At 73.8% G+C, this 111,013-nt stretch carries 105 protein-coding genes, 3 tRNA genes and 1 pseudogene (2 of these 109 cut by a window edge); 58 read left to right on the top strand and 51 right to left on the bottom strand.

Features of this window, described 5'->3' with window-relative positions; translation table 11 throughout:
* Positions 1 to 985: the 5' portion of an MFS transporter gene (locus ACIGW2_RS29765; RefSeq protein ID WP_399847175.1), read on the bottom strand. 620 nt of this gene lie to the left of the window's left edge; only the first 985 of its 1,605 coding nucleotides appear in the window; its start codon is at positions 983 to 985; the stop codon falls past the left edge of the window.
* Positions 986 to 1,118: 133 nt separating this feature from the next.
* Between ACIGW2_RS29765 and ACIGW2_RS29760 the strand changes: the two genes are divergently transcribed.
* From ACIGW2_RS29760 to ACIGW2_RS29730, 7 genes are all read left to right on the top strand, one after another.
* Complete coding sequence (locus ACIGW2_RS29760; protein ID WP_391654324.1) at positions 1,119 to 1,751, top strand: TetR family transcriptional regulator; 633 nt, start codon at positions 1,119 to 1,121, stop codon at positions 1,749 to 1,751.
* A 180-nt stretch (positions 1,752 to 1,931) separates the two neighbouring features.
* The gene (locus ACIGW2_RS29755) at positions 1,932 to 3,143 is read left to right on the top strand and encodes an alpha/beta hydrolase (RefSeq protein ID WP_399847038.1); all 1,212 of its coding nucleotides are present in this window, start codon (positions 1,932 to 1,934) and stop codon (positions 3,141 to 3,143) included.
* Between the two features lie 67 nt (positions 3,144 to 3,210).
* Positions 3,211 to 4,077, top strand: coding sequence for a DUF4429 domain-containing protein (locus ACIGW2_RS29750; RefSeq protein ID WP_391654322.1), 867 nt, complete (start codon positions 3,211 to 3,213; stop codon positions 4,075 to 4,077).
* Positions 4,078 to 4,232: 155 nt separating this feature from the next.
* The gene (locus ACIGW2_RS29745; protein WP_399847037.1) at positions 4,233 to 5,669 is read left to right on the top strand and encodes a sensor histidine kinase; all 1,437 of its coding nucleotides are present in this window, start codon (positions 4,233 to 4,235) and stop codon (positions 5,667 to 5,669) included.
* On the top strand, positions 5,666 to 6,346 hold the full coding sequence (locus ACIGW2_RS29740) for a response regulator transcription factor (RefSeq protein ID WP_361587769.1): 681 nt from the start codon (positions 5,666 to 5,668) through the stop codon (positions 6,344 to 6,346). Before ACIGW2_RS29745 ends, ACIGW2_RS29740 begins: the two co-directional genes overlap by 4 nt.
* Before the next feature lie 182 nt (positions 6,347 to 6,528).
* Positions 6,529 to 7,509: an alpha/beta hydrolase gene (locus ACIGW2_RS29735; protein WP_399847036.1), complete on the top strand. Its 981-nt coding sequence runs from the start codon at positions 6,529 to 6,531 to the stop codon at positions 7,507 to 7,509.
* Complete coding sequence (locus ACIGW2_RS29730) at positions 7,506 to 8,720, top strand: acyltransferase (RefSeq protein ID WP_399847034.1); 1,215 nt, start codon at positions 7,506 to 7,508, stop codon at positions 8,718 to 8,720. The genes ACIGW2_RS29735 and ACIGW2_RS29730 overlap by 4 nt, the downstream gene beginning before the upstream one ends.
* Positions 8,721 to 8,740: 20 nt before the next feature.
* Here ACIGW2_RS29730 and ACIGW2_RS29725 read toward each other — a convergent pair whose 3' ends face one another.
* Both ACIGW2_RS29725 and ACIGW2_RS29720 read right to left on the bottom strand, forming a co-directional pair.
* On the bottom strand, positions 8,741 to 9,769 hold the full coding sequence (locus ACIGW2_RS29725) for an aldo/keto reductase (protein WP_399847033.1): 1,029 nt from the start codon (positions 9,767 to 9,769) through the stop codon (positions 8,741 to 8,743).
* Positions 9,766 to 10,203, bottom strand: coding sequence for a MerR family transcriptional regulator (locus tag ACIGW2_RS29720; protein WP_391654317.1), 438 nt, complete (start codon positions 10,201 to 10,203; stop codon positions 9,766 to 9,768). The genes ACIGW2_RS29725 and ACIGW2_RS29720 overlap by 4 nt, the downstream gene beginning before the upstream one ends.
* A gap of 52 nt (positions 10,204 to 10,255) precedes the next feature.
* Between ACIGW2_RS29720 and ACIGW2_RS29715 the strand changes: the two genes are divergently transcribed.
* Positions 10,256 to 11,089 (top strand): serine hydrolase domain-containing protein, encoded by an 834-nt coding sequence (locus ACIGW2_RS29715; RefSeq protein WP_391654316.1) that lies wholly within the window; start codon positions 10,256 to 10,258, stop codon positions 11,087 to 11,089.
* Between the two features lie 83 nt (positions 11,090 to 11,172).
* Here ACIGW2_RS29715 and ACIGW2_RS29710 read toward each other — a convergent pair whose 3' ends face one another.
* Positions 11,173 to 12,018, bottom strand: coding sequence for a class I SAM-dependent methyltransferase (locus ACIGW2_RS29710; RefSeq protein ID WP_399847174.1), 846 nt, complete (start codon positions 12,016 to 12,018; stop codon positions 11,173 to 11,175).
* Between the two features lie 176 nt (positions 12,019 to 12,194).
* On the opposite strand from ACIGW2_RS29710, the pseudogene ACIGW2_RS29705 reads away from it, so the two are divergent.
* A pseudogene (locus ACIGW2_RS29705) lies at positions 12,195 to 12,773 on the top strand (TetR/AcrR family transcriptional regulator); the annotation flags it as partial.
* A 17-nt stretch (positions 12,774 to 12,790) separates the two neighbouring features.
* Here the strand turns inward: ACIGW2_RS29705 and ACIGW2_RS29700 are convergent.
* From ACIGW2_RS29700 to ACIGW2_RS29675, 6 genes are all read right to left on the bottom strand, one after another.
* Positions 12,791 to 13,372, bottom strand: coding sequence for a hypothetical protein (locus ACIGW2_RS29700; RefSeq protein ID WP_399847032.1), 582 nt, complete (start codon positions 13,370 to 13,372; stop codon positions 12,791 to 12,793).
* Positions 13,369 to 14,976: an ATP-binding protein gene (locus tag ACIGW2_RS29695; protein ID WP_399847030.1), complete on the bottom strand. Its 1,608-nt coding sequence runs from the start codon at positions 14,974 to 14,976 to the stop codon at positions 13,369 to 13,371. Before ACIGW2_RS29695 ends, ACIGW2_RS29700 begins: the two co-directional genes overlap by 4 nt.
* Positions 14,973 to 15,107: a hypothetical protein gene (locus ACIGW2_RS29690; RefSeq protein WP_399847028.1), complete on the bottom strand. Its 135-nt coding sequence runs from the start codon at positions 15,105 to 15,107 to the stop codon at positions 14,973 to 14,975. Before ACIGW2_RS29690 ends, ACIGW2_RS29695 begins: the two co-directional genes overlap by 4 nt.
* Before the next feature lie 383 nt (positions 15,108 to 15,490).
* A complete protein-coding gene (locus ACIGW2_RS29685; protein WP_391654312.1) occupies positions 15,491 to 16,177 on the bottom strand; it encodes a response regulator in 687 nt (228 codons plus the stop codon).
* A 28-nt stretch (positions 16,178 to 16,205) separates the two neighbouring features.
* Entirely contained in the window at positions 16,206 to 17,843 is a 1,638-nt protein-coding gene (gene murJ / locus ACIGW2_RS29680) for a murein biosynthesis integral membrane protein MurJ (protein ID WP_391654310.1), read from the bottom strand.
* Entirely contained in the window at positions 17,840 to 19,027 is a 1,188-nt protein-coding gene (locus ACIGW2_RS29675; RefSeq protein WP_399847026.1) for a lipid II:glycine glycyltransferase FemX, read from the bottom strand. The genes murJ and ACIGW2_RS29675 overlap by 4 nt, the downstream gene beginning before the upstream one ends.
* Positions 19,028 to 19,239: 212 nt before the next feature.
* Here ACIGW2_RS29675 and ACIGW2_RS29670 point away from each other — a divergent pair, with 212 nt between their 5' ends.
* Positions 19,240 to 20,409 carry an Ig-like domain-containing protein gene (locus tag ACIGW2_RS29670; protein WP_399847024.1) on the top strand — a complete coding sequence of 390 codons (1,170 nt, stop codon included), beginning with the start codon at positions 19,240 to 19,242 and terminating at the stop codon, positions 20,407 to 20,409.
* A gap of 332 nt (positions 20,410 to 20,741) precedes the next feature.
* On the opposite strand, the gene ACIGW2_RS29665 is transcribed toward ACIGW2_RS29670, so the two are convergent.
* The gene (locus ACIGW2_RS29665) at positions 20,742 to 21,407 is read right to left on the bottom strand and encodes a pirin family protein (protein ID WP_399847023.1); all 666 of its coding nucleotides are present in this window, start codon (positions 21,405 to 21,407) and stop codon (positions 20,742 to 20,744) included.
* A gap of 229 nt (positions 21,408 to 21,636) precedes the next feature.
* On the opposite strand from ACIGW2_RS29665, the gene ACIGW2_RS29660 reads away from it, so the two are divergent.
* The 6 genes from ACIGW2_RS29660 (at position 21,637) to fabF (ending at position 27,077) form a co-directional block, all read left to right on the top strand.
* Complete coding sequence (locus tag ACIGW2_RS29660) at positions 21,637 to 22,059, top strand: hypothetical protein (RefSeq protein ID WP_391654306.1); 423 nt, start codon at positions 21,637 to 21,639, stop codon at positions 22,057 to 22,059.
* Positions 22,060 to 22,167: 108 nt separating this feature from the next.
* Complete coding sequence (fasR, locus tag ACIGW2_RS29655) at positions 22,168 to 23,349, top strand: fatty acid biosynthesis transcriptional regulator FasR (protein WP_356063093.1); 1,182 nt, start codon at positions 22,168 to 22,170, stop codon at positions 23,347 to 23,349.
* An 89-nt stretch (positions 23,350 to 23,438) separates the two neighbouring features.
* Positions 23,439 to 24,365 (top strand): ACP S-malonyltransferase, encoded by a 927-nt coding sequence (locus ACIGW2_RS29650; RefSeq protein ID WP_356063090.1) that lies wholly within the window; start codon positions 23,439 to 23,441, stop codon positions 24,363 to 24,365.
* A gap of 18 nt (positions 24,366 to 24,383) precedes the next feature.
* Positions 24,384 to 25,415 carry a ketoacyl-ACP synthase III gene (locus tag ACIGW2_RS29645; protein WP_356063087.1) on the top strand — a complete coding sequence of 344 codons (1,032 nt, stop codon included), beginning with the start codon at positions 24,384 to 24,386 and terminating at the stop codon, positions 25,413 to 25,415.
* A gap of 57 nt (positions 25,416 to 25,472) precedes the next feature.
* The gene (locus tag ACIGW2_RS29640) at positions 25,473 to 25,721 is read left to right on the top strand and encodes an acyl carrier protein (RefSeq protein ID WP_356063084.1); all 249 of its coding nucleotides are present in this window, start codon (positions 25,473 to 25,475) and stop codon (positions 25,719 to 25,721) included.
* A gap of 93 nt (positions 25,722 to 25,814) precedes the next feature.
* Positions 25,815 to 27,077, top strand: coding sequence for a beta-ketoacyl-ACP synthase II (fabF, locus tag ACIGW2_RS29635; protein WP_391654304.1), 1,263 nt, complete (start codon positions 25,815 to 25,817; stop codon positions 27,075 to 27,077).
* A gap of 131 nt (positions 27,078 to 27,208) precedes the next feature.
* Here the strand turns inward: fabF and ACIGW2_RS29630 are convergent, their stop codons facing one another.
* Positions 27,209 to 27,703, bottom strand: a complete 495-nt coding sequence (locus tag ACIGW2_RS29630) for a DUF3145 domain-containing protein (RefSeq protein WP_361587799.1) — start codon at positions 27,701 to 27,703, stop codon at positions 27,209 to 27,211.
* A 262-nt stretch (positions 27,704 to 27,965) separates the two neighbouring features.
* On the opposite strand from ACIGW2_RS29630, the gene ACIGW2_RS29625 reads away from it, so the two are divergent.
* Positions 27,966 to 28,847: an SGNH/GDSL hydrolase family protein gene (locus ACIGW2_RS29625; RefSeq protein ID WP_399847020.1), complete on the top strand. Its 882-nt coding sequence runs from the start codon at positions 27,966 to 27,968 to the stop codon at positions 28,845 to 28,847.
* A 72-nt stretch (positions 28,848 to 28,919) separates the two neighbouring features.
* Here the strand turns inward: ACIGW2_RS29625 and ACIGW2_RS29620 are convergent, their stop codons facing one another.
* Positions 28,920 to 31,388 carry a glycoside hydrolase family 3 protein gene (locus ACIGW2_RS29620; RefSeq protein WP_399847018.1) on the bottom strand — a complete coding sequence of 823 codons (2,469 nt, stop codon included), beginning with the start codon at positions 31,386 to 31,388 and terminating at the stop codon, positions 28,920 to 28,922.
* A gap of 113 nt (positions 31,389 to 31,501) precedes the next feature.
* On the opposite strand from ACIGW2_RS29620, the gene ACIGW2_RS29615 reads away from it, so the two are divergent.
* The gene (locus ACIGW2_RS29615) at positions 31,502 to 32,083 is read left to right on the top strand and encodes a TetR/AcrR family transcriptional regulator (protein ID WP_391654301.1); all 582 of its coding nucleotides are present in this window, start codon (positions 31,502 to 31,504) and stop codon (positions 32,081 to 32,083) included.
* 270 nt (positions 32,084 to 32,353) lie between these two features.
* Here ACIGW2_RS29615 and ACIGW2_RS29610 read toward each other — a convergent pair whose 3' ends face one another.
* Positions 32,354 to 33,211 carry an NAD(P)-dependent oxidoreductase gene (locus tag ACIGW2_RS29610; protein WP_391654300.1) on the bottom strand — a complete coding sequence of 286 codons (858 nt, stop codon included), beginning with the start codon at positions 33,209 to 33,211 and terminating at the stop codon, positions 32,354 to 32,356.
* A gap of 58 nt (positions 33,212 to 33,269) precedes the next feature.
* Between ACIGW2_RS29610 and ACIGW2_RS29605 the strand changes: the two genes are divergently transcribed.
* Together ACIGW2_RS29605 and ACIGW2_RS29600 are read left to right on the top strand one after the other, a co-directional pair.
* Positions 33,270 to 34,220: a LysR family transcriptional regulator gene (locus ACIGW2_RS29605; RefSeq protein ID WP_361587808.1), complete on the top strand. Its 951-nt coding sequence runs from the start codon at positions 33,270 to 33,272 to the stop codon at positions 34,218 to 34,220.
* Positions 34,217 to 34,930, top strand: coding sequence for a carbon-nitrogen hydrolase family protein (locus ACIGW2_RS29600; RefSeq protein ID WP_399847015.1), 714 nt, complete (start codon positions 34,217 to 34,219; stop codon positions 34,928 to 34,930). The genes ACIGW2_RS29605 and ACIGW2_RS29600 overlap by 4 nt, the downstream gene beginning before the upstream one ends.
* A gap of 138 nt (positions 34,931 to 35,068) precedes the next feature.
* Here ACIGW2_RS29600 and ACIGW2_RS29595 read toward each other — a convergent pair whose 3' ends face one another.
* Entirely contained in the window at positions 35,069 to 37,267 is a 2,199-nt protein-coding gene (locus tag ACIGW2_RS29595; protein ID WP_399847014.1) for a M4 family metallopeptidase, read from the bottom strand.
* 160 nt (positions 37,268 to 37,427) lie between these two features.
* Here ACIGW2_RS29595 and ACIGW2_RS29590 point away from each other — a divergent pair, with 160 nt between their 5' ends.
* A complete protein-coding gene (locus ACIGW2_RS29590; protein WP_361587813.1) occupies positions 37,428 to 38,387 on the top strand; it encodes a LysR family transcriptional regulator in 960 nt (319 codons plus the stop codon).
* Between the two features lie 24 nt (positions 38,388 to 38,411).
* Here the strand turns inward: ACIGW2_RS29590 and ACIGW2_RS29585 are convergent, their stop codons facing one another.
* From ACIGW2_RS29585 to ACIGW2_RS29575, 3 genes are all read right to left on the bottom strand, one after another.
* On the bottom strand, positions 38,412 to 39,260 hold the full coding sequence (locus ACIGW2_RS29585) for an EI24 domain-containing protein (RefSeq protein WP_399847013.1): 849 nt from the start codon (positions 39,258 to 39,260) through the stop codon (positions 38,412 to 38,414).
* 102 nt (positions 39,261 to 39,362) lie between these two features.
* The gene (locus tag ACIGW2_RS29580) at positions 39,363 to 39,785 is read right to left on the bottom strand and encodes an organic hydroperoxide resistance protein (RefSeq protein WP_356063052.1); all 423 of its coding nucleotides are present in this window, start codon (positions 39,783 to 39,785) and stop codon (positions 39,363 to 39,365) included.
* A 64-nt stretch (positions 39,786 to 39,849) separates the two neighbouring features.
* The gene (locus ACIGW2_RS29575; RefSeq protein ID WP_391654296.1) at positions 39,850 to 40,869 is read right to left on the bottom strand and encodes an NADP-dependent oxidoreductase; all 1,020 of its coding nucleotides are present in this window, start codon (positions 40,867 to 40,869) and stop codon (positions 39,850 to 39,852) included.
* Between the two features lie 118 nt (positions 40,870 to 40,987).
* On the opposite strand from ACIGW2_RS29575, the gene ACIGW2_RS29570 reads away from it, so the two are divergent.
* Entirely contained in the window at positions 40,988 to 41,428 is a 441-nt protein-coding gene (locus tag ACIGW2_RS29570) for a MarR family winged helix-turn-helix transcriptional regulator (RefSeq protein ID WP_391654295.1), read from the top strand.
* A gap of 256 nt (positions 41,429 to 41,684) precedes the next feature.
* On the opposite strand, the gene ACIGW2_RS29565 is transcribed toward ACIGW2_RS29570, so the two are convergent.
* Positions 41,685 to 42,587 (bottom strand): hypothetical protein, encoded by a 903-nt coding sequence (locus tag ACIGW2_RS29565; RefSeq protein WP_399847012.1) that lies wholly within the window; start codon positions 42,585 to 42,587, stop codon positions 41,685 to 41,687.
* A gap of 122 nt (positions 42,588 to 42,709) precedes the next feature.
* On the opposite strand from ACIGW2_RS29565, the gene ACIGW2_RS29560 reads away from it, so the two are divergent.
* The 6 genes from ACIGW2_RS29560 (at position 42,710) to ACIGW2_RS29535 (ending at position 50,404) form a co-directional block, all read left to right on the top strand.
* Positions 42,710 to 43,306, top strand: a complete 597-nt coding sequence (locus ACIGW2_RS29560; protein ID WP_399847011.1) for a hypothetical protein — start codon at positions 42,710 to 42,712, stop codon at positions 43,304 to 43,306.
* A gap of 138 nt (positions 43,307 to 43,444) precedes the next feature.
* Positions 43,445 to 44,518, top strand: a complete 1,074-nt coding sequence (locus tag ACIGW2_RS29555; RefSeq protein ID WP_361587824.1) for a rod shape-determining protein — start codon at positions 43,445 to 43,447, stop codon at positions 44,516 to 44,518.
* 166 nt (positions 44,519 to 44,684) lie between these two features.
* The gene (locus tag ACIGW2_RS29550) at positions 44,685 to 46,136 is read left to right on the top strand and encodes a GAF domain-containing protein (protein WP_399847172.1); all 1,452 of its coding nucleotides are present in this window, start codon (positions 44,685 to 44,687) and stop codon (positions 46,134 to 46,136) included.
* A 175-nt stretch (positions 46,137 to 46,311) separates the two neighbouring features.
* Positions 46,312 to 47,532, top strand: a complete 1,221-nt coding sequence (locus tag ACIGW2_RS29545) for an MFS transporter (protein ID WP_399847171.1) — start codon at positions 46,312 to 46,314, stop codon at positions 47,530 to 47,532.
* Between the two features lie 21 nt (positions 47,533 to 47,553).
* On the top strand, positions 47,554 to 49,065 hold the full coding sequence (locus ACIGW2_RS29540) for an acyl-CoA synthetase (protein WP_399847010.1): 1,512 nt from the start codon (positions 47,554 to 47,556) through the stop codon (positions 49,063 to 49,065).
* Complete coding sequence (locus ACIGW2_RS29535) at positions 49,058 to 50,404, top strand: carboxyl transferase domain-containing protein (protein WP_399847009.1); 1,347 nt, start codon at positions 49,058 to 49,060, stop codon at positions 50,402 to 50,404. The genes ACIGW2_RS29540 and ACIGW2_RS29535 overlap by 8 nt, the downstream gene beginning before the upstream one ends.
* Before the next feature lie 27 nt (positions 50,405 to 50,431).
* Here the strand turns inward: ACIGW2_RS29535 and ACIGW2_RS29530 are convergent, their stop codons facing one another.
* The 3 genes from ACIGW2_RS29530 to ACIGW2_RS29520 form a co-directional block, all read right to left on the bottom strand.
* Positions 50,432 to 50,605: a hypothetical protein gene (locus ACIGW2_RS29530; RefSeq protein ID WP_361587827.1), complete on the bottom strand. Its 174-nt coding sequence runs from the start codon at positions 50,603 to 50,605 to the stop codon at positions 50,432 to 50,434.
* Between the two features lie 255 nt (positions 50,606 to 50,860).
* Positions 50,861 to 52,147, bottom strand: a complete 1,287-nt coding sequence (locus ACIGW2_RS29525; protein WP_391654289.1) for an MFS transporter — start codon at positions 52,145 to 52,147, stop codon at positions 50,861 to 50,863.
* The gene (locus ACIGW2_RS29520) at positions 52,144 to 52,602 is read right to left on the bottom strand and encodes a GNAT family N-acetyltransferase (RefSeq protein WP_361587831.1); all 459 of its coding nucleotides are present in this window, start codon (positions 52,600 to 52,602) and stop codon (positions 52,144 to 52,146) included. The genes ACIGW2_RS29525 and ACIGW2_RS29520 overlap by 4 nt, the downstream gene beginning before the upstream one ends.
* Positions 52,603 to 53,118: 516 nt before the next feature.
* On the opposite strand from ACIGW2_RS29520, the gene ACIGW2_RS29515 reads away from it, so the two are divergent.
* Positions 53,119 to 54,240 carry a nucleotide disphospho-sugar-binding domain-containing protein gene (locus ACIGW2_RS29515; RefSeq protein WP_391654287.1) on the top strand — a complete coding sequence of 374 codons (1,122 nt, stop codon included), beginning with the start codon at positions 53,119 to 53,121 and terminating at the stop codon, positions 54,238 to 54,240.
* Between the two features lie 206 nt (positions 54,241 to 54,446).
* On the opposite strand, the gene ACIGW2_RS29510 is transcribed toward ACIGW2_RS29515, so the two are convergent.
* Positions 54,447 to 54,926 (bottom strand): MarR family winged helix-turn-helix transcriptional regulator, encoded by a 480-nt coding sequence (locus tag ACIGW2_RS29510; protein ID WP_391654286.1) that lies wholly within the window; start codon positions 54,924 to 54,926, stop codon positions 54,447 to 54,449.
* A gap of 122 nt (positions 54,927 to 55,048) precedes the next feature.
* On the opposite strand from ACIGW2_RS29510, the gene ACIGW2_RS29505 reads away from it, so the two are divergent.
* From ACIGW2_RS29505 to ACIGW2_RS29490, 4 genes are all read left to right on the top strand, one after another.
* Positions 55,049 to 55,465 carry an organic hydroperoxide resistance protein gene (locus tag ACIGW2_RS29505; RefSeq protein ID WP_356063013.1) on the top strand — a complete coding sequence of 139 codons (417 nt, stop codon included), beginning with the start codon at positions 55,049 to 55,051 and terminating at the stop codon, positions 55,463 to 55,465.
* Between the two features lie 268 nt (positions 55,466 to 55,733).
* On the top strand, positions 55,734 to 57,788 hold the full coding sequence (locus ACIGW2_RS29500) for a phosphocholine-specific phospholipase C (RefSeq protein WP_399847007.1): 2,055 nt from the start codon (positions 55,734 to 55,736) through the stop codon (positions 57,786 to 57,788).
* Between the two features lie 70 nt (positions 57,789 to 57,858).
* A complete protein-coding gene (locus ACIGW2_RS29495; protein ID WP_391654282.1) occupies positions 57,859 to 58,212 on the top strand; it encodes a hypothetical protein in 354 nt (117 codons plus the stop codon).
* Positions 58,200 to 58,487: a hypothetical protein gene (locus tag ACIGW2_RS29490; protein WP_399847005.1), complete on the top strand. Its 288-nt coding sequence runs from the start codon at positions 58,200 to 58,202 to the stop codon at positions 58,485 to 58,487. Before ACIGW2_RS29495 ends, ACIGW2_RS29490 begins: the two co-directional genes overlap by 13 nt.
* 37 nt (positions 58,488 to 58,524) lie before the next feature.
* On the opposite strand, the gene ACIGW2_RS29485 is transcribed toward ACIGW2_RS29490, so the two are convergent.
* From ACIGW2_RS29485 to ACIGW2_RS29470, 4 genes are all read right to left on the bottom strand, one after another.
* Positions 58,525 to 59,349: a hypothetical protein gene (locus tag ACIGW2_RS29485; RefSeq protein ID WP_391654280.1), complete on the bottom strand. Its 825-nt coding sequence runs from the start codon at positions 59,347 to 59,349 to the stop codon at positions 58,525 to 58,527.
* Positions 59,350 to 59,638: 289 nt separating this feature from the next.
* Positions 59,639 to 59,715: transfer RNA gene (locus ACIGW2_RS29480), tRNA-Ile, on the bottom strand.
* A 162-nt stretch (positions 59,716 to 59,877) separates the two neighbouring features.
* Positions 59,878 to 59,953: transfer RNA gene (locus tag ACIGW2_RS29475), tRNA-Asn, on the bottom strand.
* 5 nt (positions 59,954 to 59,958) lie between these two features.
* Positions 59,959 to 60,031: transfer RNA gene (locus tag ACIGW2_RS29470), tRNA-Asn, on the bottom strand.
* 135 nt (positions 60,032 to 60,166) lie between these two features.
* Between ACIGW2_RS29470 and ACIGW2_RS29465 the strand changes: the two genes are divergently transcribed.
* From ACIGW2_RS29465 to ACIGW2_RS29450, 4 genes are all read left to right on the top strand, one after another.
* Positions 60,167 to 60,463, top strand: a complete 297-nt coding sequence (locus ACIGW2_RS29465) for a YtxH domain-containing protein (protein ID WP_356062999.1) — start codon at positions 60,167 to 60,169, stop codon at positions 60,461 to 60,463.
* A gap of 21 nt (positions 60,464 to 60,484) precedes the next feature.
* Positions 60,485 to 61,924 carry an FGGY family carbohydrate kinase gene (locus ACIGW2_RS29460; RefSeq protein WP_399847004.1) on the top strand — a complete coding sequence of 480 codons (1,440 nt, stop codon included), beginning with the start codon at positions 60,485 to 60,487 and terminating at the stop codon, positions 61,922 to 61,924.
* A 90-nt stretch (positions 61,925 to 62,014) separates the two neighbouring features.
* On the top strand, positions 62,015 to 63,748 hold the full coding sequence (locus ACIGW2_RS29455) for an ABC transporter ATP-binding protein (protein ID WP_361585499.1): 1,734 nt from the start codon (positions 62,015 to 62,017) through the stop codon (positions 63,746 to 63,748).
* Positions 63,748 to 65,673 (top strand): ABC transporter ATP-binding protein, encoded by a 1,926-nt coding sequence (locus tag ACIGW2_RS29450; RefSeq protein WP_391654277.1) that lies wholly within the window; start codon positions 63,748 to 63,750, stop codon positions 65,671 to 65,673. The genes ACIGW2_RS29455 and ACIGW2_RS29450 overlap by 1 nt, the downstream gene beginning before the upstream one ends.
* A 4-nt stretch (positions 65,674 to 65,677) precedes the next feature.
* Here the strand turns inward: ACIGW2_RS29450 and ACIGW2_RS29445 are convergent, their stop codons facing one another.
* The 6 genes from ACIGW2_RS29445 to ACIGW2_RS29420 form a co-directional block, all read right to left on the bottom strand.
* On the bottom strand, positions 65,678 to 66,934 hold the full coding sequence (locus ACIGW2_RS29445) for an RNA polymerase sigma factor (RefSeq protein ID WP_399847169.1): 1,257 nt from the start codon (positions 66,932 to 66,934) through the stop codon (positions 65,678 to 65,680).
* A 7-nt stretch (positions 66,935 to 66,941) separates the two neighbouring features.
* Positions 66,942 to 68,843, bottom strand: a complete 1,902-nt coding sequence (gene dnaG / locus ACIGW2_RS29440) for a DNA primase (RefSeq protein WP_361585490.1) — start codon at positions 68,841 to 68,843, stop codon at positions 66,942 to 66,944.
* Positions 68,844 to 68,913: 70 nt separating this feature from the next.
* Entirely contained in the window at positions 68,914 to 70,176 is a 1,263-nt protein-coding gene (locus tag ACIGW2_RS29435) for an FAD-dependent oxidoreductase (RefSeq protein WP_356062982.1), read from the bottom strand.
* A gap of 161 nt (positions 70,177 to 70,337) precedes the next feature.
* Positions 70,338 to 71,702: a deoxyguanosinetriphosphate triphosphohydrolase gene (locus tag ACIGW2_RS29430; RefSeq protein WP_391654276.1), complete on the bottom strand. Its 1,365-nt coding sequence runs from the start codon at positions 71,700 to 71,702 to the stop codon at positions 70,338 to 70,340.
* A gap of 304 nt (positions 71,703 to 72,006) precedes the next feature.
* On the bottom strand, positions 72,007 to 72,822 hold the full coding sequence (locus ACIGW2_RS29425) for a sirohydrochlorin chelatase (protein WP_391654542.1): 816 nt from the start codon (positions 72,820 to 72,822) through the stop codon (positions 72,007 to 72,009).
* Between the two features lie 194 nt (positions 72,823 to 73,016).
* On the bottom strand, positions 73,017 to 73,667 hold the full coding sequence (locus tag ACIGW2_RS29420) for a hypothetical protein (protein WP_391654541.1): 651 nt from the start codon (positions 73,665 to 73,667) through the stop codon (positions 73,017 to 73,019).
* 141 nt (positions 73,668 to 73,808) lie between these two features.
* On the opposite strand from ACIGW2_RS29420, the gene ACIGW2_RS29415 reads away from it, so the two are divergent.
* From ACIGW2_RS29415 to ACIGW2_RS29405, 3 genes are all read left to right on the top strand, one after another.
* Positions 73,809 to 74,543, top strand: coding sequence for an aquaporin (locus ACIGW2_RS29415; RefSeq protein ID WP_391654274.1), 735 nt, complete (start codon positions 73,809 to 73,811; stop codon positions 74,541 to 74,543).
* Between the two features lie 44 nt (positions 74,544 to 74,587).
* Positions 74,588 to 75,289, top strand: a complete 702-nt coding sequence (locus tag ACIGW2_RS29410; RefSeq protein ID WP_399847003.1) for a vancomycin high temperature exclusion protein — start codon at positions 74,588 to 74,590, stop codon at positions 75,287 to 75,289.
* 239 nt (positions 75,290 to 75,528) lie between these two features.
* Complete coding sequence (locus ACIGW2_RS29405) at positions 75,529 to 77,634, top strand: molybdopterin oxidoreductase family protein (RefSeq protein WP_399847002.1); 2,106 nt, start codon at positions 75,529 to 75,531, stop codon at positions 77,632 to 77,634.
* On the opposite strand, the gene cutA is transcribed toward ACIGW2_RS29405, so the two are convergent.
* Positions 77,621 to 78,343 carry a divalent cation tolerance protein CutA gene (cutA, locus tag ACIGW2_RS29400; RefSeq protein WP_391654271.1) on the bottom strand — a complete coding sequence of 241 codons (723 nt, stop codon included), beginning with the start codon at positions 78,341 to 78,343 and terminating at the stop codon, positions 77,621 to 77,623. The two genes, ACIGW2_RS29405 and cutA, sit on opposite strands and share 14 nt — an antisense overlap.
* Before the next feature lie 326 nt (positions 78,344 to 78,669).
* Here cutA and ACIGW2_RS29395 point away from each other — a divergent pair, with 326 nt between their 5' ends.
* Positions 78,670 to 79,203, top strand: coding sequence for a hypothetical protein (locus ACIGW2_RS29395; RefSeq protein ID WP_361585469.1), 534 nt, complete (start codon positions 78,670 to 78,672; stop codon positions 79,201 to 79,203).
* Between the two features lie 114 nt (positions 79,204 to 79,317).
* A complete protein-coding gene (locus tag ACIGW2_RS29390) occupies positions 79,318 to 79,938 on the top strand; it encodes a class F sortase (RefSeq protein ID WP_361585466.1) in 621 nt (206 codons plus the stop codon).
* 56 nt (positions 79,939 to 79,994) lie between these two features.
* Here the strand turns inward: ACIGW2_RS29390 and ACIGW2_RS29385 are convergent, their stop codons facing one another.
* Positions 79,995 to 80,780: a TSUP family transporter gene (locus ACIGW2_RS29385; protein ID WP_361585463.1), complete on the bottom strand. Its 786-nt coding sequence runs from the start codon at positions 80,778 to 80,780 to the stop codon at positions 79,995 to 79,997.
* 203 nt (positions 80,781 to 80,983) lie between these two features.
* Between ACIGW2_RS29385 and ACIGW2_RS29380 the strand changes: the two genes are divergently transcribed.
* The 3 genes from ACIGW2_RS29380 to nirD are packed head-to-tail and all read left to right on the top strand — an operon-like array spanning position 80,984 to position 85,418.
* Entirely contained in the window at positions 80,984 to 82,540 is a 1,557-nt protein-coding gene (locus ACIGW2_RS29380; RefSeq protein ID WP_399847000.1) for an FAD-dependent oxidoreductase, read from the top strand.
* Positions 82,537 to 85,083: a nitrite reductase large subunit NirB gene (gene nirB, locus ACIGW2_RS29375; protein ID WP_399846999.1), complete on the top strand. Its 2,547-nt coding sequence runs from the start codon at positions 82,537 to 82,539 to the stop codon at positions 85,081 to 85,083. The genes ACIGW2_RS29380 and nirB overlap by 4 nt, the downstream gene beginning before the upstream one ends.
* Entirely contained in the window at positions 85,083 to 85,418 is a 336-nt protein-coding gene (gene nirD / locus ACIGW2_RS29370; protein WP_391653697.1) for a nitrite reductase small subunit NirD, read from the top strand. The genes nirB and nirD overlap by 1 nt, the downstream gene beginning before the upstream one ends.
* Before the next feature lie 30 nt (positions 85,419 to 85,448).
* Here nirD and ACIGW2_RS29365 read toward each other — a convergent pair whose 3' ends face one another.
* The 3 genes from ACIGW2_RS29365 to ACIGW2_RS29355 form a co-directional block, all read right to left on the bottom strand.
* Positions 85,449 to 85,877, bottom strand: a complete 429-nt coding sequence (locus ACIGW2_RS29365) for a VOC family protein (RefSeq protein WP_391653698.1) — start codon at positions 85,875 to 85,877, stop codon at positions 85,449 to 85,451.
* A gap of 42 nt (positions 85,878 to 85,919) precedes the next feature.
* Positions 85,920 to 86,459: a group III truncated hemoglobin gene (locus ACIGW2_RS29360; RefSeq protein ID WP_399846998.1), complete on the bottom strand. Its 540-nt coding sequence runs from the start codon at positions 86,457 to 86,459 to the stop codon at positions 85,920 to 85,922.
* A 61-nt stretch (positions 86,460 to 86,520) separates the two neighbouring features.
* Positions 86,521 to 87,573, bottom strand: coding sequence for a hypothetical protein (locus ACIGW2_RS29355; RefSeq protein ID WP_399846996.1), 1,053 nt, complete (start codon positions 87,571 to 87,573; stop codon positions 86,521 to 86,523).
* A 195-nt stretch (positions 87,574 to 87,768) separates the two neighbouring features.
* Here ACIGW2_RS29355 and ACIGW2_RS29350 point away from each other — a divergent pair, with 195 nt between their 5' ends.
* A complete protein-coding gene (locus ACIGW2_RS29350; protein ID WP_391653701.1) occupies positions 87,769 to 88,929 on the top strand; it encodes an alkaline phosphatase PhoX in 1,161 nt (386 codons plus the stop codon).
* Here the strand turns inward: ACIGW2_RS29350 and ACIGW2_RS29345 are convergent.
* The 4 genes from ACIGW2_RS29345 to ACIGW2_RS29330 all read right to left on the bottom strand — a co-directional run bounded on the left by ACIGW2_RS29345 (position 88,899) and on the right by ACIGW2_RS29330 (position 95,799).
* Positions 88,899 to 89,972, bottom strand: a complete 1,074-nt coding sequence (locus tag ACIGW2_RS29345) for a helix-turn-helix domain-containing protein (protein WP_356062943.1) — start codon at positions 89,970 to 89,972, stop codon at positions 88,899 to 88,901. The two genes, ACIGW2_RS29350 and ACIGW2_RS29345, sit on opposite strands and share 31 nt — an antisense overlap.
* 567 nt (positions 89,973 to 90,539) lie before the next feature.
* On the bottom strand, positions 90,540 to 93,251 hold the full coding sequence (gene ppdK / locus ACIGW2_RS29340) for a pyruvate, phosphate dikinase (RefSeq protein WP_391653702.1): 2,712 nt from the start codon (positions 93,249 to 93,251) through the stop codon (positions 90,540 to 90,542).
* 377 nt (positions 93,252 to 93,628) lie between these two features.
* Complete coding sequence (dusB, locus tag ACIGW2_RS29335) at positions 93,629 to 94,765, bottom strand: tRNA dihydrouridine synthase DusB (RefSeq protein WP_399846993.1); 1,137 nt, start codon at positions 94,763 to 94,765, stop codon at positions 93,629 to 93,631.
* A gap of 29 nt (positions 94,766 to 94,794) precedes the next feature.
* On the bottom strand, positions 94,795 to 95,799 hold the full coding sequence (locus tag ACIGW2_RS29330; RefSeq protein ID WP_399846992.1) for a helix-turn-helix domain-containing protein: 1,005 nt from the start codon (positions 95,797 to 95,799) through the stop codon (positions 94,795 to 94,797).
* A 101-nt stretch (positions 95,800 to 95,900) separates the two neighbouring features.
* Here ACIGW2_RS29330 and ACIGW2_RS29325 point away from each other — a divergent pair, with 101 nt between their 5' ends.
* From ACIGW2_RS29325 to ACIGW2_RS29315, 3 genes are read left to right on the top strand one after another with little or no spacing between them, the layout of a single operon-like run.
* Positions 95,901 to 97,376: an MFS transporter gene (locus ACIGW2_RS29325; protein WP_391653705.1), complete on the top strand. Its 1,476-nt coding sequence runs from the start codon at positions 95,901 to 95,903 to the stop codon at positions 97,374 to 97,376.
* 41 nt (positions 97,377 to 97,417) lie between these two features.
* Positions 97,418 to 98,455: an aldo/keto reductase gene (locus tag ACIGW2_RS29320; RefSeq protein WP_391653706.1), complete on the top strand. Its 1,038-nt coding sequence runs from the start codon at positions 97,418 to 97,420 to the stop codon at positions 98,453 to 98,455.
* A 29-nt stretch (positions 98,456 to 98,484) separates the two neighbouring features.
* The gene (locus ACIGW2_RS29315; protein WP_399846991.1) at positions 98,485 to 99,075 is read left to right on the top strand and encodes a TetR family transcriptional regulator; all 591 of its coding nucleotides are present in this window, start codon (positions 98,485 to 98,487) and stop codon (positions 99,073 to 99,075) included.
* A gap of 85 nt (positions 99,076 to 99,160) precedes the next feature.
* Here the strand turns inward: ACIGW2_RS29315 and ACIGW2_RS29310 are convergent, their stop codons facing one another.
* A complete protein-coding gene (locus ACIGW2_RS29310; RefSeq protein WP_361585429.1) occupies positions 99,161 to 100,543 on the bottom strand; it encodes a glycine--tRNA ligase in 1,383 nt (460 codons plus the stop codon).
* Positions 100,544 to 100,720: 177 nt separating this feature from the next.
* Here ACIGW2_RS29310 and ACIGW2_RS29305 point away from each other — a divergent pair, with 177 nt between their 5' ends.
* The 4 genes from ACIGW2_RS29305 to ACIGW2_RS29290 all read left to right on the top strand — a co-directional run bounded on the left by ACIGW2_RS29305 (position 100,721) and on the right by ACIGW2_RS29290 (position 103,927).
* Positions 100,721 to 101,713 carry a metal ABC transporter substrate-binding protein gene (locus tag ACIGW2_RS29305; RefSeq protein WP_399846990.1) on the top strand — a complete coding sequence of 331 codons (993 nt, stop codon included), beginning with the start codon at positions 100,721 to 100,723 and terminating at the stop codon, positions 101,711 to 101,713.
* 50 nt (positions 101,714 to 101,763) lie between these two features.
* The gene (locus ACIGW2_RS29300; protein WP_399846988.1) at positions 101,764 to 102,531 is read left to right on the top strand and encodes a metal ABC transporter ATP-binding protein; all 768 of its coding nucleotides are present in this window, start codon (positions 101,764 to 101,766) and stop codon (positions 102,529 to 102,531) included.
* Between the two features lie 16 nt (positions 102,532 to 102,547).
* Positions 102,548 to 103,444 (top strand): metal ABC transporter permease, encoded by an 897-nt coding sequence (locus ACIGW2_RS29295; RefSeq protein WP_391653710.1) that lies wholly within the window; start codon positions 102,548 to 102,550, stop codon positions 103,442 to 103,444.
* A 72-nt stretch (positions 103,445 to 103,516) separates the two neighbouring features.
* The gene (locus ACIGW2_RS29290; protein WP_361585417.1) at positions 103,517 to 103,927 is read left to right on the top strand and encodes a transcriptional repressor; all 411 of its coding nucleotides are present in this window, start codon (positions 103,517 to 103,519) and stop codon (positions 103,925 to 103,927) included.
* 100 nt (positions 103,928 to 104,027) lie between these two features.
* Here ACIGW2_RS29290 and ACIGW2_RS29285 read toward each other — a convergent pair whose 3' ends face one another.
* From ACIGW2_RS29285 to recO, 4 genes are read right to left on the bottom strand one after another with little or no spacing between them, the layout of a single operon-like run.
* A complete protein-coding gene (locus ACIGW2_RS29285) occupies positions 104,028 to 104,255 on the bottom strand; it encodes a hypothetical protein (protein ID WP_399846985.1) in 228 nt (75 codons plus the stop codon).
* Positions 104,252 to 104,563: a hypothetical protein gene (locus ACIGW2_RS29280; RefSeq protein WP_399846983.1), complete on the bottom strand. Its 312-nt coding sequence runs from the start codon at positions 104,561 to 104,563 to the stop codon at positions 104,252 to 104,254. The genes ACIGW2_RS29285 and ACIGW2_RS29280 overlap by 4 nt, the downstream gene beginning before the upstream one ends.
* 9 nt (positions 104,564 to 104,572) lie before the next feature.
* Positions 104,573 to 105,397, bottom strand: a complete 825-nt coding sequence (locus tag ACIGW2_RS29275; RefSeq protein WP_391653712.1) for an isoprenyl transferase — start codon at positions 105,395 to 105,397, stop codon at positions 104,573 to 104,575.
* A 13-nt stretch (positions 105,398 to 105,410) separates the two neighbouring features.
* Positions 105,411 to 106,160, bottom strand: a complete 750-nt coding sequence (gene recO, locus ACIGW2_RS29270; protein WP_356076649.1) for a DNA repair protein RecO — start codon at positions 106,158 to 106,160, stop codon at positions 105,411 to 105,413.
* A 160-nt stretch (positions 106,161 to 106,320) separates the two neighbouring features.
* Here recO and ACIGW2_RS29265 point away from each other — a divergent pair, with 160 nt between their 5' ends.
* Positions 106,321 to 107,526 carry a DUF3103 family protein gene (locus ACIGW2_RS29265; RefSeq protein ID WP_399846981.1) on the top strand — a complete coding sequence of 402 codons (1,206 nt, stop codon included), beginning with the start codon at positions 106,321 to 106,323 and terminating at the stop codon, positions 107,524 to 107,526.
* A 51-nt stretch (positions 107,527 to 107,577) separates the two neighbouring features.
* On the opposite strand, the gene ACIGW2_RS29260 is transcribed toward ACIGW2_RS29265, so the two are convergent.
* Positions 107,578 to 107,793, bottom strand: coding sequence for a hypothetical protein (locus ACIGW2_RS29260; protein ID WP_356076643.1), 216 nt, complete (start codon positions 107,791 to 107,793; stop codon positions 107,578 to 107,580).
* Positions 107,790 to 108,002 (bottom strand): hypothetical protein, encoded by a 213-nt coding sequence (locus ACIGW2_RS29255; protein WP_391656478.1) that lies wholly within the window; start codon positions 108,000 to 108,002, stop codon positions 107,790 to 107,792. The genes ACIGW2_RS29260 and ACIGW2_RS29255 overlap by 4 nt, the downstream gene beginning before the upstream one ends.
* Positions 108,003 to 108,134: 132 nt before the next feature.
* Here ACIGW2_RS29255 and ACIGW2_RS29250 point away from each other — a divergent pair, with 132 nt between their 5' ends.
* Genes ACIGW2_RS29250 through ACIGW2_RS29240 form a run of 3 tightly spaced genes read left to right on the top strand, consistent with a single transcriptional unit; the run spans position 108,135 to position 109,794 of the window.
* On the top strand, positions 108,135 to 108,968 hold the full coding sequence (locus ACIGW2_RS29250; protein ID WP_391656417.1) for a Scr1 family TA system antitoxin-like transcriptional regulator: 834 nt from the start codon (positions 108,135 to 108,137) through the stop codon (positions 108,966 to 108,968).
* Positions 108,950 to 109,222, top strand: coding sequence for a DUF397 domain-containing protein (locus ACIGW2_RS29245; protein ID WP_391656418.1), 273 nt, complete (start codon positions 108,950 to 108,952; stop codon positions 109,220 to 109,222). Before ACIGW2_RS29250 ends, ACIGW2_RS29245 begins: the two co-directional genes overlap by 19 nt.
* A complete protein-coding gene (locus ACIGW2_RS29240) occupies positions 109,219 to 109,794 on the top strand; it encodes a GNAT family N-acetyltransferase (protein WP_399846979.1) in 576 nt (191 codons plus the stop codon). Before ACIGW2_RS29245 ends, ACIGW2_RS29240 begins: the two co-directional genes overlap by 4 nt.
* Here the strand turns inward: ACIGW2_RS29240 and ACIGW2_RS29235 are convergent.
* Together ACIGW2_RS29235 and ACIGW2_RS29230 are read right to left on the bottom strand one after the other, a co-directional pair.
* Positions 109,778 to 110,434, bottom strand: coding sequence for a methyltransferase domain-containing protein (locus ACIGW2_RS29235; RefSeq protein WP_391656420.1), 657 nt, complete (start codon positions 110,432 to 110,434; stop codon positions 109,778 to 109,780). The two genes, ACIGW2_RS29240 and ACIGW2_RS29235, sit on opposite strands and share 17 nt — an antisense overlap.
* Before the next feature lie 35 nt (positions 110,435 to 110,469).
* Complete coding sequence (locus ACIGW2_RS29230; protein ID WP_391656421.1) at positions 110,470 to 110,922, bottom strand: DUF3592 domain-containing protein; 453 nt, start codon at positions 110,920 to 110,922, stop codon at positions 110,470 to 110,472.
* An 86-nt stretch (positions 110,923 to 111,008) separates the two neighbouring features.
* Here ACIGW2_RS29230 and ACIGW2_RS29225 point away from each other — a divergent pair, with 86 nt between their 5' ends.
* Positions 111,009 to 111,013, top strand: partial view of a hypothetical protein gene (locus tag ACIGW2_RS29225; RefSeq protein ID WP_391656422.1) — the 5' end (the start) only. Its footprint extends 847 nt past the window's final position; the window shows 5 of its 852 coding nt (coding positions 1-5); the start codon lies at positions 111,009 to 111,011; its stop codon lies beyond the right edge, outside the window.

Genomic DNA, 111,013 nt, shown 5'->3' with positions numbered 1-111,013 from the left:
CGGTCAGCGGCAGCAGGGCCAGACCGCTGTCGACCGGGCTGAGGCCCTTCACGCCCTGGAGGTAGAAGGTCACGAAGAACAGGCCGCCCATGAAGGCGAAGGCCATCAGGACCATGAGGACCACACCGGCCGACAGCGGCACGGAGCGGAACATCTTCAGCGGGATCAGCGGCTCGCGGACCTTGGTCTCCCACAGCGCGAAGACCGCGAAGAGCACCACGGCGCCGAGCAGACAGCCCCAGGTCCTGGCGTCGCCCCAGCCCCAGGACTCGCCGGCCTTGATGATGCCCCAGATCAGGGCGCCCATCGCGGCCGAGAGCAGCACGATGCCGGGGATGTCGAAGGAGCGCGGGGCGTTCTCGGCGCGGTGGTCCCGGAGGATCAGCAGGCCGAGGACGAGCGCGAGGACGCCGACGGGGACGTTGATGAAGAAGACGGACTGCCAGCTGACGTGCTCGACGAGCAGACCGCCGACGATCGGGCCGCCGGCCGTCGAGGCGCCGATGACCATGCCCCAGATGCCGATGGCCATGTTGAGCTTCTCGGCCGGGAACGTGGCGCGCAGCAGGCCGAGCGCGGCCGGCATGAGCAGGGCGCCGAAGAGGCCCTGCAGCACGCGGAAGGCGATGACGAGCCCGATCGACTCCGACAGGCCGATCGCGCCGGAGGCGGCGGCGAAGCCCGCGATGCCGATGAGGAAGGTCTGCCGGTGGCCGAAGCGGTCGCCCAGCTTGCCGGCGGTGATGAGCGCGACGGCCAGCGCGAGCAGATAGCCGTTGGTGATCCACTGGACCTGCGCGAGCGTGGCGTTCAGGTCCTCCTTGATGGCGGGGTTGGCGATGGCCACGATCGTGCCGTCGAGCGCGACCATCATCACGCCCACCGCGACCGAGAACAGGGTCAACCACGGGTGGCCGCGCAGTCCCTTCGCCGGCGCCCCCTCGGGGGCCGGGTCACCCTCCTGACCCTGCGGGGTCTTTTCCATGGTGATCTGACGAGTCATACCGGCAGGCTAGTGACAGTCACTGACAATTGACAAAGCGATTCACACGCCGGTAACTGTCACGTACCTCACAGGTAGCCTGAGCCGGAAGAAGTGGCGGAAAGAGGATCGACACGTGACCACCGCGCCCGGTCTGCGCGAGCGCAAGAAGCAGCGCACGCGCGACGCGCTGATCCGGGTCGCCCTGGAGCTGTTCACGACCCAGGGGTTCGAGCAGACCACGGTCGACGAGATCGCCGACGCCGTCGACGTCTCCCAGCGCACCTTCTTCCGCTACTTCGCCGCCAAGGAGGACGTGGCCTTCGCCGTGCAGCAGATGGTGGAGGAGCGGTTCGTCCGCGCGCTGACCGAACGGCCGCCCGAGGAGGGCCCGTTCGACGCGATGCGCAACGCGGTGCTCAGCGCCTGGGACACCATCGGCGAGTCGATCGCGGAGGTCGTGCCCGTCGAGCTGTACCTGCGCACCTTCCAGAGCATCGAGTCGACGCCCGCCCTCCTCGCCGTGCACCTGCGCCGCACCACGGAGATGGAGGAGACCATCGCCGCCGTCATCGCCGAGCGCGAGGGACTCGACGTGGACGCCGACCCGCGCCCCCGGATCGCGGTCGCCGCGTTCAGCGGGGTCATGCGGGTGACCGGCCAGCTCTGGGGCCGCAGCGAGAACCCGACCCTGGACTCGATCCGCGCGCTGACCGAGCGCTACCTCGACCAGCTCGGCGCCGCCCTCGCCCCGCGCTGGCGCGCCTGACCCCTGCGGGCGCCCGGCCGCCCGTACGGTCCCGGGCGTCCCGCTCGCGCTGCGCGGCGCGGACGACCCGTGCACCCCGTGCGCCCCCGCGTACGCACCGTCACCACCCGCCCCTCCACGGGCGTGATCCGCGTCACTCGTGACACGGGCGGCTCCCGGCGCCCCCTAGGGTGGCGGCCAATGCCTTCCTTCGACTCCTCCCCCACCCTCACCCTCTGGCGGATGCTGCTCGCGCTCGCCGTGGTGTTCGTCCTCCTCGCGACGACCGGGTGGACCACGATCCGGCATCAGCGCACGCCAGGACCGACCCGGGAGGAGGCGCTCGCCGCGTGGACGCACGGCCGGATCGGCGGCCGCGCGCTGCCGGACCCGGCCGCCCCGCCCCGTACGATCGCCGCGTTCTTCGCCGCGCTCGGGCCCGCCCGGGGCGCCCGGCTCGCCGACACCCACCCGCTCGTGGTGGGCAACCTCAACGGCGCGCCGGTCACCCTGCGCTACCGCGCCAACCGGGTCTCGCTGGCCCGGGCGCTCGACGCCGAGCGCGGCCGGGTCGACGACCCGCGGCTGACCGCCGACGGACGGCACGAGGCGCTGCGCCGGGTGCACCGCTTCACCAGTCTGATGCGGACCGGCCGGCAGATCCTCGCCTTCGACCCGACCGGCACGGGACGCACCGCCGAGGTGCTCGGCGATCTGGACCGGGCCCGCCGGGTGTCGGTGATCGTGCCCGGCGTCGACACCAATCTGCTGACCTTCCAGAAGACCGCCCGCCGCTACTCGGCGCCCGCCGGCATGGCCGAGGCGCTGTACGCCGCCGAGCGCCGGGCCGATCCACGCGCGCGTACGGCCGTGATCGCCTGGGCCGACTACACGGCGCCGGTCGGCGTCGGCGTCGAGGCCGCCATCGGCCGGCTCGCCGCGAACGGTGCGGTCCGGCTCGTCGGCCTGACCGCCGCCCTGCCCGGCGACTCCCGCGTCACCCTCTTCTGCCACAGCTACGGCTCGGTGCTGTGCGGGGTCGCCGCGCCCCGGCTGCCCGCCCGGGTCACCGACGTGGTGGTGGCCGGCAGCCCCGGCATGCGGGCCGAGAGCGCGGCCGACCTGGGCACCCGTGCACGCGTGTGGGCCATGCGGGACGCCGACGACTGGATCGCGGACGTGCCCCATCTGGAGCTCGGCGGCGTCGGGCACGGCACCGATCCGGTGGACCCGGCGTTCGGCGCGCGGGTGCTCTCGGCGGCCGGGGCGGCCGGGCACACCGGGTATTTCGAGCCGGGCACCGGGAGCCTCGCGAACTTCGCCGCGCTGGGGGTCGGCGCGTACGCCTCGCTGACCTGCGCGAGCGCCGACAGCGCTTGCCGCGACGGAATCTCCGGCGCGTCACTCGCCTGACGCGCGTAGATCACGGCGGATTTACGGTGGTTGCGAAGGGGCGACGTCGGGGCATACGCCGCATACGATGAGGCACATGGGTGATGTGCTGGCCGGAATTCATGCCACCTGGGAGTTCGAGAACGACGCAGTCGTCATCCGCTTCGAACGGGGGATCCGCACACCGAAGCTCTGGAACGCGCTGCGCGAGCGGCGCGTTCCGCACGAGGCGCTGGCCGCGGTGTCGCTCGCCCCGGGCAAGCGGGGCACCGTCGTGCTGCGCGCCGAGCCGCGGCCCGGCGCCGATCCGCTGATGGAGGCGGCGGCCGGGCAGCTCAAGGAGGGCTGCGATCCCTACCGCCTGGTGCTGCCCGCCGAGCGGGAGACCCTCGCCGAGTACTACCGCGACGAGCTGCGCGCCGCGATCGCGCCGTACCGGGCGCTCGGTCCGGCGGACGGCTTCCTGGTGGCGGCGCCCGAGGGGCCGCAGTCCTTCAAGGCGTACGACGGGAAGGCGAGCTTCGACGGGAAGGACGAGATCGCCTTCCGCTGGTTCTGGACCGGTGCCTCCTCCGAGAAGTGGAAGGCCGGCGACCAGTCCTTCCGGGTACGGGAGCTGAGCGGCGTCGAGTGGCGTTCGCCGGAGGTGCTCGACGGCTATCTGCGGCTCGTGCGCCGCGACGGCCACGACATGCGCCCCGTGCAGCCGGACCACGACCCGGCCTCCGTCGTCTTCGGCCTCGGCTACGGGCCGGTGCACGAGTCCCTGCCGTTCGCGGCGGCCGTCCTCGCGGCGATCCGCGGCGCGTCCGACCGGGTGCCGGTGACCACGCTGCCGCGGGACCCGGCCGGGGTCGCAGAAAGGATCCGCCACCTCGGTGAGCTGCACCGGGCCGGTCTCGTGACGGACGAGGAGTTCACCGCGAAGAAGGCGGAGTTGCTCGCGGAGCTGTGAGCGGGGCCGGCGGGGTGGACCCCCGCCCCGCCGGCGCGCCCCCGGGCCCCGCCCGTCGGCCCGCCCGGCTCCGCCCTCGTACCCCGGTAGCACCCGGCGCCCCACACCCCGGTATGACGTCCCGGCCCGGTGGTGCTGCCTACCCTGGGCGGGCCATGACGGAAGACATCACGCGCCACGAAGACCGGCGGCGACGGCCGCGCCTCCCGCGACGGGCCGGGCCGCGCGCCCGCCGGCTGTTCACCGGGCTCGGGGCGGCCCTGACGACGCCCACCGCCCCCGGCGAGGCGCTGTTCGCGCGCGCCGCCTCGCCCTGGGTGCGGTGGCTGCCGTACGCGGTCGCGCTCGCCCTGGTGGCGACGCTGCTGCCGGTCACCGTCGTCGTCCTCGTGCAGGACTACCACGTCGACGGGCCGGTCGCCGGGGCACTCGCCACCGCGCAGGCCGCCCCGCTGCTGGTCGCCGTCTCCCGGCCGCTGCAGGCCTGGTGGGTGGTGTTCGCGGCGGACGTGGCCGGCGGCTTCGCGGTGCTGATCGCCGACCACTTCGCGGGCCTGCCCTGGCCGTGGACGCCGACCGTGGTGGTCGGCTACCTCTTCCTGATGGTCGCGCTCGGGCTCCGGGAGTCCCGGCGCGCGCTGCTCGGCGTGTGGCTGGCGACCGGTTTCGCGGGCGCCGTCTTCGAGGCGGTCTCCCCGGGCCGGCCGGGCGACGGCGTCATCGTGCTGCTGTTCGTGCTCAGCGGGATCGTGCTGCTGCTCACCTCCGCGCTGCGCGGGCGCGGGGAGGCGGAGCGGCGGCTCGTCGAGCAGGAGACGATCAGCGAGGCCGAGCGGGCCCGGCGGACCCTCCTGGAGGAGCGCGCCCGGATCGCCCGCGAGCTGCACGACGTGGTCGCCCACCACATGTCGGTGATCACCGTGCAGGCCGACTCGGCGCCGTACCGCATCCCGGGCCTGCCGGACGCGGCCGTCGAGGAGTTCGCGTCGATCGCGGGCGGGGCGCGCGAGTCGCTGGCGGAGATGCGGCGGCTGCTCGCGGTGCTGCGCAGCGAGGGCGCGGAGGGCGAGCGGGCGCCGCAGCCGGGGCTCGACCGCCTCCAGCAGCTGGTGGAGGCGACGGTACGGGCCGGGGTGCCGGCGGAGCTGGCGCTCGCGGCGGACCTGGGCGAGGTGCCGCAGGCGGTCGACCTCTCCGCGTACCGGATCGTGCAGGAGGCGCTGGCCAATGTGGTGCGGCACGCGCCGGGGGCGGCGACCCGGGTGTCGGTGCGGGCCGACGAGTCCGGTGCGTGGCTGAACGTGCTGGTGGTCAACGGGCCCGCCGCCGGGGCGGGTTCGCCGGTCGAGCGCGGTTCGGGCACGGGGCACGGGCTCGTCGGGATGCGCGAGCGCGTACGGTTGACCGGCGGCTCGCTCGACACCGGGCCGCTGCCGGACGGGGGCTTCCGGGTCGCCGCCCGGCTGCCGCTGGCCGAGCCGCCGCTCGCCGGCAGGACCGGCACGGCCGAACCGACCGGCAGGACCGGCACGGCCGAACCGACCGGCAGGGCCGGCCGGGCCGACACGACCGACTCGAAGGGCGCCCCGTGACCATCCGCGTGATCATCGTCGACGACCAGGCCATGGTGCGGGCGGGCTTCGCCGCCCTGCTCTCGGCGCAGAGCGACATCGACGTGGTCGGCGAGGCTCCGGACGGACGGCAGGGCGTGGAGGTGGCCCGCGCCGCGCACCCGGACGTGGTGCTGATGGACGTGCGGATGCCGGAGCTGGACGGGCTGGCGGCGGCGCGCGAGATCCTGAACCCGCCGCCGGGGGTGGTGCACCGGCCGAAGGTGCTGATGCTGACCACCTTCGACGTGGACGACTACGTGTACGAGGCGCTGCGCGCCGGCGCCTCCGGTTTCCTCCTGAAGGACGCGCCGCCGGCCGATCTGATCGCGGCAGTGCGGGTGGTGGCGGCCGGTGAGGCGCTGCTCGCGCCCTCGGTGACCAAGCGGCTGATCGCCGACTTCGCCGCCGCCCGGCCCGCACCGCGCGCCGACCGGGCGGCGCTGCGCCTGAACGGGCTGACCCCGCGCGAGACGGAGGTCCTGGAGCTGATCGCGCGGGGCCTGTCGAACCAGGAGATCGCCGGGCGCCTGGTCCTGGCGGAGCAGACGGTGAAGACCCACATCGGGCGGGTGCTCGCCAAGCTGGACCTGCGCGACCGGGCACAGGCGGTGATCTTCGCGTACGAGTCGGGCCTGGTCACGCCGGGCGCGCCGTGACCTCCGGCAGCCCGACGGGGGCCCGCCCCCGGGGGTTTGCCCCACCCCCGGTCTCGGGCTGACCGCTCCTCCCTCCCCTACCCCGGTATCAGTGCGGGGTTGGCGCTCCGGTGTGACGTGCGGTCACCCGCCCCGTTCCTACCTTCCTCTCGCCAACGACACGAGAGAGGGAGGGCCACCGCATGCGCCGCTTCACGAGGACCCTGGTCGCCGCCGCGCTCGCCGCCACGGTGGCGGCCGGGACGGCCGGCTGGGCGTCGGGGACGAGCCGGCCGCCGGTGACCGGGGCGCCGGCCGGCACCGGGGCCTGGCTCGCCGCCGGGCTGCCGGACCCGGCCGACATGACGCCTCGTCAGGTCGCCGCGTTCTTCGCCGGGTTGACCCCGGAGCGGCAGCGGGAGCTGGTGCGTGCCCATCCGGGCGTGGTGGGGAACCTGGACGGCGCCCCGCTCGCCCTGCGCTACGCGGCGAACGCCCGGACGGCGGGCGCCCGTTACGCCGGGCAGCAGGTCCTGGCGTACGACCCGCGGGGACGCGGCCGGGCGGTGCTGGTGTACGGGGACCTGGCGCGGGCCGCGCACGTGGCGGTGGTCGTGCCGGGTTCGGACACCGACGCCGGGCACCTGGACGGGCTGGTGCGCAAGGCGACGGCGCTGCGGGAGGCGGCGGGCGGGCGGACCGCCGTGGTCGCCTGGGCGGACTACACCACGCCGGAGGGGGTCGGCCTGGACGCCGCGACCGGGGAGCTCGCGGAGGCGGGCGCGGCGCGGCTGACCGGTTTCCTGGCCGGGCTGGCCGCGGTCAACCCGGCGGAGCCGGCGCTGTTCTGCCACAGCTACGGCTCGGTGGTGTGCGGGCTCGCCGCGCCCGCGGTCAGGGCCACGGACCTGGTCGCCGTCGCCTCGCCGGGGATGCGGGCGGAGAACGTGGCGGCGCTGCGCACCGGCGCCCGGGTGTGGGCGGCGAAGGATCCGACGGACTGGATCGACCGGGTGCCGAACGTCTCCTTCGCCGGTCTCGGGCACGGCACCGATCCCACGGACCCGGTCTTCGGCGCGCGGATCGTGCCCGCCGGGGACGCGGAGGGCCACGACGGCTACTTCGCGCCCGGCACCTCCTCGCTGCGCGCCTTCGCCGCGATCGCCCGGGGGGACGTCCGATGAAGGTCCCGAGCCCGCTGCGCCGGACGGCCGCGGCGATCGAGGCGCGCACGCCCGCCCACCGCGACCGCGCGATCGACGGGCTGCGCGCCCTGGCCCTGCTGGCCGTGCCCACCGGGCACTGGCTGCTCGGCGGCTTCACGCGCTCCGCCGACGGCGCGCTGCACAACGCGAGCCCGCTGTCCGCGTTCGGCGGTCTGGCGCCGGTCAGCTGGGTGCTCCAGATGCTCGGCATCTTCTTCCTGGTGGGCGGTTACGCCTCCGTCCTGTCCTTCCGGCGGCACCAGGGCTCCACGCGCGCGTGGCTGGGCGGCCGGGTGGCCCGGCTCGGCCGGCCGGTGCTCGGGGTGACCGCCGTGTGGGCGGCGCTGCTTCCGCTGCTGCACCACGGCTTCGGGGTGCCGTCCGACACGCTGCGGACGGCGTCGACGCTGGTGGTCCAGCCGTTGTGGTTCGTGGGCGTGTACGTGGTCGTCACCGCGCTGACCCCGTACTGCGTGCGCGCCGCCCGGCGGCTTGGCGCGTGGGCGGCGGCCCCGCTGCTCGGCTCGGTGGCCGTGGTCGACTTCCTGCGCTACGGCCCGTACGCGGAGGCGATGCCGTCCTGGCTGGGCGTGCTCACGATCCTGCCGGGCTGGCTGTTCGCCTATCAGCTCGGCGTCTCGTGGGGCGAGGGCCGGGTGGGCCGGCGGCACGCGTGGGGGCTGCTGCTCGGCGGGGCCGCGCTGTTCGCCGCGCTGCTGGTGTGGTTCGGCTACCCGGCCTCGATGGTCGGCGTCCCCGGCGAGGCCCGCACCAACTCCCATCCGCCCTCGCTCCTGGTGCTCGCGCTCGCCGCGGCGCAGAGCGGCGCCGCGATCCTGCTGCGCGAGCGGCTGGGCCGGCTGCTGAAGCGGCCGGCGCTGTGGGCGCCGGTGGTCGTGGTCAACCTGTCGGCGATGACGATCCTGTGCTGGCACCAGACGGCGATGCTCGCCGCCGCGATCCCCGCCTCGTACGCGGGCGAGGTCGCCGGTCTGGTCGGCGCCCCCGACTCGGCGGCCTGGATCCTGGCGCGCCTCGCCTGGCTGCCGGTCTTCGCGCTCCTGCTGCTCCTGATCGGGCGGTACGCGCGGGCCTTCGAGTCCCCGTGGACCCGCGCCGGCACGGCGCTGCGGGCGACGGCGGGCGTCCTGGCGGCGGGGTTCGCGGTCTTCGCGCTGGGGCTCGCGTGAGGAGCCGGGCCCGGGGGCGGTCAGCCCTCCCGGGCGGCCGAGGTGAAGCGCATGTCCGGGTAGCGGTCGCCGGTGACCTGGGCGGCGATGGGCTCCAGGGCGGACAGTTCGGCGTCGGTCAGGGTGATCCGCGTGGCGGCGGCGTTCTCCAGGAGGCGGCCGCGCTTGCGGGTGCCGGGGATGGGGATCACGGTCAGGCCGTGGACGGCGGAGCGGTGGTGCAGCCAGGCCAGGGCGATCTGCGCGGGCGTCGCGCCGTGGGCGGCGGCGATGGCACGGACGGGCTCCAGGAGCGTGGCGTTGCGCTCGGCGTTCTCGCCGGTGAAGCGGGGCTGGCTGCGGCGGAAGTCGCCTTCGGCGAGCTCCTTTCCGGCGTCCGCGAAGGAGCCGGTGAGGAAGCCGCGGCCGAGCGGCGAGTACGCCACGAAGGTCACGCCGAGCTCGGCGGCCGCGCCGACGGCGCTGTGCTCCACGTCGCGGGAGAAGAGCGACCACTCGGACTGCAGGGCGGCGATCGGGTGGACGGCGTGCGCCTCGCGCAGCTCGGCCCCGGTCACCTCGCTGAGCCCGAGCTGCCGGACCTTGCCCTCCTTGACCAGCTCGGCCATGGTGCCGACGGACTCGGCGAAGGGCACGGCCGGGTCGCGGCGGTGCATGTAGTAGAGGTCGATGGTCTCGACGCCGAGGCGGCGCAGGCTGCCCTCGACGCTCTTGCGGATGTACGCGGGGTCGTTGTTGACGCCCCGGTGGCTCGGGTCGTCGACGCGCCGCTCCAGGGCGAACTTGGTGGCGAGGACGATCTCGTCGCGGTGCGCGGCGACGAAGGGGGCGAGGAACTCCTCGTTGGCGCCGTGGCCGTAGGCGTCGGCGGTGTCGATCAGGGTGACGCCGGCCTCCAGGGCCGCTTCGAGGGTGTCGCGGGCGGCGGCCTCGTCGGTGGCTCCGTAGAACTCGCTGATGCCCATGGCGCCGAAGCCCTGCACACCGGTCTCGGGGCCCTCGGGGCCGCCGAGGCGCACGGTGTCGATCCGGCCGTTCAGTGGGGTCATGACGGGGTTCCTCCGCAGACGGTGCCGTAGTGATCGATCTTGCGGTCGAGGACGGCGAGGGCGTCCTGGAGCTCGGCGATCCGGGCGACGACGTCGGTCCGGGTGGCCTCCAGGAGCGCGCGGCGCTCGTCGTGGGTGTGGTCGCCGGCGCGCACCAGCTCCGCGTAGCGCACCATGTCGGCGACGGCCATGCCGGTGAGCCGCAGCTTGCCGACGAAGGCGAGCCAGTCCAGGTCGCGCCGGCCGAAGCGGCGCTGGCCGGTGTGCGAGCGGTCCACGTGCGGCATCAGACCGATGCGCTCGTACCAGCGCAGGGTGTGCGCGGTGAGTCCGGTGAGGGCCGCGACCTCGCTGATGGTGAACCGCTCCCGGTCGGCGGGCGCGGACGCGGTGCGCGCGGGGGTTGCCGTGCTCGTGCTCTCGATCACGCTCATGACCCCCACGCTAAAAGGTTGGAGTGCACTCCAAGCAAGTAGGCTCGGCAGCATGCAGAGCAGCGTGCCCAGCCTGGCGTCGATCGAGAACTGGCCCGTCCCCGCCGCGGCGGCCGCCGTGGTCCGTGCGGACGGGACCCTGGCCGGATCCCACGGCCCCACCGACCGGCGGTTCCCGCTCGCCTCCGTCACGAAGCCGCTCGCGGCGTACGCGGTGCTCGTGGCGTACGAGGAGGGGGCGGTGGACCTCGACGAGCCGGCCGGGCCCGAGGGCGCGACGGTGCGGCACCTGCTGGCCCACACCTCCGGTCTCGCCTTCGACGAGAACCGGGTGATGGCCGCCCCCGGCACCCGCCGGATCTACTCCAACACCGGCTTCGAGGTGCTCGGCGACCACGTCGCCAAGGCCACCGACATCCCCTTCGCCGAGTATCTGCACCAGGCCGTCCTGGAGCCGCTGGGCATGACGGCCACGGCCCTGGAGGGCTCGCCCGCGAAGGACGCGGTGTCGACCGTGGACGACCTGGTGCGCTTCGCTGCCGAGGTGCAGGCGCCGCGGCTGCTCGACCCGCGCACGGTCCTGGACGCGATGACCGTCACCCACCCGGGGCTGACCGGCATCCTGCCGGGCTACGGGCACCAACGGCCCAACGACTGGGGCCTCGGCTTCGAGATCCGGGACGGCAAGACGCCGCACTGGACCGGCGCCACGTCCTCGCCGCGGACCTTCGGACACTTCGGGCAGTCGGGCACCTTCCTGTGGATCGACCCGGACGCCGGCGCGGCGTGCGTGGCGCTGACCGACCGCGCCTTCGGGCCGTGGGCGATCGAGGCGTGGCCGCCGTTCACGGACGCGGTCCTCGCGGACCTGCGGGCGCGCGGCTAGGCACTGCCCGCCCCTGATCCGCGGGACCGCCCCGGGTCCCGTGCCGCCCGGACCCGCCGGGCGGACCCAGGAAGCGTGACGCGTCACGCGCGGGTGGCCGTGACCAGCCAGGACGCGCTGCGGAGGCGTACCGTGCCGTCCGCGGTCTCGTGGGGGCGCAGGTGCTCGGTGAGGGCCTGGCGCGCGCGGTCGCGGTCGGCGGGGGCGGCCTGGTCCATGAGGTGCCGGCCCGGGCCGGTGAGCAGCAGGAAGGCCGCGGCGTCGGCGGCGTCGGCGCCCCAGGTCCCGTACGCGTCGGCGCGGTCGACGCGGATGCCGGTGAGGCCGGCGGCGGTGAGCACGGCGCGGACGCGGTCGGGCTCGGACAGCGAGAACATCCCGGGCCGGCCCGGGATGCCGAGCTCGCCGACGGGGAGCGGTCCGCGCAGCGCGGTCATGGCCACCAGCCAGTCGTTGCGGTCGGGTTCGGCGGGGCAGACGAAGGCGAGGCGGCCGCCGGGGCGCAGGGCCCGGGCGATGTTGCCGAAGGCGGCCTCGGGGTCGGCGAAGAACATCACGCCGTAGCGGCTGATCGCCGCGTCGAAGGCGCCGCTCTCCAGGGGGTGGTTCTGGGCGTCGCCGCGGACGAAGCGGGCGTTGCCGAGTCCTTCGCGGGCGGCGCGGGCGCGGGCCTCGGCGAGCATGGGGGCGGAGAGGTCGAGGCCGAGGGCCCGGCCGGCGGGGGCGCGGCGGGCGGCGAGGACGGTGGTCTGGCCGGCGCCGCAGCCGATGTCGAGGGTGCGGGTGTCGGCGGTGATGCCGGCGGCGGCCAGCAGGGGCTCGTCGAAGCCCTCGTTGATCGCGTTCCAGCGGTCCTGGTGGCGGGCCCAGTGGGCACCCTCGGGCCCGTTCCAGGCCTGTGCCTGGGTGGTGTTGACGATCTCCGGCACGGCCGTCTCCTCCGGCATGGCTGTCTCCTCGGTCATGGCTGTCTCCTCGGTCATGGGCGGCGCGCATCCGAGAATGGGCACGCGCCCAAACAGTATGGGCGCATGCCCATACTCGGCAACGGCGATTATCATCCGGGGGAACACCGGAGCCGGCCGGGCGAGGGAGAGGGGCCGTCATGTCACCGCGCGGAGTGGCGACGCCGGACGTGCGCGAGCGCCTGTTCGCCGCCGCCGAACGGGTCGTGGAACGGGACGGGCCCGGCGCGCTCACCAGCCGGTCCGTGACCACCGAAGCGGGCTGCGCCAAGGGCCTGCTGCACGCGCACTTCGCGGGCTTCGACGCCTTCGTGGCCGAGCTGTGCCTCGACCGCTTCGCCCGCACCGCCGCCCGGGCCCGGGCCCTCGAAGGGCTCGCCGGGCGGGGCAGCGTGACCGGCAACCTCGACGCCGTCGTCCTGGCCCTCTTCGCCTCCGACGGGCCCGGCGTCTCGGGCCTGGTCCTGTCCCGGCCCGACGCCGCCCTCCGGGTGCGCACCGCGCTGGAGTCCGGGGCCCCCGGCTTCGCCGCGATCGAGGCCTCGGTGGCCTCCTACCTGGCGGCCGAGCGGGACCTGGGCCGGGTCCCCGCGGGGCTGGACCCGGCCACCGCCGCCCTCGCCCTGGTCGGCACCGCGCACCATCTGCTCATGACCTCGTGGCCGGGCGCGCCCGATCCCCGGCCGGCGCTGCGGCGGGTGGTGGCGGCCCTGGTGGGCGCGCCCGCCGACCCGGCTCAGCCCAGCGGGCAGACGGCGGCCGGCAGCGCCCCGTCCGTGCCCGAGACGACGACCGGCACCGCGCTGCCGTACTCCTCCGCGTAGGCGGTGGTGCACACCAGCTGCTGGACGGCGACGGGGTCCAGGTCGCGCACCCGGACCGAGAGCCGCAGGCGCAGCTCCCGGGGGCCGTCGCCGGCGGACGCCTCGACGTGCGGGGCGGCGCGCCCGTGCAGGGCGAGCCGGGTGGTGAGCCCGGCGGCCCGCTCCTTGTCGTCCGGGCCCTCCAGGAGCGCGCTCAGCACCTTGTCGGTGGCGACCCGGTCGGAGCCGTCGGCGGGGAAGGTGGGCACGACGATCCGGCCGGTGTCCCGGTCGGCCTCCCGGTCCGCGACGAAGCCGACCTGCCGGACGGTCATCATCAGGCGCCCGTCCGGGCCGGCGAAGAACAGCATGACGCGCGGGCTGGCCGTCGGGTGCACGGTGACCGGCGCCGGGCCCCCGGCCTCCACGACGTCGCTGCCCTGGATGCCGCAGGCCGCGAGGACCGGCAGGAAGAGCAGGGCGGCGGCCCGCGACCACCGGCGGCGCCGGCTCACAGCGGGATCCTGACGGTGAAGACGGCGCCGCCGTCGGGGCGGTTGGCGGCGACGACCGTGCCGCCGTGCAGCCGTACGTTCTCCAGGGTGATGGCCAGGCCGAGCCCGCTGCCCGCCGAGCGGGTGCGGGCCGCGTCGGCCTTGTAGAAGCGGTCGAAGACGTGCGGCAGGACGTCCTCGGGGATGCCCGGGCCCCGGTCGGCGACCTCCGTGACGAGGATCCCCGTGCGGGTGCCCTCCCCCGGACGCGGGTCCGTGCCCGGACGCGGGTCCGTGCCCTGCCGGGCGTCCTTTCCCTGCCGGGCGTCCTTTCCCTGCCGGGCGTCCTTTCCCTGCCGGGCGTCCGGTCCCGGCGGGGCGTCCGCCCCCTCCGCGTACACCCGGACCGTGACCGGCTGCGCACCGTGCCGCAGCGCGTTGCCGACCAGGTTGGCCACGACCACGTCGAAGCGGCGCGGGTCGAGCCGGGCGCGGATGCCGTCGGTGCACTCGGTGACCACCTGGTGCCAGTGGCGGTTCTGCAGGGTCTTGCGGACCATCTCCGCCGCGTCCACCTCGTCGGTGTGCAGCTCGGCGGCGCGGGCGTCGAAGCGCGAGATCTCCATCAGGTCCTCGACGAGCACGGCCAGTTTGCCGGTCTCGGCGCTGATCAGACGCACCGCGCGGGCGGTGTCCGGGTCGAGCGTGCCGGCGTCCTCGTCGAGCACCTCGGTCACCGCGAGCATGCCGGCCAGCGGGGTGCGCAGCTCGTGCGAGACGTCGGAGGCGAAGCGCCGGGCGCGGGCCTCGGCCCGCCGCAGCTCGGTCACCGACCGTTCGAGCTCCGCCGCCGACTCGTTGAAGGTGCGGGCCAGATCGGCGAGTTCGTCGCTGCCCTTGGCGTGGATCCGGGTGTCGAGGCGGCCCCGGCCCATGCTGTGCGCGGCGAGCCGCAGCTCCCGCACCGGCCGCAGCACGCCCCGCGCGGCGAGCAACGCCGGGACCAGGGCCACCAGGAGCGCGGGCAGCGCGCCGTCGCGGGCGGCGAGCAGCATGGCCTCGATGTTGGCCTCCTCGACGCCGAGGTCCATCACCGCGTAGACGACGAGCCCGGTGGGGCGGCTCTCCGGGTAGCCGCGGAAGTTGCCGAAGACGGCGGGCACGGCGACCGTGAGGTAGGGGGTGCCGTCCTTGACCACCCGCTGGAAGCTGCCGTGGGTGGTGCCGGCGGCGGTGGCGCGGCGGCGCAGTTCGGGGCTCAGCACGCTGGACTCGGGGCGCTCGGTGGAGGAGACCCGCAGGGTGCCGTACTCGGCGTAGACCCGCCAGGGGCGCGGCTTGCCCTGGCGGGCGATCCGCTGGAGTTCGTTGCGCAGTCCGTCGTGGTCGACCGGGAGCTGGATGTTCAGGGTCTCGACCTGCTGCCGGAAGGCGGAGACGGCGGTGTCCTGGGTCTGTTCCAGGATCGCGGTGCGGGCGGCCCGGTAGGTGAGCGCGGCGGTGGTGCCGCAGCCGACGGCGGCGACCAGGAGGAAGGCGAGGACGAGCCGGGTGCGCAGCCCGAAGGGCCGCGGCCGCCGCCGTCTCGGCGGCCGGCCGACGCCGCCGGGGACATGGGCCTTCACGCGGCGGCCCCCGCGGGGACGGTGGCCACGGGCACGGCGGGCACGGCGGTCACGGGGGTCACGGGGGTCACGGGCACGGTGTTCATGGGCGCGGCGCTCATGGTCGCCGGGGGCACGGGTGCGGTGCTCACGGGCACAGGCGGCACGGGCGCGGCGCTCATGGACGCCGGAGGCACGAGCACGGTACTCACCGGCACGGGCGGCACGGGCCCGGCGGTCACGGGCACGGTGTTCATGGTCGCGGTGCTCATGGACGCCGGAGGCACGGGTGCGGTGGTCACGGACACGCGGGTCACAGGTGCGGTGCTCACGGGCACAGGCGGCACGGGCCCGGCGCTCATGGACGCCGGAGGCACGAGCACGGTGCTCACCGGCACGGGCGGCACGAGCACGGTACTCACCGGCACGGGCGGCACGGGCCCGGCGGTCACGGCGGTCACGGCGGTCACGGCGGTCACGGGCACGGTGTTCATGGTCGCGGTGCTCATGGACGCCGGAGGCACGGGCGTGGCGCTCACTGGAGCGGCCCGAAGCGGTAGCCGAAGCCGCGCAGGGTCTGGATGTAGCGGGGCTCCCCGGGGACGTCCTCGATCTTGTTGCGGAGCCGCCGGACGCAGGCGTCGACGAGCCGGGCGTCGCCGTGGAAGCTGTGCTCCCAGACGTGTTCGAGGAGCTGCTGGCGGCTGAAGACCTGCTCGGGGGCGGCGGTGAGGTGGAGCAGCAGCTTGAGCTCGGAGGGGGCGAGGGCGACCCGCTCGCCGTTCTTGGCGACGGTGAGGCCGGCCCGGTCGACGGCCAGTTCGCCGTGGAACTCCACGGCGGGCCGCCCGCCGCCCGGCTCCTCGATGCGGCGGAGCACGGCGCGGATGCGGGCCTCGATGACCTCGGTACGGGCGGGCTTGACGATGTAGTCGTCGGCGCCGGCCTCCAGGCCGACCACGACGTCGAAGTCGTCGCCGCGGGCGGTGAGCATGATGATCGGCAGCTGGCTGCTCTCGCGGACCCGGCGGCACACCTGGACGCCGTTCATGCCGGGCAGCATCAGGTCGAGCAGCAGCAGGTCGGGGCGGAAGTCGCGGAGCGCGGCGAGGCCGGCCTCGCCGGTGGCGGCGGTCCGCACCTCGTGTCCGCGGCGGCGCAGCCCGAGCTCGACGCCCTCGCGGACGGAGGGGTCGTCTTCGATCAGGAGCACGCGTGGCATCTGTGGTTCATCCCAGGGTCGGGGGCGGTCATCGGGGCCGCCCGGTAAGACGGCGGAGGCGGCCGGTCGCGTTCCCGATCAGGGCCCGCACCTCGGTGAGCCGCAGCGGCCGGGCCAGCAGGGCGAAGACGGCGCCGATCACGACGGCGCCGGCCAGGCCCGCCGGCACGGAGCCGGCCGGGGCGGCGAGGTCGGCGGTGAGCAGGCCGAGCCCGGCGGCGGGCACGGCGGCGGCGAGCAGCCGGACCAGCGCGGCCCCCGCCCCGGTGCCCTCGGGGCCCGTGACGCCCCTGAGCCGCCGGGACAGCACGTACGCGGTGAGTCCCCAGCCCGCCCACAGGGCGAGCGAGTAGCCGGCCGCCATGCCGGCGACCGCCCAGCGGGCCGGCAGGACGGCGTACGAGACGCCCGCGAGCAGCGCGTTCAGGCCGGCGATGACGAGGTTGAGCAGGAACGGGGTGCGGGTGTCGCGCAGCGCGTAGAAGGCGCGGGTGCACACGTACTGGCCGGACAGGGCGATCAGTCCGGGCGCGAGGGCCATCAGGATCCAGGCCATCGAGCGGACCGCGCCCGCGTCCGTCGCCCCGTACTGGAAGACGGTCGCCATCAGCGGCACGGCGAGCGCGAACAGCGCGCAGGCGGCGGGGACGACGGCGGCGGCCGTGGTGCGCTGCGCGTAGGCGACGTCCCGGCGCACGCCCGCCAGGTCGCCGTCGGCGGCGGCGCCGCTCATCCGCGGCATCAGCGCGGTGACGAGGGCGACGGTGACGATGCCGTGCGGGACGGCCCACAGCAGGTAGGCGTTGTTGTACGCGCTGAGCCCGGCGCCCTCGGCGCGCTGGCCGGCCGCCGTGGCGACCTTCGTCGTCACCCAGTACGCGGCCTGGTTGGTGAGCACGAGCAGCACCAGCCAGCCGGCCGCGCGCAGCGGCGCGGTGAGCCCGCTGCCGCGCCAGTCGAAGCGGGGGCGCCAGCGGAAGCCGGCGGCGCGCAGCGAGGGCAGCAGTCCGAGGGCCTGCACGGCGATGCCGGCGGTGGTGCCCCAGCCGAGCAGCGCGGTCTCGCCGGGGGTCAGGCCGCCGCCGTCGGACACGACGAGGAAGAGCGCGAAGACCCCGATGACGACGAGGTTGTTGAGGACCGGCGCCCACATCATGGCGCCGAACCGGCCGCGCGCGTTGAGCACCTGCCCGAGCAGGGTGAAGAGGCCAAGGAAGAGGATCTGCGGCAGGCAGGAGCGGGCGAAGGCGATGGTCGTGTCGCGCTGCGCGCCGGTGTAGTCGGTGTAGCCGTCGACGATCGCGGGCGCGGCGAGCACGGCGACCGCGGTGAGGACGGTGAGGGCGAGCACGCAGAGGGTGAGCAGCCGGTCGGTGTAGGCGGCGCCGCCGTCCTCGTGCTCCTTGGCGGCCTTGACGAGTTCGGGCACGAAGACGGCGTTGAGGGCGCCGCCGAGCAGCAGCATGTAGACGATGGTCGGCACCGAGTTGCCGACCGCGTAGCCGTCGGCGACGAAGCCGGTGCCGATGGCGGCCGCGACGACGGCCGAGCGCACGAAGCCGGTGGCGCGGGAGACCAGCGAGCCGGCCGCCATGAGCGCGCCGCTGCGGGCCACCGACGGCGCCTTCGCGGTCCTGGCGCCCTCCGTGACCGCCGTGGCCGTCATCGGCGGGCCAGGTACGCCTGGAAGGCGCGGTACAGCGTGTGGTTGGTCGTGCCGGGCAACGGAATCTCCCACTCCCCCAGGGTTTCGACGACCTGTCCGCCGGTGCCGAGCTTCCAGCGCAGCAGCCCGTGGGCGCGGTCGTCCGGGTCGAGGGTGGAGGGTACCCCGCGCAGGTCGTAGACGTCGGCGCCCAGCGCGTGGGCGTCGAGCAGCATGCGCCACTGCAGGGCGTTGGAGGGGCGGACCTCGCGGCGGTGGTCGGCGGAGGCGCCGGTCTGGTACCAGACCCGCCGGCCTACGGTGATCATGGTGTGGGCGGCCAGGATCTCGCCCTCGTGCCGGGCGAGGTAGAGCTTCATGCGGCCGGGGTGCTCGGCGTTGAGGACGGCGTACTGGCGCTCGTAGTACGCGAGCGAGCGGCCGAGCCGGAACCCGTCCCGTTCCTCGGTGACGCGCAGCAGGCGGTGGAACTCGGGCAGGTCGGCGGCGGATCCGACGACGACCTCGACGCCGCTCTTGCGGGCCTTGCGGATGTTGCGCCGCCACTCCTGGTTGAGGCCGTTCCACAGGTCGTCGGCGCTGCGGCCGGTGAGCGGCACCTGGTAGACGTGCCGGGGCTGGGCGTCGGCGCCGTCCTCGGAGTCGCCGCCGCACTTGCGCCAGCCGCGGGCCCGCAGGCGTTCGGCGACGGCCGAGCCGAGCGGGTCGACCTCGCTGGCGAGGACGTCGCCGAGGCGCCGGCCGGGGCCGGTGTGCGCCTTGAGGGTGGCGGCGGTCCAGCGCCGGTAGGCGGGACCGGGGCCGATGCGTACGGCGAAGACGCCGGAGGCGCGCAGGTGCCGCAGCAGCGGGTCGAGCCAGCCGTCGAGGTCGGGGTCGGCCCAGTCGGCGACCGGCCCCTCGGGCAGGTAGGCGAAGTACTTGCGGGTGCCGGGGAAGGCGCGCAGCAGCACCAGGGCCACTCCGGTGAGCCGGCCGCCGTCGGGTCCCCAGCCGACGAGCTGGTGCGTCCAGCCCTCCTTCACCTGTGCCCAGGCGGGCAGTTGGAGGAAGCTGGGCCCGTCGGGGCCGGTGGCGCGGGTGGCGAGGAAGGCGCGGTACGCCTCGGGGGTGACCGGTCCGAGCCGTGGCGGCACGGCGGCGTGGGCGGGCGCGGGCGCGGGCGTCACGAGCAGCGCTGACACAACGGGGAGCCTCCTTGTTCCGCCCCGTCGGGGTGGGGCGCACAGCAGGCTCACAGCCGGTCTTGACCGGTCCGCGCGAGGAATGTGACCGGACGATGACCGTTCCTCTGCAGCCGCCGTCACATGGGCCGCGGGCGGCGCGCGGGCTGTGCCGGGCGGCCTACAGTCCGGGGCATCCCACTCCTTCCCGCTCCTCCCCGGAGGTCCGTCCCGTGCTGCGCACCGGCATACGCATCCCCCTGTTCCTCCTCACCGCCGTGGCGCTCACCGCCTGTTCGGCGGCGACGGCGGACGACGCCCCGCCCCGCTCCGCCGCCACGAAGGGCGCCCCGGCGAAGGTGACCGTGGTCCCGCCGGCGGCGGGCCGGCCGGTGAGCGTGACGGCGAATGGCGGGACGCTGGCCCGGGTGAAGGTCGTCGACAAGGACGGCACGGAGCTCACCGGCCGTACCGGCGCGGGCGGTTCCGCCTGGACCTCCGACCGCAAGGCCGCGCCCGGCACCTCGTACACGGTCGAGGTGGTCGCGCGCGGCTCCGGCGGCGCGGAGAGCACCTCGCGTTCCTCCTTCTCGACGCCGGGGGCCGACCGGGTCAACAAGCTGAGCCTGGCGCCCGGCAAGAACACCACGGTGGGCATCGCCCAGCCGCTGTCGATCGTCTTCGACCGTCCGGTGGCCAACAAGGCCGACGTGGAGCGCCAGTTGAAGGTCACCACCTCCAACGGCACGGAGGGCTCCTGGGGCTGGCTGACGGACTACTCGGGCAAGGACCGGGTGGACTGGCGGCCGAAGGACTACTGGAAGCCGGGCACCCGGGTCACCCTGGAGGCGACCCTGGACGGCACGGACTCGGGGCGGGCCGGCGGCTGGTTCGTGCGGGACTACCGCACCGCGTTCACCGTCGACACGACGGCCCGCGTGATCAGGGTCGACCTCGACCGCAAGAAGCTCAGCGTGGTGCGCAACGGGCGGGTGGTCACCACGATCCCGGTCTCCGGCGGCACGCCCGGCGGCGACAAGCGCTCCTGGCGGGGCACGGCCGTGCTGATGGCGAAGGAGGGCACGATCCGGATGAACTCGGAGACGGTCGGCCTCGGCGACGCCTACGACAAGCTGGTCGACTCCTCGATGCGGCTGACCTGGTCGGGCATGTACGCGCACGCGGCGCCGTGGAACGCGGCCTACTTCGGGCGCGCCAACAAGAGCTCCGGCTGCATCGGCATGAGCGACGCCGACGCCTCGGCCCTCTTCGCGACGGTCCGCCCCGGCGACCCCTTCGAGATCACCGGCGCGGACACCAAGGGCGTGGTCGCCGAGGGCAACGGCTACGGCGACTGGAACCTGTCGTGGGCCGACTGGCGGGCGAAGAGCGCGCTGCGCTAGGTCCTGTCCGGAAAGTGGCGTCGTTTGCCCGCAGGGCAGGGCTCGCGGTGTCTGGTGCGTGCGATCGCAAGGCGGATGTGGGGGTACCTCCCCGGCCGCCAGGCCGAGGGGGCGGAGACATGGCTTGCCATGGCGACCGACGACAACGCGGCGTGGGGGCACCTCCCGTGCCCGCAGGGCTACGGGGGAGTGCGTGCCAGGCGCCGCGAGCCAGGCGAAACTTTCCGGACAGGGCCTAGGCCGTTTCCTTCGGATCAGGCCGGATCCGGGGGCACCTCCCGTGCCCGAAGGGCTACGGGGGCGAGCGCCCGGCAAGACCCGGAAGAGACGGCCTAACGCGGCGCGGCCGTCATCTCCCAGACGAGGACCTCCGCGTCCGCCGTCGCGAGCATCGCCAGGTCCTTCTCCGCCGTGACCCGGGCCGCGTCGCCGGGTGCCAGCTCCTCGCCGGCGATCCGTACGGTGCCGCGCACCGCGTGCACGTAGAGGTGGTCGGCGTCCGGGAGCGCGGTGCGCTCGCCCTGTTCCAGGCGGCGGACGTGCAGCAGCGCACCCGCTTCCGGGAGGGCGTACGGGGTGGCGTCCGCGATGCCGCGGACGATCTCGTACGAGGGCTCGCCGCCCGGGTCCAGCGGGGCCAGCCACATCTGCACGAAGACCAGCGGGTCCGGCCCGTCGTTGCGCTCCACGTGCCGGACGCCGGAGGCCGAGCCGAGCCGCTGGAGGTCGCCGGGGCGCACCACGGTGGCGTGGCCGGCCGAGTCGCGGTGGGTCAGCTCGCCCTCGACGACCCAGGTGACGATCTCGGTGTGGCTGTGCGGGTGCTCGTCGAACCCGGCGCCGGGCGCGAGCCGCTCCTCGTTGCAGGCGAGCAGCGCGCCGAAGCGCAGGTTGTCGGGGTCGTAGTGGCTCCCGAAGGAGAAGGCGTGCCGGGTGTCGATCCCGGCCTCCGGGTCACCGCCGGGGTACCGCTCCCCGCCGCGCTGGATGCGTATCACGACGGCAACGGTAGCGGGAGCGGTGTCCCGGCGGCCGGGGTCCGGGCGGACGCGGTGGCCGGAACGGCCCGGGACAAAACCCCGGATAGCGCGATCCGTACCGGTGTGGACAGGCCATCGGCGTCCGGGACAGCCGGGACGCGTTGAGGCCCGCCGGGCCGCGGCGGGAGGGTCGGTGCCGGGCCGCCCGACCCGGCCGGCCCGGTTCGCACCCGCTCCAGGAGGACCGATGAAGAAGCGTCTCGCCCTGTTCGCGCTCCCGGCGGCCGCCGCTCTGGGCGTGCTCATGACGGGCGTCGCGGAGGCCGCGACGATCACCCTGTCCGGATCGAGCACCTCCGGGAACAGCTCGATCTCCGGCAGCTACACCTACTACCAGGACGGCACGGCCGGCGGCCGCCCCAAGTACGACGGCAACTTCAGCAGCGTGCGGCTCACGGACCACATCTCCGGCAACGGGCTCGGCGCGGCGATGGTCCTGGAGTACGACGAGTGGAAGAACGGCGCGTGGGGCCACGTGTACCCGTACATCGCGCGCACCGGCAGCAGCGGCACCACGTCGTGGAGCTTCGGGGACAAGGCCAACATCAGGGTGTGGGTCTGCGACTACAACAGCGCCGGCGACTGGATCAACTGCAACCGCCGGGTGTGACCGGGCGGGACCGCGCGTGACGGGCGGGGTGCCCTCCGGGGCGCTCCGCCTGCGCGCTTCCGGCCCCGCCCCCGCACGCGGCCGTCCCGATAAGGCAGTCTTGTCCCCGTGTCTGAACCCGTGAACGCCGCTCACCCGCATGCCGCGACCCTGAAGCGCCTGGAGCAGTCCTCCGGGCGGCTCGCCGCCAGCGCCATTGCCCGCATGGACGAGACGCTGCCGTGGTACCGGGCGATGCCGCCCGAGAACCGGTCGTGGATCGGTCTGGTCGCGCAGGCCGGCATCGCCGCGTTCACCGAGTGGTTCCGGCACCCGGAGACCCCGCAGGCGATCTCCACCGACGTCTTCGGCACCGCACCGCGCGAGCTGACCCGGGCGATCACGCTGCGGCAGACCGTGGAGATGGTGCGCACCACCATCGAGGTCATGGAGTCGGCGATCGAGGAGGTCGCGGCGCCGGGCGACGAGAGCGTGCTGCGCGAGGCGCTCCTCGTGTACGCGCGGGAGATCGCCTTCGCGACCGCCCAGGTGTACGCGCAGGCCGCCGAGGCCCGCGGCGCCTGGGACGCCCGGCTGGAGTCGCTGGTGGTGAACGCGGTGCTGTCCGGCGAGGCCGACGAGGGCGCCGTGTCCCGGGCCGCCGCGCTCGGCTGGAACTCTCCGGAGCACGTGTGCGTGGTGCTCGGCACCGCCCCCGACGGCGACAGCGAGCTGACCGTGGAGGCGATCCGGCGGGCCGCCCGGCACGCCAAGCTCCAGGTGCTCACCGGGGTCCTCGGCGACCGCCTGGTCGTCATCGCCGGCGGCAACGACAACCCGCTGGCCGTGGCGAAGGCCCTGATCGGGCCGTACGCGGCCGGGCCGGTGGTGGCCGGCCCCGTGGTCCCCGACCTGCTCGCGGCGACCCGCTCCGCGCAGGCCGCGGCGGCCGGCCTGAAGGCCTGCTCGGCCTGGCAGGACGCGCCGCGGCCGGTGCTCGCGGACGATCTCCTGCCGGAGCGCGCGATCGCCTCCGACCCTTCCGCGCGCGAGCAGCTGGTGGAGGAGATCTACAGACCGCTGGAGGAAGCGGGCTCGGCGCTGCTCGAAACGCTCAGTGTCTACCTGGAGCAGGCGAGCAGTCTGGAGGGCGCGGCGCGCATGCTCTTCGTCCACCCGAACACCGTGCGCTACCGGCTCCGACGTGTGACCGACGTCACCGGCTGGTCGCCTTCCGACGTGCGCTCGGCCTTCACCCTGCGGATCGCCCTCATTCTCGGGCGCTTGGCCGACGCCGAGACGCAGTCCTAGACTTTTGTCGAACACCAACAATTCCCCCGACGGTTCTTCGTCCTTGTCCCCACGGGCGTCCGGGACCGTCCCCAAGAGAGAGTGTGAGGGTGCTCGTACTCGTCGCTCCCGGCCAAGGCGCCCAGACGCCCGGCTTCCTGACTCCCTGGCTCGAACTTCCCGGTGCCGCCGACCGCGTCGCCGCGTGGTCCGAGGCCATCGGGCTCGACCTTGCCCACTACGGCACGAAGGCCGACGCGGACGAGATCCGCGACACCGCCGTGGCCCAGCCGCTGCTGGTCGCGGCCGGTCTGCTGTCCGCCGCCGCCCTCGGTGAGGGCATCGACCTCGCGCCCGGCGCGGTCGCCGGCCACAGCGTCGGCGAGATCACCGCGGCCGCCTTCGCGGGCGTCCTCGACGACGTCGCCGCGCTGCGCCTGGTCCGCACCCGCGGCCTGGCGATGGCCGAGGCCGCCGCGGTCACCGAGACCGGCATGTCGGCGCTGCTCGGCGGCGAGCCCGAGGTGGTCGTCCCGCACCTCGAGAAGCTCGGCCTGACCCCGGCGAACGTGAACGGCGCCGGCCAGATCGTCGCCGCCGGCACCATGGAGCAGCTGGCCGCCCTGGCCGAGGACAAGCCCGAGGGCGTCCGCCGGGTGATGCCGCTGAAGGTCGCCGGCGCCTTCCACACGCACCACATGGCCCCGGCCGTCGCCGCCCTGGAGCAGGCCGCCGCGGAGCTGTCCCCGGCCGCCCCGGCCACCGCGTACGTCTCCAACAAGGACGGCCGGGTCGTGACCGGCGGCGACGAGGTCGTCGCCCGCCTGGTCGGCCAGGTCGCCAACCCGGTCCGCTGGGACCTGTGCATGGAGACCTTCCAGGAGCTCGGCGCGACGGCGCTGATCGAGGTGTGCCCCGGCGGCACCCTCACCGGCATCGCCAAGCGCGCCCTGCCCGGTGTCCGCACCGTGGCGCTGAAGACCCCGGACGACCTCGACGCGGCCCGCACGCTCGTCGCTGAGACGGCCACGGCCTGACAAGGAGTGTCGACAAGCATGGCGAAGATCAAGCCCAGCAAGGGCGCCCCGTACGCGCGCATCCTCGGGGTCGGCGGCTACCGCCCGACCCGTGTGGTGCCCAACGAGGTCATCCTGGAGAAGATCGACTCGTCGGACGAGTGGATCCGCTCGCGTTCCGGCATCGCGACCCGCCACTGGGCGTCTCCCGAGGAGACCGTCACCGCGATGTCGGTGGAGGCCTCGGGCAAGGCCATCGCCGACGCGGGGATCGACCCCGAGCAGATCGGCGCGGTCATCGTCTCGACGGTGTCGCACTTCAAGCAGACCCCGGCCGTGGCCACCGAGATCGCCGACAAGATCGGCTCCGGCAAGCCCGCCGCCTTCGACATCTCCGCCGGCTGCGCGGGCTTCGGCTACGGCCTCACCCTCGCCAAGGGCATGATCGTCGAGGGTTCGGCCGAGTACGTGCTGGTCATCGGCGTCGAGCGGCTGAGCGACCTGACGGACCTGGAGGACCGCGCGACGGCCTTCCTGTTCGGCGACGGCGCCGGCGCGGTCGTCGTCGGCCCCTCCGACGAGCCGCACATCGGCCCCACCGTGTGGGGTTCGGAGGGCGACAAGTCCGAGACCATCAAGCAGACCGTGCCGTGGAACGAGTTCCAGGTCGGCGACGTGTCGAAGCTGCCCCTCAACGAGCGGGGCGAGATCAAGTTCCCGGCCATCACGCAGGAGGGCCAGGCGGTCTTCCGCTGGGCCGTCTTCGAGATGGCCAAGGTCGCCCAGCAGGCGCTGGACGCCGCCGGCATCTCGGCGGACGACCTGGACGTCTTCATCCCGCACCAGGCCAACATGCGGATCATCGACTCGATGGTGAAGACGCTCAAGCTGCCGGAGCACGTCACGGTCGCCCGTGACGTGGAGACCACCGGCAACACCTCGGCCGCCTCGATCCCGCTCGCGATGGAGCGGCTCCTGGCGACCGGAAAGGCCAAGAGCGGCGACACGGCGCTCATCATCGGCTTCGGGGCGGGTCTCGTCTTCGCCGCGACGGTCGTTACTCTCCCCTAGGCACTCCGGATCATCCGGAAGTCCCTTTCTTCAGAACACACCAGAAGGAGCGCCACCATGGCCTTCACCCAGGAAGAGATCGTCGAGGGTCTCGCGGAGATCGTGAACGAGATCGCCGGCATCCCGGTCGAGGACGTTCAGCTCGACAAGTCCTTCACCGACGACCTGGACGTCGACTCGCTGTCCATGGTCGAGGTCGTCGTGGCCGCCGAGGAGCGCTTCGAGGTCAAGATCCCGGACGAGGACGTCAAGAACCTCAAGACCGTGGGCGACGCGACCAGCTACATCCTCGACCACCAGGCCTGATCCGGGCCCAGCCGGTCCGTACCGGCTGAACCGGTCCGCCACCCAGCGGTGGCGCCGTTTTTCGACCATCACACACATGGAGAAAGAATTCCTGTGAGCTCGACCAATCGCACCGTGGTCGTCACCGGTATCGGCGCAACCACTCCGCTGGGTGGCGACTCCGCTTCGACCTGGGAAGGTCTCCTCGCGGGCCGCTCCGGCGTCCGTCCCCTGGAGGGCGAGCGCTTCGCCGAACTGCCCGTGCGGATCGCCGCGCAGGCCGCCGTGGACCCGTCCGAGGTGATTCCCCGTCCGCAGGCCCGCAAGCTGGACCGCTCGGCGCAGTTCGCGCTGATCGCGGCCCGCGAGGCGTGGGCCGACGCGGGCTACACCGGCCCGGCCGGCGAGGACGAGAAGATCGCGCCCGAGCGGCTCGGCTCGGTCATCGCCTCCGGCATCGGTGGTGTCACCACCCTGCTCGACCAGTACGACGTGCTGAAGGAGTCCGGCGTGCGCCGGGTCTCCCCGCACACCGTGCCGATGCTCATGCCCAACAGCCCCTCCGCCAACGTCGGTCTGGAGGTGAACGCCCGGGCGGGCGTGCACACCCCGGTCTCCGCGTGCGCGTCGGGCGCCGAGGCCATCGGCTACGCCATCGAGATGATCCGCACCGGCCGTGCCGACGTGGTCGTCGCCGGTGGCACCGAGGCGGCGATCCACCCGCTGCCCATCGCGGCCTTCGCCAACATGATGGCGATGTCCAAGAGCAACGACGAGCCCGAGAAGGCCTCGCGCCCCTACGACAAGGCCCGGGACGGCTTCGTCCTCGGCGAGGGCGCGGGCGTGATCGTGCTCGAGTCCGAGGAGCACGCGAAGGCGCGCGGCGCGAAGATCTACTGCGAGGCGCTGGGCCAGGGCCTGTCGGCCGACAGCCACCACATCGCGCAGCCCGAGCCGACCGGCCGGGGCATCGCGGAGGCGCTGCAGAACCTGCTCGACGCCTCGGACCTCAAGCCGTCCGAGGTCGTCCACCTGAACGCGCACGCCACGTCGACCCCGCAGGGCGACGTCGCCGAGATCAAGGCGCTGCGCAAGGTGCTGGGCGACGACCTCGGCCACGTCGCGATCTCCGCGACCAAGTCGATGACCGGTCACCTGCTCGGCGGCGCCGGCGGCATCGAGACCGTCGCCACGGTCCTCGCGCTGCACCACCGGGTCGCCCCGCCGACCATCAACGTCGAGGACCTCGACCCCGAGGTCGACGCGGACATCGTGCGCGACGAGCCGCGCGAGCTGCCGCAGGGCACGATCGCCGCGATCAACAACAGCTTCGGCTTCGGCGGCCACAACGTGGTCCTGGCGTTCCGCTCGGTCTGATCGCCCGTCACGCCACACGAAGGCCCCCTGCCGGAACGTCCCGGCAGGGGGCCTTCGGTGTACGGGGCCTGCGGTGTACGGAGTTTCGGGCGTGCGGGGCGCCGTGGGCGTGCGGGGGGCCCGGGGCGGCTTCACACCACCTGGTGCAGCCAGCGGACCGGGGCGCCCTCGCCCGCGTAACGGAAGGGCTCCAGCTCGTCGTCCCAGGGCTTGCCGAGGAGCTTGGAGATCTCGGCCTCCAGGACCGTCTCGCCCTGGGCGGCGCGGGCCAGGGCGGCGCGCAGCCGGTCCTCGGGGATCAGGATGTCGCCGTGGATGCCGGTGACCGCGTGGAAGATGCCGAGCTCGGGGGTGGCGCTGTAGCGCTCGCCCTCGGCGGTGGCGCAGGGCTCGGCCGTGACCTCGAAGCGCAGCAGCTGCCAGCCGCGCAGCGCGGAGGCGAGCTTGGAGGCGGTGCCGGTCTCGCCCTGCCAGGAGAACTCGGCTCTCCAGGTGCCCGGGGACGCGGGCTGCCGGATCCAGTCGAGCTGGACCCGCGCACCGAGGACGCCCGCGACCGCCCATTCGACGTGCGGGCAGAGCGCGCGCGGTGCGGAGTGAACGTACAGGACTCCACGTGTCGTCACCGGGACCTCCAGTGTGGGACGAGGTTCGCCTTTTCCCAGCGGCCTCAGTAAACAACATCACGAAGAAGCGGCGTCGCAAACCCCCAAAAAGGGGACAGCATGTGACGTGATGTAATTTACCGGAGCCGATCGGCAGGGCGCGTCTCTGGTTCGACGGGGGAAAAGCTACCGTGCCGCGCCCGGGTCGGGGTGACGTACGGTCGGTCGGGGGCGGGTGGACACGAAGCTTTCACTCGCGAGGACGTCGAGGAGGGGCCCAGGGATGCGCGGGCGACGCCGTTTCCGCACCACCGCCGCGGCGGTCGCGCTGTGCTGCGCGGCGGCGCTCGCCGGCTGCACGGGGGCGGACGGCCCGGAGGCCGGGCGTCCGGCTGCACGGCCCGCGCCGCGGCCGACGCCGGTGTGGGACGTCTCCCCCGGCTCGCTCGCCGCGGTCGGCGACTCCATCACCCGGGCCTTCGACGCCTGTACGGTCCTGGCGGACTGCCCCGAGGTGTCCTGGGCGACCGGCACGGACGCCGGGGTCAACAGCCTGGCGCTGCGGCTGCTCGGCCCCGCCGGGGTGGCCGGCCGGAGCTGGAACCTGGCGCGCACCGGGGCCCGGATGGCGGAGCTGCCGGAACAGATGACCGCGGCGGCGGCCCGGCGGCCCGAGCTGGTCACGGTGATGATGGGCGCGAACGACGCCTGCCGGGCCACCCCGGCCGAGATGACCCCGGTCGCCGCGTTCCGCGCCTCCTTCGAGGCGGCGCTGGCCCGGCTGCGGGCGGGCGCCCCGAAGGCGCAGGTGTACGTGTCGAGCCTGCCCGACCTGCGGCGACTGTGGGAGACCGGGCGGGTGAGCCCGATGGCCGGCCGGGTGTGGCAGCTGGGCGTGTGCGGGGCGATGCTCAGGGACCCGGCGGACGTGAGCCCGGCGGCCGAGCGGCGGCGCACGGCGGTGCGGGACCGGGTGGTGGCGTACAACGAGGTCCTCGCGGAGGTCTGCGCGAAGGACGCGCGCTGCCGGTACGACGGCGGGGCGGTCTTCGGTTTCCGTTTCGGCGGTGCGCAGTTGAGCCCCTGGGACTTCTTCCATCCGAGCAGGGACGGGCAGGCGCGGCTCGCGGAGCTGGCGTACCGGGGGATCACCCGAGAGGAGTGAGGGCCCCGGGGCGGCGTCAGGTTCCGCCCCGGGGCCGGTCCTAAGGCGTCCCGTCGGGGATGCCCGTACGGGTCAGAGCTCCAGGTCGACGGTGAGGCGGGGCTCCGTGAGGGAGTGCGCGGCGACCACCCGGTAGGCGCCGGTGACCGGGGTCCAGGCGCGCCGTTCCTCGTCCCAGATCTCGAAGGCGCGGCGGGGCAGCGCGATCACGGTCTCGACGGTCTCGCCGGGCGCGGCCTCGACGCTCGCGAAGCCGGCCAGCCAGCGGGCCGGGCGCTCGACGGTGTCCCGGACGGGGGCCAGGTAGATCTGGACGACCTCGCGGCCGGTGCGCGTCCCGGTGTTGGTGATCCGGACGGTGGCGGTCTCCGGGGTGACGGCGAGGGAGTCGTAGGTCCAGGTGGTGTAGCCGAGTCCGTGGCCGAAGGGGTACGCGGGGGCGGTGCCGGCCCGGTCCCAGGCGCGGTAGCCGATGAACAGGCCCTCGGCGTAGTCGAGCCGGCCGGCGACCGGGGTGACCTCGGTGACCGGGGCGTCGGCGAGGACGGCGGGCCAGGTGGTGGGCAGCCGGCCGCCGGGCTCCTCGGCGCCGGTGAGGACGTCGGCGAGGGCGGCGCCGCCCTCCTGGCCGGGGAACCAGCTCAGGAGGACCGCGGCGACCTCCTCGCGCCAGGGCAGCTCGACCGGGGAGCCGGCGTTGACGACGACCACGGTGTTCGGGTTGGCGGCGGCGACGGCGCGGACCAGGTCGTCCTGCCGGCCGGGCAGGGCGAGGTCCTTGCGGTCGAAGCCCTCGGACTCGACGCGCTCGGTGGTGGCGACGACCACGACGGCGGTGTCGGCGGCGCGGGCGGCGGCGACGGCTTCGGCGATCAGTTCGTCGGGGTCACGGCGCGGACCGAGGTGGACGAAGGAGAACATGACGGCCGGCAGCGGGGCGGCGAACTCCTTGTCCAGGGTGTGCCGGAGCGAGACCCGGACGGTCTCGCCGGCCGTGAGGGCGACCGTGCCGCGCTCCACGGGCGAGCCGAAGAAGGCCTCGAAGGGGTCGGTCTCGGGGCCCATGGTCTGCACGCCGTCGAAGAGGACGTGGCCGTCGACGGTGAGGGTGTAGGCGCCGAGGCCGCGGGTGCCGAAGGCGTGCTCGCCGCTCTCGCGCGGGGTGAAGGTGCCGGTGACCTCGACGGAGGCGAGGTTCTCGTGGGTGACGCCGGCGGGGAGGTCGTCGCCGATCCACTGGACCTGGCCGTTCGGCAGGCTGCCCTCGCCGATGACCGCGCCGGAGGCGTCGCGGCACACCGCGCGCAGGGTGAACCCCTGGTCCGCGGGGGCGAGTTCGTCGCTGGGGTCGGCGCCGACGGTGAAGGTCAGGGCACCCTCGGGCAGGGCGGCGGCGAGTCCGTCGAGCGGGGAGACGACGTGTTCGGGGAAGACCTGCGCGGAGCCGCCGCCGAGGACCCGGGCGTCGCGGGCGGCGGCGCCGGAGAGGGCGACGGTGGTGCCGGGGGCGAGCGGCAGGGCCCCGTTCTCGTTCCGTACGAGCACGAAGCCGCGGCGGGCGATCTCGCGGGCGAGGGCGTCGCCGTCGATCGGGGCGGGCGGCTCGGTGACGACGGCGGGGGCGCCGTCGAGGGCGCCGACACGGGCGGCGAGCCGGAGCACGTGGCGGACGGCGGTGTCGACGGCGGACTCGGCGACCTCGCCGGAGCGGACGGCGGCGGCGAGCGCCTCGCCGTAGACCGTGTGCGGGCCGGGCATGGCGACGTCGAGTCCGCCCTCGATGTCGCCGGTGGTGGAGCGGGCGGCCATCCAGTCGGAGACGTTGACGCCGTCGAAGCCCCACTCGCCGCGCAGCACCTCGTTCACCAGGTACCGGTGCTCGGTCATCGTGGTGCCGTTGACCTGGTTGTAGGCGGTCATGATGCCCCAGGGGTGGGCGTTGGCGACGATGGCCTCGAAGGGCGCGAGGTAGAGCTCGCGCAGGGGGCGCGGCGCGATCCGGTTGTCGACGGTGAAGCGGTCGGTCTCGGCGTCGTTGCCGACGAAGTGCTTGACGGTGGTGCCGACGCCGCCGTCCTGGACGCCCCGCACGTAGCCGGTGCCGATGGCGCCGGTGAGGTACGGGTCCTCGCTGTAGGCCTCGAAGTGGCGGCCGCCGAGCGGGGTGCGGTGCAGGTTGACGGTGGGGGCGAGGAGGACGTGGACGCCCTTGCGCCGGGCCTCCTGGGCGAGCAGCCGGCCGGCGCGGCGGGCGAGTTCCGGGTCCCAGGTGGCGGCGAGGGCGGTCGGGGACGGCAGGGCGACGGACGGGTCGTCGGCGGTCCAGCGGACGCCGCGCACGCCGATCGGGCCGTCGGACATGACCAGGGAGGCCAGGCCGATCTCGGGCAGGGCGGGCAGCGACCACATGTCCTGCCCGGCGAGCAGCCGGGTCTTGGCGTCCAGGTCCAGCTTGGCCAGGGCCGCCTCGACGGCCTCCTCGCGCACCGCGTCCGTGTCTGCCACGGCCGCACCTCCTCGTGATGGGCGTTGTGCGGCCATGGTGACGCGCCTACCTGTAGATCGGTAGGTTACGTTAGCATTTCGTTATCATGGGGATGGCGTACGGTCCTCGGGACGAGGACCCGCGGCAGGACCCACGAAGGGGGACGGCGATGGCACGGACCAGGAGCGAGGAGCGGAAGGCGGAGATCGTCCGCGCCGCCCTGGAGGTGATCGCCGAGCGCGGTTACCGGGGCGCCTCCCTCGGCGCGGTCGCCGAGCGGGTCGGGCTCACCCAGCAGGGCCTGCTGCACTACTTCCCCACCAAGGAGGCGCTGCTCGTCGCCGTCCTGGAGGAGCGCGACCGCTGGGACACCAGCGGCGGCCGGGACCGGGAGCGCTGGCGGCTCGACCTGCTGGAGTCGCTGGTGGAGTACAACGCGATGCGCCCGGGGATCGTGCAGACCTTCTCGGCGCTGCTCGGCGAGAGCGTCACCGAGGAGCATCCGGCCCGGGACTTCTTCACCGAGCGCTACACCCAGGTGCGCGCGAGCATGGCGGAGGTGCTGCGCGCCGAGTTCGGCGACGAGCTGCCCGGCGGGCTCACCCCGGAGCGGGCGGCCCCGCTGCTCACGGCGGTGATGGACGGCCTGCAGTTCCAGTGGCTGCTCGACCCGGACGCGGTGGACATGCCGGCCGCCTTCCGGGACTTCGTCCGGCTGCTGCGGCCCGAGGGCCGGTCCGGCGGTTCATGACCCGGGCGCGCCGACGCGCGTCCGGTGGCGTGGTGCGGGCGCGGGGCCGACGGGATTTGAACCCGCGCGACTCTCCCGCCAGGTCCGGCGACGAGTCCCTCGCCCCGGGCTTCGGGGACCTCCTCCGCCCGGGACCGCAATCGCCCATGCTCTGCCACGGCCCCGCGCCCTGCGGAGCCGCGCGCGGCCCCGCTGCGGGGAGCCTAACTCCGGCCGCGGCGGGGCCACATGTGGTTTTTCCGGCGGGCGCCCCCGCAGCGGCGCCCGGCGTCACCTCGCGATCGCGGCCAGGTCCTCCCCCGCGAGCGCCGGGTCCCGGGTGAGGGCCTGGTGGACCGCCTCCAGGACCGGGAGCTTGGCCTCGGTGGCGGCGGTCGCCAGGGCCACGTCCTTGGCGGCGAGGGCCACCGGGAAGTGGACGCCGGTCGCGGTGGCGCGGCCGAGGGCGCCGGCGAGCGGGCCCGCGCCGAGGGTGCGCAGGGCCAGGTCGCGGGGCAGCCCGAGGGCGTCGCTGAGGGTGAGGGCCTCGCCGATCAGGGCGACGCCGCCGATGGCGGCGTTGATGAGGACCAGCTTGAGGGCGGCGCCGGCGCCGGGGGCGCCGCAAGGGGTGACGGTGCCGAGCCGTGCGAGGACGCCGGCGACGGGGGCGGTGTCGCCGCCCGCGAAGATGAGGAGCTCGCCGGTGGCGGCCCGGTCGATGCTGCCCATCACGGGGGCGTCGATCAGGGTGACGCCCTCGGGGAGCCGCTCGGCGAGCTCGCGCACCGCGTCGGGGCCGACGGTCGAGGTGTCGATCCAGTGGGTGCCGGGGCGCAGCGCCGGGAGCACGGCGTCGGCGACGGCGCGCAGGGCGGCCGGGTCGGCCAGCATGGTGAGGACGACGTCGGCGCCGGCGACCGCCTCGGCGGGGTCCGCCGCGAGCACGGCGCCGTCGGCGACGAGGGCGTCGGCCTTGCCGGGGGTGCGGTTCCACACGGTGAGGGGGTGTCCGGCGTCGAGGAGCCGGCGTGCCATGGGCAGGCCCATGCTGCCGAGGCCGAGGAAGGCGATCCTCGGGGTGCCCGGGGTGCTCGGGGCGGCGGTCTCGTGGGCGGTCTCGTTCCGCGTGCTGTCCGTGGTGTCCATGCCCTCGACGCTAGGCAGCCGCACGCCATGTCACAAGCGAATGTCTAGCATGGCTGCCATGCCCACTCCGCATGCCTCGCAGAGTCTGTACGAGGTCTTCCTCGCCGTCGCCCGCGCGGGCTCCTTCACCGCCGCCGCCCGCGCCCTCGGCTACACCCAGTCCGCCGTCTCCCGGCAGATCCAGGCCCTGGAGGAGGAGACCGGCGCGGTGCTGTTCGAGCGCCTGCCGCGCGGGGTGCGGCTGAGCGAGTCGGGCCGGGTGCTGCTGCCGCACGCGGAGGCGGTACGGGACCGGCTCGCCCTGGCCCGCGCCGAACTGGCGGCGCTGCGCACCCTGGACGGCGGGCTGCTGCGGCTCGGCGCCTTCGCCAGCGCGGGCGCGGCGCTGGTGCCGCGCGCCCAGGCGGCCTTCCGGGCCCGGCACCCGGGGGTGGTGGTGACCAGGGTCGAGGGCCCGTCGGTGAAGCACCTGCGGCTGGTCGCGGGCGGCGAGGAGGACCTCGCGGTGGTCAGTCCGGCGGCGAACGGGACCGCCCCGGAAGGGGTGACGCTCCATCACCTCCTGGACGAGCCCATGCTGGTGGCCCTGGAGCGCGGGCACCCGTACGCGGGGCGGCGGGACGTGCGGCTCGCGGAGCTGGCCGAGGAGGAGTGGGTGGTCGCCAACGAGCGCCTGGAGGACACCCTGTTCCGGCCCGCCGTGGCCGCCGGGTTCCGGCCGCGCACGGGGCTGCTCGCGCTCGACTGGATCGCCAAGCTGGGCGCGGTGGCGGAGGGGCTCGGCGTCACCCTCGTACCGGCGCTGGCGGCGGCGTCGGTGCGGCCCGACGTGGCGCTGGTGACGATCCACCCGGACGACGTGCCGTACCGCCGGATCTGCGCGGCGACCCCGCCGGTGCCGACGGTGGCGGCCACCGCCTTCCTGGCGCTGCTCCAGGAGACGGCCCGGACCCTGCTGGACGACGCGCCCGTCCGGGGCGGCGGGGCGTCCGGCATGATGCGGACATGATCGTCGCTGCCACCCAGTTCGCCCCGGTCGCCGGGGACGTCGCCGCCAATGTCGAGACGATGGCCGCCCTGGTGCGCGCCGCCGGGGCCGAGGGGGCCCGGGTCGTGGTCTTCGCCGAGCTCTCCCTCACCGGCTACGAGCCGAGCCTGATCCGGGACGCCCCGGAGCTGGTGCTCGCCGAGGACGACCCGCGCCTGGAGCCCCTGCGGGAGGCCTGCCGGGCGGTGTCGGCGGCGGCCGTGGTCAACGGCCCGGTGGCCGGGCCCGGTTCGCGGCCCGGCATCACCTCGCTGGTGATCGGCCCGGACGGCGCGCTCCTCGCCCGCTACGACAAGCGGCATCTGTACGGGGTGGAGGCCGAGGTGTTCGCACCGGGCGCCGTGGACGGGCGGTTCGCGCTCGACGGGGTCCGCTTCGCGCTCGCCACCTGCTACGACAACCGCTTCCCCGAACTGGCCGAGCGGGCCGCCGCCGACGGCTGCGCGGTCTATCTGGCGAGCTCGGTGCTGGGCGCCGACAACGACTCGTTCACGGCCGTCTACCCGGTACGGGCCCGGGACTTCGGGCTGTACGTGGTGCTCGGCAACGTCCTCGGGGCCAACGAGGACGGCGAGGGCGCCGGCCGGGCCGGCGCCTGGGGTCCGGACGGCGAGCGGCTCGCGGACGCGGGCCCGGACGCGCCGGGCTTCGTGCTCGCCGAGGTCGGCTGAGCCCGGTCCGTGCCCCACGCGCGAGGGCCGGACCGCCGTGGGACATCGGCGGTCCGGCCCTCCGGGGAAGCCGTCACGGAACCCCCTGCCCGTGACGGCGCTGCCCCGTCCCCGTGACGGGGCGCTCGGTGGTTCCCCCTACGGGGTGCTCAGGCCCAGCGTGTAGGCGCCGGAGCCGCTGTAGGCGTGCACGACGTAGCGGTAGTAGCCCGCGGTGCCGTAGTAGGAGGTGTCCTCGTCGGCGCCCGCGGTGCCGCCGACGGCCACGTCGACCCAGCCCGAGCCGTTCCACTTCTGCAGGTAGAGGTCGAAGTCGGTGCCGGCCGGGCCGCGCAGGCAGCCCACGTGGGTGCCGGCGGTCGCCGCGTAGTAGTAGGAGCCGTCCGGCTGGGCCTCGGCCTGACCGGAGGAGAGGGTGCCCTGGTAGGTGTACTCGGTGTTGTCGCAGCCGGTGGGCGGCGGGGTGTCGGTGCCGACCGTCAGCTGGTAGGTGACGGTGTGGGTGGCCGAGCCGGTGCCGGTGACGGTGATCGGGTAGGTGCCGTTGGCGGTGCCGGCGGCCACCTGGACGGTCATCGTCGAGGAGCTGCCGGAGGTCACCGAGGAGGGGCTGAAGGAGACCTTGATGTCGCTCGGCGCGCCGCTGGCGGAGAGCTGCACGGTCTGCGCGCTGCCGCCGGTGGTGGTCGTGTTCACCGTGGCGGTGGTCGAGCCGCCCGCCTGGACGGTGCCGGACGCCGGGTTCAGGGACAGGGAGAAGTCGGGGGTGGTGGTGCCGCCGCAGTCGGTCTCGCCGGACTGGGCGGGAACGCCGATCGCGTTCCAGGCCGCCTTCACCGCGTTGCACTCGGCGCTGCCGTAGGTGTTCTTGGCGCTGGCCAGGGTCGCCTTGCGGGCGGCGAGGTGGTTCCAGGAGGAGGTCTTCATCAGCAGCGCGCCCATGAAGATCTTGCCGGCCTTCTGCACGCCGATGCCGGTCACGGAGGACGGGCCGCCGGAACAGATGGGGCTGGCGGGCTTGCCGCCGCCGGGGTTGGAGCCCTCGGCGAGCAGGTAGAACCAGTGGTTCTGCGGGCCGGCCGCGGCGTGCACCTCGGTGCCGGAGTTCAGCTGCGGGTAGCAGTTGGGGTCGCCGGCGAGGGACGGGTTGTACATGTAGCGGATCGGCTTGTTGTCGCCGAGGAAGTTCAGCTTCTCGCCGACGGTGTAGTCGGGGGTGTCGTTGGGGTTGTTCGCGAAGTGCTCGGTGAGCGCCCCGAAGATGTCGCCCGTCGACTCGTTCATGCCGCCGTTCTCGTTGGACGAGCCGGAGCTGCCGGGGGTCTTGTCGAAGATCTCGTGCCCGTACTCGTGGGCGACCACGTCGATGCCGGTGAGCTGGTTGGTGCCGTTCTGGTTGCGCCCGTACGTCGTCTTCGTGCCGTCGTAGTAGGCGTTGACCTCGCTCAGGCCGGCCCGGGCCGGGACCATGCCGCCCTGGCCGTTGATGCCGTTGTAGCCGAACCACTGCTTGAGCATGTCGGACTCGCGCTGGGCGGCGTACATGATGTCGACGCAGGCGGTGACCAGGTCGTTGGCGCCGCCGTTGCCCCAGGGCGAGGAGCCGGTGTAGGCGCTGCCGTTCTGGCCGCCGCAGCGGAACGGGGAGCGGGTGGCGTCGGTCATCGAGGTGGTGGCGGTGTCGATGGTGACGTTGCCGTTGTGGTAGCCGCGGCCGTCGGCGTGCAGCACCTTGTCGGTGGCCTGCGCGACCTTGCCGGTGCGGGCGTCGACGTAGGTGTCGAGGGAGCTGGGCCGGCCGGCGGCGGTGCGGCCGACCACCAGGGTGTGCCAGGTGAGGACCGGCTTGTTCCCCTTGAGCAGCACGGTGAGTTCGGGGGCGCTCGCGCTCTCGACGCCGGCCAGCTGGGCCCGGGCGGTGGCGAGGGCGGCGACGGAGCCGACCGTGGCCCGGGTGGAGAGGCGCAGGGCGGGGGCGGGCGCGGCGGCGACCTCGCGGACCTTGCCGGCGCTGTCGGTGACGACGACGGCGTCGCCGCCGCCGGCCACCGGGAGGCCCTTGTAGGTGCGCTGGTAGGCGGCGTAGTAGAGACCGCCGGCCCACGGGGTGACGGCGGTCCTGACGAGTTCCTCGTCGGTGCCGTGGCGCAGCCCGTCGAGTCCGCTGTCGGCGGCCTTGTCGGCGGCGGCGAGGGCGAGGGCCTTGCCCTGACCGGGCGGCGCGGGCTCGGCGGGCCGCGGGTTCGCCGCGGCGGTGGCGGTGCCCGCGAGGGTGCCCGCGAGGCTCGCCGTCAGGGCGAGCGCCGCGAGGGCCGCCGGGAGTCTGGTGGGGTGCACGTCTGCTCCGTTCGGGTGGGGGGAGACGGTGGTGGGACGCGCCGAGTATGGGTGTGGACATGGCAAGAAGGGGACATCCCACCCGCCATAAGACCCGCGTTATGCCACCGACCCGCCCGAACCCCGGCGTCCGCCCGGCCCGGGTGCTTACCCTGCTGAAATGCAGCTGGAGTTGAGGCATCTCGAAGCCGTCTGCCGGATAGCGGAAGCGGGCAGTCTGGGGCGGGCGGCGGTCCGTCTCGGGGTGTCCCAGCCCGCCCTGTCCGCCCAGCTCCGGCGGATCGAACGGGCCGCCGGCGGCGAGCTGTTCACCCGCGGCCGGCAGGGCGTCGTGCCCACGCCGCTGGGCGAGTTCGTGCTGTCCAAGGCGCGCCGGGTGCTCGGCGAGATGGACGCGCTCGCGGCCGGCGCCCGGGCCGCCGCGCCGCACCCGACGCTGCGCCTCGGCTGCATCCTGCTCGTCCTCGTGGACCGGCTGATCGGACGCCTCGAACAGGAGCTGGCCGGACCGGAGATCGCGGTCAGCATCGAGCACTCGGTGACCACGCTGAGCCGGATGCTGGGGGCGGGGCAGTACGACGCGATCGTGTACGGGGAGGTGGCCGACCACGAGGTGCCGCTGCCCGACGGGATCGCGGCCCGCACCCTGATCCCGAAGGAGCCGTTCTGCGTGCGCCTCTCTGCGGCGCACCCGCTGGCCGGGCGGGACCGGATCGAGCTCGCGGAGCTGGCCGGCGAGACCTGGATGACGCTGGTCGAGGACGACGACGGCGGGCCGGAGGCGCTGGTGGCCGCCTGCCGGCGGGCCGGGTTCACGCCGACGCTGCGCTACCGGATCGCCGACCGCAAGATGCACTACGACCTGATCGCGGCCGGCCGGGCGATCTCGATGAGCCAGCCGACGGCGCCGCCAGCGGCCGGCACGGTGCTCCGGCCGCTGGCCGGCGACCCGATCACCGGCCGCATCCGGCTGGCCTGGAACCGGGCCGCGGTCTCCGAGCCTCGCGCGGCAGGTCTCTACCGGGCGGCGGCCCTGGCCTATCTGGACAACGTGCCGCACAACGCCTTCCACCGCGCCTGGTGGGAGGCCCGCCCGGAACTGCACCCGGTGCTCGACTGAACGGCCCGGGACACGGCCCCGGGCTCAGCCGAGCCGCGGGTCGGCGCCCGCCGGGCGCGGGGCCGGCGCGGCGCCGCGGCCGCTGTCGTCCGTGTCGTCGTCGGTGTCGGCCTCGGTGTCCGTCGGGTCGGCGGGGGTCTCGCCGTTGAGCTCCCGGGCCATCAGGGTGGCGCCCGCGACGGCGCCCGGCATCAGGAGCACGGCGACGAAGGGGACCAGGAAGGCGAGGGTGAGCGGCACGCCGAAGCCGAGGGCGGCGGCCCGGCGGCCGCGCAGCATCCCGAGCCGTTCCTTGAACTCGACGCCCCGGCGCTGGAGCGCGACGGCGGTGAGCTCCTCGGTGAGGAAGAAGCCGGAGACGCAGAAGCCGATGGCGGGCACGACGGTCTGGCCGGCCACCGGGATGAAGCCGGCGGCGAAGAGCAGGATCCCGTAGAGGGCGACCCTGAGCACGACCCGCAGGCTGTCCCGGGCGGAGATCCACAGCTCGCGCCAGAGCGGCAGTCCGGACTCGGGGGCCTCGCCGCCCTCGCTCCGGTCGACGGCCTCGGAGAGCGACTCGTAGAAGGGCTGGCCGATGAGGAGGGTCACGGCGGTGAAGGTGATCACGGCCAGGAACAGGCCGAGCGCGAAGACCAGGAAGGTCAGCGCCGAACGGAGCAGGCCCTGCCAGGGGGAGCCCCAGTCGTCGGCGAAGGGCGTCGCCCAGGCGGTCAGGTCGTCCGCCCCGTAGCCGAGCCCGACCAGCGCCCCCGCGTACAGGACGAGGGTCACGAGCCCGGGCAGCAGCCCGAAGCCGAACCAGCGCCCATGAGTGCCGACCCACTTCTGGCCCCGCAGCAGATAACCGAAGCCCACCCCGAAATCACGCATGCCGATCACCCTAGTGGGGGGACGGTCCTGAGCGGCACGAGGGAGGGCCGCACCCTGGTCGGTCAGGGTGCGGCCCTCGTCCTCAGTCTGCCGCCGGACGGATCAGACGGCGAGCTCGACCGTGATGTTGCCGCGGGTCGCCTTGGAGTACGGGCAGACCTGGTGGGCCTTCTCGATGAGGCTCTTGGCGGTCTCGGCGTCCACGTTCGGGATGGTCGCCGAGATCTTCACGATGATGCCGAAGCCGTCGTCGTTCTTGCCGATGCCGACCTCGGCGGTGACCGTCGAGCCGGCGATGTCCGCGTTCTCGTTGCGGGCGACGACGCCCAGGGCGCCCTGGAAGCAGGCGCTGTAGCCGGCCGCGAACAGCTGCTCCGGGTTGGTGCCCTCGCCGGAGCCGCCCATGGCCTTGGGCGGGTTCACGACGACGTCGAGCCGGCCGTCGTCGGTGGCCACCCGGCCGTCGCGCCCGTTCTCGGCGGTGGCGACGGCGGTGTACAGGACGTCGGACTGGGTGATCGACATGCTGGTGTCTTCCTTCTTCGGTTCGCCGCGACTCGCGCCCACGATCGCGACGGCTGAGGGAAGACTAACGGGTCAGCGAAACGATCATCTTTCCGGTGTTGTCGCCGCGGAGCATGCCGAGGAAGGCGTCCACGCCGTTCTCGATGCCCTCGACGAAGGTCTCGCCGTACTTCAGCTCACCGGAGCGCAGCCAGCCGCCGACCTCCTCGACGAACTGCTGCTGCATCCCGTAGTGGTCGCCGACCAGGACGCCCTGGAGGCGCAGCCGCTTGCCGATGATCATGGCCATGTTGCGCGGGCCGTGCACCGGCTCCGTGTCGTTGTACTGCGCGATCATGCCGCAGATGGTGGCGCGGCCGTGCACGTTGAGCGAGGAGATCGCGGCCTCCAGGTGGTCGCCGCCCACGTTGTCGAAGTACACGTCGATGCCGTCCGGGGCGGCCGCGCGCAGCTGGTCCTTCACCGGGCCGTTCTTGTAGTTGAAGGCGGCGTCGAAGCCGAGCTCCTCGACCAGCCACTTCACCTTCTCGTCGGAGCCGGCCGAGCCGATGACCCGGGACGCGCCCCTGAGCCGGGCCATCTGGCCGACCTGGCTGCCGACGGCACCGGCCGCGCCGGAGACGAAGACGGCGTCGCCCTCCTTGAAGGAGGCGACCTCGAAGAGGCCCGCGTAGGCGGTGAGGCCGGTCATGCCGAGCACGCCGAGGTAGGCGGAGAGCGGGGCGAGCTCCGGGTCGACCTTGGTGGCGTGCTGGGCGGGCACGTCCGCGTACTCCCGCCAGCCGAGGCCGTGCAGCACGTGGTCGCCCTCGGCGAAGCCCTCGGCGTTGGAGGCGACGACCACGCCGACCGCGCCGCCGTCCATGGGGCGGTCCAGCTGGAAGGGCGGTATGTAGGACTTCACGTCGTTCATCCGGCCGCGCATGTACGGGTCGACCGAGAAGTGCAGGTTGCGCACGAGGACGCGGCCCTCGGCGGGCGCGGCGACCGGCGTCTCGCGGAGCGCGAAGTCCTCGGGCACGGGCCAGCCGTGCGGACGGGCGACGAGGTGCCACTCACGGCTGGACGCGGGGAGTACGGACATCGGCTGGGCCTCCTGGGAAGGCGCTCCCGGACGGGAGCCCCTGGGAAAGTTTCACTACCTGAAACAACCATGCTCCTGCATATTTCATGTTGTCAAGTATCGGAGTACGATGGTTCCCATGCCCACACCCCGCACGCCCCGCACCGACCCCCTGACCCGCGAGGTCGTGGAACTCATCGGCACGGTCGTGACCCGCTACCACGAGGAGTACGAGGAGGCCGCCGCCGCGCACGCGCTCACCGGCGCGCAGGCCCGGGTCCTCGGGCTGCTCGCCCTGGAGCCCACGCCCATGCGGAAGATCGCCGAGCAGCTGAAGTGCGAGCCGTCGAACGTGACGGGGATCATCGACCGGCTGGAGTCCCGCGGCCTGGTCGAGCGCCGTCCCGACCCCGCCGACCGGCGCGTGAAGGTCGCGGCCCCCACCGAGCAGGGCCGGGAGACCGCCCGCCGCCTCCGCGACGCCCTGCGCTTCGCCCGCGAGCCGCTCGGCGGGCTCACCGAGACCGAGCGCACCCTCCTGCGCGACCTGCTGAAGCGCATGCTGGGCGAGACGGCCTGAGGAAGCCGGGCCGCAAGAGCTACGCGCTCACCTAGGCCGTTTCTTTCGGATCAGGCCGGATCAGCGAGCGGCGTCCGGTGCATGGGGTCTCCCCAGGCCCGTCAGGGCCGAGGGGAGGGATCGCAAGGCGGAGGAGGGAAGCGATGCGGTGGGGGTACCTCCCGGGCGAAGCCCAGGGGGCCATCGGTGACCGACGACAACGCGGCGAGGCGCGGTGCCGGACGTCGAGAGCCCGGCAAGATCCGGAAGAGACTGCCTAGACGCACCACCACAGGAACCAGCGGCAGGTCGGCGCCGGGCTCGGGGCGGTCGTGGGGGCCGGGGCGCTGGACGAGGGGCCGGGGGCCGAGCCGCTCGCCGAGGGCGAGCCGCTGCCGCCGGGCGTGGTGGACGGCTGCCCCGGAGCCGGGGACGTGGCCCCCGACGAGGGGCTGGGGCCGTCGCCCGTGCCGTCGCCGGTGCCGGGCCCCTCGCCCGGCCCCGCACCCGTACCGGAGCCCGCACCCGTCCCCGTACCCGTACCCGTCTCGCTGCTGTGTCCGCTGCCGCCCGTGCCGTCGGGGCGGCCGGAGCCGCGGGCCGGGCGGGGGGTGGTGGAGGGGCGGGCGGAGCCGGACTCGACCGGGCCGGGTCCGTCGGGGATCCCGGCGCTCTCGGAGGGCGTCGGCTGCTCGGGGTCGAGGGTCTCCTCGACGACGTCCTCCTGCTCCACGGCGGTCGCCGGGCCGCCGCCCTCGGGCTGCTCCAGGGCCAGCCTGGCCATGCTCAGCGAACCGGCCGCGAGCACCAGGCCGAGGGTGCCGAGCAGCACCGTGCGCCCGCGCCGGGTACGGGCGCGACGCCCGCCGGACCGGCCACCGGCCCGGCCGCCCGCCCCGCCGGCCTCCCTGGCGCGGCGGCGCGCGGCGGCGCGCCCCTCGGCCGGGCGGGGCCGCTCGACCGGATCCAGTTCGTAGGCGAACTCCGGCGCGACGGACGACGGCACGTCCTCGGCCGGTTCCCCGGCCGGTTCCGCGGGCGGCTGGTAGGACGTGACGGGCGGGGCAGGTGCGGGAGGTGTGGGGGGAGCGAGGTACCGCAGCTCCTCGGCGGGGGTCCCGCAGCCCGCGCAGGCCAGGGCGCCGTTGAGATGCCGTCGGCACTGGTGGCAGTAGTCCATGGCGCCCGCAGGCTATGCGGCATGAGTGCCCGGCAGATAGCCGTGCGCGTGAGGATCCTGTGAGGAAACCGCAGGTCGGCGGCGCGTCGTCGTGATTCTCCCCCTTCGGGCAGGATGGGCGCATGACCCCCGCCGCTCACCATTCCGCCCCCTTCGGGCCGCGTGAGTTCCAGCTCGTACTGCTGCGCCGGATGGGCGACCACCAGCCGGCCCTGGTCGACGACGCGCTGCGGGAGCTCGGGGCCACCCACACCGAGATGCGCGAGGCGAACAAGCGCTGGCAGGCCCGGGCCCACGCGCGCGGCGGCCCCGGCGAGTTCGAGCGCTACCGGCTCGCCCTCGGCGCGCCGGAGGCCCGCCACCCGGTGCGCGGTGACAGCGAGGCGTGGATCTGGCCGGTGCCGCTCTGGCCGGACCTGCGGTTCACCGTCCTGGTCGGGCCCGGCCGGGCCGTGTGGTCGCGCTCGCTGACCCGCGCGCCCGGCGCCGCCGCGCCCGAGCTGCGCACCACCGAGGACCTGCGGCCCTGGCGGTGCACCGTGGACGAGGTCTGGCGCGCCTTCCGCGACGTCGAGCCCCGGGAGGGCGTCGCACCCACCCTGGCCCGGCTGGACTTCACCCTGCCCGACGGCGCCCGGGCCGCCGCCGAGTTCGCCTGGGGCCTGCTCCAGCGCCTCGTCCCGCCGCTCCCCGGCCGCGGATCCCTGCCCCACGCCTGACGCTCCGTCAGCGGTTTTCGCGCCCCCGGGCGGCTCAGCTCAGCGCGCGCCGGGCGCGGGGCGGCAGGACGATGCCAACAGGACCGCGCTCCGCGCGTCCGCCTCGCCCGTGCCAGCACCGCACTCCGGAGGACCGCCGTGACCGTCAGCCTTGAGCAGCTGCGCCGCTGCCATGTCGCCGTCGACCTGGGCGCCGCCCGCACCAGGGTCTTCGTCAAGGGCGCCGGCCTCGTCGTCGACGAGCCGTCCGTCGCCGCCGTCAACACCCGCACCGGCGCGCTGATCGCCGTCGGCGCGCTCGCCGAGAAGATGACCGGCCGCACCCCCGACTACATCCGGGTGGTCAGACCCGTCTCCGGCGGCACCGTCGTCGACATCGAGATGGCGCAGCGGATGCTCCGTCACCTCCTCGGCGACAAGCTCCGCCGCCAGCTGCGCCGCAAGCCACGGCTGCGCGCCGCCGCCTGCACCCCGCACGACAGCGACCCGCTCGCCCAGCGCGCCGCCGTGGAGACCCTGGTCGGCCTGGGCGCCCGCCGGGTGGAGCTGGTCGACACCCTGATCGCCGCGGCCGTGGGCTGCGGGCTCCCGGTGGAGCAGCCCACCGCCACCATGATCCTGGTGTGCGGGGCGGCCACCACGCAGGTCGCGGTGCTCTCGCTCGGCGCGATCGTGACCGCCGAGCGGATGCCGGTCGGCGGCGACGCCATCGACCACGCGGTCATCCAGCACCTGCGCCACCAGCACGAACTGATGCTGCCGAGCCAGTCCGTGCGCCCGTTGCAGGTGGCGCTGCACGGCAACGGCCTGACGGTGCAGGGCCCGAGCTTCACCGAGATCCACGGCCGTGACGTGGCCACCGGCCTCGCCCGCTCGGTGACCGTCGACACCGCCGCCGTCCGCGAGGCGATCCAGACCCCGCTGACCGCCGTCCTCGACGGCATCGGCAAGGTGCTCCGCGACTGCCCGCCGGACCTGGTCGCCGACCTCGCCGACCGGGGCATCATGATGGTCGGCGGCAGCGCCCTGCTGCCGGGCCTCGACCAGATGCTGCGCGAGGCGACCGGCATGCCGGTGCACATCGCCGAACGCCCCGACGTGTGCGCGGTGCTCGGCCTCGGCGCGATGCTGGAGGGCCGCGTCCAGCCCATGGTCCTCGACCCGCTGGCCGAGACCGGATCCGGCACCGAAGCCGACGCCGACCAGCCCTGACGGAGGGCGGCCCGTCGTGTACGGCGTGGACGACAATGAGACCGTGTCGATCATGGACGGAGAGGCCCGCGGGCCGACGGAAGCCCGCGGACCCGGCGCGACCGACCAGCCCGGCGCGACCGACCAGCCCGGCGCGCTCGACGCGTCCGCCGGGCCCGGGCTGCCCATGCTCCTGGAGGCCGTCCTCGGCGTCGGCAGCGACCTCGAACTGCGGGCGACCCTCCAGCACCTCGTGGACACCGCGACCGCGCTGACCGGCGCCCGCCACGGCACGCTCGGGGTCCTCGACCCCGAGCGCGGCCGCGTCACCGAGCGCTTCACCTCCGGCCGTACCCCCGAAGGCCCGGCCCCCGACGGCACGGCCCGCGACGGCCCGGACGACATCGACGGGGAAGGGACGAGCGAGGGCGGGACCAGCGAGGACGGGACCACCGGGGCCTGGACCACCGAGGACGGCACCCGCCTCGACGTCCCCGTCCGCGTGCACACCGAGGTCTTCGGCCGCCTCCGGCTCGCCGACAAGCGGACCGGCCGCTTCACCGAGGAGGACCGGGCCCTGCTCCGGGTCCTCGCCTCCCAGGCGGGCATCGCCATCGGCAACGCCCGCCTCTACGAGACCGCCCGCCGTCGCGAGCGCTGGATCGAGGGCGCCGCCGCCGTCACCACGGCCCTGCTCGCCGGGAAGCCGGCCGAGGACGCCCTGACGACCGTCGCCGAACGGGCCCGGCTGCTCGCCGACGCCTCCGCCGGCGTGGTCCTCCAGCCCACCCCGGAGGGCGGCATGGAGATCGTCGCCGCCTCCACCCCGGACGACCCCGGCGACCTGATCGGCACCACCATCGCGCCCGGCTCCCCCGTCCTGGTCCAGCTGCTCGGCGGCGAACCGGTGTTCGTCGAGGACTCGGCCACCGACCCCCGGATGACCACCCACGTGCGCAGCCGCTTCGGGCCCTCGATGATGCTGCCGCTGCAGAGCGGCGGCCGGCTCATCGGCACCCTCGCGCTGCCCCGGCGGCGCGGCGACCGCCCGTACACGGCCGTCGACCGGTTGCTGGCCTCGCAGTTCGCCTCGCAGGCGGCGCTCGCCCTGGTGCTCGCCGACGCCCAGCACGCCCGGGAGCGGCTCGCGGTCTTCGAGGACCGCGACCGGATCGCCCGCGATCTGCACGACCTCGTCGTCCAGCGCCTGTTCGCCACCGAGATGATGCTGGAGTCGACCCGCCGCCGGGCCGCCGTGCGGGAGGTCGACACCCTGCTCGGCCGGGCGGTCGACGAGCTGGACTCCACCATCCAGGAGGTCCGCACCACCATCTTCGCGCTGCAGCAGCCGCCGGCCGACGCGCCGGCCTCCTTCCGCGGCCGGGTGCTGCGCGAGACCGGCGGGGCGGCGGCCCTGCTCGGCTTCCAGCCGTCCGTGCACTTCTCCGGCGCCGTCGACACCCTGGCCGACGGGGCCGGGGCCGACCGGCTGCTCGCGGCGCTGCGCGGCGCGCTGGCCGCCGCCCACCGGCGCCCGGGCGTCGGGGCCGTGACGGTCGAGGTGAGCGCGGACGCGCACGGGCTCCGGCTGCGGGTCGCGGACGACGGACGGCCGCCGGCCGTGACGACCTGGCCCTGAGCCGCGGGAACGACCTGCTCCCCGACGCCCCGCCCCGGCCACCCCGTTCGGCCCAGTCCCGCGCGCCGCGCGCCTTCCCCCGATCTTGACTGAAGGGGTGGACACCGCAGCGACGCCCCCCGCCGAGAAGATCCCCGCGGCGAAGATCCCCGCGGCCGCCTACCGCAACCTCCTCATGGCCACGGTCGGCTTCACGCTCACCTTCTGGGCCTGGAACCTGATCTCGCCGCTCGGCAGCTGGTACGGGGACCGGCTCTCGCTCAGCTCCTTCCAGCAGTCGCTGCTGGTCGCCGTCCCGGTCCTGGTCGGCTCGCTCGGACGGATCCCGGCGGGCGCGCTCACCGACCGGTACGGCGCCAAGCTGATGTTCCCGCTGGTCTCGGCGCTGACCGTGGTGCCCGTGCTGCTGCTGGTCCTGGTGAAGGACTCGTACGGCCTGATGCTGGCCGTGGCCTTCCTGCTCGGGCTCGGCGGCACCACGTTCGCCATCGGCGTGCCCCTGGTCAACTCCTGGTTCCCGCCGGTCAAGCGGGGCTTCGCGCTGGGCGTCTTCGGCATGGGCATGGGCGGTGTGGCGCTGTCCGGGTACTTCACCCCGCGGATCGCGAAGCACGGCGAGAACCTGCCGTTCGTCGTGGTCGCGATCGCCCTCGCCGGGTACGCCGTGCTCGCCGCCCTGCTGATCTCGGACCGCCCCGACCGGCCCGTCCCGGCCGCCTCCCTCGGCCGGCGGCTCGGGCAGGCCGGGCGGCTGCGGGTCACCTGGGAGCTGTCGGCGCTGTACGCGATCGGCTTCGGCGGCATCGTCGCCTTCGGCGTCTACCTGCCCACGTACCTGAAGACGTGGTACGCGCTCGACCCGACCGACGCGGGCACCAAGGCCGCCGGATTCGCCCTGGTCACCGTCGTGTTCCGGCCGTTCGGCGGCTGGCTCTCGGACCGGCTCCACCCGGCCCTGGTGACCGCCGCCGCGCTGGCCGTCGTCGCGCTCCTCGCCATCGTCCAGGCCTTCGACCCGCCGCTCGACCCGGGCGGCACCGTCGCCCTGCTCATCATGGCGGCCGGCCTCGGAACCGCGTCCGGCTCGGTCTTCGCCCTGGTCTCCCAGGTCACCCCGCAGGCCCAGGTCGGCAGCGTCACCGGCATCGTCGGCGCGATGGGCGGCCTCGGCGGCTTCGTGCCCCCGCTGGTGATGGGCGCGATCTACAGCGCCAAGGGCTCGTACTCGATCGGCTTCATGCTGCTGTCCGACCTGGCGCTCGCCGGCTGCGTGTACGCGTACGGCCGGATGCGCACCCTCAGGGCGGACGAGGGCGGCGACGGGAACGGCAGGGACGGCGGGGCCGGCGACGCGGGGCCGGCCGACGTGAGCAAGGTCGCAGCGCGCCGGACCTGACGCCTGGGCAGAATTCCCGGCATGAGCGCCCGTCTCCTGGCCCTGAGGCCATCCGGCCGGCCCGCCCTGCGGTTCGGTGCCGACACCCTGACGTACGAGGAACTGGCGCGCGCCGCCGGAGCCCTGGTCCCCCGGCTGCGCCCGGCCGACCGGGTCGCGGTCTGGGCCACCAACACGGCGGAGACGGCGGTCGGCGTGGTCGCCGCCCTGCTCGCGGGTGTGCCGGCGGTCCCGCTCAACCCCCGCGTCGGGGAGCGCGAACTGGCCCACATCGTCGGCGACAGCGCGCCCGGCGCGGTGCTCGCCGGACCCGGGGACGCGCTGCCCGAGGGCCTCGCGGGACTCCCGCGGATCGACGTGGACGTCCGGGCCACGGGGGCGTACGCGGACGAGCCGGCGGACCCCGAGGCCGCGGCCCTGATCGTCTACACCTCGGGCACCACCGGCCCGCCGAAGGGCGTCGTGCTCCCCCGGCGCGCGATCGCCGCCTCCCTGGACGCGCTGGCCACCGCCTGGCACTGGACCGGCGAGGACGTCCTGGTGCACGGGCTGCCGCTGTTCCACGTGCACGGGCTCGTCCTCGGCGTCCTCGGCCCGCTGCGGCGCGGCGGCGAGCTGCGGCACCTGGGCGGCTTCTCCGTCGACAAGGTCGCCGAGGAGCTGGGCGGGGGCGGCGGGACGATGCTGTTCGGCGTGCCGACGATGTACCACCGGATCGCCGAGGCCCTCCCCCACGACCCCGCGCTCGTCCGGGCCCTGAAGGAGGCCCGGCTGCTGGTCTCGGGCTCGGCGGCGCTCCCGGTCCACGACCACGAGCGGATCGCGGCCGCGACCGGCCGGACGGTCGTCGAGCGGTACGGGATGACCGAGACCCTGATGCTGTGCTCCGTCGAGGTCGCCCCGCCCGCCCCCGCGCCGGACCCGGCCGTCCCCGGTTCGGCCCGCCCCGGCCCGTCCGGCCCCGGCCCCCGGCCCGGCTCGGTCGGCCTGCCGCTCGACGGCGTCGAGCTGCGGCTGGTGGAGGAGGACGGCTCGGTCCTGGAGGCCCGGGACGGGGAGACGGTCGGCGAGATCCAGGTGCGCGGCCCGAACCTGTTCACCGGCTACCTCAACCGGCCGGACGCGACGGCGGCGGCGTTCGCGGCGGACGGCTGGTTCCGCACCGGGGACATGGCGGTGCGGGAGCCCGACGGCCACGTCCGGCTGGTCGGCCGCAAGGCCACCGACCTCATCAAGAGCGGCGGCTACAAGATCGGCGCGGGCGAGATCGAGAACGCCCTGCTCGACCACCCCGGCGTCCGCGAGGCCGCCGTCACCGGCGAGCCCGACCCCGACCTCGGCGAGCGGATCGTCGCCTGGGTGGTCCCCGCCGACCCGGCCGCGCCGCCCGCCGCCGGGCCGCTCGCCGACCACGTGGCCGCCCTCCTCGCCCCGCACAAGCGCCCGCGCGAGGTGCGCTACCTGGACGCGCTGCCCCGCAACGACATGGGCAAGGTCCTCAAGAAGGCGCTCCGGGAGCGGGCCGATGACTGAGCGCCTGTCCGCCCGCGCGGCCCTCGCCCTGGTCACCGACGACTTCGTGCCGCTCGACGCGGCCCCGCCGAACGGCGCCGACCCGCTCGGCTGGCCCGGCTACGAGACCTCGCACGCCCGCGCCGCCGAACGCACCGGCGAGGACGAGTCCGTGGTCTTCGGCACCGCCACCGTCGACGGCCGCCGCTGTGTCCTCGTCGTCTTCGAGTTCGGCTTCCTCGGCGGGTCCCTGGGACGGACCGCCGGGGACCGGCTCGTCGCCGCCTACACCGCGGCCGGCACCCTGCGGCTGCCCCTGGTGTCGCTGGTCGCCACCGGCGGCAGCCGGATGCAGGAGGGCATGATCGCCCTCACCCAGCTCCAGCGGGTCGCCGCCGCGGCCGTCCGGCTGCGGGCCGCCGGGCTGCCCCACGTCACCGTGCTCCGCGACCCGTCCACCGGCGGCGGCTGGGCCACCGTCGGGGCCGGCGCCGACGTCGTGCTCGCGCTGCCCTCGGCCCAGGTCGCCTTCGCCGGCTCCCGGGTGCGGCCGGCGGACGCCGACCCCACCGCGTACACGGCGGAGGACCAGCACGCGCACGGCCACGTCGACGCCCTCGTCCCGCCGGAGCGGCTGCGCGAGTCCCTCGGACTGTGGCTGCGGCTGCTCACCCCGCACGCCGGCGAGCCCGAGGCCGCTCCCCCGCCGCACACCCCGGGAGCGGCGGAGCTGCCCGCCACCGGCTGGGAGGCCGTACGGGCGGCCCGCTCCCCGCGGCGGCCGCGCGCCGGGGCCTATCTGGACGCCTACTTCGAGGTGCGGGCCGCGATCAGCGGCGACCGGGCCGGCGGCGTGGACCCGACGGTGGAGTGCGGCTTCGGCCTGCGCGAGGGGCGGCCGGTGGCGTACGCGGCGCAGCTGGGCGGGGCGACCCGGCCGGCCGGGTTCCGTACGGTGGCGCGGCTCGCCCGGCTCGCGGACCGGCTCGGCATCCCGGTGCTCACCCTGATCGACACGCCGGGCGCGGCCAACGACGCCGAGGCGGAACGGGCCGGGGCCGGGCCGGCCATCGCCGAGGCGTTCACGGCGATCGCCGAGGCCCGCACGCCGGTGACCTCGCTGCTCGTCGGCGAGGGCGGTTCGGGCGGGGCGCTCGCGCTCGCGGCGCCCGGCAACACCTGGGTCACGCCGGACGGCTACTTCTCGGTGATCGCGCCGGAGCTCGCCGCGCAGATCCTCAAGCGCGCCCCGGAGCAGGTGCCGGAGACCGCCGACCAGCTGCGGCTGCGCCCGCAGGACCTGGTGGCGCTCGGCGTGGTGCGGGGCGTCGTCGGACAGCACGGAGCCCCCTCGGAATGAGGGGGCTCCGCGGGTGGTCCGGCCCGGTCAGCCGATGTCGCCCGCACAGATGCTGAAGTCCTCGCAGACGACGACGGTGTTGTCGACCACGGTCACGCTGGAGCCGTCGGAGTCGTCCTCGTAGCCGTGGGCGAGGGCGGTGCCCGCACCGGTGAGGACGACGGCGGCGGCCAGGGCGGCCGAGGCGATGAACGTGCGCATGAAAAACCTCCTGACGAGCGGAGTTGCTCAGACGGGAGCCTGACCTGGGCATAGTCCCGCGGCAAGGACACGCGCCCGGGACGGTCCCGGGACGACCCGTTCGGGGGGCGCACCTGCCGTTCGCGCCCACCGCACGGATGACCCCGGTCCGGGTGACCCTTCCGGGTCGGGGCGCGCTGACCCTCGCGGGTCGGGGCTCGGGGACGCTCGCGGATCGGGGCTCGGTTGCCCCTGCGGGTCGGGGCCCGGTGATGCTCAGGGCTCGGGGTGCCGGGCGTCGTAGCGCCGGAAGCCCTTGCCGTACAGCGTGAGCAGTCCGATGGCGAGCACACAGGCGAGGCCGCCGCCGGTGACGGCGACCGCCGGGGAGGTGAGGTCGGCGACGGAGCCGGCCAGGAAGTCGCCGAGCCGGGGCCCGCCGACGACGACCACGATGAACACGCCCTGGAGCCGGCCGCGCATCTCGTCGGGGGCGGCGACCTGGAGCATCGTGTTCCGGAAGATCATCGAGACGGTGTCCGCGTATCCGGCGGCGGCGAGCAGCAGCAGCCCGAGCCAGAGGTTGCGGGTGAGGCCGAAGAGGGCGATGGCGGTGCCCCAGGCGGCCACCGAGATCAGGATCGCCTGCCCGTGGTGCCGGATCCGGCCCTGCCAGCCGGAGAACACCCCGCCGAGCAGCGCGCCGAAGGCCGGTGCGGCGACGAGCAGTCCGGTGGTCTTCGCGTCCCCGCCGTACCAGAGCACGGCGACGGCCGGGAACAGCGCCCGGGGGTGGGCGAGGATCATCGCGCAGAAGTCCGAGAAGAAGGTCATGCGCAGATTGGGGCGGGTGGCGAGGAAGCGCAGTCCGTCGAGGACGGAGGCCCGCTTGGGGCGCGCGGCGCCGTCGGCGCCGTCGGCGCCCGTGCGCTCGGGCAGCATCGAGGGCAGCCGCCACATCGCGTAGAGGGAGGCGGAGAAGGCGACGGCGTCGATGAGGTAGGCGGTCTGGTAGCCGGCGAGGCCGACCACGACGCCGCCGAGGCTGGGCCCGACGAGGGTGCCGAAGGTGGTCGTCATGGAGTTCAGCGCGTTGGCGGCGCGCAGCTGCTCGGCGGGCAGCAGGCGGGGGATCATCGAGCTGCGGGCGGGCGCGTTGAGCGCGGCGCAGACGGCCTGGAGGGAGACGATCCCGTACAGGAACCAGACGTGGTGGAAGCCGGCGAAGGCGGCGACGCACAGGGCGACGGAGAGCGCGGCGAGTCCGGTGGAGCTGGCGAGGCCGAGCCTGCGGCGGTCGACGGTGTCGGCGATGGCCCCGCCGTACAGCCCGAAGACGACCAGCGGGACGAGGGTGAAGAGCCCGACCAGGCCGACCGCGAAGGGCGAGCGGGTGATGTCGTAGACCTGGAGGGAGATGGCCAGGGTCGTCATGCCCTGCCCGACCCAGGTCACGGTGTTGCCGAACCACAGGCGGCGGTAGTCGGCGGACGTGCGCAGCGGGGTGAGGTCGGCGAGCACCCGGCGGCGGCTGTCCGGGCGGACCTCCTGGGTGGCGCTCACGCGGCGGCGTCGGTGAGGTCGTAGCGCAGTTCGGGGCGCTCCCAGTGGATGCGTCCGGTGGGCCGGACGGTGCCGGTGCGGCGGGCGCCGGTGCGCAGGTAGAACTCCTCGGCGGGCGGGTGGGCGACGACCCGTATCGAGGTGAGCCCGGCGGCCCGGGCCTCGGCGGTCATGTGCTCCATGAGGAGGCGCCCGATGCCGAGCCCCTGGGCGTCGTCGGCGACGAAGGCGAGGTCGAGTTCGGCCTCGTCGAGCAGCAGGGCGTAGAAGCCGAGGATCCGGCCGTCGGCGCCGACGGCGACGTGGACGGGGTGGTGCTCGATGTACGAGCCGCCCACCTGGTAGCCGTCGACCATGGCGGCGTACTCGCCGGCGTAGGCGGACGAGGTCCGGACGAGCCGGGTGAGCCGCTTGGAGTCGTCGGCGGTGGCGCGCCGGAGGGTGATGTCGGGCATGGCCCGAGTATAGGGGTGCAGGGGTGTCTGGCTCCTTACCTTTTTGGTGTCGGGGGTACGGGGCGGGGCGCCCCCCGCCGCCCGTGCCACTCCGACCCCGGCCGCCCGCCGCCCGCGTGCGGAGTGGCGCGGGTGACGGGGGGGACGGGGGGGGACAGCGGCCGGGGGTCGGGCGCGGGCGGCCGGGGGTCGGGGTGGCACGGGCAGGTGGGACCGGGGAGTCACGGGCGGCGGGGGCGGAGTGGCGCGGGCGGCGAGGCTCGGCGGACCGGGGCGGCCGAGGCGGCGAACCGGGGCGGCCGAGGTCGGGCGCGGGCGCGGCCACGGGCGGCGGGCCCGTCGGGTCCCGGGCGCGGAGGTCCCGGGCGCGGAGGTCCCGGGCGCCGGAGGTCCCGGGCGCCGGAGAACGTCCGGTAATCGATCCCCTCCGGAACACCCGGCGACCTTGCGGGAGTTCGCCCCGGGGGCGGTCCGGCACGGTCCGTCCCCGCCCGCAGACCTTCGCAAGGAGACATCGTGCGCGTTCTCTTCACCGGCCCGGCCGCGGCCGGTCACCTCTTCCCGATGATCCCGACCGCCCAGGCGCTGCGCGCCGCCGGCCACGAGGTGCTGTTCGCGAGCTCGCGGCCGCTGGACCGGCTCCGCGAGACGGGTTTCCCGGTCGTCGAGATCGGCGACGGCCGGGACATCCGGGAGGTGTTCGAGCAGGCCACGGGCGAGCAGGCGCGGTACGTCTCGCCCGAGCTGACCTCGGAGCAGATCCTGGACCGGGCGGCCCTCGCCTTCGCCCTGGTCTCCCGCCCGACGGTCGAGGACCTCCTGGGCGCCGCCGAGGCCTGGGGCGCCGACCTGCTGGTGTACGACTCCTTCCAGGCCTCCGCCCCGCTGGTGGCGGCCAAGCTCAAGATCCCTTCGGCGATCCAGAACTTCGGCGTGACCTCCGGTCACGAGATGGTCCGCCGGATCGCGGGCCGCTTCACCGAGGCGTACGAGACCCACGGCGTGGCCGGTCCCGCCGAGGCGACGGCGCTCGACATCATCCCGGCCTCGCTCGGCGGCGACCGGGACAGCCTGCGGATGCGCTACCTCCCGTACAACGGCGGCGGCACCGTCCCGGCCGCGCTGCTCCGCCGCGGCGACCGCCCGCGGGTCGTGGTCACCCTGGGCACGGTGCTCACGGAGATGGACGGCGTGAACGCGATCGTGCGCCTGACGGAGGCCGCGGCGTCCGTGGACGCGGACTTCCTGCTCGCCGTCGGCGACGCCGACCTGTCCCCGCTGGGCACCCTTCCGGACAACGTCCGCCCGCTGCCCTGGGTGCCGCTGGCCGAGCTGCTCACGGCCTCGGACGCGCTGGTCCACCACGGCGGTTCCGGCACGATGCTCACCGCGCTCCAGGCCGGGCTGCCGCAGCTGCTGCTGCCGCAGGGCGCCGACCACTTCATCAACGCCGACGCGCTGACGGCGACGGGCGCCGCCCTGCGCTCCACCGCCGACGGCGTGGACGCCGCGCTCCTGACCCGCCTGGTGACGGACCCGGCCCTCGCGGAGGCCGCCGCCGCCCTGCACGCGGAGAACGCCGCCCTGCCGACCCCGGCCCAGACGGTCCCGGCCCTGGAGGCGCTGGCGGCGCGCTAGAGCGCCTCTTGCGGACGGGGCCGGTTCCGGCCACTTTCCGGCACCGGGGCACCCGCGGGCCCCGGCTGCCGGCCCGGGCGTCAAGCGTCACACGTCACACGTCAGACGTCAGGCGCCCGACGCTCGGCCTCACACGTCAGACGCCCGACACCCGGCGTCAGGCGTCACACGCCACACGTCAGACGCCCGGCACCCGGCACCCGACGTCACGCGTCGCAGTCCAGGGCGCCCGGGTCGACGGCGTCGAGGCGGGCCGCGAGGGCGTGCAGGCGGTCGCGCAGGTCCTGGATCTCCTCCAGGTCGAGCCCGGTCGCGGCGGCGATCCCGCGCGGCACGCCGAGCGCCTTCTCGCGCAGCGCGGCGCCCTCGGCGGTGGCCCGCACGGTGACGGACCGCTCGTCCTCGGGGCTGCGCCGGCGCTCGACGAGTCCGGCCGCCTCCAGCCGCTTGAGCAGCGGCGAGAGGGTGCCGGAGTCGAGCCTGAGCCGCTCGCCGATGCCCTTGACGGGTAGCTCGCCGTGCTCCCAGAGCACCAGCATCACCAGGTACTGCGGGTAGGTGAGGCCGAGCTCCTTGAGCGCGCCGCGGTAGACGCCGTTGAAGGCGCGGGTGGCGGCGTGCAGGGAGAAGCAGATCTGGTTGTCGAGCCGGAGGAAGTCCTCGGCGGCGCGGGTCGGGCGGTCCATGGGTCCAGGGTACGGGAGAGCTACATCACACGCCATTAAGTTGTGCACAACTTAATGGCGCACTAAGAATGTGAGGGCAGCACGAACACGACGACCGCCCCGGACAGGAACGGAAGACCACCATGGACGCGCTCTACACCGCAGTCGCCACCGCCAACGGCCGCGAGGGCCGCGCCGTCAGCTCCGACGGCCACATCGACCTCCCGCTCGCCCACCCGGTCGCGCTCGGCGGCAACGGCCAGGGCACCAACCCGGAGCAGCTGTTCGCCGCCGGCTACGCCGCCTGTTTCGCGAGCGCGATGGGCGTGGTGGCCCGCCAGGAGAAGATCGACATCTCCGAGGCCTCCGTGACCGCCGAGGTCTCCATCGGCAAGGACCCGGCCGACGGCGGCTTCGGCCTCGCGGTCGTGATGCGCGCCGAGTTCCCGGACCACCTCCAGGGCGAGGCGGGCCGCGCGCTCCTGGAGAAGACCCACGCCTTCTGCCCGTACTCGAAGGCCACCCGCGGCAACATCAAGGTCGACCTCGTCGTCGAGTGACGACGGCCTGACACGGCGGGCGTTCGACACCCCCTCCGTGGACTTCTGTTGACAATCGTCCGCTCCCGGCTCGCCATGGGCGCCGGGAGCGTTCGGTCGTGGGTTTTCACGTTCGGGCACGGGGGATTCGCCAGGCGTACGGCGGGCAGTCATGGGACGGCCGCCGGGTGGTGGTCCGCGGGCGCTCTCCTTGGGGCGCTCCGCGGCCGGCCCCCGCCGGCTCCGCACCGAGCCCCTGTCCGCTCGTACCCCGGAGGACGTCTCCCCCATGGCCGACCTCAATCGCCGCCGCTTCCTTCAACTGGCCGGCGGCACCGCCGCGTTCACCCTGTTGTCCGACAGCATCGCCCGCGCCGCCTCCATACCGGCGCAGGGAACGACCGGCACCATCCAGGACGTCGAGCACATCGTGGTCCTGATGCAGGAGAACCGTTCCTTCGACCACTACTTCGGCGCGATGAAGGGCGTACGGGGCTTCGGCGACCCGCGCCCGGTGACGCTGCCCAGCGGCAAGCCCGTCTGGTACCAGTCGGACGGCAGGACCGAGACCCTGCCGTTCCGTCCGAGCAGCGACAAGCTGGGCATGGAGTACCTCCAGGGCCTCAACCACGACTGGCAGGGCGGGCAGAGCGCCTTCAACAAGGGCCGGTACGACAACTGGGTGCCGGCCAAGACCAAGGCCACGATGGCGCACCTCACCCGCGAGGACATCCCGTTCCACTACGCCCTCGCCGACGCCTTCACCATCTGCGACGCGTACCACTGCTCGTTCATCGGCGCGACCGACCCCAACCGCTACTACATGTGGACCGGCTACGTCGGCAACGACGGCACGGGCGGCGGCCCCGTCCTCAACAACGCCGAGGCGGGCTACGGCTGGACCACCTACCCCGAGCGCCTGGAGGCGGCCGGGATCTCCTGGAAGGTCTACCAGGACATCGGCGACGGCCTGAACGCCGCCGGCTCCTGGGGCTGGATCAGCGACGCCTTCCGCGGCAACTACGGCGACAACTCGCTGCTGTACTTCAACACCTACCGCAACGCGCAGCCGGGCAGCCCGCTCTACGAGAAGGCCCGCACCGGCACGAACGCGAAGGCGGGCGAGGGCTTCTTCGACCGGCTCCGCGCCGACGTGCAGTCCGGCACGCTCCCCCAGATCTCCTGGATCGCCGCGCCGGAGGCCTTCTCCGAGCACGCCAACTGGCCTGCGAACTACGGCGCCTGGTACATCGCGCAGGTCCTGGACGCGCTGACCTCGAACCCCGACGTGTGGGCGAGGACGGCGCTCTTCATCACCTACGACGAGAACGACGGCTTCTTCGACCACGTGGTCCCGCCGTACGTCCCGGCGTCGGCGGCGCAGGGCCTGTCCACGGTCCCCACGACCCTGGACTACTTCCCGGGCAAGACGGGCTACGTGGCCGGCCCGTACGGCCTCGGCCCGCGCGTCCCGATGATCGTCGTCTCGCCGTGGTCGACCGGCGGCTTCACCTGCTCGGAGACCTTCGACCACACCTCGGTCATCCGCTTCATGGAGACCCGCTTCGGGGTGCGCGAGCCGCAGATCTCGCCCTGGCGCCGCGCCGTCTGCGGCGATCTGACCTCGGCCTTCGACTTCACCCGCACCCAGACGCAGCCGGCCGCGCTGCCCTCGACCGCGGGCTACTACCCGCCGGACAAGAACCGCCACCCCGACTTCCTGGCCACCGCCCCGGCGGTCGGCTCGATGCCCCGCCAGGAGCCGGGCTCCAAGCCGACCCGCCCGCTGAAGTACGCCCCGTACGTGGACGGCGCGGCGGACGTCACGGCCGGCACCTACCGCCTGACCTTCAGCGGTGGCCCCGCGGCCGGCGCCCAGTTCTACGTCACCTCGGCGAACCGCACGGACGCGCCGTGGACGTACACGGCCGGGGCGGCCGCGTCGATCTCCGACACCTGGAACACCAAGTACAGCAAGGGCACCACCGACCTCACGGTGCACGGCCCGAACGGCTTCCTGCGCCGCTTCCGCTCCCCCGGCAAGACCGCGGCCCCGGAGGTGACGGCCCGCCACAACGCGACCACCGGCGCCCTGGACCTGACCCTCACCAACGCCGGCCCCACGACGACGGTCACCGTCACCAACGCCTACGGCGGCACCCCGGCCACCCTCTCCGTCCCCAAGGGCGCCACGGTCACCCACACCGTGCCCCCGTCGTCCGGCTCCCGCTGGTACGACGTGACCCTCACCTGCACCGCGACCCCGGACTGGCTGCGCCGCCTGGCGGGCCACGTGGAAACGGGCGCGGCGGGCACGACGGACCCGGCGATCCTGACGTACTGAGCACGGCGGCCGGGGCGGATGAGTACGAACGCCCATCCGCCCCGGCACCCCGGTGCGATGGGATGCCGTCATGCAGCCGAACGATCCCGCCGCACCCGTCACCGGGGCCTGGGTGGCCCCCCTCGTCTCGACGGTGGTCACCCTGCCCCTGGGCTTCCTCACCCTCGTGTACGCGATGCTCTCCCCGATGGCCTGCGACTCCTGCGACGGGGAGGCGGCCGACCGCTTCGACGCGAGCTTCGAGGTGGCCTTCCCGGTCGCCATGACCGGCCTCCTCCTCGCCCTGGTGCTGCTGGTCGCCGCCTGGTCCCTCCCCCGCCGTGCCCACCACACCCCGCGCCGCCTCCTCCTCGCGACCGCCGCCCCGATCACCACGGGCCTGACGTGGCTGACCTTCCTGGGACTCGTCGCGTGGCCGCGCTGAGGGACCACGGGACCTGGTGGAAGGCCCCTCTCACGGCGACCCTGGTGGGCCTGCCGCTTCTGGTCGGAGAGTTCCTCCTCTTCCGCGCCGACGGCTACACGAGCGGCATCGAGATCCTGCTCGTCCTATCGGCGATCCTCCTCGCCATCTCCTGGCTGCTCCCCCACAGCCGCACCTGGCGCACCCCGCGCCTGATCGCCGCCGCCACGGCCCTCGCCATCACCCTGCTGCCGTTCCTGTTCGCCGTGCTGCTGGGCCTGGCGATGACCTCATAGTCCCGGGCGGAGTTCCGGGGTCCGCAACGTCTCGACGCTACGGTTTGGACAGCCGCAGCGTCCACGAGCCGTCTGCCGTCACGTTGACGAAGTACGGGCCGCCGCCAAGCATCTGCGCAACGGTCGAGCCGTCGAAGGAGCCGATCTCGTTGAACGCGGCGTCCTGCACCGCTCCGGCAGCGTCGAGCACAACGACGATGAAGTTGCTCTGCCCCTTGTACGCACCCTGCATCTCCACGGCGTGGTCGGCGTCGAACGGGCCCACGACCTGGTCACCCTTGCCCTTGTAGGTCTGCGGGAGTTTGGCCGCGCGCTCGTTTCGTGGCTGCGTGATCGTGATGGACCAGGCGGCGTCGGCCGTGACGTTGAGCCGGTAGCGGCCGGCGTCGAGTCCCACCGCCTTTGAGCCGTCGTACGAGCCGATGGCATTGACCAGTACGTCCTTCGTCTGCCCGGACGAGTCCAGGAGCTCGACGATGAAGTTGGCCGAGCATCCGGAGCACTTCGAACGGAAGATGCCCAGGCCTTCCGTCATGGTGAAGGTCTCGCTGGCCCGCTGCCCCCGCCCCGACAGCCGGATGGGCGGAATGGTCGAGGGCGACGGTGACGGCTGGGAAAGGGCTTCGGCCGCCTGCGTGGTCGGCTGCGTCGAGGCGGCTGTCTCCTGTGTCCCCCTGTTGGCCACCACGCTGACCCCGAGGACGACCGCTACGAGCCCCAGAGCGCCCAAGCCGCCCCAGAGCCACCCACGGCGACGGCCTTGGGCGGGTGGAATCGACGGTTTCCGCTGTGGCTGCCCCGAGCCGGCCGGGGTTCTGGAACCGCCTCCCCGGGGCTGCTCGGGCGGGTCGGTTGCGGCCATGAGGAACCTCCCTTACGGGCTGTCGCGATGGACAGTTCTCCACGCTAGGAGGGCATCGCGCACCAAGCGCCCTGTGCGGGGCCAACCGAGCGACGCGTGCACAGATGAAGGGCCACGGGGCGCGTCCGGGTCTCCCCGGCGGCGTAGTGACCGGCTCCCGGCCTGCCGGCGTCCGGCACGGCATCCGGGTGAGCCCCGCGTGTCGCTCCCGGGGGGCTCGTCACCGCGCGTGCACCGTGGAACGGAAAAGCCCGCCCCCGCGCTGAATCCTTCCTGCGGGTGCGGGCAGTGGTGGGGCGGGTGGGACTCGAACCCACGGCCGACGGATTATGAGTCCGCTGCTCTAACCGGCTGAGCTACCGCCCCGAACACCACGGCGCGTACAAGTGTGCGCGCCGTCTGCCGCAGCATAGCCGCTCATACGATCTCCTGCTCCGGATGGTCGGCCATGCTCAACCAACAGGACTCCGCCGCTCCTCCCCCGGTTCCCGGGGAAACGAAAAAGGACCCCTAAGGGTCCTCTTCCGATGGCTCCCCCGACTGGACTCGAACCAGTAACCCTCCGGTTAACAGCCGAATGCTCTGCCAATTGAGCTACAGGGGATCGCGCTCCCCCGACTGGACTCGAACCAGTAACCTGCCGGTTAACAGCCGGCTGCTCTGCCAATTGAGCTACAGGGGATTGCTGCGTTGCGACGAACGGTCCCACCTCCGGCCTTGCCGGGGGGCGGGCGCTCGCTGCGAGACATAGATTAGCGCAAGCAGGGGGGTGCTCCGCCAATCGGTATCCCCAGGGCGTCCAGGGAAGGATCGCAGCGTGCGGTACAAGCTGGTCTTCGTCGCCGGACTGGGCCTCGGTTTCGTGATCGGGACGCGGGCCGGGCGAGAGGTGTACGAGCGGATGAAGTCCTCCGCGAAGCAGGTCGCCGGGAACCCCGCCGTCCGCAACGCGGCCGAGTCCGCCGCCCAGGGCGGGCGGCAGGCGGCCGGGCGGGCGCTGCACCTGGTCGGCGACCAGGCGCAGCGGATCCGGTCCCGGCGCGAGCACAACGGGCACTACAGCGGGCAGTCGGCGGGCTACGAGGACGACGACTGGGGCACCAGCAACACCTGACGTACGGCAGAATCATGTGCCATGGGGATAGTCGCCGGCCTGGACAGCTCTACGGACTCCACGCGCATCGTCGTCTGTGACACCGACACGGGCGCCGTGCTGCGGCAGGGGCATGCCCCGCACCCCCTGGAGCCCAAGGCCACCGACGTCGACCCGCAGGCCTGGCTGCTCTCGCTCGGCGAGGCCGCGACCGGCGGCCTCCTCGAGGGCGTGCAGGCCATCGGCGTCTCCGCGCAGGGACACGGACTCGTCCCGCTCGACGCGCAGGGCGGTCTCGTGCGGCCCGCCCTGGTCGGCAACGACAAGCGGGCCCAGGTCGCCGCCGCCGACCTCGTCGAGGCGCTCGGCGGGCGGCACGCCTGGACCGAGGCCGTCGGCGCCGTGCCGCGGTCCGGGATGCCGGTCGCCAAGCTGCGCTGGCTCGCCCGCACCGAACCCGAGCACGCCCAGCGGATCGCCTCCGTCCTCCAGCCGCACGACTGGCTGGTCTGGCAGCTCCTCGGCCGCCCCGCGCGCCGCACCACCGACCGCGGCGCCGCCTCCGCCACCGGCTACTGGTCCGCCCGGCACGGCGGCTACCGGCCCGACCTGGTCGAGCTCGCGCTCGGCCACCAGGCCGCGCTGCCCGAGGTGCTCGGCCCCGCCGAGGCCGCCGGCACCACCCCCGAGGGGCTGCTGATCTCCGCCGGTACGGGCGAGACCATGGCGGCCGCCCTCGGCCTGGGGCTCGGCACCGGCGACGCGGTCGTGTCCCTCGGCGCCTCCGGCTCCGTGATGGCCGTCCACCACGAGGCCCCCGCCGACCCGGACGGGTCGATCACCTCGTACGCCGACGCGGCCGGCATGCACCTGCCCGTGGTGCACACCTCCAACGCCGTACGGGTGCTCCGCGGCACCGCCGAGATGCTGGGCGTCGACTCGCTCGACGAGCTGTCCGCGCTCGCCCTGAAGTCCACCCCCGGCTCCTCCGGGCTCGTGCTGCTCCCCTATCTGGAGGGCGAGCGCACCCCGAACCTGCCGCACACCGCCGGCACGCTCAGCGGGCTGCGCCGCGAGTCGATGAAGCCCGAACACCTGGCCAGGGCCGCCTTCGAGGGCATGCTGTGCTCGCTCGCCGACGCGATGGACGTGCTGCGCCGCCGGGGCGTCGAGGTGCGCCGGGTGTTCCTGCTCGGCGCCGCCGCCGGGCTGCCGGCCGTGCAGGCCATGGCGCCCGCGCTGTTCGGCGCGCAGGTCGTCGTGCCCCAGCCCGCCGAGTACGCGGCGCTGGGCGCCGCCCGGCAGGCGGCCTGGGCGCTCGGGGTGTCCCAGGGCACCCTCTCCCCCGCCGTCCCGCCGGCCTGGCAGGGCGCCGCGGCCCAGGTCCTGGAGGCCGGCGAGGAACTCGCGGTCGGGCAGGCGGTGCGCCAGCAGTACGTCGCCACCCGGGACCAGTTGCACCCGGGCGCCTTCGGCGCGTAGAGACATCCGGCGCGTAAAGACTTCACCAGGGCTCGCGCCCGGCCCAAAACGAGTCGTAACGTCCCGCGGGCGCGGGCGATAGTAGAACCCGTGCTCATAAGACTCCTCCGCTCCTTCCTCGGGCCCTACAGAAAACCCATCGCCCTGCTGGTGCTGCTCCAGCTGCTGCAGACCAGCGCCACCCTCTACCTGCCGACCCTCAACGCGGACATCATCGACAACGGTGTCGTGAACGGGGACACCGGCTACATCCTGCGCTTCGGCGCGCTGATGATCGGCGTGTCGCTGGTGCAGGTCGTCTGCAACATCGGGGCCGTGTACTTCGGCGCGCGGACCGCCGCGGCCCTCGGCCGGGACGTCCGGGCCGCCGTCTTCGGCCGGGTGCAGTCCTTCTCGGCCCGGGAGGTCGGGCACTTCGGGGCGCCGTCGCTGATCACCCGCACCACCAATGACGTCCAGCAGGTCCAGATGCTGGTCCTGATGGCCTTCACGCTGATGGTCTCGGCGCCGATCATGTGTGTCGGCGGCATCATCATGGCCCTCGGCCAGGACGTGCCGCTGTCGGGCGTGCTGATCGCGGTCGTGCCGGTGCTCGGCATCGCGGTCTCGCTGATCGTGCGGAGGATGCGGCCGCTGTTCCGCACCATGCAGACGCGCCTCGACACGGTGAACCGGGTGCTGCGCGAGCAGATCACCGGCAACCGGGTGATCCGTGCCTTCGTCCGCGACGGATACGAGCGCGAGCGGTTCAAGGGGTCGAACACCGAGCTCACCGACGTGTCGATGGCCACCGGCCGGCTGATGGCGCTGATGTTCCCGACCGTGATGACGGTCGTGAACGTGTCGTCGATCGCGGTGGTCTGGTTCGGCGCGCACCGCATCGACAGCGACGCGATGGAGATCGGCGCGCTGACCGCCTTCCTCGCGTATCTGATGCAGATCGTGATGGCGGTCATGATGGCCACCTTCATGTTCATGATGGTGCCGCGGGCCGAGGTGTGCGCCGAGCGCATCCAGGAGGTGCTCGCCACCGAGTCCAGCGTGGTGCCGCCGGCCGCTCCGGTGCGCGAGCTGGGCCGGCGCGGGCACCTGGAGGTCAGGGGCGCGGAGTTCCGCTACCCGGGCGCCGAGGAGTCGGTGCTGCGGGACGTCGAGCTGGTGGCCCGGCCGGGCGAGACCACGGCGATCATCGGCTCGACCGGCTCCGGAAAGTCGACGCTGCTCGGCCTGGTGCCGCGGCTCTTCGACGTGACCGGCGGCGAGGTCCTGGTGGACGGCGTGGACGTGCGCGAGCTGGAGCCGGGCCTGATGGCGCGGACGGTCGGCCTGGTGCCGCAGAAGCCGTACCTCTTCTCCGGGACGGTGGCGACCAATCTGCGCTACGGCAAGCCGGACGCCACCGACGAGGAGCTGTGGCACGCCCTGGAGGTGGCCCAGGCCAAGGACTTCGTGTCCAAGCTGGAGGGCGGTCTGAACGCGCCGATCGCGCAGGGCGGCACCAATGTCTCCGGCGGGCAGCGGCAGCGGCTCGCGATCGCCCGCACGCTGGTGCAGAAGCCGGAGATCTATCTCTTCGACGACTCCTTCTCCGCCCTCGACTACGAGACGGACGCGCTGCTGCGCTCCGCGCTCGCCGAGGAGACGGCCGACTCGACCGTGGTCATCGTCGCCCAGCGGGTGTCGACGATCCGGGACGCCGACCGGATCGTGGTCCTCGACGAGGGCCGGGTGGTCGGCACGGGCCGGCACCACGAGCTGATGGCGGAGAACGAGACGTACCGGGAGATCGTGCTCTCCCAGCTGACCGAGGCGGAGGCAGCCTGATGGCCGGACCACGTATGCCCATGGCCGGGGGCGGCCCGGACTCGAAGTCGATGGACTTCAAGGGCTCCGGCAAGCGGCTGCTGCGGCAACTGGCCCCGGAGCGGGGCACGCTGTGGCTGATGCTGGTGGCCGGCGTGCTGTCGGTGGCGGCCTCGGTGGTCGGCCCGAAGATCCTCGGCAAGGCGACGGACCTGATCTTCGCGGGCGTGGTCGGGCGGCAGATGCCGCCGGGCACCACCAAGGAGCAGGCGCTGGCGGCGCTGCGCGCCAAGGGCGACGGCGGCATGGCGGACATGCTGTCCGGGGTGGACTTCACCCCGGGCAAGGGCATCGACTTCACGGCGGTCGGCGAGGTCCTCGGCCTGGCGCTCGGCATCTACGTGCTCGCGGGCCTGCTGATGCTGGTGTCGACCCGGATGTCGATCAAGGTGATCAACCGGACCGTGTACCGGATGCGCGAGGACGTCCAGGCGAAGCTGTCGCGGCTGCCGCTGTCGTACTTCGACAAGGCCAAGCGCGGCGAGGTGCTGTCGCGGGCGACCAACGACATCGACAACATCTCGCAGACCCTCCAGCAGTCGATGGGCCAGCTGATCAACTCGCTGCTCACCATCGTCGGCGTGCTCGCGATGATGTTCTGGATCTCGCCGCTGCTCGCCCTGGTGGCGCTGGTCACGGTGCCGCTCTCGGTGGTCGTGGCCACCCGGATCGGCAAGCGCTCGCAGCCGCACTTCGTGCAGCAGTGGAAGTCGACGGGCCGGCTCAACGCGCACATCGAGGAGATGTACACCGGCCACACGCTGGTGAAGGTCTTCGGGCGCCAGGAGGAGGCCGCGAAGGACTTCCGCGAGCAGAACGAGGCGCTGTACGAGGCCGGGTTCCGGGCGCAGTTCAACAGCGGCGTGATGCAGCCGGTGATGCTGTTCGTGTCGAACCTGAACTACGTCCTGGTGGCCGTGGTCGGCGGTCTGCGGGTGGCGAGCGGCAGTCTGTCGATCGGTGACGTGCAGGCCTTCATCCAGTACTCGCGGCAGTTCTCGATGCCGCTGACGCAGGTCGCGTCGATGGCGAACCTGGTGCAGTCGGGCGTGGCCTCCGCCGAGCGGGTCTTCGAGCTGCTCGACGCGCAGGAGCAGGAGCCGGACGCGCCGCGGGGCGAGAAGCCGGCGGACCTCAAGGGCAAGGTGGCCCTGGAGCACGTGTCCTTCCGCTACGAGGAGGACAAGCCGCTCATCGAGGACCTGTCGCTCGCGGTGGAGCCGGGGCAGACGGTCGCGATCGTGGGCCCGACGGGCGCCGGCAAGACGACGCTGGTGAACCTGCTCATGCGCTTCTACGAGGTGACCGGCGGCCGGATCACGCTCGACGGCACCGACATCGCGAGGATGTCGCGGGAGGAGCTGCGCGCCGGGATCGGCATGGTGCTCCAGGACACCTGGCTGTTCGGCGGCACGATCGCGGAGAACATCGCGTACGGCGCGACGCGCGAGGTGAGCCGGGCGGAGATCGAGGAGGCGGCGCGGGCGGCCCACGCCGACCGCTTCATCCGCACCCTGCCCGAGGGCTACGACACGGTCATCGACGACGAGGGCGCGGGCGTCAGCGCCGGCGAGAAGCAGCTGATCACCATCGCGCGGGCGTTCCTGTCCGACCCGGTGATCCTGGTCCTCGACGAGGCGACGAGCTCGGTCGACACCCGCACCGAGGTGCTGATCCAGAAGGCGATGGCGCGCCTGGCGCACGGGCGCACCAGCTTCGTGATCGCGCACCGGCTCTCCACCATCCGGGACGCGGACGTGATCCTGGTGATGGAGAACGGCTCGATCGTCGAGCAGGGCACGCACGAGGAGCTGCTGGCCTCGGGCGGGGCGTACGCCCGGCTGTACGCGGCGCAGTTCGCCCAGGCGGTCGCGGAGGTGGACTGACGCCTCAGTCGAGGTAGCCGCGCAGCTGGTCGGCGTAGGCATGGTCCCGCAGCTTGTTGAGGGTCTTCGACTCGATCTGGCGGATGCGTTCGCGCGTCACGCCGAAGATCCGGCCGATCTCCTCCAGGGTGCGGGGCCTGCCGTCGTCCAGGCCGTAGCGGAGCTGGACCACCTTGCGCTCGCGCTCGCCGAGGGTGGAGAGCACGGCCTCCAGGTGCTGGCGCAGCAGCAGGAAGGCGGCGGACTCGACGGGGGAGGCGGCGTCGCCGTCCTCGATGAGGTCGCCGAGCGCGACGTCCTCCTCCTCGCCGACGGGGGCGTGCAGCGAGACCGGCTCCTGGGCGAGCCGCAGCACCTCGCCGACCCGTTCGGGGGCGAGGTCGAGCTGGGCGGCGACCTCCTCGGCGGTGGGTTCGTAGCCGCGTTCCTGGAGCATGCGGCGCTGGACCCGGACGACCCGGTTGATGAGCTCGACGACGTGCACGGGGACGCGGATGGTCCGGGCCTGGTCGGCGAGGGCCCGGGACATCGCCTGGCGGATCCACCAGGTGGCGTAGGTCGAGAACTTGTAGCCGCGGGCGTAGTCGAACTTCTCCACGGCCCGGATGAGGCCGAGGTTGCCCTCCTGGACCAGGTCGAGCATGGTCAGTCCGCGGCCCACGTAGCGCTTGGCGACGGAGACGACGAGGCGCAGGTTGGCCTCGATGAGCCGGCGTTTGGCGATCCGGCCGAGGACCACGAGCCGGTCCAGGTCGAGGGCCAGCTGGGAGTCGAGGTCGGCGGCGCCGGCGAGCTTCTCCTCGGCGAAGAGCCCGGCCTCGACGCGGCGGGCGAGTTCGACCTCCTCCTCGGCGGTGAGCAGCGGCACCCGGCCGATCTCGCGGAGGTACTGGCGGAAGAGGTCGGAGGACGGTCCGTTCCCGCCGAGGTCGACGCGCCGGCGCTGGGCGGGGATCTCGGGTTCCGGCTCGACGGCGTCGCCGGGTTCGACCGCCACGACCGCATCGACCGCTTCGACGGCCTCGACGGCCACGAGTTCGAGCGGCGAGGGGTCGAGCGGGGCGGCTTCGAGCGGAGGAGCTTCGAGCGGGGACGGCTCGGCCGGGGGCGGACCGGTCACGGCGAGGGTCTGGGGCTGGGTCTGCACGGGGGGCGACCTCCAGGACGGGACGGCACCGTCCGCCCAGTGTGTCGTACGACACAACACCGCCACGAGGGGTGTGCGGTGACTTTTTGAGTTCGCCCCGTGACCGAACGTCAGCCCGGCGTCAGAGCGCGGCGGCGCCGTGGTTGCGCAGCGACTGCCCGTACTGGGTGAGCACCCACAGCTCGTTCTGGACGGCGGCGATCTGCGCCGGGTCGCCGTGCGGGCCGAGCCGGGCGAGCGAGCCCTGGACGTCGCGCAGCCGGCGGTCGACGGCGCGCAGCCGGACGGTGACGAGCTGGTCGCCGGCGTAGGCCTCGTCGACGTTCTTGGCGAAGATCGCCTCGACGGCGAGTTCGGTGACGAGGGCGCGCACGGTGTCGTCGGGGGCGGCCTCGCGGACGGCGTCCAGGTAGTCGGCGGGGGCGCCGGTGGCGCCGCCGGCGTCCTGGATGCACTGGCGGACGGCCGCGTAGGGCGGGGCGGTGAACTCGTCGACCCCGTAGGCGTCGAAGGCCGGGGAGACCAGTGCCGGGTACTGGAGGGCCAGCTTGAGGAGTTCGCGCTCGGTGCGGTGGGCGGGGCTGCGCAGGTTGAGCGCGGGGCCGGCCGGGGCGGCCGGGGCCTGGATGCCGGCGGTGTCGTACGGCCGGCGTCGGTCGGTGCCGCGGCGGTCGGGCTCCTTGCCCCCGCCGCCGCGCTGCCAGCGGGCGATCTGGGCGACCCGGCGGACCACGAACTGGGTGTCGAGGATGCCGAGCATGCCGGCGAGCTGGACGGCGACCTCGTGCTGCGAGGCCACGTTCTTGATCCGGGCGACGATCGGGGCGGCCTCGTCGAGGGCGGCGGCCCGGCCGGAGGGGATCTCCAGGTCGTAGCGGGAGACGATCTGGCGGAGCGCGAACTCGAAGAGCGGGACGCGCGGCTCGACCAGGTCGACGACGGCCTCGTCGCCCTTGGCCAGGCGCAGTTCACAGGGGTCCATGCCGTCGGGGGCGATGGCGATGTAGGTTTCGGCGGCGAACTTCTGGTCGTCCTCGAAGGCGCGCAGCGCGGCCTTCTGGCCGGCGGCGTCGCCGTCGAAGGTGAAGATGACGCGGGCCGAGCCGTTGTCCATCAGGAGCCGGCGCAGGATCTTGATGTGCTCGCCGCCGAAGGCGGTGCCGCAGGTGGCGATGGCGGTGGTGACGCCGGCCAGGTGGCAGGCCATGACGTCGGTGTAGCCCTCGACCACGACCGCGCGGCTGACCTTGGCGATGTCCTTCTTGGCCAGGTCGATGCCGTAGAGCACCTGGGACTTCTTGTAGATCGGGGTCTCGGGGGTGTTGAGGTACTTGGGCCCGTTGTCGTCCTCGCGGAGCCGGCGCGCGCCGAAGCCGACGACGTCGCCGCCGACGTCCTTGATCGGCCACATCAGCCGGCCGCGGAAGCGGTCGATGGGGCCGCGGCGGCCGTCCTGGGAGAGGCCGGAGAGGATCAGCTCGCGGTCGGTGAAGCCCTTGCCGCGCAGGAAGCGGGTGAGGTGGTCCCAGCCGGCCGGGGAGTAGCCGACGCCGAAGTGCTCGGCGGCGGCCTGGTCGAAGCCGCGCTCGGCGAGGAACTTCCGGCCGATCTCGGCCTCGGCGGAGCCGAGCTGCTCCGCGTAGTACTGGGCGGCGATCCGGTGCGCCTCGACCAGCCGGGTGCGCTCGCCGCGCTGGTGGCCGGGGTTGTAGCCGCCCTCCTCGTAGCGCAGGGTGATGCCGGCCCGGGCGGCGAGGCGCTCGACCGTCTCCGAGAAGGAGAGGTGGTCGATCTTCATGACGAAGGCGATCGTGTCGCCGCCCTCCTGGCAGCCGAAGCAGTGGAACAGGCCCTTGCTGGGGCTGACCTGGAAGGAGGGCGACTTCTCGTCGTGGAAGGGGCAGAGGCCCTTGAGGTTGCCGCCGCCCGCGTTGCGGAGCTGGAGGTACTCGGAGACGACGGCGTCGATCGGGACCGCGTCCCGCACCGCCTTCACGTCTTCGTCGTTGATCCTGCCTGCCACGCATGAATGATACGGGGGTCCGGGGCCGCCCCCGGAAGGCCGGCGCCGGGGACGGGCGGGGAGGCCGGGCTCAGGAGGCCAGGTCCTCCAGCGGCACCGACGGGTCCGCGAGGCGCTCCGGATCGACCTGGGCGCGGGACCGGATCAGCTGCTGGATCGGGTCTGTGACGTCCCACACGTTCACGTTCATGCCGGCGATCACCCGGCCCTCCTTGAGCCAGAAGGAGATGAACTCGCGCTTGCCGGTGTCGCCGCGGACCACGACCTGGTCGTACGAGCCGGGCGGCGCCCAGCCGGAGTACTCCATGCCCAGGTCGTACTGGTCGGAGAAGAAGTACGGCACCCGGTCGTAGGAGACGGTCCGGCCGAGCATGGCGCGGGCGGCGGCCGGGCCGCCGTTGAGGGCGTTGGCCCAGTGCTCGACGCGGATGCGGTGGTGCAGCGCGGGGTGGTGGAAGGCGGCCACGTCGCCGGCCGCGAAGATGTCGGGGTCGGAGGTGCGCAGCGACTCGTCGACGGCGATGCCGCCGCCGTCCGCGCGGTCGACGAGGGCGAGTCCGGCGTTCTCGGCGAGCGCGGTGCGCGGGGCGGCGCCGATGGCGACGAGGACGTCGTGGGCGGGGTGCTCGTCGCCGTCGTCGGTGCGGACCGCGAGGACCATGCCGTCCTGTCCGGTGATCTCGGCGAGCCGGGCGCCGAAGTGGAAGCGGACGCCGTGGTCGGTGTGCAGGTCGGCGAAGAGCTGGCCGAGCTCGGGGCCGAGCACCCGGTGCAGCGGGGTGGGGTCGGCCTCGACGATGGTGACCTCGGCGCCGTAGCCGCGGGCCGCGGCGGCGACCTCCAGGCCGATCCAGCCGGCGCCGGCGATGACCAGCTGGCCGTTCTCCTGGCCGAGCTTCTTGAGCACGGTCCGCAGCCGCTCGGAGTGGGCGAGCCGGCGCAGGTGGTGGACGCCGGCGAGCTCGGTGCCGGGGAGGTCGAGGCGGCGCGGCTCGGCGCCGGTGGCGAGGAGCAGCTTGTCGTAGCGGATGACGGTGCCGTCGCCGAGCCGGACGGTGTGCGCGTCGCGGTCGACGGCGGTGACGGTCTGGCCGAGGTGCAGCTCGACGTCGTGCTCGGCGTACCAGGCGGGTTCGTGGACGAAGACGGAGTCGCGCTCCTCCTTGCCGGTGAGGAACCCCTTGGAGAGCGGGGGGCGTTCGTAGGGGTGCTCGCGTTCGTCGCCGATGAGGATCACCCGGCCGTTGAACCCCTCGGAGCGCAGTGTCTCCGCCGCCTTGGCCCCGGCCAGGCCCCCGCCGACGATGACAAAGGTCTGATCTGCGTCGACCACGTTGATTCCTCCTCGTTGCGACCGGTTCCCTACGCTACGCCCCCGGGCGCGGCCGGGGCCGTACCGCCCCGGGGCGTGCATGCGAGGGTCCCGCACCGGCCGGGAAGGCGAAAGGGGGCGAACGTCCCCGGGCCGGGGCTCGGCCGGGGGCTCGGCCGGGCTCAGCCGAGGGGCGCGCGCAGGCGGGCGTGCAGGGCGCGGGCGGAGGCGTCGGTGAGGGAGGCGATCTGGTCGACGATCACCCGCTTGCGGGAACGGTCGTCGGGCGCGCTGACGAACAGCGCCCGGAACTGGGGTTCCAGCCCTTCCGGGGCGCGGGCGACGAGCGCTTCGGCGAGTTCGGCGACGACGATCCGCTGGTCGGCCCGGAGCGCCTCCTGTTCGGCGCGCTGCATCACGTACCGGTCGGCGACGGCCTTGAGGACGGCGCACTCGTTGCGGGTCTCGCGGGGGACGACCAGCTCGGCGGCGTAGCGGGTCAGCCGGCCCGAGCCGTAGGCCTGCCGGGTGGCGCCCTCGGCGGCGAGGCAGAAGCGTCCGATGAGCTGGCTGGTGGCGTCCTTGAGGCGGGCCTGGGCGACGGCCGAGCCGTCGTAGCCGTGCGGCCACCACTCCTGGTCGAGGAGCCGGTCGAGCGCCTCGGCGAGCTCCTGGGGGGCGGTGTCCTCGGGGACGTAGCGCCCGATGGCGACGGCGAAGACGTCGGCCCGCTCGGGCTCGGCGTACAGCAGGTTGGGGTCGATGTGGCCGGCGTGCAGGCCGTCCTCGACGTCGTGCACCGAGTAGGCCACGTCGTCGGACCAGTCCATGACCTGCGCCTCGAAGCACTTGCGGTGGGCGGGCGCGCCCTCGCGGATCCAGGCGAAAACGGGCAGGTCGTCCTCGTACACGCCGAACTTCGGCGAGCCGGGGTCGGTGGGGTGGGCGCCGCGCGGCCAGGGGTACTTGGTGGCGGCGTCGAGCGCGGCCCGGGTGAGGTTGAGCCCGACGCTGACGGGCTCGCCGGTGGCGGGGTCGGTGACGAAGCGCTTGGGCTCGATGCGGGTGAGCAGGCGGAGGGACTGGGCGTTGCCCTCGAAGCCGCCGCAGTCCTTGGCCACGTCGTTGAGCGCCTGCTCGCCGTTGTGCCCGAAGGGCGGGTGGCCCATGTCGTGGGCGAGGCAGGCGGCCTCGACGAGGTCGGGGTCGCAGCCGAGCGCGGCGCCCAGCTCCCGCCCCACCTGGGCGCATTCGAGGGAGTGGGTGAGCCGGGTGCGGGGGCTGGCGTCCCAGGCGTGGCTGCGGGTCCCGGGCGTGACGACCTGGGTCTTCCCGGCGAGCCTGCGCAGCGCGGCGGAGTGCAGCACCCGGGCCCGGTCGCGCTGGAAGGCGGTGCGGCCGGGACGTTTGTCGGGCTCGGGGGCCCAGCGGGCGAGGGCGGCGGCGTCGTAGCCGGGAGTGTCCGTGCCGGGGAGGGGGGTGCCGGGAGTGGGGGTGCCGGGGGTGTCGGTGCCGGGGATGTCCTTGGGTTCGTTGATGCCTTCCATGCCCCGAAGGTAACGGGCGGGACGGACAGAAGGGGTCAGATGGCGGCGAGTTCCTTCCGCGGGGTACGGGCCAGGGGTGTCTCGCCGATCAGGCCGGATCAGGGGGCACCTCCCGCGCCCGAAGGGCTACGGGGAAGAGCGGCGTCCGGTGCATGGGGTCTCCCCGGGCCCGCCAGGGCCCAGGGCCGGGGCCTCCCCAGACCCGCCCCGCCAAGGCCCAAGGGCGGAGCCTCCCCGGGCCGAGGGGCGGGGCCTCCCCGGGCCCGCCAAGGCCCAGGGGAAGGAGCGCAAGTGAAGGAGGGGGTCAACGCGGAGCGTTGCCGACCGACGACAACGCGGCGAGGCGCGGCACCGGGCGTCGGGAGCCCGGCGTGATCGGCGGGACACCCCCCAGCGCCTCGTCGTAGCGGTGCAGGACCAGCCGGGCCAGGGCGGGGTGGGGGCCGAGGGGGGCCGCGGCGATCCAGGGGGCGCCGGCGGCGGCGCGGGCGGCGAAGCGCCCGGGGGCGGTGAAGCAGGAGGCGACGGCGACGCGGTGGCGGCCGCGGGCGGCGAGGGCGCGGACGGCCTCGGGGACGGTGGGTGCGGCGGCGGAGGCGTAGGCGGGCAGGACGGGGACGCCGCCGAGGCGTTCGCCGAGGCGCCGGGCGATCCGGCGGATGTCGGCGGCGGAGTCGGGGTCGCGCGAGCCGGCGGAGGCGAGGACCACGCCGGTGGCGGGCGAGTCGCCGTCCTCGCGGGTCCAGCCGGCCTCGGCGAGCCGGTCGGCGAGGGCCTCGACGAGCAGCGGGTGCGGGCCGAGGGGCGCGGCGATCCGGCCGGTCCGCAGGGCGGGGGCGGCGGCGAGCGCGGCGGGCAGGTCGTGCTTGACGTGGTACCCGCGGGCGAAGAGCAGCGGGACGAGCACGGCGTCCCCGGTGAGCCCGGCGAGGGTGTCGCCGAGCAGCGGGGCGTTCCGTTCGATGTGGGCGAGCCGGACGTCGAGGCCGGGGCGCAGTTCGCGCACCCGGTCGACGAGCTGCCGGAGGGTCGCGGCGGCGCGCGGGTCGCGGCTGCCGTGCCCGACGGCCACGAGGGTGGGCGCGGCGGAGGCGCGCGGCGCGAGGATGCGGCCGAGCATGGCGGCGGCGGTGCTGTCGAAGGAGTCGGAGTCGGTGCCGGCGCCGGCGTCCGGATCGTACGTCGCCCCGTGCGCCGCCGTGCACCTCGTCTCGTGCGTCGTCATGTGCCGATGCTGCCGGGGCGAGGTTGCCTGGCCGTTTCGCGCGGGTCACGGGTGTTTGCGGGCGCCTCACGGCGGGGCGCCCGCGGGCGTCAGGCGTCCAGCCACACCCGGAGCGGTCCGAGCGGCGCGAAGCCGGCGGCCAGGGCCGCGTCGAGGTCCTCGCCCGACTCGTAGCCGACGACCGGGAGCGCGGCGGAGGCGGTGGCGAGGGCGGCGGCCCAGGCGTGGGCGGCCGGGACGCCGTCGGTGGTGAAGAGGTTGGAGACGCCGGTGACGCCGGCGGACTCGGTGAGGACGGCGCCGCCGACGACGCGCCCGTCGGCGGCGTGCCCGGCGACGATCGTGGTCGTGGGGTCGGCGAGCAGCTCGGGCCGGAAGAGGGCGGCCTCGTCGGCGTCGCCGCCGCTCCAGGCGAGCGCCCAGGCGGCGAGGTGGTCCTCGGTGCCGACCCGGCGCCAGCCCTCGGGGACGGCGTCGGGGACCGGGCGGGTGCCCGGGGCCGGGTGGTGGATCCACTGCGCCTCGAAGAGCAGGCGGAAGCCCTCGGCGGAGAGGTCGAGCCGGGCGTGGCTGTCCTTGACGGAGGCGCCGGGGGCGGTGCGGTCGATGGCGGGCAGCAGGTCCGCGGCGGTCGCGTCCTCGGTGAGGGTGACGGCGTCCGGGTAGTAGAGCGGGGTGCGGCCGGGGCTGGTCCAGGCCCGGGGGCCGAAGGTGCCGGTCAGGCCGTGGGCGCGGCACATGACGGCGCACCAGTCGGCGTTGTTGCGGACGGCGTGGGCGAGGAGCGCGGCTTCGGTGATGATCACCGCCGGATCCTACGGACTGCGTGCCCCTTCCCTCCCCTCTTTTTTCGTTCCGAATCACGGAATATCTTTTCCATTATGAGAATGTCCCCCGCGTCGCTCCCCCGGCGCGCCCTCGCCGAGTTCACCGGCACCGCCGCACTCGTCGCCGTCATCGTCGGTTCCGGCCTGCGCGCCGACTCCCTCAGCCAGGACATCGGGGTCCGGCTGATCGCCAACGCCGCCGCCTCCGCCATCGGCCTCGGACTGCTCATCGCCCTCCTCGGCCCGCTCTCCGGCGCCCACCTCAACCCGGTCGTCACCCTCTCCGAGTGGTGGACCCGGCGCGCCCCGCGCACCGGGCACGGCGGCCGCGAGGCCCTCGCCTACATCGCCGCACAGATCGGCGGCGCCGTCGCCGGCGCGCTCCTCGCCGAGGCGATGTTCGGCCGGCCCCCCGGCGCCGGACTCGCCACCGCGCAGCGCGCCGAGCTCCATCTGCTCCTCGGCGAGGCCGTCGCGACCGCCGGCCTCGTCCTGGTCGTCCAGGGCCTGCGCCGCATCGGACGCCCCTCGCTCGCCCCGGTCGCCGTCGCCGGCTACATCGGCGCGGCCATCTGGTTCACCTCCTCCGGCTCCTTCGCCAACCCGGCGGCCACCGTCGGCCGGGCCTTCTCCGACTCCTTCACCGGCATCGCGCCCGGCTCGGTGCCCGCCTTCGCCGCCGCCCAACTCCTCGGCATGCTGCTCGGCATGGGCCTGGCCGGTGTGCTGTACGGCACGGAACGGGCCGCCGCCGAACCGGAGGCGGCGGATTCGCGTCGAACGGTGTGACCGACCGTCCCGCCCGCCCCACGCCCCACCCGGAGGTCCCCCGCATGCGCGGCGTCCGCCTGCCCCGGCTCCCCAGGCTCCTCCCCCGCACCGTCCGGGGCCGCCGCCGCGCCGTCCGGGCCCTCGCGCTGGCGGCCGTGCTCGCCCTCGCGCCCAGCACCTGGATGCGGCTGACCACCGAGGACCGGCTGCGCGGCACGGCCGACGTGCCCGCGCAGGACGTGGCCGTGGTGTTCGGCGCCGGGCTGTGGAAGGGCCGCCCCACGCCGTACCTCGCGCACCGGCTCGACGCCGCCGCCGAGCTCTACCGCTCCGGCAAGGTCAAGGTCCTCCTCGTCACCGGCGACAACAGCCGCACCGAGTACGACGAGCCGAGCGCGATGCGCACCTACCTGGCCCGGCGCGGGGTGCCGGACGACAAGGTCGTCAGCGACTACGCCGGCTTCGACACCTGGGACTCCTGCGTCCGCGCCAAGAAGATCTTCGGCGTCGACCGGGCGGTGCTCGTCACCCAGGACTTCCACATCCGGCGGGCGCTCGCGCTGTGCGGGGCGGCGGGCGTGGAGGCGTACGGGGTCGGGGTCGGCGAACCGAAGGACGCGACCTGGTACTACGGCACCACCCGCGAGCTGGCCGCCGCCGGCAAGGCCGCGGTCGACGCGGCGCTGCGCCCGGACCCGCGCTTCCTCGGCGCGCGCGAGGACGGCGTCGCCGAGGCGCTGGCCGCGCCGCCCACGGGACGGTGAACGCGGGCCGCCGGGCGCGGGGCGCCCGCCCCGGTGGCCGCCTCGCGGCTCCCGGGTGCTCGCCCCGAGCCCGGAGGAGGCCCTGGAGGCGGGCGACGAGCCGCTGTTCGTGGCCACCCGGGCGCGCGATGGCCCGCGGCTCCGCCTCACCCGCCGGGCCGGCCGCGCGGGAGGGAGCGGCACCCCGCCCGTAACGCCCGTCGCGCACGCCCGTAACACGCCCGTCGCATCCTCGGACCATGTCCGAGGTCACCACCGTTCCCACGCACTGCCCCTACTGCGCCCTCCAGTGCGGCATGAGGCTGCGGCACACCGCCGCCGGAGAGCAGCCGGCCGAGGTGGTCGAACGGCCGGACTTCCCCGTGAACCGGGGCGCGCTGTGCGGCAAGGGACGCACCGCCCCCGCCGTGCTCTCCTCCCGGGTCCGGCTCACCGAGCCCCTGGTCCGCTGCCCTGACACGGGGGCGCTGGAGCCCGCGACCTGGGAGGAGGCCCTGGCCGCCGTCGCCGACGGGCTGAGCCGCACCCGCGCCGCCCACGGCGCCGACGCCGTGGGGGTCTTCGGGGGCGGCGGCCTCACCAACGAGAAGGCGTACACGCTGGGCAAGTTCGCCCGGCTCGTCCTCGGCACCTCGCAGATCGACTACAACGGGCGCTTCTGCATGTCCTCCGCCGCGGCCGCCCACCAGCGCGCCTTCGGCCTCGACCGGGGCCTGCCCTTCCCCCTGGAGGACATCCCGAGGACCGGCTGCGTGATCCTGGTCGGCTCCAACCTCGCCGAGACCATGCCGCCCGCGCTGCGCTACCTCACCGAGCTGAAGGAGAACGGCGGCAGGCTGATCGTCGTCGACCCGCGCCGCACCCGCACCGCCGAGCAGGCCGACCTGCACCTCGCCCCGCGCCCCGGCACCGACCTGGCGCTCGCCCTCGGCATGCTGCACCTCGTGGTCGCCGAGGGGCGGGTCGACGAGGAGTTCGTCGCCGACCGCACCGAGGGCTGGGCCGAGGCCCGGGCCGGCGCGATGTCCCACTGGCCCGAGCAGGTCGAGCGGATCACCGGCGTCCCGGTGCCCGAACTGCGCGAAGCCGTAAGGATGTTCACCGATGCCGCCACCGGCATGGTGCTCACCGCGCGCGGCCCCGAGCAGCAGTCCAAGGGCACCGACACCGTCGGCGCCTGGATCAACCTGTGCCTGGCCACCGGCAAGGCGGGCCGGCCGCTCAGCGGCTACGGCTGCCTCACCGGCCAGGGCAACGGCCAGGGCGGCCGCGAGCACGGCCAGAAGGCCGACCAGCTGCCCGGCTACCGCAAGCTCGACGACCCGGCCGCCCGGGAGCACGTCGCCGGGGTGTGGGGAGTGGCGCCCGAGTCGCTGCCCGGACCGGGCCGCAGCGCCTACGAGCTGCTCGACGCCCTCGGCCGGGACGTACGGGCGCTGCTCCTGATGGGCTCCAACCCGGTGGTCTCCGCACCGCGCGCCGCGCACGTCGAGGAGCGCATCCGGGCGCTCGACTTCCTCGCCGTCGCCGACGTCGTCCTCTCCGAGACGGCGGCCCTCGCCGACGTGGTGCTGCCCGTGACCCAGTGGGCCGAGGAGACCGGGACGATGACCAATCTGGAGGGCCGGGTGCTGCTGCGCCGCCGCGCCCTCACCCCGCCGCCCGGGGTCCGCAGCGACCTGGAGGTGCTGCACGCGCTCGCCGGGCTGCTCGGCTGGGAGAAGGGCTTCCCGGCCGACCCGGAGGAGGTCTTCGAGGAGCTGCGGCGCGCCTCGGCGGGCGGTCCGGCCGACTACGCGGGCATCAGCTACCGCCGGATCGAGGAGGAGCAGGGCGTCTTCTGGCCCTGCCCCGAGCCGGGGCACGCCGGCACGCCCCGGCTGTTCCTCGACCGCTTCGCGACGCCCGACGGCCGGGCCCGCTTCGTGCCGGTGGTGCACCGGGCGGCGGCCGAGGAGACGGACGCCGCCTACCCGGTGGTGCTGACCACGGGGCGGGTCGTCGCCCAGTACCAGTCGGGCGCGCAGACCCGGCGGGTGGCGGAGCTGAACGCCGCCGCGCCCGGCCCGTTCGTGGAGCTGCACCCGCGGCTCGCCGAGCGGCTCGGGGTCGCCGAGGGCGAGGAACTCGCGGTGGTCTCGCGGCGCGGCCGGGCGCTCGCCCCGGCCCGGATCACCACCGCGATCCGGCCGGACACGGTCTTCATGCCCTTCCACTGGTACGGGGAGGGCCGCGCGAACACCCTGGTCAACCCGGCCCTCGACCCGGTCTCCCGGATGCCCGAGTTCAAGGTCTGCGCGGTGCGCCTGGAGCGCGTGGCCCGGGACGACGTCACGGACGCTTGAACCAGTCGCCGCTCTCGATGACCGGGCCGAGGGGCGCGTCCGGGGCCGCCAGGAAGACCCAGGCCGAGACCCGCGCCCCGTCCCCGGTCCGTACGACGTCCATCGCCACCCGTTCGTAGCCGACGGGCAGCTCCAGGCGGTCGAGCAGGCCGAACAGCTCGCCGTAGTCGCCGGCCGAGGGCGTGAGCAGCGTGCCGACGACCTGGCCCTCCTCGGCGGGCACGACGTACGGGTAGCCGGGGCCGTCGTGGAGGACGGCGCCGTGCAGCACGGCGTCCGCCTCGCTGCCGATCCGGCCGGCGAGGAAGCGGTCGTGGTTGTACGCGCCGGGGCGCAGCGTCCCGTAGACGAAGAAGGGCCGCTGCTCGTGGGCCGGCGCCGCCTCGAGGGCCGCGGCCGGCGCGGTCTCGCTCTCCACCCAGCGGGCGTAGTCCGCGCTGACCCGGGCCACCCGGGTCGCGAGGATCTCGGGGGTCTCGTAGTCGTGGGCGGCGAGCAGGTGCGCCTCCAGGGCCGGGTAGCGGGCCTCGGTGGTCTTGAGGACCACCTCCCACTCCTCGGCGGTCTCGACCGCGCCCTGCCAGTGGTACACGGAGGTGACGGGCCCGGAGACCTGCGCGCAGGCGGCGAGCCGGGCCTCGACGGCGCCGCGGGCCAGCGCCTCGGCCTTCGCGCGCGCGTCGGTGGTGGTGCGGACGGTGACGATCACGTCTTCACGGTACGGGGCGACGGGGCCGCGTGCAGCCGGGCGCGGGACACCCGGACGGCGGTCCCCGCGGCGGGCCGGCGGCCGGCCGGCGACGCGATGCCCGGCGACGCGGCGACCCGGCATGATCACCCGTTCGGCACCGGCCGTCAGCTGACGCCGTGACACCCGCTCCCACCTGCGCGAACACCGCTTCTCCAGGCGACACGCCGCACCTGAACGGACGCATTCTGACCCGGCATCAGAAGGCGGACGGCCGGTGCACGCATTTATCTCGGACCTACGGAAGCCCCTTTCCGTACGAACGTCCGCGCGCCACGGAGGCCACCATGCGCCGCACCCCTGTCCCCCTGCTCACCGGTACCGCGCTCACGGTCCTCGCGCTCGGCGCGCTCGCCGCGCCCGTGGCGTACGCCAACAACGACGGCCACCAGAACGACAACAACTGGCAGGCGCTGGAGATCTTCCCCTCCTCGGCCGACCCCGGCACCACGGTCACCGTGAACACCCTCGCCTGCGGCTCCCACGGGCACGGCGTCGGTGACGCGAACTCGCTCGGCGCGGGCGAGTTCCAGCTCAACCCGAGCACGCACAAGGAGGTCGTGGTGGGCCAGTTCACCGTGCCGCACCACGCCAAGTCGGGGACGTACCCGATCAGCGTCGCCTGCGACAACGGCAAGACCGCACGCGGCGACCTCTTCGTCAAGCACAAGAGCCCGAGCGGCCACGTGCAGACCGGTGTCGGCGGCAGCGTGGGCCCCGACACCACCCAGGTCACGGCGGGCGTGGCGGTGCTGGCCGCGGCCGCCGTGGGCGGTGCCTGGCTCCTGCGCCGCCGGGCGAGCGGCGCGCAGGAGGGCTGACCGGCACCGTCCGTCGTCCCTCCCCCGCCGCGCGCCCGCTGACGGCCCGGCGGGGGCGGGACCACCCCTCGACCACCAGCGCACAGGCCGACGAGGCCGGAAGGACACGAGCCGGTGAGCAACCGCAGCAAGGGCTGGGGAATAGCCGTCGCCGCCTGCGTCGGGCTGTGGATGATCCAGAACGGCTCCGGCGAGGTCACCCCGCCGATCCCCACGGCCGCGCAGGCCTTCGCCGCCGGCCCGAGCGTGCACACCGACGCCGCCGCCGATCCGCTGCCGCCCTCGTCCCCGGTCCGGCTGCGGATCCCCGAGATCGACGTCGACACGCCACTGACCGGCCTCGGCCTGGGACCCGACGGCGCCCTGGAGGTGCCGCCGGCCTCCGACCGCAATCTGGCCGGCTGGTACGAGGACGGCACGCGGCCCGGCGCCAAGGGCACCGCGATCGTCGCCGGGCACGTGGACAACGCCCAGGGGCCCGCCGTCTTCTACGCGCTCGGCGCGCTGCGGAAGGGCCACCGGATCGAGGTGGACCGGCAGGACGGCCGCACCGCCGTCTTCACCATCGACGCCGTCGAGGTCTACGAGAAGGAGCGGTTCCCCGACGCCAAGGTGTACGGCGAGGCGGACCGGGCCGAGATCCGGGTCATCACCTGCGGCGGCGGCTTCTCGAAGAAGGCGGGCGGCTACCTCGGCAACGTGGTCGCCTTCGGGCACCTCATCGGCGTGAAGTGACGCCGCCCGGCGGCGGGGGGGGGGGGCCCCCCCCCCCCCCCCCCCCCCCCCCCGCCTCACGCCCACTGGTCGAAGGCGAGCTTCGCGACCAGCGAGAACACGACCACCAGCAGCACCCCGCGGACGAACTCCGCGCCCTTCGCCAGCGCCATCCGCGCGCCGATCATGCCGCCCGCCAGGTTGAACACGGCCATGACGGCGGCCAGCGGCCACATCACGTGTCCCTGGTAGGCGAACATCGCGAGCGCGCCCGCGTTGGTGCAGACGTTGACGATCTTCGCGGTGGCGGAGGCGGTGACCAGGTCCAGGTGGAGCACCGCGGTGAGCGCGAGCACCAGGAAGGTGCCCGTGCCCGGCCCGAACAGACCGTCGTAGAAGCCGATGCCGCCGCCGACCACGACGATCGCGGTGACGATCCGGGCCCGGGTGAGCGGGGGCCGGTCCGCCTCCGCCGTACGGCTGCCGAAGGACGGGCGCAGCATCACGAACGCGGCGACGCCGAGCAGCACCACCATGATCACCGGGCGCAGCACGGCGCTGCTGATCCCGGCCGCGAAGAACGCGCCGGCCATCGAGCCGGCCAGCGCGGCCAGCCCGATCCGCACCGCCGTGCCGACCCGCACCGGCGCCTTGCGCACATAGGTGACGGCGGCGCCGGTGGTGCCGACGATCGCGACCGCCTTGTTGGTGCCGAGGACCTGCGCCGCCGGCACCTGCGGCAGGCCGAGCAGCAGCGCGGGCAGCAGGAGCAGTCCGCCGCCCCCGACCACGGCGTCGATCCAGCCCGCGGCGAGCGCGGCGACGCAGAGCAGGACGAGTGTGGTCAGGGATATGTCAGGCATGGCGAGAGCGTAGAGCCCGGATGCGTGGCGAAGCCATCGATCACCGGAGTCTTGAGCTACGTCTGAGCTTGCCGACGGGTCGTCCGCGCGTCGTATACGGGCCGGGGCCCTCACAGCGCGGAGCGGCGGCGGTGAGATCAGCGTTCCGTACGGGAAACAGGCGGGAACCCGCCGGGTAACACCCGCCGCGCACCCTTCCGGGTATGAGTACACGGATCGTGGTGGTCGGGGGCGGAACGGCGGGCGCCCGGCTCGCCCAGCGCCTGCCGGTCACCCTTCTCGGCGAGGAGCCGCACGCGCCGTACAACCGGCTGCTGCTCGCGGACGTCCTCGCCGGGCGGTACGGCCCCGAGGTCATCGCGCTGCCCGCCGCGCGGGAGCCGGCCCGGCTCGGCGCGCGGGCGGTGCGAATCGACCGCGCGGCCCGCACCGTGGAGTGCGCGGACGGCTCGCTCGTCCCCTACGACCGGCTGGTCCTGGCGACCGGCGCGGCGCCGGTGCTGCCACCGCTGCGCGGACTGCGCGGGGCGGAGCTGCCGTCCGGCGTCCACCCCTTCCGCACCCTCGACGACTGCCTCGCCCTGCGCGGGGCCGTCCGGCCCGGGGTGCGGGCGGTCGTCGTCGGCGGCGGCCTGCTCGGCGTCTCGGCGGCCCGGGCGCTCGCGGCGGCCGGCGCGGAGGTGGTGCTCACCCAGCAGGGCGAGCGCCTGATGGAACGCCAGCTCGACGCCGAGGCCTCCGCCCTGCTCCGCGCCCACCTCACCGACCTGGGCGTCGAGGTCCACACCGAGTGCCGGGTCAGCGGCCTGCGGCAGCGGGACGGCGCGGTCACCGCGGTCGAACTCGCCGACGGCTTCGTCCTCGACGCCGGCATCGTGGTCCTGGCCTGCGGGGTGCGTCCCCGCGTGGCCCTGGCCCGCGCGGCCGGCCTCGACGTCCGCACCGGCGTCGTCGTCGACGACCAGCTGCGGACCTCCGACCCCCACGTCCACGCGATCGGCGACTGCGCCGAACACGCGGGCCGCGTCTACGGCCTCGCGGGCCCGGCCCTGGAACAGGCGGACGTCCTGGCGGACCTGCTCCTCGCGGAGTCGCCGGCCGGGGCCACCGGGGGCCCGGTCGTGTCGGCTCCGGCCGCCGAGCCCGGCGCGGAGCAGGCCCCCCGGGCCGGATCCTCCGCTCCGGGGGGCGGGGCCCCCGGAGGGGGCCCGGGCGGGCAGGCGCCGGCCGGCGGAGCTGGCACGACAGGGCTGACGACACCCCCCGCCGCGCCGCAGACGCCGGCCACTTCGCCCGGAGGCCCCGAAGGGAGCCCGTCCGGGACGGCCCCGGACGGGCCCGGCGGGCACGGCCCGCAGTCCGCGCACGCCGGGCGCCCCGCGCCGCAGGCCCCGGCCCCGGCCCCGGAGTCGGGCACGGCGCCGCAGGCACCGGCCGACCCCGCCGGAGGCGCCCGGCCGCTGCCCCGTTACACCGGGACCCGCGCGCTCACACGGCTCACGCTCGGTGGGGCCCGGCCGCTCGACCTCGCCGCGTTCGGCGAGGCCACCCCGCTGCCCGGCGACGACGTCGTCCGGCTGGCCGACGCCACGCGCGGGGCCTACCGGAAGGTCGTCGTGCGCGGCGACCGGCTCGTGGGGGGTGTTCTGCTCGGCGACCTCGGGGCCGTCGGGACGCTCGCCCGGGCATGGGAGGGCGACGAGGCCCTGCCCGACGCTCCCCTGCTGCACCTGCTCACCCACGACGGAGGCTCCTCATGACGAACCCGACCACCCCCACCATCGTCCTGGTCGGCCACGGCATGGTCGGCCAGCGGTTCCTGGAGGCGCTCGCCGAGCGGGGCGTCACCGCGCGGGCCCGGGTCGTGGTGCTCTGCGAGGAGCCCCGGCCCGCCTACGACCGCGTCCAGCTGACCTCGTACTTCTCCGGCCGCACCCCCGACGAGCTGTCCCTCGTCCCGGACGGCTTCCTCGCCGAGCACGGCATCGAGCTGCACACCGACGAGCCCGTCACCGCCGTGGACCGGGCGGCCCGCACGGTCACCACCGGCTCCGGGCGGGTCTTCGCGTACGACACCCTGGTGCTCGCCACCGGCTCGTACCCCTTCGTGCCGCCGGTCCCCGGCAAGGACGCCCGCGGCTGCTTCGTCTACCGCACGATCGAGGACCTGCTCGCGATCGAGGAGTACGCCAAGGGCCGCACCACCGGCGCGGTGGTCGGCGGCGGCCTGCTCGGTCTGGAGGCGGCCGGCGCGCTGAAGGGCCTCGGTCTGGAGACGCACGTCGTGGAGTTCGCGCCGCGCCTGATGCCGGTGCAGGTCGACGAGGGCGGCGGCGCGGCCCTGCTGCGCACCATCGAGCAGATGGGCCTGACCGTCCACACCGGGACCGGCACCCAGGAGGTCGTGACCGAGGACGGCGCCGTGACGGGCATGCTGCTGTCCGACGGATCGACGCTCGCCACCGAGATGGTGGTCTTCTCGGCCGGCGTCCGCCCCCGCGACCAGTTGGCCCGCGACTGCGGTCTGGACGTCGGCGAGCGAGGCGGCATCGCCGTGGACGAGCTGTGCCGCACCTCCGACCCGGCGGTCTTCGCGATCGGCGAGTGCGCGCTCGCCTCCGACGGGCGGGTCTACGGACTGGTGGCGCCCGGCTACGAGATGGCGCAGACGGCGGCGGCCACCATCGCCGAGGAGACCGTCGACGGCTTCACCGGTGCCGACATGTCGACCAAGCTGAAGCTGCTCGGCGTGGACGTGGCCTCCTTCGGCGACGCCCACGGCACCACCGAGGGCTGTCTCGACGTCGTCTACTCCGACTCCCGTTCCGGGATCTACAAGAAGCTCGTCGTGGACGGAGAGGGCGTGCTGCTCGGCGGCGTCCTGGTCGGCGACGCCGAGGCGTACGGCATGCTGCGCCCGCTCACCGGCAGCAAGCCGCCGGTCTCCCCCGAGCAGCTGGTGCTGCCGGCCGGGGTCGGCGCGCCGGTCGCGCTCGGCCCCTCGTCGCTCCCGGACGACGCCGTCATCTGCTCCTGCCACAACGTCACCAAGCACGCGATCACCCAGTGCGCCACGCTGCCCGAGGTGAAGAAGTGCACCAAGGCCGGTACCGGCTGCGGCAGTTGCGTGAAGGTGATCGAGAAGCTGCTGCCGGCCGCCGCCGACAAAGGGCTCTGCGGCTGTTTCTCGTACACCCGCAGCGAGCTCTACGAGATCGCCCGCACCCTGCGCGTGACCTCCTTCGCCGCGCTGCTCGACTCGCACGGGCGCGAGGAGGCGAAGGGCGGCGAGGGCTGCGAGATCTGCAAGCCGACGGTCGGCTCCATCCTGGCCTCGCTGGCCCCGGTGATCGGCGCGGACGGCTACATCCTGGACGGCGAGCAGGCCGCCCTCCAGGACACCAACGACCACTTCCTCGCCAACATGCAGCGCAACGGCTCCTATTCGGTGGTGCCGCGGATCCCCGGCGGCGAGATCACCCCCGAGAAGCTGATCGTGATCGGCGAGGTGGCCCGCGACTTCGGCCTCTACACGAAGATCACCGGCGGCCAGCGGATCGACCTCTTCGGCGCCCGCGTCGACCAGCTCCCCGCCATCTGGACCCGGCTCGTCGACGCCGGCTTCGAGTCCGGCCACGCCTACGGCAAGGCGCTGCGCACGGTGAAGTCCTGCGTGGGCCAGACCTGGTGCCGCTACGGCGTGCAGGACTCGGTGCGGATGGCGATCCGGCTGGAGCTGCGCTACCGCGGCCTGCGCGCCCCGCACAAGCTGAAGTCGGCGGTCTCCGGCTGCGCCCGCGAGTGCGCCGAGGCGCAGTCGAAGGACTTCGGGATCATCGCCACCGCGAGCGGCTGGAACCTCTACGTGGGCGGCAACGGCGGCGCCACCCCGCGCCACGCCGACCTGCTCGCCCAGGACCTGTCGGACGCCGAACTGGTGCGGCTGATCGACCGGTTCCTGATGTTCTACATCCGCACCGCCGACCGTCTGGAGCGCACCTCGACCTGGCTGGAGCGTCTGGAGGGCGGCCTCGACCACCTGAAGGACGTGGTCGTGCACGACTCGCTCGGCCTGTGCGCGGAGCTGGAGGCGCTGATGGCCGCGCACGTCGCCGGCTACCGGGACGAGTGGGCCCAGACCCTCGACGACCCGGACCGGCTGCGCCGCTTCGTGTCCTTCGTCAACGCGCCCGAGGCGCCGGACCCGACGGTGCGGTTCGTCCCGGAGCGCGACCAGATCAAGCCGGACCTGACCGTCCTCACGATCGGCACCCCGAAGACCCTGGAAGGAGCCACCTCCTGATGACGACGCTCGAACTCTCCCCCGACGCCGAGACCTGGATGCCGGTCTGCGAGGAGGCCCGGCTGACGCCCGGCCGGGGCGTGGCGGCGCTGCTGCCGGACGGCCGGCAGGCCGCGGTCTTCCGGGACCGGGCGGGCCGGACGTACGCGATCGACAACCGCGACCCGTTCACCGGCGCCCAGGTGCTCTCCCGCGGCCTGGTCGGCTCGGCGGGCGGCCGCCCGTTCGTGGCCTCGCCGCTGCTGAAGCAGCGCTTCGACCTGGAGACGGGCCGGTGCCTGGACGACGACGCGGTGACGGTGGCGGTCTACCCGGTCCGCACGACGGCCTCGTAGCCCGCCCCCTCCCGTCACCGGCGCGGAGGCTCAGCCCTGCGGCGCGTCGCCCTCGACCGCCGCGGGGTCCATCCACATGACCTCCCAGTGGTGGCCGTCGAGGTCGGTGAAGGACCGCCCGTACATGAAGCCCATGTCCATGGGGTCGAGGACCGTGCCGCCGCCGGCCGCCAGCGCGCGGTCGGCCAGCTCGTCGACCTTCTCGCGGCTCTCGGCGCTCAGCGCGAGCATCACCTCGGTGGTCTTGGTGGCGTCGGAGACCGTCTTGCCGGGGGCGGCGAAGCCGAGGAACTTCTCCTCGGTGAGGAGCATCGCGAAGATCGTGTCGCTGATGACCACACAGGCGGCGGTCTCGTCGGTGAACTGCGGGTTGATCGTGTAGCCGAGGCTCTCGTAGAAGGCCTTGCTGGCGTCCAGGTCCTTCACGGGCAGGTTCACGAAGATCATCTGCGGGGCCATGGTGTCCGTCCGTTCTCTCGTCCGTCGGTGCCGTGTCGGCGCTTACGAGAGTTCAGACGGGCGGGCCCGGCGGAACTCATCGGTCCCGCCGACGCTTTTTCCGGACATCGTGTGCGCCGGGGCGACGGACCGCAGCGCGAGCGCGGCCAGCGGGACGAAGCCGCCGCTGCCGCCGACGCCCTCGGGCGCGTCCGTGGACGCGTCCGGCCCGCCGAGCCGCCGCAGCAGGGCGACCGCGATCCGCTCCCCCTGCGCCTTGGCCCGCTCGGCGACCGGCCCCGCGTGCCGCCCGTCGACCGTGGCCCGCCACAACTGCACCCACCGCCCGAAGTGTGCGGCGGTCAGCGGGCGCGCCGCGTGCAGGGCGGCGTGCGGCGCGTAGGCGTCCCGCCGGTACTCCGCGCCGCGGAACAGGGCCCGCTCCCAGAAGTCGCCGATGTCCGGCAGGTGGGCGTCGAGGTCGGTGCCGGCGATCTCGGTGAAGTACGGCCCGATCAGCGGGTCGGCGAAGGCCGCCACGTAGAAGCGGCGGAGCAGGGCGTCGAGGTCGGCGCGGTCGCGGATGTCACGGGGGACGGCCATGGGACGAGGGTCGCCGACCGGCCCGGTCCGGGGCCAGTGCCGAAGGTCCCCGGCCCCCTTCTCAGAGCGTCCAGCGGCGGACGCTGCCCGTCTCCCCGTCGTAGGTGAGCCAGCTCCCGTCGCCGAGCGGCCGGACCTCGCCGGTGGCGGCGCCGTCCGGGTACGCGATCCGCCCGCGGATCTCCAGGGTGCGCCCGTCGAGCAGCCAGGTGCCGCACTCCTCGGGCTCGTCGGCGTACTCGACACCGGTGGTCGCGAGGACCGCGTCCGCGTCGAGGAAGCCGCAGGACCAGTCCCACTGGGGGTGCTCCTCGTCGGGGGCCGGGGGCGCGTCGGCCTCGGCGAGCACCGTCCCGTCGAGGGCGTGCAGCTGGAGGTCGTTGCCGTAGTGCTCGACGGTGAGGAAGCCGGGGTGCCCGGGGTGGACGTCGATCAGGATGCGGTCGAGGCCGTCGTTGAGCTCCTGGTGCACGGTGAGCCCGGTGCCGTCCCAGCGCCCCCAGTACACGAGGACGCCGTCCTGGCCCATGCCGACGGACAGGCCCATGTGGACCCCGTCGGGGTGGGAGAGGTGGCCGGAACCGGAGGCCACGCTGTCCAGCGGGAGCCGGGCCAGCTCGCGCCCGTCGCGCGCGTCGAGCACGACCCAGACCTCCTCGTACTCCCCCGGGGTCACGACGTGCGCCCACACCAGCGCCCCGTCGTCGGAGACCCGGCAGGACCCGGACTCGATGCCCGGGCAGACCTGGTGTTCGTCGCCGGTGTGCGGGTGGCCGACCCGCTGGTCCCAGCAGCCGTGCCGGTACGTCCAGCGGGTGGTGCCGTCGGCGTCGACGGCCCGGACGGACCGCTGGCCGGAGAGGACGGCGAAGGAGCGGTCGGGGCTCACCGAGTGGACGCCGTGCCGCCAGCCCGGCCAGGGCAGCGGGAAGCGCGCGGCGGGGGCCTGCTCGCCGGCGAGCAGGTCGGTCAGCTCGTACACGGCGAGCTCCCCGTCCCGGGTGAGCAGGGCGCGTGCGGAACCGCCGGCGCGGTTCTCGAAGGCGTAGGGGTTGACCAGGGCCAAGCCGCCGGGGAAGTCGTACGTGCCGGTCAGGTGTGCGACGAAGTCCATGACCGGAACCTACCGACCCGCGCCGACACCGCCCGACGCCGGTCCGGCGGGCCGCCCCCGCCGCCCCCCGCCCGCCGCCTGCCCGTCACCGCCCGTTGACGCCCGGTCAACTACGGACGCCTAGATTCCAGGACCGCGCGACCCCGCCGCCGACCGGTGTGGCGGGGCCGATCCCACCCTGATCAGGAGTGAGACGTGGAGCGACGCGGTTTCCTGCGTGGAGCGGTCATCGGCACCTCGGCGGCCGCCTTCGGCGGCAGCCTCTGGAGCGGGGCGGCGCACGCCGCGCCCGCGCAGCCCGGGGCGGGCCCCTACGGGGCGCTCGGTGCGGCGGACGCGAACGGCATCCAGCTGCCGGCCGGGTTCACCAGCCGGGTGATCGCCCGGTCGGGCCAGACCGTCCCGGGCACCTCGTACACCTGGCACAACGCCCCCGACGGCGGCGCCTGCTTCGCCGACGGCACGGGCTGGATCTACGTGTCGAACTCGGAGATCAACCCCGGCGGCGGCGCGAGCGCGGTGCGGTTCAACTCCTCGGGTGCCGTCACCGGCGCCTACCGGATCCTGTCCAACACCCGGCAGAACTGCGCGGGCGGCCGGACCCCGTGGAACACCTGGCTGTCCTGCGAGGAGGTCAGCCTCGGCTACGTGTACGAGACCGACCCGTACGGCGTGAAGGCGGCCGTGCAGCGGCCCGCGCTCGGCCGGTTCAAGCACGAGGCGGCCGCGGCCGACCCGGTGCGCCGGGCGATCTACCTCACCGAGGACGAGACCGACGGCTGCTTCTACCGCTTCCTGCCGACCACCTGGGGCGACCTGTCCTCCGGCACCCTGCAGGTGTTCAAGGCCGGCACCGGCACCTCCGGCACCTTCAGCTGGCAGAACGTGCCGGACCCGGACGGCGCGCCGACCACCACCCGCAACCAGGTCTCCGGCGCCAAGCGCTTCAACGGCGGCGAGGGCTGCTACTACGCCGACGACACCGTCTGGTTCACCACCAAGGGCGACAACCGGGTGTGGCAGGTCAACCTGGCGGCCGGCACCTACGAGCTGGCCTACGACGACTCGCTGGTGCCCGGCGGCGCCGCGCCGCTCACCGGTGTGGACAACGTGACCGGTTCCGCCTCCGGCGACCTGTACGTCGCCGAGGACGGCGGCAACATGGAGATCTGCCTCATCACGCCGGACGACCTCGTCACGCCGTTCCTGCGGATCAACGGCCAGTCCGGTTCCGAGATCACCGGACCGGCCTTCTCCCCCGACGGCAGCCGGCTCTACTTCTCCAGCCAGCGGGGCACCACCGGCAGCTCCTCCGGCGGCATCACCTACGAGGTCACCGGCCCGTTCCGCGCGTAGCACCGGGACTCACGGCCCTCACGGGCCTCGCGGGCGCCCTGGGTGACCGGGGCGCCCGTCGCCTGCGCGCCCTGGGCGCCGCCGAGGAGGGCGGCGCCCAGCGGCGTCAGGGTGTGCAGGACCGCGTTGCCGTGCCGCAGCGTGGCGACCAGGCCGGCCTCCCGCAGGACACCGGCGTGCTGGCTCGCCGAGGCGAGGGAAACCCCCGCCCGGCGGGCCAGTTCGCTTGTGGTGCCCCCGTCGCCGATGGCGCTCAGGACCGCCGAGCGGGTGTGCCCGACGAGCTTGGCCAGCGAGGGCAGGTCCGGGGTCCGGACGGTCGGCGCCTCGCAGTGGGTGAGCGGATAGACGAGCACCGGCGGCAGCGCGGGGTCGCGCAGCACCACCGGGGTGCCGCGGCAGAAGAACGAGGGCTGGAGCAGCAGCCCGCGCCCGTCCAGGTGCACGTCCCGGTCGACCGGGTAGTCGGCCTCCAGGACCGGGCTGCGCCAGCGCAGCGCGGGCGGCAGCGAGGCCAGCAGCTCGTCGGCGCCGCCGTCGAGCAGGGCCCGGCCGCGGCGCGCCCGGTCGGCCTCGACGCGGGCCTGGACGTGCGCCCAGTACGGCTCGACGGCGGCCCGGTGGTAGGCGCGCAGCGCCCCGAGGAGCCGGCCGAGCGGTTCGCTGCCGCCGTCGGCGAGGGCCCGGAGCGCGGCGGGGACGCCGGGGCGTCCGGAGCGGGCGGCGCCGATCAGGCCGAGTTCGGCGTGCAGCCGGCCGGGCGGGGTGGCCCGGATGGCGTCGAGGCCCTCGTCGAGGCCGAGAATGCCCTGGGGCGGGGTGAGGAAGTCCGGGAAGTAGCCGCGGCTGGGCACGAGCGCGCCGAGCAGCCGGGTCTCACTGCCGAGCCGGATCCGCGCCTCGGAGCGCCAGCCTCCGTAGACCACGGAACCGCGCCGGTCCCTTAAACGGTGAAAACTGAGAATCGTTTCCCACAGAACGTCCGGCTGTGCGGCCATCCGGACGCCCGCCAAGTCGTTTCCGGTGAAATGAATCCGGAGCATGGAACCCCCACCTGTGCACTCGCAACCACCCCCGCCGACGAGTATGCACACCATCACTGCACGTTACCAGGGTGTTTCAGCCACACTTGAAAAGCCTCGCGGCGAACAGCCGGGAACCGAAAAGCTGTGCACGTCGGACGGGAAACCTTCAGGACCGAGGTGACGCGACGGAGACCGTGGGGGGCTTTGGCGCGTCCGGCGGCGGTCGGCGAGGGTTGCGGCTCACCCGCCCGACGAGGGTAATGGGCGCGGCTTCCGGGTGGGGATCCGGGGGCCGCGCCCATCTCATTCTTTGCAAATGTTCAACGCCGAATAATTCAATGCACGGCCCATGCGCCGGTGGCACATGCACTTGAACAGGAACTCACATTTCCCCAACGATCACGCAACACACGCCGGGGACGAAATACGACGGGGCGGACACCTCCGCACAAGGTGTCCGCCCCGTCTCTGTGGAAACCGAAGCCGCCGCCCATCGGTTCTGAGGGTCGGGGACGAGCGGCGGCTCCGGCGGCTCTGCCGGGCTTTGCTACTGAACCGAAGGTCAGCGGCGCGGCCCGGGGTGGGTCAGCGGCTGTCGCTGCCCTTCGACTCGGCCGCCGCGCGGCCGGCCTCCAGGCGCGCCACCGGGATCCGGAAGGGCGAGCAGGAGACGTAGTCGAGACCCACCTCGTGGAAGAAGTGCACCGACTCCGGGTCGCCGCCGTGCTCGCCGCAGACGCCGAGCTTGATGTCGGGGCGGGTGGCCCGGCCGGCCTCGGCGGCCTGGCGGACCAGGGAGCCGACGCCGTCCTTGTCGATGGTCTCGAAGGGGCTGACGCCGAAGATGCCCTTCTCCAGGTACGCGGTGAAGAAGCTGGCCTCCACGTCGTCGCGGGAGAAGCCCCAGACGGTCTGGGTGAGGTCGTTGGTGCCGAAGGAGAAGAACTCGGCGGCCTCGGCGATCTGACCGGCGGTCACGGCGGCGCGCGGCAGCTCGATCATGGTGCCGAGGGCCAGCTTCAGCTCGACGCCGGTCTCGGCGGCGACCTCGGCGATGACCTTCTCGGCGTCGTCGCGGACCAGTTCCAGCTCCTGGACGGTGCCCACGAGCGGGATCATGATCTCGGCGCGCGGGTCGCCCTTGGCCTCGACGCGCAGGGCGGCGGCCTCGGCGATGGCGCGGACCTGCATGGTGAACAGGCCGGGGATGACCAGGCCGAGGCGGACGCCGCGCAGACCCAGCATCGGGTTCTGCTCGTGCAGCCGGTGCACGGCCTGGAGCAGGCGCAGGTCGTTCTCGTGCGGCTCCTTGCGGGCCTCGGCGAGCGCGACGCGCACCGACAGCTCGGTGATGTCGGGCAGGAACTCGTGCAGCGGCGGGTCGAGCAGGCGCACGGTGACCGGCAGGCCGTCCATCGCCTCGAAGAGCTCGACGAAGTCCTGCTTCTGCAGCGGGAGCAGCGCCTTCAGCGACTCCTCGCGCTCCTCGTCGGTGTCGGCGAGGATGAGCCGCTCGACGTACTGGCGGCGCTCGCCGAGGAACATGTGCTCGGTGCGGCACAGGCCGATGCCCTGGGCGCCGAAGCGGCGGGCGCGGGCGGCGTCCTCGGCGTTGTCGGCGTTGGCACGGACCCGCAGGCGGCGGACGCGGTCGGCGTAGGCCATGATCCGGTGGACGGCCTGGACCAGCTCGTCGGCGTCGTCGGCGCCGGCGTGCATGCGGCCCTCGAAGTACTCGACGACCGGGGACGGCACGACGGGCACCTCGCCGACGTACACCTTGCCGGTGGAGCCGTCGATGGAGACGACGTCGCCCTCCTCGATGACCACGCCGGAGGCGGTGGTCATGCGGCGGCGCTTGGTGTCGACCTCCAGCTCCTCGGCGCCGCAGACACAGGTCTTGCCCATGCCGCGGGCGACGACGGCGGCGTGCGAGGTCTTGCCGCCGCGGGAGGTGAGGATGCCCTCGGCGGCGATCATGCCGTCCAGGTCGTCCGGGTTGGTCTCGCGGCGGATCAGGATGACCTTCTCGCCGGAGCGGGACCACTTGACGGCGGTGTACGAGTCGAAGACGGCCTTGCCGACGGCGGCGCCCGGGGAGGCGGCGATGCCGCGTCCGATCTGCTCGACCTTGGCGTTCTCGTCGAACTTCGGGAACATCAGCTGGGCGAGCTGGGCGCCGTTGACGCGCTGCAGCGCCTCGGCCTCGTCGATGAGGCCCTGGTCCACGAGCTGGGTGGCGATGCGGAAGGCGGCACCGGCGGTGCGCTTGCCGACGCGGGTCTGCAGCATCCACAGCTGGCCGCGCTCGATGGTGAACTCGATGTCGCAGAGATCCTTGTAGTGGGTCTCAAGGGTCTCCATGATCTCCATGAGCTGGTCGTACGACTTCTTGTCGATCGACTCCAGCTCGGCGAGCGGCACGGTGTTGCGGATGCCGGCGACGACGTCCTCGCCCTGCGCGTTCTGCAGGTAGTCGCCGTAGACGCCCTGGTGGCCGGAGGCGGGGTCGCGGGTGAAGGCGACGCCGGTGCCGGAGTCCGGGCCGAGGTTGCCGAAGACCATCGAGCAGACGTTGACGGCGGTGCCGAGGTCGTGCGGGATGCGTTCCTGGCGGCGGTAGAGCTTGGCGCGGTCGCCGTTCCACGAGTCGAAGACCGCCTTGATGGCGAGGTCCATCTGCTCGCGCGGGTCCTGCGGGAAGTCGCGGCCGGTGGCGCTCTTGACGATCGCCTTGAACTGCTCGACGAGCTTCTTCAGGTCGGCGGCGTCGAGGTCGGTGTCGCTGGTGACCTTCTTGGCGGCCTTGGCCTCGTCGAGGGCGTCCTCGAAGAGCTCGCCGTCGACGCCGAGGACGGTCTTGCCGAACATCTGGATCAGACGGCGGTACGAGTCCCAGGCGAAGCGCTCGTTGTCGGCCTGGGCGGCCAGGCCCACGACGGAGGCGTCGGAGAGGCCGATGTTGAGGACGGTGTCCATCATGCCGGGCATCGAGAACTTGGCGCCGGAGCGGACCGAGACGAGCAGCGGGTTGTCGGCCTGGCCGAGCTTCTTGCCCATCCGCTGCTCCAGGGCGTCGAGGTGCGCGGTGACCTCGTCGCGGAGCTCGACCGGCTCGGAGCCGGAGTCGAGGTAGACCTTGCACGCCTCGGTCGTGATCGTGAAGCCAGGAGGCACCGGGAGGCCGAGGTTGGTCATCTCGGCGAGGTTGGCGCCCTTGCCACCGAGCAGGTCCTTCAGGTCCTTGTTGCCCTCGGTGAAGTCGTAGACGAACTTCTGATCATTGATTTCCGACACGGGTCACGACTCCTCGACGACTCGGTTGGCTGCCCTGACGCCGAGGAACATACCCAGATCGAAGGCATCTGGGGAGGTACGCCTAGCGGTCATCCGGTCTTAACCACCCGTCCGCCAGCACATCGAAAGTAACCGATGAGTAGCTTCCGCTTTCAGGGCCCGAAGGCCACTTGACCGAAAGCCGGGTTCACCCGCTCGAATGAGCGCCGATCGGAGCAATTGCGTTCAAGTCTTGAACACAAAAAGGGTGGCACCCAGTGCCACCCTTCAAGCGGGAGAGAAGCCTGTTACCTGCTCATCTGAGCGCCACCCCTATCAGGGGTGGCGAGGATCACTCGCCGAAAACGCTTCCCTGAACACCCCGGGAGACCCGGATCTCACCCTCCGGACGTGTCCAGCTCGGCGTCCTCGGTCACGCCCGCGCAGTCGTAGGGGTCCTTCAGCCAGCCGTCCGGCAGGACAACCCGGTTGTTTCCGGACGTACGGCCCCGGGGTCCCTCCGCGCCCTCCGGCCACGGCTGGTCCAGGTCGAGCTCGCTCAACTGAGCGCTCAGCTCGTCCAGGGAGGAGGTGACCGCCAGGCGCTTGCGCATCTCCGAGCCGACCGCGAAGCCCTTCAGGTACCAGGCGACGTGCTTGCGGAAGTCGATGACACCGCGGGCCTCGTCACCCAGCCACTCGCCAAGAAGTCGAGCGTGCCGCACCATCACGTCCGCGACCTGCCGCAGCCCCGGCCGGGTGTAGGCGTCGGTGCCCTCGAAGCCCGCCACCAGGTCCGCGAAGAGCCACGGCCGGCCCAGGCAGCCGCGGCCCACGACCACGCCGTCGCAGCCGGTCTCGCGCATCATCCGCAGCGCGTCCTCGGCCGTCCAGATGTCGCCGTTGCCGAGCACCGGGATCTCCGGCACGTGCTCCTTGAGCCGCGCGATGGCCTCCCAGTCGGCGGTGCCGCCGTAGTGCTGGGCGGTCGTCCGGCCGTGCAGGGCGATCGCGGTGACGCCCTCCTCGACCGCGATCCGGCCCGCGTCCAGATACGTGAGGTGGTCGTCGTCGATGCCCTTGCGCATCTTCATGGTGACCGGCAGGTCACCCGCGTTGCCCACGGCCTCGTTCAGGATCGCCCGCAGCAGCGGCCGCTTGTACGGCAGCGCCGAGCCGCCGCCCTTGCGGGTGACCTTGGGCACCGGGCAGCCGAAGTTCAGGTCGATGTGGTCGGCCAGGTTCTCGTCGACGATCATTCGCACCGCCTTGCCGACGGTCACCGGGTCCACGCCGTACAGCTGGATCGACCGCGGGTTCTCGGTGGCGTCGAAGTGGATGAGCTGCATCGTCTTCTCGTTGCGCTCCACCAGCGCCCGCGTCGTGATCATCTCGCTCACGAACAGTCCCTTGCCGCCGGAGAACTCACGGCAGAGGGTGCGGAACGGGGCGTTGGTGATGCCGGCCATCGGCGCGAGCACCACCGGCGGCTGCACGACGTGCGGCCCGATGGCGAGGGGGGAGAACGCGGTCATTGGCCCATTGTCCCGCACCGGGCGAGTCTTCAGACAGCCGTCGGCACGGCCCGCGCGGACTCCTCCGCCAGGACGATCTCCTGGAGGCGCTCGACGGCGGCCCGGGTCGCCGAGTCCAGCGGCACGTACGTCACCAGGCGCGGTCCGGCCGTCGGGCCCAGCCACAGGTTGGTGTGTTCCATCCGCAGCAGCCCGACCTCGGCGTTGCGGATGAGCTTGGTGCGCCCGGACTGGTCGACCACGTCGTGCCGGGCCCAGATCGCGCGGAACTCCGGCGAGGCCGCCTGGAGCCGGTCGACCAGCGCCTTCCAGGCGGGCTCGGCCAGGTGCTCGGCCATCGCGGCGCGCAGCTTGCCCGCGAGCTGGAGCAGCACCTCGGGCAGGTCGGTCACGGCGGCCCGGAAGTCCTCGTCGGTGAAGGCGAGCCACAGGCTGTTGCGGTCCTCGCGGGGCCGCGCGTCCAGGTCGCAGAAGAGGCGCCCGAAGGTGCGGTTGTAGGCGAGGAAGTCGTAGCGGCTGTTCTGCACGGCGGCCGGCACCGGCTCCATCTGGTCGAGCAGGGCCCGCAGCGCCGGGGTGACGGTCGGGCAGGGCGTCTCGGGGTGCGGGTCGGCCTGCCCGGCGAGGGAGAAGAGGTGGGTGCGCTCGGTGGGGTCGAGCAGCAGCGCGCCCGCGAGCGCGTCGAGCACCTGCGGGGAGACCTGGATCGGCCGGGCCTGCTCCAGCCAGGTGTACCAGGTGACGCCGACGGCGGAGAGCTGGGCGACCTCCTCGCGGCGCAGCCCCGGGGTGCGGCGGCGGCGCCCGCGCGGCAGGCCGACCTGCTCGGGGCTGATGCGCTCGCGCCGGCTGCGCAGGAAGGCGGCCAGCTCGTGCCGCCGGACGTCGGGCCCGCCCGAGCCGCCCGCCGTACCCGGACCCGGACCCGTAGCGGAACCGGTGGCGGCACCCGGCCCCGCGTCGGTACCCGTGCCCGTCGCGGTGCCCGTCGCCGGGTCGGCCGTGCTCGCCGTGTCGAGGCTCATGACGCTCATGCTCCCAGGGTGCCGGGGCGCTCAGCCCCGTGCCAGGTAGTGCTTGTACCAGGATAAAGACACTCTGGTACCAGGCTAAGGGCGGCGCGAGGCTCGTTGCCGTGACTACGAAAACCTCCTCGTCCGCCCCGGCCGCCGCCACCGGCGCCCCGGCCGCCACCGCCGTCCCGGTCGTCGACCACGCCCGGCCGGTGCTCGGCGCGCTCGGCCTGTTCACCGTGCTGCTCGGCGCGGCCCTCCCCCTCGTCGACTTCTTCATCGTCAACGTCGCCCTGCCCACCATCGACCACGACCTGGCCGCCGGACCGGCGCTCCTGGAGCTGGTCGTGGCCGGCTACGGCCTGGCGTACGCCGTGCTGCTCGTGCTGGGCGGGCGGCTCGGCGACCGCTTCGGCCGCCGCCGGCTCTTCCTCGGCGGCATGGCCGCCTTCGGTCTCACCTCGCTCGCCTGCGGCCTCGCACCGGACGCCTGGACGCTGGTCGGCGCCCGGGTGGCACAGGGTGCCGCGGCGGCACTGATGCTGCCGCAGGTCCTCGCGACCATTCACTCCTCGACGTCGGGCGCCCGGCACGCCCGCGCGCTCAGCCTCTATGGGGCGACGGCCGGCCTCGCCATGGTGGCCGGCCAGATCCTGGGCGGCGTGCTGGTCGCGGCCGATGTCGCGGGCAGCGGCTGGCGGTCGATCTTCCTGGTCAACGTGCCGGTCGCGGTGGCCGGCCTGGTGCTCGGCGCGCGCAGCGTGCCGGAGACCCGCTCGGACCGGCCCGCGCCGGTCGACCTGCCCGGCACCCTGCTGCTCGCCGTCGCGCTGCTGACCCTGCTGGCCCCGCTGACCGAGGGCCGGGCGGCCGGCTGGCCGCTGTGGACCTGGGTCGCGCTGGGCGTGTTCCCGTTCGCGGCGGCGGTGTTCTGGTGGGTGGAGGTGCGCGCCGACCGCGCGGGCCGCACCCCGCTGGTGCCGCCGAGCCTGCTGCGGCTGGTCTCCCTGCGCCGGGGCCTCGCGGTGGTGCTGCCGCTGTCGCTGGGCTTCAGCGGCTTCATGTTCGTGGTCGCCATCGCGCTCCAGCAGGGCCTGGCGATGGGCGCGATCGCCTCGGGCCTGGCGCTGGTCCCGATGGCGCTCGCCTTCTTCGGGGCCTCGCTCGCCGGTCCGCGGCTGATCCGGCGCTGGGGCGCGACGCGGGTCGTCCCGGTCGGCGCGCTGGCCCAGGGCCTCGGCATCGGGCTGATCGCCTGGACGGTGTGGCGCGACTGGGCGGGCCTGTCGGTGGTGGACCTGCTGCCGGGCATGGCGATCGCCGGTCTGGGCCAGGGGCTCCAGCTGCCGGTGCTGTTCCGGCTGGTGCTCTCCGAGGTGCCCTCGGCGCAGGCGGGCGTGGGCAGCGGGGTGATGGTGACCACCCAGCAGTCGGCGCTGGCGCTCGGGGTGGCCACGCTCGGCTCGCTGTTCCTGTCCCTGGCCGGTTCGGCCGACATGGGATCGGCGCTGGTCACGACGCTGCTGGTGCAGCTGGGCGTGGTGGTCCTGACGCTGCTGCTGAGCCTGCGGCTGCCCCGCACCCTCACGAATGACTGACAGATATTGAAATCTGTCATCGCTCATGTCATGGTTGATGCATGACGACGACCACGCCTTCCCTCCCCACCCGGTCCCTCGGCACCACCGGCCCCACGGTCTCCGCGCTCGGCCTCGGCTGCATGGGCATGTCCGCCCTGTACGGCGAGGCCGACCGGGCCGAGTCGATCGCGACCATCCACGCGGCCCTCGACGCGGGCGTCACGCTCCTGGACACCGGCGACTTCTACGGCATGGGCCACAACGAGCTGCTGATCAACGAGGCGCTGCGGACCGCCCCGGCCGCCGCCCGCGAGCGGGCGCTCACCAGCGTCAAGTTCGGCGCCCTGCGCACCGTCGAGGGCGGCTTCACCGGCTACGACGGGCGCCCGGCCGCGGTGAAGAACTTCGCCGCGTACTCGCTCCAGCGCCTCGGCACCGACCACATCGACATCTACCGGATCGCCCGCGTCGACCCCGACGTCCCCATCGAGGAGACCGTCGGCGCCATCGCGGAGCTGGTCGAGGCCGGCCACGTCCGGCACATCGGCCTCTCCGAGGCCGGCGCGGACACCCTGCGCCGGGCCGCCGCCGTCGCCCCGATCGCCGACCTCCAGATCGAGTACTCGCTGATCTCGCGCGGCATCGAGGAGAACATCCTGCCGACCGCGCGCGAGCTGGGCATCGGCATCACCGCGTACGGAGTGCTCTCCCGCGGCCTGATCAGCGGCCACTTCACCCGGGACCGCGCGCTCGGCCCCGGCGACTTCCGCGGCATGAGCCCCCGCTTCCAGGGCGAGAACCTCGCGCACAACCTCGACCTGGTCGACCGGCTGCGCGCGGTCGCCGAGGCCAAGGGCGTCACCGTCGCCCAGACCGCGATCGCCTGGGTCCTCGCCCAGGGCCCCCGGCACGGCGCGGACGTCGTCCCGCTGGTCGGCGCCCGCCGCCGCGACCGGCTCGCCGAGGCCCTCGGCGCCCTGGACGTCACGCTCGACGCGGCCGACCTGGCGGCGATCGAGGCGGCCGTCCCGGCGGACGCGGCGGCCGGCGCCCGCTACCCGGAGAACCAGATGGCCCACCTGGACAGCGAGCACTGAGCCGCGGCACCGACAGGTACTGTCCTTCCATGGCCACCACGGAGACCCTGACCGCCGAGCGCATCCTCGAAGTCACCGAGGAGGTGCTGCGCCGCTACGGCCCGGCGAAGGCGACCGTGGTGGACGTGGCCCGCGCGCTCGGCGTCAGCCACGGGAGCGTCTACCGCCACTTCCGCACGAAGGCGGCGCTGCGCGAGGCGGTCACCGAGCGCTGGCTGCACCGCACGATCACGGCCCTGGAGCCGTACACCGAGGGCCCGAAGCCCGCCGACCAGCGGCTCACCGACTGGCTCACCGCGCTCTTCTCCCTCAAGCGCGCCAAGGCGGGCGGCGACCCGGAGCTGATGGCCACCTTCCAGGTCCTGATCGGCGAGAACAGCGCGGTCGTCGACCGCCACGAGCAGCACCTGGTCGACCAGATCGCCGGCATCCTCGCCGACGGGCGCCGCGAGGGCGTCTTCACCACCCCCGAGCGGGAGCTGGCCACCACGGCCCGCGCGGTCTTCCACGCCACCGACCGCTTCCACAACCCGGCGCACGCCGCCGAGTGGACCGCCCCGGACAGCGAGGCCGCCTTCGCGGCCGTCCTCTCCCTGGTCCTCCGCGCCCTCACGGCCTGAGCCCCGCCCGTACGGGAAAGCCCCCGGGCACGGGAAAGCCCCCGGTTCCGCGAACGGAACCGGGGGCTTTCGCCGGTCTCGGAGGTCAGCAGCCCAGCAGGCGGCTGGCCAGGTAGCCCTGGATCTGGTCCAGGGAGACGCGCTCCTGCTTCATGGTGTCGCGCTCGCGCACGGTCACCGCGTTGTCCTCGAGGGTGTCGAAGTCGACGGTGACGCAGTACGGCGTGCCGATCTCGTCCTGGCGGCGGTAGCGGCGGCCGATGGCGCCGGCGTCGTCGAACTCGATGTTCCAGTTCTGCCGCAGGTCCGCCGCGAGGCCCTTGGCCTTCGGGGAGAGCTGCGGGTTGCGGGACAGCGGCAGGACGGCGACCTTGACCGGGGCCAGGCGGTGGTCGAGGCGCAGCACGACGCGCTTCTCCATGACGCCCTTGGCGTTCGGCGCCTCGTCCTCGGTGTAGGCGTCGAGCAGGAAGGCGAGCATGGTGCGGCCGACACCGGCGGCGGGCTCGATGACGTACGGCGTGTAGCGCTCGCCGGTCTCCTGGTCCAGGTAGGTCAGGTTGGCGCCGGAGGCCTGGGAGTGGGCGTTCAGGTCGTAGTCGGTGCGGTTGGCGACGCCCTCCAGCTCGCCCCACTCGCTGCCGCCGAACTGGAAGCGGTACTCGATGTCGGCGGTGCGCTTCGAGTAGTGGGAGAGCTTCTCCTTCGGGTGCTCGTACCAGCGCATGTTCTCCTCACGGAGACCCAGGCCCGTGTACCAGTTCCAGCGCTGCTCCATCCAGTACTCGTGCCACTGCTCGTCCTCGCCCGGCTTGACGAAGAACTCCATCTCCATCTGCTCGAACTCGCGGGTGCGGAAGATGAAGTTGCCCGGAGTGATCTCGTTCCGGAAGGACTTGCCCTGCTGCGCGATGCCGAACGGGGGCTTCTTGCGCGAGGTCGTCTGCACCTGGGCGAAGTTGGTGAAGATGCCCTGCGCGGTCTCGGGGCGCAGGTACGCGACCGAGCCGGTGTCCTGGGTCGGGCCGAGGTGGGTGGAGAGCAGGCCGGAGAACTGCTTGGGCTCCGTGAAGGTGCCCTTGTTGCCGCAGTTGGGGCAGTTGAGGTCGCTGAGGCCGTTCTCGGGGAGACGGCCGTGCTTCTCCTCGTACGCCTCCTCCAGGTGGTCGGCGCGGAAGCGCTTGTGGCAGGAGGTGCACTCGGTCAGCGGGTCGGTGAAGGTCGCGACGTGGCCGGAGGCCTCCCAGACCTCGGTGGCCAGGATGACCGACGAGTCGATGCCGACGACGTCCTCGCGCGAGGTGACCATGTAACGCCACCACTGGCGCTTGATGTTCTCCTTGAGCTCGACGCCCAGGTGTCCGTAGTCCCAGGCGGCGCGCTGACCGCCGTAGATCTCACTGCAGGGGAAAACGAAGCCACGGCGCTTGCTGAGGCTGACGATGGTGTCGATCTTGTCGGCGGCCACGGTGCTCTCTTCATTACGACGACGAAGTGCGAATGCCTCAGGTTACCGGCGCCCCGGGGCCCCGTATCAAATCGGTTCCGGGCCACCGGCCGCGGCGGTCCCCGTGGGCCCCTCCGGGGGCCGCTCGCGGACATTGGCAATTGACAACCGTTTCCATTTTTGTTGAAAATGAGTGTCATGAACGTACGTCGACTGATACCCGCCACCGCCCTCGCCGGAGCCGTCACGCTGGGCCTCGTCACCCTCACCGCCTGCGGCGGCACCTCCGACGCCGCCGACCAGGGCGGCAAGGGCAGCGGCGGCAAGCTCGACGTGGTCGCGTCGTTCTACCCCATGCAGTTCCTGGCCGAGCGGATAGGCGGCGACCACGTCGCCGTCAACACCCTCACCAAGCCCGGCGTCGAACCCCACGACCTGGAGCTCAAGCCGAAGCAGATCGGCGAGCTCGGCGAGGCCGACGTGGTCCTCTACCTCAAGGGCATCCAGCCCGCCGTCGACGAGGCCATCGCCCAGAGCGAGGGCCCGGCCAAGGTCGACGCCGCCACCCTCACCACGCTCGAGGAGCACGGCACCGCGGCCGGCGACGGCCACGACCACGGCGGTGACCACGCCGAGCACGGCGGCGAGGAGGCGCACGAGGGCGAGGCCGGTGCCGACCCGCACATCTGGCTCGACCCCGTGAAGTACGCCGAGGTCGCCAAGGGCGTCGGCGCCGCCCTGGAGAAGGCCGACCCGGCCCACGCCGCGGACTACAAGAAGAACACCGAGGCCCTCACCCGGCAGCTCGGCGAGCTGAACACCTCCTTCGAGACGGGCCTGAAGAACACCGCGACCCGCACCTTCATCACCACCCACTCCGCCTTCGGCTACCTCGCCGAGCGCTACCACCTGGACCAGGAGGGCATCGCCGGCATGGACCCCGAGTCCGAGCCGAGCCCCGCCCGGATCAAGGAACTCCAGGACATCGCGAAGAAGGACAAGGTCACCACCGTCTTCTTCGAGACCCTCGCCAGCGACAAGACCGCCAAGACCCTCGCCGAGGACACCGGCCTGAAGACCGACGTCCTCGACCCGCTGGAGGGCATCACGGACACGTCCAAGGGCAAGGACTACATCGAGGTCATGCGGTCCAACCTCGCCGCGCTGCAGAAGGCCCTCGGCGCCAAGTGACCACCGCACAGCAGGAGGCACACGAGGCACACCAGGCACAGGAGGCACCCGTGAACCACGACGAGCCCGTCCTTTCCGTCCGCGGAGCCACGGCGGCCCTCGGTGCCCGCCCCGTCCTCCGGGGCGTCGACCTCACCGTCCGCCGCGGCGAGGTCGTCGCCCTGCTCGGCGCCAACGGCTCCGGCAAGTCCACCGCCGTCCGCTCCGTCATCGGGCAGGTGCCGCTGACCGGCGGCAGCATCGAGCTCTTCGGCACCGACCGGAAGCGGTTCCGCGACTGGGCCCGCATCGGCTACGTGCCGCAGCGCACCACCGCCGCCGGCGGCGTCCCCGCCACCGTCCGCGAGGTCGTCTCCTCGGGCCGGCTCTCCCGCCGGAAGTTCGGCTGGCTGACGAAGGCCGACCGGTCCGCCATCGAGCGGGCCATCGACCTCGTGGGCCTCGCCGACCGCGCCGCCGACTCCGTCTCCGCACTCTCCGGCGGCCAGCACCAGCGGGTCCTCATCGCCCGCGCGCTGGCCTCCGAGCCCGAGCTGCTGATCATGGACGAGCCGATGGCCGGCGTGGACCTCGCGAGCCAGGAGGTCCTCGCCGCGACCCTGCGCGAGCAGGTCGCCGGCGGCACCTCCGTCCTCCTCGTCCTGCACGAGCTGGGCCCCCTGGAGCCGCTGATCGACCGCGCGGTCGTCCTGCGCGACGGTTGCGTCGTCCACGACGGCCCGCCGCCGAAGGCCGTCGGCCAGCACGCGCTGCCCGGCCACGACCACGTCCATCCGCACGCGGCCGACGAGTCGCTCCGTACCGGCCTGCTGACCTGAGGCGCTGAAACAGACCATGGACTTCCTCGATCTCGCCTTCATGCAGCGCGCGCTGCTCGCCGCCGTCCTCGTCGGCCTCACCGCCCCCGCCGTCGGCGTCTACCTCGTCCAGCGCCGCCAGGCACTCATGGGCGACGGCATCGGCCACGTCGCCATGACCGGCGTCGGCCTCGGCTTCCTCATGTCGGCCAACCCGGTCTGGATGGCCACCCTGGTGGCCGTCGCCGGTGCCGTCGCCATGGAGCTGATCCGGGCGTACGGCAAGACCCGCGGCGACCTCGCCCTCGCGCTGCTCTTCTACGGCGGCATGGCGGGCGGCGTCCTGCTGATCAACCTCTCGCCGACCGGCTCCAACGCCAACCTCAGCTCGTTCCTCTTCGGCTCCCTGTCCACGGTCTCCACCGAGGACGTCACCACGATCAGCATCCTGGCCGGGTTCGTGCTGCTCGTGACGGTCGGCCTGCGCCGGCAGCTCTTCGCGGTGAGCCAGGACGAGGAGTTCGCCCGCGTCACCGGACTGCCGGTGCGCGCCCTGAACCTGCTGATCGCCGTCACCGCCGCCGTCACGGTCACGGTCGCCATGCGCGTGGTCGGCCTGCTCCTGGTCAGCGCGCTCATGGTGATCCCGGTCGCGGCGGCCCAGCAGCTGTCCCGTTCGTTCAGGACCACGTTCGCGCTCGCCGTGCTCATCGGCACCGGCGTCACCCTTTCCGGCACGATCACCTCGTACTACCAGGACGTGCCCCCCGGCGCGACCATCGTCCTGCTCGCGATCGGCCTCTTCGTCGCCCTGGCCCTGCTCGCCGCCCCGCTCGCCCGGCGCCGGGCGAAGGCCGCCGAACAGGCCATCGCGGACTGCGACGCGCGCTGCGTCCCGGCCACCCGGCGCCCCTCGGACGACGTGAAGGTCTGAGCCGGGTCTCACGGAAGGGGCACGGGGGGCTGGCAGAATGGCGGGGGCAGACAAGCATTCAAGGAGGCCCCCGTGGCGACGGCAGGACCCCCCGTAAAAGGCCGCTCGACCAAGCAGCGGGCCGCCGTCTCGGCGGCCCTGAACGAGGTGGACGAGTTCCGCAGCGCCCAGGAGCTGCACGACATGCTCAAGCACCGCGGCGACTCCGTCGGCCTCACCACCGTCTACCGCACGCTCCAGTCCCTCGCGGACGCGGGAGAGGTCGACGCCCTGCGCACCAGCGACGGCGAGACCGTCTACCGCCGCTGCTCGACCGGCGACCACCATCACCACCTGGTCTGCCGCGTCTGCGGCAAGGCCGTGGAGGTCGAGGGCCCGGCCGTGGAGCAGTGGGCCGAGACGATCGCGGCCGAGCACGGCTTCGTGAACGTGGCGCACACGGTGGAGATCTTCGGCACGTGCGCGGAGTGCGCGTCGAAGTGACCCGGCGGCCGACCTGACAGGTGACCCGACGGGCGACCTGACATACGAGTGGGCCCGCACCGGACATGTCCGGTGCGGGCCCTCGCGTGTGCGCGACGCGTCAGAGACGGGTGATGTTCCGGTCCAGGAGCGCACGGAGCCGGTCGACGTCGGCGGGGTCGGCGAGGCCGCGCTTGGGCAGGGCGATCAGGCCGGCGGCCCCGTCAAGCGAGAGCAGGACGAAGTTCCGCGACGTCTCGACGTACGCGTTGGCGTCCGGCGAGGTCTCCGGCGGCTCGCCGGACGTCTCGCCGCGGCGGGTGGTCAGGACGAGCCCACCGTCGCTCACCCGGGCCCAGTACCCGCCCCCGCCCGGGCGACCTTCGGGTACACCCACAGCGCCTGCCACCAGGGGGTGAGCGGCCACAGCAGACCGGCGACGAGCCCGAGTCCGGTCAGCAGGGCCGCGTGCACCGGAGCCAGCTCTCGGTGCCCGACGAGACGGTCCGCGGCAACGACGAGGAAGGCCAGCGTCGCGCCGAGCGGCAGCACCCACCGCATCCGCCGGCTGGCGCCGAGCCTCAGCTCCACGCGGCACGCGTCGGCCACCTCGGCGCGCGTCGGCGTGTAGACGAGCTCGACGGCCTCCGCCGTCACCGGATCGGCTCACGCCTTGTCGAGCACCGCGAGGTCCGCCGGGTCCACCCCGCCGAAGCGGCGGTCGCGCTGGGCGTACTCGACGCAGGCCCGCCACAGGTCGCGGCGGTCGAAGTCGGGCCACAGGACGTCCTGGAAGACCATCTCCGCGTACGCGCTCTGCCAGATCAGGTAGTTGGAGGTGCGCTGCTCGCCGCTGGGGCGCAGGAAGAGGTCGACGTCCGGCATGTCCGGGTAGTAGAGGTACTTCTGGATGGTCTTCTCGGTGATCTTCGCCGGGTCCAGCTTGCCGGCCTTCACGTCCTCGGCCAGCGCCTGCGCCGCGTCCGTGAGTTCGGCCCGGCCGCCGTAGTTCATGCAGAAGTACAGCGTCAGCTTGGTGTTGTCCTTGGTCTGCTCCTGGGCGACCTGGAGCTCCTTGGCGACCGACTTCCACAGCTTCGGCATGCGGCCCACCCAGCGCACCCGGATGCCGAGCTCGTCGAGCTGGTCGCGGGTCTTGCGGATGAAGTCGCGGTTGAAGTTCATCAGGAAGCGCACCTCCTCGGGTGAGCGCTTCCAGTTCTCCGTGGAGAAGGCGTAGAGCGAGATCGCCCCGACGCCCATCTCCAGGGCGCCCTGGAGGACGTCGAGCACCTGCTCGGCGCCGACCTTGTGCCCCTCGGTGCGCGGGAGCCCGCGCTCCTTGGCCCAGCGGCCGTTGCCGTCCATGACGATCGCGACGTGCTCGGGCACGAGCTCCGGCTGCAGCTTCGGCGGGCGGGCACCGGACGGGTGCGGCTCCGGGGTCCTGTACTCCCGACGCTGGCGCCCGAGGAGTCGTGCGATGGCCATGGCGTGGTCTCTCCTAGCTCTTCTCTACGTACCGCAGCGAGCGCAGTCCGCGCTCCAGGTGCCAGTGCAGATAGGCGGACACGAGTCCGCTGCCCTCCCTGACGTGACGCGGCTCGGCCGCGTCCGCCGTCTCCCAGTCGCCGGTCAGCAGCGCGCTGAGCAGGCCAACGGCCTCCGCAGAGGGTACGACGCTTCCGGGCACCCGGCAGTCCGCGCAGATCACTCCGCCCGCGGCGACCGAAAAGAAGCGGTTCGGCCCGGGAAGTCCGCATTTCGCACAGTCCTCGAAGCTGGGCGCGTAGCCGTTCACGGCGAGCGAGCGCAGCAGGAAGGCGTCGAGGATGAGGTGCGGGGCATGCTCCCCGCGCGCGAGGGTGCGCAGCCCGCCGACGAGCAGCAGGTACTGCTGCACGGCCGGCTCGCCCTCGTGGTCGGTGAAGCGCTCCGCCGTCTCCAGCATCGCGGTGCCGGCGGTGTAGCGGGCGTAGTCGGTGACGATCGCCCCGCCGTACGCGGCGATGGTCTCGCTCTGCGTGCACAGCGGCAGCCCGCGGCCGACCAGCTCACTCCCGCGGGCGAAGAACTGCACGTCCACGTGCGAGAACGGTTCGAGCCGGGCCCCGAACTTCGACTTCGTCCGCCGCACCCCGCGCGCGACGGCGCGCACGCGCCCGTGCCCGCGCGTGAGGATCGTGATGATGCGGTCCGCTTCACCCAGCTTCTGGGTGCGCAGCACGATGCCGTCGTCGCGGAACAGACTCATGGCGCCATTGTCCCGTACCGCTCGGACATCCCGGCGCGGGCCCGGAAGGCGCCCTTGCGGGGTATGACATGCCCTCGTCATCATGCCCGAGGACACCGTCTACCCGCATAGATCGATCGCCGTCGCACCACCGACCACTCCCCCTGGAGGAGCGATCACCGTGAGACCTCGTCCCACCCGACGACGCGGCCCCCTCACCGCCACCGCGGCCACCCTCGCCGCCCTGACCGCCGCGGCCGCCCTCGGCGCGGCCCCCAGCGCCTCCGCGACCCCGGCCCCGGCCCCGGCTCCAGCTCCGGCCCCGGCTCCCGTGGGGGCGACGGCGAGGGCCACCGTCGACTCCGCCCAGGACCGGGCCGCCCGCGACCTCGCGCGCTCCCTCAAGGACGCCTCCTGGCGCACGAGCCTGCGCGCGGCCACCCTGAAGGCGCCCGGCGCGACCGGGGTGCCCGTCACCGAGCGGGCGACGGGCGCGCTGAAGACCCGGCTCGCCGCCGCCGACCGGGACATCGCCGAGGCCAAGGGCCTGCCCGCCGCCACCGGCACCGGCACCGGCTCGCTGCTCCGGCTGCGCCTCGGTGCGCCCTCGATGCGCGCCGCGCTCTCCGCCGGCGTCACCCCGTGGGTCGCGGCGGCCGGCTCGGACGACTCCGCCCGCACGGTCACCGCCTACGACAGCCAGGGCCGCGCGCACGAACTGGACGCCCGCGTGGCGCCCGCACAGCCGGTGTACGTCGTCGACATCGACACCACGAAGGCGCTGGCCGCCGGCCTGGACGTCGTACGGAAGGAGCTGGCCAAGGCCGGCCTCGCCTCCGCCGCGCCCACCGCGTCCGCCACGTCCGCCACGTCCGCGAACGCCCTCTCCGCCACCGCCGGCTTCTGGACCACGAAGATCACCTCGGTCCGCCTGAACGACGACCAGGAACCCTGGGTCAAGGGCGACGCCGAGATCTACACCCTGGTGAGCGGCTTCGGGCAGGACGGCAAGGTCCGCGTCGACCCGGTCGACATGCCGTACCTCGACAGCGACGGCACCACCTACCGCCCGAACCAGATCCTGGTCAACTGGTCGAACTACAAGTACGACCTGGCCGACGCCGTGATGATGGAGGAGGACGGCAGCACCAACTACCGCGAGCTCGCCAAGGCCATCGCCACGGCACTCCTCACCATCACCGACCAGGGCGCCTACGTCCCGCTCGTCAACGCGATCCTGGACGCCATGCCCGACGACTGGTGGACCGACGACCCCGACTACGTCGACTCCTGGTACACCCTCGCCCGGCAGAGCACCGGCACCCTCCAGGGCGCCCGCGGCAACGGGACGCTGACCGTCGAGCCGTACTTCGTGCAGCAGTTCTGACACCCGGGGTCCGTGGGGAGCGGCGCTCCCCACGGACCCCTCGCCCGCCCCTCAGGGCACCTCCCCGCGACTCCTCGCGTTCGCGTGCGCCGTGGAGGCGCGCAGCCGCTCCCCAGGCGTGGCGACCCGCACCCCGTCCGGCTCGCAGTCCCACTCGCGCCCGCCGCCGATCGGCCGCAGCTGGAGGTAGGGCCCCACGTGCCCCATCACGGTGCCGACCCTGCCGGTCCGGATCTCGACGACGTACGCGCCGATGGGCGGTTTCATCCGCGTCCCCCTTCGTTCACGAGCGCCGCAGCGAGCAGCCGCGCCGTCGCGGCCGTGCAGCGCCCCAGCTCCACGAGCGGCCGAGGAGGCTCGGCGGCGAGGGTGACGGCGTCGAGCCCGAGCGAGGGCAGGGTGATTCCGACCCGCCCCAACGCGTCCCGCAATTCCCTCACCGCCTCCCGCGCCGCTTCCGTTTCCGTCGGCCACATGCTGTCTTCTTTCACCAACGCGATCCTTTCCGAATCCAATTCCCGCTTTCCGCATCCAGCGTGGCGGCGCCTCCGTAGAATCGGCAGACGCGCGGGGGCAACAACAGCGGTGTCGCGTTGGGGAGTTAATCCATGGCCAAGGCCAAGCGGGACGAAGTGTGGGTCTTCTTCGGGGAACTCCTGAAGGAACGCCGGGAGGCTGCGGGGCTGTCCCAGAACGAGCTGGGCAGACAGGTGTTCGTCTCGGGCGCGTACATCGGCCTGTTCGAGCAGGGCGTACGAAAGCCACAGCTGGACGTGGCACAGAGAATCGACCAGGCGCTACAAACCACCGGTATTTTCGAACGCACCTGCCGCGACCTCATCAACGCGTCGCCCTATGCCTCGTATTTCCACGAGGTGGCGGAGCTGGAAGCGGTGGCGACGAAGCTGTGCGAGTTCGCGCCGACGGTGGTACCGGGGTTGTTGCAGACGGCGGAGTACGCGCGGGCGGTGACCCTGGGGGGCAATCCCGTTGCCTCGGACGACTACATCGAGGAGAAGGTCAGCTCGCGACTCAAACGGCAGGAGATCCTCAGGGACGCTACAGGACCAGAGTATTGGGCCATCCTGCACGAGAACGTCGTACGCACCCCCATGGGCGGGTCCACGACCATGGCCGAGCAACTGGAGCACATCGCAACACTGGTCCGGAACCGACGAGCAGTGGTCGCCGTCGTGCCGCGAGAGGCCGGCGCGCACGCGTGGATGACCGGCACGCTCAAGCTGATGGAGTTCGAGGACCAGCCGCCAACGGCCTATACGGAGACGGAGTTTTCGGGAACGCTCCTGGACGATCCGGCAGTGGTGAAGGCGGCGCAGCGCGCCTACGATCTGCTCAGGGTCGCCGCACTGTCGCCGAAGGCGTCCCTCGCACTGATCGAGTCGGCGGCGGAGGACTTCAGACGATGCGCGAGTACGACCTGAACAACGCCGGCTGGTTCAAGAGCTCCTACAGCAACGGCGAGGGCGGCGACTGCGTCGAGGTCTCGTACGACTTCGTCCACGCCACCGGCTGGCGGAAGAGCTCGTACAGCAACAGTCAGGGCGGCGACTGCCTCGAAGTCCTCGACAACGTCCCCGGCGTCGTCCCCGTCCGTGACAGCAAGAACCCCACCGGCCCCGCCCTCGTCGTGCCGGCCGCCGCCTGGGCCGTGTTCGTCGCCGGGCTCAAGGGATGACGACGGCCTGCACGCGCCCGCGGGACGCGGTCGTGGTGGACGAGCGGCTGACGTTGCGCCGCTTCGTGCATCCGGCCGATCTGCCCGAACTGCACCGGGTGATCGACGAGTCGGTCGATCACCTGCGGCCGTGGCTGGACTGGGTCGACAACCACAGTCCGGAGTGGACGGCCGGGTTCCTGTCGCGGCGGGACGCGCAGTGGGAGGCGGGGACGGGCTTCACGTACGCGGTGGTGTGCGAGGGGGCGATCGTCGGGGCGTGCGGGCTGCACGTGCGGGAGGACACGCCCCCGGATACGTACGAGATCGGGTACTGGCTGCATCCGGCCGCCACGGGCCGCGGGCTCGCCACGCGCGCGGTGCGGGCGGTGGTGGCGGAGGGCTTCCGGATGCCGGGGGTGCGGCAGCTCCTGGTGGTGCACCTGCCGGAGAACGAGGCGAGCGCGCGGATTCCGGAGCGGCTCGGGTTCACGGAGGTGGAGCGGGTGCGCGAGGAGGGCGAGGAGTTCCGGGTGTGGCGGCTGGCCCGGGCCGAGGCGGCGGCGGGGGCGGTCCCTACGACCTCGGCCTGACGGCGAGGAAGGTCCCGTAGAAGCGCGTGGCGCCCTCGACCGGCTCCTGTACGAGCGTGGCGGTGACCCGGAGGCCGGCGGCTCGCAGGAGCCGGGTGATCCGCTCGGGCGGGAGGTAGTGGGACTCGTACGAGACGGGGAGCCCGCCGTACGCCTCGGTGTGCCGTCGCCGCTCGCCCTCGCCGCCCGGGGCGCCGACCCAGCCGGCGAGCATGAGCCGGCCGCCGGGGGCGAGGACGCGGTGGAACTCGCGGTAGACGGAGGGGAGGTGCTCGGGGGGCGTGTGGTGGGTGGAGTAGTACGCGAGGACGCCCGCGAGCGCGCCGTCGCGCAGCCCGAGCGCGGTCATCGACCCGACGGCGAAGGGCAGGTGCGGCTGCGTCCGCCGCGCGATCTCCACCATCCGGGCCGACAGGTCCACCCCGACCACCCGCACCCCGCGCGCCGCCAGATACCCGGCCACCTTCCCGGGCCCGCACCCGACGTCCGCGACGACCCCGGCCCCCGCCGTCTCCTCGGCGAACGCGTCGAGCACGGCCCGCGACAGCGCGTCGAGCCGCTCGGGCGCCGGCACGGTCCCGGCGTAGACGTCGGCGACGGTGTCGTACGAGCTCCGCAGCTCCTCGAGAAACCCGCTCATGCGGCCAACCTAGCGGCCGGTGCCCCCGGGTGGGCTCAGGAAGGGCTGACGATCAGTCCCACCGTCGCCAGTGTCGCCGCCGCCAGGGACAGCAGCACCATGCGCTGGGCGTCGCGGACGTAACCCTCGCGGCGTCGGCGTTCCTTGTGGGCCGCGGCCATGTCGCCGAGGTGGACGCTCTTCGGGTTGTCGGGGTCGTAGACCATCGGGTACTCGCGGCCGACCGCGTGGGCCGGGCCGCGGGTGGCGCCCTTGTTGTGGCGGACGGTGCCGTGGGGGGTGTCGAACTCGTAGGTGGCGCTCGCGTAGCCACGGGTGCCGAAGGGGACCAGGCTGATCAGGCGGGCCTGGACCACGACGCCGGACTCGCACAGGCGCGTCATCCGCTTGCGCTCGTGCCTCTCGCCGGAGATCAGCATCAGGCCGAAGACGAGGAAGGCCCCGGGCACCAGGACGAAACCGACGAGGACTGCCATCACCAAGGTCACGGAGGGACCGTACGACATCACAGGTCAGCCCCGGAACCCCCATATCCCCTTCACCGGCACGGAGTTCGCGGCCTACGATCGCGCTCATGCC

It is taken from the genome of Streptomyces sp. NPDC053541 (assembly GCF_044544705.1).
Lineage (GTDB): Bacteria > Actinomycetota > Actinomycetes > Streptomycetales > Streptomycetaceae > Streptomyces.
This window is presented reverse-complemented; position numbering and strand designations above follow the sequence as displayed.

Bases quoted from the DNA above. Each gene is read 5' to 3' on its own strand.
- ACIGW2_RS29380 (WP_399847000.1), top strand. From the start codon at position 80,984: ATGAGTACACGGATCGTGGTGGTCGGGGGCGGAACGGCGGGCGCCCGG.
- ACIGW2_RS29735 (WP_399847036.1), top strand. From the start codon at position 6,529: ATGCGCCGCTTCACGAGGACCCTGGTCGCCGCCGCGCTCGCCGCCACG.
- ACIGW2_RS29425 (WP_391654542.1), bottom strand. From the start codon at position 72,822: ATGCTCGGCCGCATCCTCGCGCCGCGCGCCTCCGCCGCGCCCACCCTC.
- dusB (WP_399846993.1), bottom strand. From the start codon at position 94,765: ATGACCGCGTTCTCCCCCCTCGCCATCGGGCCGCACGTCGTGCAGCCG.
- ACIGW2_RS29615 (WP_391654301.1), top strand. From the start codon at position 31,502: ATGGCACGGACCAGGAGCGAGGAGCGGAAGGCGGAGATCGTCCGCGCC.
- ACIGW2_RS29395 (WP_361585469.1), top strand. From the start codon at position 78,670: ATGCGCCGCACCCCTGTCCCCCTGCTCACCGGTACCGCGCTCACGGTC.
- ACIGW2_RS29450 (WP_391654277.1), top strand. From the start codon at position 63,748: ATGGCCGGACCACGTATGCCCATGGCCGGGGGCGGCCCGGACTCGAAG.
- ACIGW2_RS29360 (WP_399846998.1), bottom strand. From the start codon at position 86,459: ATGGCCGTCCCCCGTGACATCCGCGACCGCGCCGACCTCGACGCCCTG.
- ACIGW2_RS29345 (WP_356062943.1), bottom strand. From the start codon at position 89,972: ATGCTCCGGATTCATTTCACCGGAAACGACTTGGCGGGCGTCCGGATG.
- ACIGW2_RS29730 (WP_399847034.1), top strand. From the start codon at position 7,506: ATGAAGGTCCCGAGCCCGCTGCGCCGGACGGCCGCGGCGATCGAGGCG.
- ACIGW2_RS29295 (WP_391653710.1), top strand. From the start codon at position 102,548: ATGGACTTCCTCGATCTCGCCTTCATGCAGCGCGCGCTGCTCGCCGCC.
- ACIGW2_RS29305 (WP_399846990.1), top strand. From the start codon at position 100,721: ATGAACGTACGTCGACTGATACCCGCCACCGCCCTCGCCGGAGCCGTC.
- ACIGW2_RS29620 (WP_399847018.1), bottom strand. From the start codon at position 31,388: ATGGCCGCACAACGCCCATCACGAGGAGGTGCGGCCGTGGCAGACACG.
- murJ (WP_391654310.1), bottom strand. From the start codon at position 17,843: ATGACGGCCACGGCGGTCACGGAGGGCGCCAGGACCGCGAAGGCGCCG.
- ACIGW2_RS29365 (WP_391653698.1), bottom strand. From the start codon at position 85,877: ATGGCCCCGCAGATGATCTTCGTGAACCTGCCCGTGAAGGACCTGGAC.
- ACIGW2_RS29510 (WP_391654286.1), bottom strand. From the start codon at position 54,926: ATGGACCGCCCGACCCGCGCCGCCGAGGACTTCCTCCGGCTCGACAAC.
- ACIGW2_RS29315 (WP_399846991.1), top strand. From the start codon at position 98,485: ATGGCCACCACGGAGACCCTGACCGCCGAGCGCATCCTCGAAGTCACC.
- ACIGW2_RS29570 (WP_391654295.1), top strand. From the start codon at position 40,988: ATGCCCACACCCCGCACGCCCCGCACCGACCCCCTGACCCGCGAGGTC.
- ACIGW2_RS29330 (WP_399846992.1), bottom strand. From the start codon at position 95,799: ATGAGCGTCATGAGCCTCGACACGGCGAGCACGGCCGACCCGGCGACG.
- ACIGW2_RS29645 (WP_356063087.1), top strand. From the start codon at position 24,384: ATGGCGAAGATCAAGCCCAGCAAGGGCGCCCCGTACGCGCGCATCCTC.
- ACIGW2_RS29485 (WP_391654280.1), bottom strand. From the start codon at position 59,349: ATGGCCGCAACCGACCCGCCCGAGCAGCCCCGGGGAGGCGGTTCCAGA.
- ACIGW2_RS29355 (WP_399846996.1), bottom strand. From the start codon at position 87,573: ATGGACTTCGTCGCACACCTGACCGGCACGTACGACTTCCCCGGCGGC.
- ACIGW2_RS29725 (WP_399847033.1), bottom strand. From the start codon at position 9,769: ATGACCCCACTGAACGGCCGGATCGACACCGTGCGCCTCGGCGGCCCC.
- ACIGW2_RS29585 (WP_399847013.1), bottom strand. From the start codon at position 39,260: ATGCGTGATTTCGGGGTGGGCTTCGGTTATCTGCTGCGGGGCCAGAAG.
- ACIGW2_RS29685 (WP_391654312.1), bottom strand. From the start codon at position 16,177: ATGCCACGCGTGCTCCTGATCGAAGACGACCCCTCCGTCCGCGAGGGC.
- ACIGW2_RS29405 (WP_399847002.1), top strand. From the start codon at position 75,529: ATGTCCGAGGTCACCACCGTTCCCACGCACTGCCCCTACTGCGCCCTC.
- ACIGW2_RS29460 (WP_399847004.1), top strand. From the start codon at position 60,485: ATGGGGATAGTCGCCGGCCTGGACAGCTCTACGGACTCCACGCGCATC.
- ACIGW2_RS29260 (WP_356076643.1), bottom strand. From the start codon at position 107,793: ATGAAACCGCCCATCGGCGCGTACGTCGTCGAGATCCGGACCGGCAGG.
- ACIGW2_RS29410 (WP_399847003.1), top strand. From the start codon at position 74,588: ATGCGCGGCGTCCGCCTGCCCCGGCTCCCCAGGCTCCTCCCCCGCACC.
- ACIGW2_RS29600 (WP_399847015.1), top strand. From the start codon at position 34,217: ATGATCGTCGCTGCCACCCAGTTCGCCCCGGTCGCCGGGGACGTCGCC.
- ACIGW2_RS29250 (WP_391656417.1), top strand. From the start codon at position 108,135: ATGGCCAAGGCCAAGCGGGACGAAGTGTGGGTCTTCTTCGGGGAACTC.
- ACIGW2_RS29430 (WP_391654276.1), bottom strand. From the start codon at position 71,702: ATGGAAGGCATCAACGAACCCAAGGACATCCCCGGCACCGACACCCCC.
- recO (WP_356076649.1), bottom strand. From the start codon at position 106,160: ATGAGTCTGTTCCGCGACGACGGCATCGTGCTGCGCACCCAGAAGCTG.
- ACIGW2_RS29385 (WP_361585463.1), bottom strand. From the start codon at position 80,780: ATGCCTGACATATCCCTGACCACACTCGTCCTGCTCTGCGTCGCCGCG.
- ACIGW2_RS29500 (WP_399847007.1), top strand. From the start codon at position 55,734: ATGGCCGACCTCAATCGCCGCCGCTTCCTTCAACTGGCCGGCGGCACC.
- ACIGW2_RS29625 (WP_399847020.1), top strand. From the start codon at position 27,966: ATGCGCGGGCGACGCCGTTTCCGCACCACCGCCGCGGCGGTCGCGCTG.
- ACIGW2_RS29320 (WP_391653706.1), top strand. From the start codon at position 97,418: ATGACGACGACCACGCCTTCCCTCCCCACCCGGTCCCTCGGCACCACC.
- ACIGW2_RS29755 (WP_399847038.1), top strand. From the start codon at position 1,932: ATGCCTTCCTTCGACTCCTCCCCCACCCTCACCCTCTGGCGGATGCTG.
- ACIGW2_RS29750 (WP_391654322.1), top strand. From the start codon at position 3,211: ATGAGGCACATGGGTGATGTGCTGGCCGGAATTCATGCCACCTGGGAG.
- ACIGW2_RS29575 (WP_391654296.1), bottom strand. From the start codon at position 40,869: ATGTCCGTACTCCCCGCGTCCAGCCGTGAGTGGCACCTCGTCGCCCGT.
- ACIGW2_RS29640 (WP_356063084.1), top strand. From the start codon at position 25,473: ATGGCCTTCACCCAGGAAGAGATCGTCGAGGGTCTCGCGGAGATCGTG.
- ACIGW2_RS29495 (WP_391654282.1), top strand. From the start codon at position 57,859: ATGCAGCCGAACGATCCCGCCGCACCCGTCACCGGGGCCTGGGTGGCC.
- ACIGW2_RS29245 (WP_391656418.1), top strand. From the start codon at position 108,950: ATGCGCGAGTACGACCTGAACAACGCCGGCTGGTTCAAGAGCTCCTAC.
- ACIGW2_RS29505 (WP_356063013.1), top strand. From the start codon at position 55,049: ATGGACGCGCTCTACACCGCAGTCGCCACCGCCAACGGCCGCGAGGGC.
- ACIGW2_RS29715 (WP_391654316.1), top strand. From the start codon at position 10,256: ATGCAGAGCAGCGTGCCCAGCCTGGCGTCGATCGAGAACTGGCCCGTC.
- ACIGW2_RS29255 (WP_391656478.1), bottom strand. From the start codon at position 108,002: ATGTGGCCGACGGAAACGGAAGCGGCGCGGGAGGCGGTGAGGGAATTG.
- ACIGW2_RS29415 (WP_391654274.1), top strand. From the start codon at position 73,809: ATGAGAATGTCCCCCGCGTCGCTCCCCCGGCGCGCCCTCGCCGAGTTC.
- ACIGW2_RS29560 (WP_399847011.1), top strand. From the start codon at position 42,710: ATGACCCCCGCCGCTCACCATTCCGCCCCCTTCGGGCCGCGTGAGTTC.
- ACIGW2_RS29535 (WP_399847009.1), top strand. From the start codon at position 49,058: ATGACTGAGCGCCTGTCCGCCCGCGCGGCCCTCGCCCTGGTCACCGAC.
- ACIGW2_RS29590 (WP_361587813.1), top strand. From the start codon at position 37,428: ATGCAGCTGGAGTTGAGGCATCTCGAAGCCGTCTGCCGGATAGCGGAA.
- ACIGW2_RS29580 (WP_356063052.1), bottom strand. From the start codon at position 39,785: ATGTCGATCACCCAGTCCGACGTCCTGTACACCGCCGTCGCCACCGCC.
- ACIGW2_RS29745 (WP_399847037.1), top strand. From the start codon at position 4,233: ATGACGGAAGACATCACGCGCCACGAAGACCGGCGGCGACGGCCGCGC.
- ACIGW2_RS29275 (WP_391653712.1), bottom strand. From the start codon at position 105,397: ATGGCCATCGCACGACTCCTCGGGCGCCAGCGTCGGGAGTACAGGACC.
- ACIGW2_RS29565 (WP_399847012.1), bottom strand. From the start codon at position 42,587: ATGGACTACTGCCACCAGTGCCGACGGCATCTCAACGGCGCCCTGGCC.
- ACIGW2_RS29520 (WP_361587831.1), bottom strand. From the start codon at position 52,602: ATGCCCGACATCACCCTCCGGCGCGCCACCGCCGACGACTCCAAGCGG.
- ACIGW2_RS29540 (WP_399847010.1), top strand. From the start codon at position 47,554: ATGAGCGCCCGTCTCCTGGCCCTGAGGCCATCCGGCCGGCCCGCCCTG.
- ACIGW2_RS29550 (WP_399847172.1), top strand. From the start codon at position 44,685: ATGCTCCTGGAGGCCGTCCTCGGCGTCGGCAGCGACCTCGAACTGCGG.
- ACIGW2_RS29235 (WP_391656420.1), bottom strand. From the start codon at position 110,434: ATGAGCGGGTTTCTCGAGGAGCTGCGGAGCTCGTACGACACCGTCGCC.
- ACIGW2_RS29240 (WP_399846979.1), top strand. From the start codon at position 109,219: ATGACGACGGCCTGCACGCGCCCGCGGGACGCGGTCGTGGTGGACGAG.
- ACIGW2_RS29605 (WP_361587808.1), top strand. From the start codon at position 33,270: ATGCCCACTCCGCATGCCTCGCAGAGTCTGTACGAGGTCTTCCTCGCC.
- nirD (WP_391653697.1), top strand. From the start codon at position 85,083: ATGACGACGCTCGAACTCTCCCCCGACGCCGAGACCTGGATGCCGGTC.
- ACIGW2_RS29660 (WP_391654306.1), top strand. From the start codon at position 21,637: ATGAAGAAGCGTCTCGCCCTGTTCGCGCTCCCGGCGGCCGCCGCTCTG.
- ACIGW2_RS29720 (WP_391654317.1), bottom strand. From the start codon at position 10,203: ATGAGCGTGATCGAGAGCACGAGCACGGCAACCCCCGCGCGCACCGCG.
- ACIGW2_RS29530 (WP_361587827.1), bottom strand. From the start codon at position 50,605: ATGCGCACGTTCATCGCCTCGGCCGCCCTGGCCGCCGCCGTCGTCCTC.
- ACIGW2_RS29610 (WP_391654300.1), bottom strand. From the start codon at position 33,211: ATGGACACCACGGACAGCACGCGGAACGAGACCGCCCACGAGACCGCC.
- ACIGW2_RS29545 (WP_399847171.1), top strand. From the start codon at position 46,312: ATGGCCACGGTCGGCTTCACGCTCACCTTCTGGGCCTGGAACCTGATC.
- ACIGW2_RS29420 (WP_391654541.1), bottom strand. From the start codon at position 73,667: ATGTGCCGCGCCCACGGCCTGACCGGCACCTTCGGCCCCCGGGCCTGG.
- nirB (WP_399846999.1), top strand. From the start codon at position 82,537: ATGACGAACCCGACCACCCCCACCATCGTCCTGGTCGGCCACGGCATG.